111 protein-coding genes, 3 tRNA genes and 2 pseudogenes (2 of these 116 running past the window's edge) are annotated in these 115343 nt (G+C 32.2%); 106 read left to right on the forward strand and 10 right to left on the reverse strand.

Annotated elements, in window-relative coordinates:
- Both C8269_RS00975 and C8269_RS00980 read right to left on the reverse strand, forming a co-directional pair.
- Positions 1 to 1031, reverse strand: partial view of a relaxase/mobilization nuclease domain-containing protein gene (locus C8269_RS00975; protein ID WP_106460001.1) — the 5' portion only. The gene continues 301 nt to the left of window position 1, outside the view; 1031 of the gene's 1332 nt are visible here — the first part of the coding sequence; the start codon lies at positions 1029 to 1031; its stop codon lies beyond the left edge, outside the window.
- A gap of 1 nt (position 1032) precedes the next feature.
- Positions 1033 to 1389 (reverse strand): plasmid mobilization protein, encoded by a 357-nt coding sequence (locus tag C8269_RS00980; protein WP_106460002.1) that lies wholly within the window; start codon positions 1387 to 1389, stop codon positions 1033 to 1035.
- A gap of 523 nt (positions 1390 to 1912) precedes the next feature.
- Between C8269_RS00980 and C8269_RS00990 the strand changes: the two genes are divergently transcribed.
- The 12 genes from C8269_RS00990 (at position 1913) to C8269_RS01045 (ending at position 14942) form a co-directional block, all read left to right on the forward strand.
- Complete coding sequence (locus C8269_RS00990) at positions 1913 to 2551, forward strand: TetR/AcrR family transcriptional regulator (protein ID WP_019118521.1); 639 nt, start codon at positions 1913 to 1915, stop codon at positions 2549 to 2551.
- A gap of 57 nt (positions 2552 to 2608) precedes the next feature.
- Positions 2609 to 4339: an ABC transporter ATP-binding protein gene (locus C8269_RS00995; RefSeq protein ID WP_019118520.1), complete on the forward strand. Its 1731-nt coding sequence runs from the start codon at positions 2609 to 2611 to the stop codon at positions 4337 to 4339.
- Position 4340: 1 nt separating this feature from the next.
- Positions 4341 to 6074, forward strand: coding sequence for an ABC transporter ATP-binding protein (locus C8269_RS01000; RefSeq protein ID WP_106460003.1), 1734 nt, complete (start codon positions 4341 to 4343; stop codon positions 6072 to 6074).
- A 10-nt stretch (positions 6075 to 6084) separates the two neighbouring features.
- Entirely contained in the window at positions 6085 to 6675 is a 591-nt protein-coding gene (locus C8269_RS01005; RefSeq protein ID WP_106460004.1) for an MptD family putative ECF transporter S component, read from the forward strand.
- A complete protein-coding gene (locus tag C8269_RS01010) occupies positions 6662 to 7357 on the forward strand; it encodes an energy-coupling factor transporter transmembrane component T family protein (protein ID WP_180371952.1) in 696 nt (231 codons plus the stop codon). The genes C8269_RS01005 and C8269_RS01010 overlap by 14 nt, the downstream gene beginning before the upstream one ends.
- Positions 7345 to 8766 carry an ABC transporter ATP-binding protein gene (locus tag C8269_RS01015; RefSeq protein ID WP_035112626.1) on the forward strand — a complete coding sequence of 474 codons (1422 nt, stop codon included), beginning with the start codon at positions 7345 to 7347 and terminating at the stop codon, positions 8764 to 8766. The genes C8269_RS01010 and C8269_RS01015 overlap by 13 nt, the downstream gene beginning before the upstream one ends.
- 220 nt (positions 8767 to 8986) lie before the next feature.
- Entirely contained in the window at positions 8987 to 9397 is a 411-nt protein-coding gene (locus C8269_RS01020) for a sigma factor-like helix-turn-helix DNA-binding protein (RefSeq protein WP_073998066.1), read from the forward strand.
- A gap of 435 nt (positions 9398 to 9832) precedes the next feature.
- Positions 9833 to 10042: an excisionase gene (locus C8269_RS01025; protein ID WP_009345237.1), complete on the forward strand. Its 210-nt coding sequence runs from the start codon at positions 9833 to 9835 to the stop codon at positions 10040 to 10042.
- Positions 10043 to 10119: 77 nt separating this feature from the next.
- Complete coding sequence (locus C8269_RS01030) at positions 10120 to 11355, forward strand: tyrosine-type recombinase/integrase (RefSeq protein WP_000240830.1); 1236 nt, start codon at positions 10120 to 10122, stop codon at positions 11353 to 11355.
- A gap of 156 nt (positions 11356 to 11511) precedes the next feature.
- Complete coding sequence (locus C8269_RS01035) at positions 11512 to 11952, forward strand: methionine--tRNA ligase subunit beta (protein WP_106460005.1); 441 nt, start codon at positions 11512 to 11514, stop codon at positions 11950 to 11952.
- Between the two features lie 51 nt (positions 11953 to 12003).
- Positions 12004 to 13320: a sodium-dependent transporter gene (locus tag C8269_RS01040; protein WP_106460006.1), complete on the forward strand. Its 1317-nt coding sequence runs from the start codon at positions 12004 to 12006 to the stop codon at positions 13318 to 13320.
- 8 nt (positions 13321 to 13328) lie between these two features.
- A complete protein-coding gene (locus tag C8269_RS01045) occupies positions 13329 to 14942 on the forward strand; it encodes an alpha-amylase family glycosyl hydrolase (protein ID WP_158698364.1) in 1614 nt (537 codons plus the stop codon).
- A gap of 40 nt (positions 14943 to 14982) precedes the next feature.
- On the opposite strand, the gene C8269_RS01050 is transcribed toward C8269_RS01045, so the two are convergent.
- Positions 14983 to 15885 carry a diacylglycerol/lipid kinase family protein gene (locus tag C8269_RS01050; protein WP_106460008.1) on the reverse strand — a complete coding sequence of 301 codons (903 nt, stop codon included), beginning with the start codon at positions 15883 to 15885 and terminating at the stop codon, positions 14983 to 14985.
- 149 nt (positions 15886 to 16034) lie between these two features.
- Between C8269_RS01050 and C8269_RS01055 the strand changes: the two genes are divergently transcribed.
- Genes C8269_RS01055 through C8269_RS01070 form a run of 4 tightly spaced genes read left to right on the forward strand, consistent with a single transcriptional unit; the run spans position 16035 to position 19826 of the window.
- Positions 16035 to 17102, forward strand: a complete 1068-nt coding sequence (locus tag C8269_RS01055; protein WP_106460009.1) for a siderophore ABC transporter substrate-binding protein — start codon at positions 16035 to 16037, stop codon at positions 17100 to 17102.
- A 2-nt stretch (positions 17103 to 17104) separates the two neighbouring features.
- The gene (locus C8269_RS01060; RefSeq protein ID WP_106460010.1) at positions 17105 to 18076 is read left to right on the forward strand and encodes an ABC transporter permease; all 972 of its coding nucleotides are present in this window, start codon (positions 17105 to 17107) and stop codon (positions 18074 to 18076) included.
- 2 nt (positions 18077 to 18078) lie between these two features.
- Positions 18079 to 19074: an iron chelate uptake ABC transporter family permease subunit gene (locus tag C8269_RS01065; RefSeq protein ID WP_106460011.1), complete on the forward strand. Its 996-nt coding sequence runs from the start codon at positions 18079 to 18081 to the stop codon at positions 19072 to 19074.
- Complete coding sequence (locus tag C8269_RS01070) at positions 19071 to 19826, forward strand: iron ABC transporter ATP-binding protein (protein WP_106460012.1); 756 nt, start codon at positions 19071 to 19073, stop codon at positions 19824 to 19826. Before C8269_RS01065 ends, C8269_RS01070 begins: the two co-directional genes overlap by 4 nt.
- Before the next feature lie 44 nt (positions 19827 to 19870).
- On the opposite strand, the gene C8269_RS01075 is transcribed toward C8269_RS01070, so the two are convergent.
- Positions 19871 to 20233 carry a PaaI family thioesterase gene (locus C8269_RS01075; protein WP_106460013.1) on the reverse strand — a complete coding sequence of 121 codons (363 nt, stop codon included), beginning with the start codon at positions 20231 to 20233 and terminating at the stop codon, positions 19871 to 19873.
- 113 nt (positions 20234 to 20346) lie between these two features.
- Here C8269_RS01075 and C8269_RS01080 point away from each other — a divergent pair, with 113 nt between their 5' ends.
- The 33 genes from C8269_RS01080 (at position 20347) to C8269_RS01230 (ending at position 49910) form a co-directional block, all read left to right on the forward strand.
- Entirely contained in the window at positions 20347 to 21651 is a 1305-nt protein-coding gene (locus C8269_RS01080) for a CapA family protein (RefSeq protein WP_106460014.1), read from the forward strand.
- Positions 21651 to 22208: a phosphatase PAP2 family protein gene (locus C8269_RS01085; RefSeq protein WP_199792140.1), complete on the forward strand. Its 558-nt coding sequence runs from the start codon at positions 21651 to 21653 to the stop codon at positions 22206 to 22208. The genes C8269_RS01080 and C8269_RS01085 overlap by 1 nt, the downstream gene beginning before the upstream one ends.
- 31 nt (positions 22209 to 22239) lie before the next feature.
- A tRNA-Leu gene (locus C8269_RS01090) sits at positions 22240 to 22326 on the forward strand.
- 178 nt (positions 22327 to 22504) lie between these two features.
- On the forward strand, positions 22505 to 22663 hold the full coding sequence (locus C8269_RS10745; RefSeq protein WP_158698365.1) for a hypothetical protein: 159 nt from the start codon (positions 22505 to 22507) through the stop codon (positions 22661 to 22663).
- A gap of 597 nt (positions 22664 to 23260) precedes the next feature.
- Positions 23261 to 24430: an IS256 family transposase gene (locus C8269_RS01095; RefSeq protein ID WP_106460016.1), complete on the forward strand. Its 1170-nt coding sequence runs from the start codon at positions 23261 to 23263 to the stop codon at positions 24428 to 24430.
- Positions 24431 to 24531: 101 nt separating this feature from the next.
- Entirely contained in the window at positions 24532 to 25419 is an 888-nt protein-coding gene (locus C8269_RS01100; RefSeq protein WP_106460017.1) for a helix-turn-helix domain-containing protein, read from the forward strand.
- Between the two features lie 591 nt (positions 25420 to 26010).
- Entirely contained in the window at positions 26011 to 26124 is a 114-nt protein-coding gene (locus C8269_RS11100; RefSeq protein WP_325034669.1) for a daptide-type RiPP, read from the forward strand.
- A 308-nt stretch (positions 26125 to 26432) separates the two neighbouring features.
- Positions 26433 to 27518 (forward strand): hypothetical protein, encoded by a 1086-nt coding sequence (locus tag C8269_RS01105; RefSeq protein ID WP_106460018.1) that lies wholly within the window; start codon positions 26433 to 26435, stop codon positions 27516 to 27518.
- On the forward strand, positions 27519 to 28910 hold the full coding sequence (locus tag C8269_RS01110; protein ID WP_106460019.1) for a HesA/MoeB/ThiF family protein: 1392 nt from the start codon (positions 27519 to 27521) through the stop codon (positions 28908 to 28910).
- Complete coding sequence (locus tag C8269_RS01115; RefSeq protein WP_106460020.1) at positions 28873 to 29577, forward strand: ABC transporter ATP-binding protein; 705 nt, start codon at positions 28873 to 28875, stop codon at positions 29575 to 29577. Before C8269_RS01110 ends, C8269_RS01115 begins: the two co-directional genes overlap by 38 nt.
- Before the next feature lie 7 nt (positions 29578 to 29584).
- Positions 29585 to 30388, forward strand: a complete 804-nt coding sequence (locus tag C8269_RS01120; protein ID WP_106460021.1) for an ABC transporter permease subunit — start codon at positions 29585 to 29587, stop codon at positions 30386 to 30388.
- 2 nt (positions 30389 to 30390) lie between these two features.
- Positions 30391 to 30579, forward strand: a complete 189-nt coding sequence (locus tag C8269_RS01125; RefSeq protein WP_106460022.1) for a hypothetical protein — start codon at positions 30391 to 30393, stop codon at positions 30577 to 30579.
- Positions 30580 to 30712: 133 nt separating this feature from the next.
- Positions 30713 to 31063, forward strand: a complete 351-nt coding sequence (locus C8269_RS01130) for a hypothetical protein (protein ID WP_106460023.1) — start codon at positions 30713 to 30715, stop codon at positions 31061 to 31063.
- A 42-nt stretch (positions 31064 to 31105) separates the two neighbouring features.
- On the forward strand, positions 31106 to 31582 hold the full coding sequence (locus tag C8269_RS01135; protein WP_106460024.1) for a response regulator transcription factor: 477 nt from the start codon (positions 31106 to 31108) through the stop codon (positions 31580 to 31582).
- A 13-nt stretch (positions 31583 to 31595) separates the two neighbouring features.
- Positions 31596 to 31817 (forward strand): hypothetical protein, encoded by a 222-nt coding sequence (locus C8269_RS01140; RefSeq protein ID WP_106460025.1) that lies wholly within the window; start codon positions 31596 to 31598, stop codon positions 31815 to 31817.
- A gap of 130 nt (positions 31818 to 31947) precedes the next feature.
- The gene (gene polA, locus C8269_RS01145) at positions 31948 to 34587 is read left to right on the forward strand and encodes a DNA polymerase I (RefSeq protein ID WP_106460026.1); all 2640 of its coding nucleotides are present in this window, start codon (positions 31948 to 31950) and stop codon (positions 34585 to 34587) included.
- A complete protein-coding gene (gene coaE / locus C8269_RS01150; RefSeq protein ID WP_106460027.1) occupies positions 34574 to 35167 on the forward strand; it encodes a dephospho-CoA kinase in 594 nt (197 codons plus the stop codon). Before polA ends, coaE begins: the two co-directional genes overlap by 14 nt.
- Positions 35164 to 35820, forward strand: coding sequence for a lytic transglycosylase domain-containing protein (locus C8269_RS01155; RefSeq protein ID WP_106460028.1), 657 nt, complete (start codon positions 35164 to 35166; stop codon positions 35818 to 35820). The genes coaE and C8269_RS01155 overlap by 4 nt, the downstream gene beginning before the upstream one ends.
- Positions 35821 to 35888: 68 nt before the next feature.
- The gene (rsxC, locus tag C8269_RS01160) at positions 35889 to 37217 is read left to right on the forward strand and encodes an electron transport complex subunit RsxC (protein ID WP_106460029.1); all 1329 of its coding nucleotides are present in this window, start codon (positions 35889 to 35891) and stop codon (positions 37215 to 37217) included.
- A gap of 8 nt (positions 37218 to 37225) precedes the next feature.
- On the forward strand, positions 37226 to 38206 hold the full coding sequence (locus C8269_RS01165; protein WP_106460030.1) for an RnfABCDGE type electron transport complex subunit D: 981 nt from the start codon (positions 37226 to 37228) through the stop codon (positions 38204 to 38206).
- Positions 38199 to 38744: an FMN-binding protein gene (locus C8269_RS01170; protein ID WP_106460031.1), complete on the forward strand. Its 546-nt coding sequence runs from the start codon at positions 38199 to 38201 to the stop codon at positions 38742 to 38744. The genes C8269_RS01165 and C8269_RS01170 overlap by 8 nt, the downstream gene beginning before the upstream one ends.
- Before the next feature lie 8 nt (positions 38745 to 38752).
- On the forward strand, positions 38753 to 39376 hold the full coding sequence (gene rsxE, locus C8269_RS01175; RefSeq protein WP_106460032.1) for an electron transport complex subunit RsxE: 624 nt from the start codon (positions 38753 to 38755) through the stop codon (positions 39374 to 39376).
- 8 nt (positions 39377 to 39384) lie between these two features.
- On the forward strand, positions 39385 to 39963 hold the full coding sequence (locus tag C8269_RS01180; protein WP_106460033.1) for an electron transport complex protein RnfA: 579 nt from the start codon (positions 39385 to 39387) through the stop codon (positions 39961 to 39963).
- Between the two features lie 9 nt (positions 39964 to 39972).
- Positions 39973 to 40770: an RnfABCDGE type electron transport complex subunit B gene (locus C8269_RS01185; RefSeq protein WP_106460034.1), complete on the forward strand. Its 798-nt coding sequence runs from the start codon at positions 39973 to 39975 to the stop codon at positions 40768 to 40770.
- A 219-nt stretch (positions 40771 to 40989) separates the two neighbouring features.
- A complete protein-coding gene (locus tag C8269_RS01190) occupies positions 40990 to 41379 on the forward strand; it encodes a NusG domain II-containing protein (RefSeq protein ID WP_106460035.1) in 390 nt (129 codons plus the stop codon).
- Positions 41379 to 41894 (forward strand): Gx transporter family protein, encoded by a 516-nt coding sequence (locus tag C8269_RS01195; RefSeq protein WP_106460036.1) that lies wholly within the window; start codon positions 41379 to 41381, stop codon positions 41892 to 41894. The genes C8269_RS01190 and C8269_RS01195 overlap by 1 nt, the downstream gene beginning before the upstream one ends.
- Positions 41891 to 42571: a RadC family protein gene (radC, locus tag C8269_RS01200; protein WP_106460037.1), complete on the forward strand. Its 681-nt coding sequence runs from the start codon at positions 41891 to 41893 to the stop codon at positions 42569 to 42571. The genes C8269_RS01195 and radC overlap by 4 nt, the downstream gene beginning before the upstream one ends.
- A 9-nt stretch (positions 42572 to 42580) precedes the next feature.
- Positions 42581 to 43591, forward strand: a complete 1011-nt coding sequence (locus C8269_RS01205) for a rod shape-determining protein (RefSeq protein ID WP_106460038.1) — start codon at positions 42581 to 42583, stop codon at positions 43589 to 43591.
- Between the two features lie 6 nt (positions 43592 to 43597).
- Positions 43598 to 44500: a rod shape-determining protein MreC gene (mreC, locus tag C8269_RS01210; RefSeq protein WP_106460039.1), complete on the forward strand. Its 903-nt coding sequence runs from the start codon at positions 43598 to 43600 to the stop codon at positions 44498 to 44500.
- Positions 44493 to 44984 (forward strand): rod shape-determining protein MreD, encoded by a 492-nt coding sequence (mreD, locus tag C8269_RS01215; protein WP_106460040.1) that lies wholly within the window; start codon positions 44493 to 44495, stop codon positions 44982 to 44984. Before mreC ends, mreD begins: the two co-directional genes overlap by 8 nt.
- 8 nt (positions 44985 to 44992) lie before the next feature.
- Positions 44993 to 48349 (forward strand): penicillin-binding transpeptidase domain-containing protein, encoded by a 3357-nt coding sequence (locus tag C8269_RS01220; protein WP_106460041.1) that lies wholly within the window; start codon positions 44993 to 44995, stop codon positions 48347 to 48349.
- A gap of 14 nt (positions 48350 to 48363) precedes the next feature.
- On the forward strand, positions 48364 to 48987 hold the full coding sequence (locus C8269_RS01225; protein WP_106460042.1) for a hypothetical protein: 624 nt from the start codon (positions 48364 to 48366) through the stop codon (positions 48985 to 48987).
- Entirely contained in the window at positions 48984 to 49910 is a 927-nt protein-coding gene (locus tag C8269_RS01230) for a ribonuclease E/G (RefSeq protein ID WP_106460043.1), read from the forward strand. Before C8269_RS01225 ends, C8269_RS01230 begins: the two co-directional genes overlap by 4 nt.
- Here the strand turns inward: C8269_RS01230 and C8269_RS01235 are convergent.
- Both C8269_RS01235 and C8269_RS01240 read right to left on the reverse strand, forming a co-directional pair.
- Positions 49899 to 50153 carry a GIY-YIG nuclease family protein gene (locus tag C8269_RS01235; protein ID WP_106460044.1) on the reverse strand — a complete coding sequence of 85 codons (255 nt, stop codon included), beginning with the start codon at positions 50151 to 50153 and terminating at the stop codon, positions 49899 to 49901. The two genes, C8269_RS01230 and C8269_RS01235, sit on opposite strands and share 12 nt — an antisense overlap.
- Positions 50153 to 50758: a regulatory protein RecX gene (locus C8269_RS01240; RefSeq protein WP_106460045.1), complete on the reverse strand. Its 606-nt coding sequence runs from the start codon at positions 50756 to 50758 to the stop codon at positions 50153 to 50155. Before C8269_RS01240 ends, C8269_RS01235 begins: the two co-directional genes overlap by 1 nt.
- Positions 50759 to 51081: 323 nt before the next feature.
- Here C8269_RS01240 and C8269_RS01245 point away from each other — a divergent pair.
- From C8269_RS01245 to rpe, 26 genes are all read left to right on the forward strand, one after another.
- Positions 51082 to 51158, forward strand: a tRNA-His gene (locus C8269_RS01245).
- Position 51159: 1 nt separating this feature from the next.
- Positions 51160 to 51245: transfer RNA gene (locus C8269_RS01250), tRNA-Leu, on the forward strand.
- Between the two features lie 191 nt (positions 51246 to 51436).
- Entirely contained in the window at positions 51437 to 52150 is a 714-nt protein-coding gene (gene pyrH / locus C8269_RS01255; RefSeq protein ID WP_106460046.1) for a UMP kinase, read from the forward strand.
- 1 nt (position 52151) lies between these two features.
- Positions 52152 to 52712 (forward strand): ribosome recycling factor, encoded by a 561-nt coding sequence (frr, locus tag C8269_RS01260; protein ID WP_106460047.1) that lies wholly within the window; start codon positions 52152 to 52154, stop codon positions 52710 to 52712.
- Complete coding sequence (locus C8269_RS01265) at positions 52713 to 53807, forward strand: type II secretion system F family protein (protein WP_106460048.1); 1095 nt, start codon at positions 52713 to 52715, stop codon at positions 53805 to 53807.
- Between the two features lies 1 nt (position 53808).
- A complete protein-coding gene (locus C8269_RS11105) occupies positions 53809 to 54180 on the forward strand; it encodes a prepilin-type N-terminal cleavage/methylation domain-containing protein (RefSeq protein WP_106460049.1) in 372 nt (123 codons plus the stop codon).
- 5 nt (positions 54181 to 54185) lie between these two features.
- Positions 54186 to 54887 (forward strand): prepilin peptidase, encoded by a 702-nt coding sequence (locus C8269_RS01275; protein WP_106460050.1) that lies wholly within the window; start codon positions 54186 to 54188, stop codon positions 54885 to 54887.
- Positions 54888 to 54891: 4 nt separating this feature from the next.
- Positions 54892 to 55329 (forward strand): type II secretion system protein, encoded by a 438-nt coding sequence (locus C8269_RS01280; protein WP_106460051.1) that lies wholly within the window; start codon positions 54892 to 54894, stop codon positions 55327 to 55329.
- Positions 55319 to 55681 carry a type II secretion system protein gene (locus C8269_RS01285; RefSeq protein ID WP_106460052.1) on the forward strand — a complete coding sequence of 121 codons (363 nt, stop codon included), beginning with the start codon at positions 55319 to 55321 and terminating at the stop codon, positions 55679 to 55681. The genes C8269_RS01280 and C8269_RS01285 overlap by 11 nt, the downstream gene beginning before the upstream one ends.
- Positions 55665 to 56135: a prepilin-type N-terminal cleavage/methylation domain-containing protein gene (locus C8269_RS01290; protein ID WP_106460053.1), complete on the forward strand. Its 471-nt coding sequence runs from the start codon at positions 55665 to 55667 to the stop codon at positions 56133 to 56135. Before C8269_RS01285 ends, C8269_RS01290 begins: the two co-directional genes overlap by 17 nt.
- Positions 56132 to 56512 carry a hypothetical protein gene (locus tag C8269_RS01295; RefSeq protein ID WP_106460054.1) on the forward strand — a complete coding sequence of 127 codons (381 nt, stop codon included), beginning with the start codon at positions 56132 to 56134 and terminating at the stop codon, positions 56510 to 56512. Before C8269_RS01290 ends, C8269_RS01295 begins: the two co-directional genes overlap by 4 nt.
- A 62-nt stretch (positions 56513 to 56574) precedes the next feature.
- On the forward strand, positions 56575 to 57768 hold the full coding sequence (locus tag C8269_RS01300) for an acetate/propionate family kinase (protein ID WP_106460055.1): 1194 nt from the start codon (positions 56575 to 56577) through the stop codon (positions 57766 to 57768).
- A 64-nt stretch (positions 57769 to 57832) separates the two neighbouring features.
- Positions 57833 to 58012 (forward strand): 50S ribosomal protein L32, encoded by a 180-nt coding sequence (rpmF, locus tag C8269_RS01305; RefSeq protein WP_106460056.1) that lies wholly within the window; start codon positions 57833 to 57835, stop codon positions 58010 to 58012.
- 109 nt (positions 58013 to 58121) lie between these two features.
- Positions 58122 to 59099, forward strand: a complete 978-nt coding sequence (gene plsX, locus C8269_RS01310) for a phosphate acyltransferase PlsX (RefSeq protein WP_106460057.1) — start codon at positions 58122 to 58124, stop codon at positions 59097 to 59099.
- Entirely contained in the window at positions 59092 to 59316 is a 225-nt protein-coding gene (locus tag C8269_RS01315; RefSeq protein WP_106460058.1) for a phosphopantetheine-binding protein, read from the forward strand. The genes plsX and C8269_RS01315 overlap by 8 nt, the downstream gene beginning before the upstream one ends.
- Positions 59316 to 60029, forward strand: coding sequence for a ribonuclease III (rnc, locus tag C8269_RS01320; RefSeq protein WP_106460059.1), 714 nt, complete (start codon positions 59316 to 59318; stop codon positions 60027 to 60029). The genes C8269_RS01315 and rnc overlap by 1 nt, the downstream gene beginning before the upstream one ends.
- Positions 60007 to 61092, forward strand: a complete 1086-nt coding sequence (locus C8269_RS01325) for an elongator complex protein 3 (RefSeq protein ID WP_234025816.1) — start codon at positions 60007 to 60009, stop codon at positions 61090 to 61092. The genes rnc and C8269_RS01325 overlap by 23 nt, the downstream gene beginning before the upstream one ends.
- The gene (gene smc, locus C8269_RS01330) at positions 61088 to 64600 is read left to right on the forward strand and encodes a chromosome segregation protein SMC (protein WP_106460061.1); all 3513 of its coding nucleotides are present in this window, start codon (positions 61088 to 61090) and stop codon (positions 64598 to 64600) included. The genes C8269_RS01325 and smc overlap by 5 nt, the downstream gene beginning before the upstream one ends.
- A 72-nt stretch (positions 64601 to 64672) precedes the next feature.
- The gene (def, locus tag C8269_RS01335; protein WP_106460062.1) at positions 64673 to 65158 is read left to right on the forward strand and encodes a peptide deformylase; all 486 of its coding nucleotides are present in this window, start codon (positions 64673 to 64675) and stop codon (positions 65156 to 65158) included.
- Positions 65151 to 66089 (forward strand): methionyl-tRNA formyltransferase, encoded by a 939-nt coding sequence (fmt, locus tag C8269_RS01340; RefSeq protein WP_106460063.1) that lies wholly within the window; start codon positions 65151 to 65153, stop codon positions 66087 to 66089. Before def ends, fmt begins: the two co-directional genes overlap by 8 nt.
- Positions 66082 to 67368, forward strand: coding sequence for a 16S rRNA (cytosine(967)-C(5))-methyltransferase RsmB (gene rsmB / locus C8269_RS01345; protein WP_106460064.1), 1287 nt, complete (start codon positions 66082 to 66084; stop codon positions 67366 to 67368). The genes fmt and rsmB overlap by 8 nt, the downstream gene beginning before the upstream one ends.
- On the forward strand, positions 67361 to 68383 hold the full coding sequence (gene rlmN, locus C8269_RS01350) for a 23S rRNA (adenine(2503)-C(2))-methyltransferase RlmN (protein WP_106460065.1): 1023 nt from the start codon (positions 67361 to 67363) through the stop codon (positions 68381 to 68383). Before rsmB ends, rlmN begins: the two co-directional genes overlap by 8 nt.
- A gap of 2 nt (positions 68384 to 68385) precedes the next feature.
- Positions 68386 to 69111 carry a Stp1/IreP family PP2C-type Ser/Thr phosphatase gene (locus C8269_RS01355; RefSeq protein WP_106460066.1) on the forward strand — a complete coding sequence of 242 codons (726 nt, stop codon included), beginning with the start codon at positions 68386 to 68388 and terminating at the stop codon, positions 69109 to 69111.
- 9 nt (positions 69112 to 69120) lie between these two features.
- Positions 69121 to 71061 (forward strand): Stk1 family PASTA domain-containing Ser/Thr kinase, encoded by a 1941-nt coding sequence (pknB, locus tag C8269_RS01360; RefSeq protein WP_106460067.1) that lies wholly within the window; start codon positions 69121 to 69123, stop codon positions 71059 to 71061.
- Positions 71062 to 71931: a ribosome small subunit-dependent GTPase A gene (rsgA, locus tag C8269_RS01365; protein ID WP_106460068.1), complete on the forward strand. Its 870-nt coding sequence runs from the start codon at positions 71062 to 71064 to the stop codon at positions 71929 to 71931.
- The gene (gene rpe, locus C8269_RS01370) at positions 71925 to 72581 is read left to right on the forward strand and encodes a ribulose-phosphate 3-epimerase (RefSeq protein WP_106460069.1); all 657 of its coding nucleotides are present in this window, start codon (positions 71925 to 71927) and stop codon (positions 72579 to 72581) included. Before rsgA ends, rpe begins: the two co-directional genes overlap by 7 nt.
- A gap of 107 nt (positions 72582 to 72688) precedes the next feature.
- Here rpe and rpmB read toward each other — a convergent pair whose 3' ends face one another.
- The gene (gene rpmB, locus C8269_RS01375) at positions 72689 to 72877 is read right to left on the reverse strand and encodes a 50S ribosomal protein L28 (protein ID WP_106460070.1); all 189 of its coding nucleotides are present in this window, start codon (positions 72875 to 72877) and stop codon (positions 72689 to 72691) included.
- 149 nt (positions 72878 to 73026) lie between these two features.
- Here rpmB and murB point away from each other — a divergent pair, with 149 nt between their 5' ends.
- From murB to C8269_RS01435, 12 genes and pseudogenes are all read left to right on the forward strand, one after another.
- On the forward strand, positions 73027 to 73929 hold the full coding sequence (gene murB / locus C8269_RS01380; protein WP_106460071.1) for a UDP-N-acetylmuramate dehydrogenase: 903 nt from the start codon (positions 73027 to 73029) through the stop codon (positions 73927 to 73929).
- Positions 73930 to 74778 (forward strand): RNase adapter RapZ, encoded by an 849-nt coding sequence (gene rapZ / locus C8269_RS01385; protein ID WP_106460072.1) that lies wholly within the window; start codon positions 73930 to 73932, stop codon positions 74776 to 74778. It begins immediately after the preceding gene.
- Between the two features lies 1 nt (position 74779).
- On the forward strand, positions 74780 to 75496 hold the full coding sequence (locus tag C8269_RS01390) for a tyrosine-protein phosphatase (protein ID WP_106460073.1): 717 nt from the start codon (positions 74780 to 74782) through the stop codon (positions 75494 to 75496).
- A 1-nt stretch (position 75497) separates the two neighbouring features.
- Positions 75498 to 76400 carry a DNA-binding protein WhiA gene (gene whiA, locus C8269_RS01395; RefSeq protein ID WP_106460074.1) on the forward strand — a complete coding sequence of 301 codons (903 nt, stop codon included), beginning with the start codon at positions 75498 to 75500 and terminating at the stop codon, positions 76398 to 76400.
- A 31-nt stretch (positions 76401 to 76431) separates the two neighbouring features.
- On the forward strand, positions 76432 to 79878 hold the full coding sequence (locus C8269_RS01400) for a DNA polymerase III subunit alpha (RefSeq protein WP_106460075.1): 3447 nt from the start codon (positions 76432 to 76434) through the stop codon (positions 79876 to 79878).
- 9 nt (positions 79879 to 79887) lie between these two features.
- On the forward strand, positions 79888 to 80847 hold the full coding sequence (gene pfkA / locus C8269_RS01405) for a 6-phosphofructokinase (RefSeq protein WP_106460076.1): 960 nt from the start codon (positions 79888 to 79890) through the stop codon (positions 80845 to 80847).
- A gap of 8 nt (positions 80848 to 80855) precedes the next feature.
- Positions 80856 to 82628: a pyruvate kinase gene (pyk, locus tag C8269_RS01410; protein ID WP_106460077.1), complete on the forward strand. Its 1773-nt coding sequence runs from the start codon at positions 80856 to 80858 to the stop codon at positions 82626 to 82628.
- The gene (rlmD, locus tag C8269_RS01415; RefSeq protein ID WP_106460078.1) at positions 82628 to 83869 is read left to right on the forward strand and encodes a 23S rRNA (uracil(1939)-C(5))-methyltransferase RlmD; all 1242 of its coding nucleotides are present in this window, start codon (positions 82628 to 82630) and stop codon (positions 83867 to 83869) included. The genes pyk and rlmD overlap by 1 nt, the downstream gene beginning before the upstream one ends.
- 319 nt (positions 83870 to 84188) lie before the next feature.
- Positions 84189 to 84776 (forward strand): type IV toxin-antitoxin system AbiEi family antitoxin domain-containing protein, encoded by a 588-nt coding sequence (locus C8269_RS01420; RefSeq protein WP_106460079.1) that lies wholly within the window; start codon positions 84189 to 84191, stop codon positions 84774 to 84776.
- Positions 84773 to 85607 (forward strand): annotated as a pseudogene (locus C8269_RS01425) (nucleotidyl transferase AbiEii/AbiGii toxin family protein). Before C8269_RS01420 ends, C8269_RS01425 begins: the two are co-directional and overlap by 4 nt.
- Positions 85608 to 85684: 77 nt before the next feature.
- A complete protein-coding gene (locus tag C8269_RS01430) occupies positions 85685 to 87775 on the forward strand; it encodes an ATP-dependent nuclease (RefSeq protein ID WP_015777630.1) in 2091 nt (696 codons plus the stop codon).
- Positions 87763 to 89667 carry a UvrD-helicase domain-containing protein gene (locus tag C8269_RS01435; RefSeq protein WP_106460080.1) on the forward strand — a complete coding sequence of 635 codons (1905 nt, stop codon included), beginning with the start codon at positions 87763 to 87765 and terminating at the stop codon, positions 89665 to 89667. The genes C8269_RS01430 and C8269_RS01435 overlap by 13 nt, the downstream gene beginning before the upstream one ends.
- A gap of 321 nt (positions 89668 to 89988) precedes the next feature.
- Here the strand turns inward: C8269_RS01435 and C8269_RS01440 are convergent, their stop codons facing one another.
- Entirely contained in the window at positions 89989 to 90330 is a 342-nt protein-coding gene (locus tag C8269_RS01440; RefSeq protein ID WP_106460081.1) for a plasmid mobilization protein, read from the reverse strand.
- A gap of 292 nt (positions 90331 to 90622) precedes the next feature.
- Between C8269_RS01440 and C8269_RS01445 the strand changes: the two genes are divergently transcribed.
- The 14 genes and pseudogenes from C8269_RS01445 to C8269_RS01510 all read left to right on the forward strand — a co-directional run bounded on the left by C8269_RS01445 (position 90623) and on the right by C8269_RS01510 (position 106286).
- Complete coding sequence (locus C8269_RS01445) at positions 90623 to 91195, forward strand: TetR/AcrR family transcriptional regulator (RefSeq protein WP_106460082.1); 573 nt, start codon at positions 90623 to 90625, stop codon at positions 91193 to 91195.
- 51 nt (positions 91196 to 91246) lie between these two features.
- Positions 91247 to 91825: an MptD family putative ECF transporter S component gene (locus C8269_RS01450; protein WP_106460083.1), complete on the forward strand. Its 579-nt coding sequence runs from the start codon at positions 91247 to 91249 to the stop codon at positions 91823 to 91825.
- Positions 91825 to 92505: an energy-coupling factor transporter transmembrane component T family protein gene (locus C8269_RS01455; protein ID WP_012291072.1), complete on the forward strand. Its 681-nt coding sequence runs from the start codon at positions 91825 to 91827 to the stop codon at positions 92503 to 92505. The genes C8269_RS01450 and C8269_RS01455 overlap by 1 nt, the downstream gene beginning before the upstream one ends.
- Complete coding sequence (locus C8269_RS01460; protein ID WP_106460084.1) at positions 92502 to 93950, forward strand: ABC transporter ATP-binding protein; 1449 nt, start codon at positions 92502 to 92504, stop codon at positions 93948 to 93950. The genes C8269_RS01455 and C8269_RS01460 overlap by 4 nt, the downstream gene beginning before the upstream one ends.
- Before the next feature lie 12 nt (positions 93951 to 93962).
- Positions 93963 to 95315, forward strand: coding sequence for an MATE family efflux transporter (locus C8269_RS01465; RefSeq protein WP_106460085.1), 1353 nt, complete (start codon positions 93963 to 93965; stop codon positions 95313 to 95315).
- 37 nt (positions 95316 to 95352) lie between these two features.
- Positions 95353 to 97212: an ABC transporter ATP-binding protein gene (locus C8269_RS01470; RefSeq protein WP_442778132.1), complete on the forward strand. Its 1860-nt coding sequence runs from the start codon at positions 95353 to 95355 to the stop codon at positions 97210 to 97212.
- Positions 97205 to 98941 carry an ABC transporter ATP-binding protein gene (locus C8269_RS01475; protein ID WP_106460086.1) on the forward strand — a complete coding sequence of 579 codons (1737 nt, stop codon included), beginning with the start codon at positions 97205 to 97207 and terminating at the stop codon, positions 98939 to 98941. The genes C8269_RS01470 and C8269_RS01475 overlap by 8 nt, the downstream gene beginning before the upstream one ends.
- Positions 98942 to 98950: 9 nt before the next feature.
- Positions 98951 to 99112: pseudogene (locus C8269_RS01480) on the forward strand (sigma-70 family RNA polymerase sigma factor); the annotation flags it as partial.
- Between the two features lie 229 nt (positions 99113 to 99341).
- The gene (locus C8269_RS01485; RefSeq protein ID WP_106460087.1) at positions 99342 to 99956 is read left to right on the forward strand and encodes a TetR/AcrR family transcriptional regulator; all 615 of its coding nucleotides are present in this window, start codon (positions 99342 to 99344) and stop codon (positions 99954 to 99956) included.
- A 107-nt stretch (positions 99957 to 100063) separates the two neighbouring features.
- A complete protein-coding gene (locus C8269_RS01490; RefSeq protein ID WP_106460088.1) occupies positions 100064 to 101833 on the forward strand; it encodes an ABC transporter ATP-binding protein in 1770 nt (589 codons plus the stop codon).
- Positions 101830 to 103554 carry an ABC transporter ATP-binding protein gene (locus tag C8269_RS01495; RefSeq protein WP_106460089.1) on the forward strand — a complete coding sequence of 575 codons (1725 nt, stop codon included), beginning with the start codon at positions 101830 to 101832 and terminating at the stop codon, positions 103552 to 103554. Before C8269_RS01490 ends, C8269_RS01495 begins: the two co-directional genes overlap by 4 nt.
- A 25-nt stretch (positions 103555 to 103579) precedes the next feature.
- A complete protein-coding gene (locus C8269_RS01500) occupies positions 103580 to 104170 on the forward strand; it encodes an MptD family putative ECF transporter S component (RefSeq protein ID WP_106460090.1) in 591 nt (196 codons plus the stop codon).
- Positions 104170 to 104898, forward strand: coding sequence for an energy-coupling factor transporter transmembrane component T (locus C8269_RS01505; RefSeq protein WP_002836981.1), 729 nt, complete (start codon positions 104170 to 104172; stop codon positions 104896 to 104898). Before C8269_RS01500 ends, C8269_RS01505 begins: the two co-directional genes overlap by 1 nt.
- Positions 104895 to 106286 (forward strand): ABC transporter ATP-binding protein, encoded by a 1392-nt coding sequence (locus C8269_RS01510; RefSeq protein WP_106460091.1) that lies wholly within the window; start codon positions 104895 to 104897, stop codon positions 106284 to 106286. Before C8269_RS01505 ends, C8269_RS01510 begins: the two co-directional genes overlap by 4 nt.
- Positions 106287 to 106906: 620 nt before the next feature.
- On the opposite strand, the gene C8269_RS01515 is transcribed toward C8269_RS01510, so the two are convergent.
- Positions 106907 to 108082: an IS110 family transposase gene (locus tag C8269_RS01515; RefSeq protein ID WP_106460092.1), complete on the reverse strand. Its 1176-nt coding sequence runs from the start codon at positions 108080 to 108082 to the stop codon at positions 106907 to 106909.
- Between the two features lie 273 nt (positions 108083 to 108355).
- Here C8269_RS01515 and C8269_RS10850 point away from each other — a divergent pair, with 273 nt between their 5' ends.
- Positions 108356 to 108505 carry a hypothetical protein gene (locus C8269_RS10850; protein WP_199792141.1) on the forward strand — a complete coding sequence of 50 codons (150 nt, stop codon included), beginning with the start codon at positions 108356 to 108358 and terminating at the stop codon, positions 108503 to 108505.
- Between the two features lie 141 nt (positions 108506 to 108646).
- Here the strand turns inward: C8269_RS10850 and C8269_RS01520 are convergent, their stop codons facing one another.
- Positions 108647 to 109822 carry an IS110 family transposase gene (locus tag C8269_RS01520; RefSeq protein ID WP_106460093.1) on the reverse strand — a complete coding sequence of 392 codons (1176 nt, stop codon included), beginning with the start codon at positions 109820 to 109822 and terminating at the stop codon, positions 108647 to 108649.
- A 271-nt stretch (positions 109823 to 110093) separates the two neighbouring features.
- Between C8269_RS01520 and C8269_RS01525 the strand changes: the two genes are divergently transcribed.
- From C8269_RS01525 to C8269_RS01540, 4 genes are all read left to right on the forward strand, one after another.
- On the forward strand, positions 110094 to 111866 hold the full coding sequence (locus C8269_RS01525) for a recombinase family protein (RefSeq protein ID WP_106460094.1): 1773 nt from the start codon (positions 110094 to 110096) through the stop codon (positions 111864 to 111866).
- Between the two features lie 12 nt (positions 111867 to 111878).
- On the forward strand, positions 111879 to 112139 hold the full coding sequence (locus C8269_RS01530) for a DUF2700 domain-containing protein (RefSeq protein WP_106460095.1): 261 nt from the start codon (positions 111879 to 111881) through the stop codon (positions 112137 to 112139).
- 18 nt (positions 112140 to 112157) lie between these two features.
- The gene (locus C8269_RS01535) at positions 112158 to 113054 is read left to right on the forward strand and encodes an NERD domain-containing protein (protein WP_106460096.1); all 897 of its coding nucleotides are present in this window, start codon (positions 112158 to 112160) and stop codon (positions 113052 to 113054) included.
- Between the two features lie 220 nt (positions 113055 to 113274).
- Positions 113275 to 115343: the 5' portion of a catalase gene (locus C8269_RS01540; protein ID WP_106460097.1), read on the forward strand. It continues 61 nt past the right edge of the window; 2069 of the gene's 2130 nt are visible here — the first part of the coding sequence; its start codon is at positions 113275 to 113277; its stop codon lies off the right edge, out of view.

Raw genomic sequence — 115343 nt, forward strand, 5'->3', positions numbered from 1 at the left:
TTTTCCATATCTTGGGATAAACTCTTCATCTCAGTTTCAATTTTCTTTATTTTATCTAACAAGTCTTGTCTATCATCAGCAGATTTTTTGATTAGATCATCGAGTTGTGTAATTGAATTAATTCCTTGTTCTCTAAGCTTAATTATAGAATCAGCCATTGTTTTGATATTATGTTTTCTTGCCCAAACTTCATAACCTTTAGAGGATTTAGCTTTTTCATTAGTAGATATATCAATAACATTTCCTACTCGTTTTTTAATAGGATTAGCTTTATTTTTAATTGCTAAATCTATTCTATCTTTGATTTTCTCTTCAGTATAATCTTCTCCGATAGTCTTTGCCCTTGTGAATCTTTGCTTATCTTTATGGCGAAAAGCAATGTGTTTACCAAACTTAATTTCATAATCAAGAGATTTCATATTTTCTAAAAATTCTTCCCAAGATTTAGACTTATTAATCATTCTATCTATATCAAATTGCAGTTTAGACTTCCAAGAATTTCCTTTCTTGTTTTGGTCATACTCGTACCAAGATTTACCAGCAGTTTTATATTTTCTCTTGTAAGCTTCATAATATTCATCAATGACTGAAAGCTTATTTTCTTTACATAACTCATCACTTTGATATCTGATTTTATGGTAAGTTTTTTTGTTGGATTGGTAGCATTTACCAGTCTTGTAATTAACATTATTAAAAATAATATGGTTATGGATATGCCCTCTATCTATATGAGTTGCAAGAACAAATTCATAATCTTCTTTTAAAATTTTCTTACATAATTCCATTCCAATTTCGTGAGCTTTTATAGGATCAACCTCTCCTGGTAGAAAAGATTGAATTAAATGTCTAGCTAAGACTGTTCCTTTAGTATCATTATCTTCTCGAGTTTTCAAAAATTGAATATGGGCAGTAGATGGATGACATTTGAATGAAGATACTAAAATTTTTTCATCAGTTTTTTCACTCTTAGTAATATAATCTATTGCCAAATTTAGGGTTGATTTTATAGGATGTATTTTTGTAATTGCCATATTAATCACCAGAACTTTCTTTTGATTTATTAAGAAGTAGGGAATGGATCTGCCATATTTCTCTTGATAATTTTTCTATCTGATTATTCATAGATTCAATTTCATTTTTGTAAATAACACCAGTTGTATTAGTAGCTTTTGCAATCTGATTTATATTATTTGTTGCATTTGAAAGTAACCATTGTAGGTTTCTAAATGGTTCTAAATCTACAACGTAGATCTCTTTTTCTAATACGCATTTTCTAAGAAAGTGGGACATAGTTTTGCAGTTTGCCAGTCTCATTTTCTTTTCAAAAACTTCCTTTTCTTCATCTGTTAAATATATTTTTAGTTGATTATTTCTTTTTCTATTATCCATAGTATATCTCCTTATCATAAAATATTGGGGTCTTAGGGCTCTCCCTAACAAGGTAAAATTGATAAAAAAAGAAGCAGTCCATAAAGGTTCTGCTTCATCAATTTTTCGTAAGTGGGTACTCACTTACTGTGCTTGCTATTAAAGTTATAAGCGTTAAGCGTNAAAAACTTCCTTTTCTTCATCTGTTAAATATATTTTTAGTTGATTATTTCTTTTTCTATTATCCATAGTATATCTCCTTATCATAAAATATTGGGGTCTTAGGGCTCTCCCTAACAAGGTAAAATTGATAAAAAAAGAAGCAGTCCATAAAGGTTCTGCTTCATCAATTTTTCGTAAGTGGGTACTCACTTACTGTGCTTGCTATTAAAGTTATAAGCGTTAAGCGTGTATTTAATTATTAATAATTATATCATACTTAAGTATTATTTTCCACTGTGCGTATTGACAAAAAGAAGATGAGTATATATAATGATAACTAAGTTATCATGGTTGGATTTTGTAGTAGGAAGAAGGTGAATGAGTGTTGAGTTTAAGTGGGTATGATGCTACTCATAGCAAAATTTTAGAAAGTGGTATAAAAAACTTTTTAAAAGATGGTTATGAGAAATCTAACTTAAGAAAGATTTGCAAAGAAGCTGGGGTAACTACAGGAGCTTTTTACCGTCATTTTGATGATAAGGAAAATTTGTTTACAAATTTGGTAGAACCTTTTGCAAGTCAGATTCTTGATATTTATAAAAATTATGAAGACAAAAGTCTTAAAACTTATGAATCTGATGAAGAGTTAAGTAAAAATAAGTTATTAGAAATACTGAAAATGAAAGAAGAAGCATCTGTAAAGTCCGTATCTTTCTTTTATGATAATAAAGATATTTTTGAGCTTTTGATTTTTTCTTCATATGGTACAAAATACGAGAACTTTATTGATGAAATTATAGGATTTGAAGATGAAAATCATAAAAAAATTTTAAATCTAATTTATAAGAATGGATATAGGAGCGTTATTACTGATGAGGGACTACATCTTATAAACCATGCTTACATTTATGCACTATCAGAATTAGTAGTACATTCTAATAGTAAGGAAGAAGCAGTTCATAATGCAAAGATTATAGCAGGATTTTTTAATGATGGTTGGAAAAAGATTAGGGGATTATAATCCTTAATTTTTTTAAAAATATGATAACTAAGTTATCTTTTTATGGAGGTGGAAATTTTGAAAAAAGAAAATCAATTTAAAAAACTAATGAAATTGGCGAACAATCATAGGTCAAGTTTAAATCTGTCAGTGCTACTCGCAAGTCTTGGAGTTATTTTTGGAATACTTCCCTTTATAAGTGGAGGAAAAATTGCTGAAGGACTTATATCAAATGATACTGATAAAAATTACTATATCTTATGGTGTTTAACTGGACTACTAGGTTATGCTTTAAAAACTTTATTATATGCATGGTCTCTATCTATTTCCCACAAGGCTACTTTTTCTATACTTGCTGATATTAGGATAAAAATGATAGAGAAACTTCCTAAACTTTCTCTTGGAACAATAAGCGAAACTCCAAGTGGAGCTTTTAAGCAAAAAATAGTTGATCAGGTAGAAAGTATGGAGAGTCCACTTGCTCACATGTTCCCTGAAATGACAGCAAATTTACTAGGTCCTGTTTTTGTATTTTTATATCTTTTATTTGTAGACTGGAGAATGGGACTCTTATCCCTCGTATCATTTCCAATAGGTATGTTTTTTATGGCAAGTGTTTTTAAATCTTATGGAGATAATTTTGCTGGTGCGATGAAAATCGGAGGAGAAATGAATTCTTCTCTTGTAGAATACGTAAATGGGTTAGAAGTGATAAGGTCATATAATCAGACGGATAAAACTTATAAAAAAATCACCGACAAAGTTTATGCTAATGCTAAATATTATTATGACTGGATGACAAAAACTCAATTTGGAATGTCAATGTCAAAAGCAATCACCCCAACTACTCTTCTAGCTATACTTCCATTGGGATATATCTTTTATAAGAATGGATCTTTATCCTTAACAGGATATCTACTTTCCATAATTTTATCCTTTTCCTTACAAGGATTATTAAATACTATGATGAGATTTACAACTATAGGAGCTCAAGTAGGCACTTTAGTAGAAAATGTGGAGTCTGTTCTTAATTCGACTGAGCAAATTCACAGTGAAGAAAAAATTGTTATTAAAAATCATGATATAGAGCTTAATAATGTGAGTTTCGAGTACGAAGATGGTCAAGAAATTTTATCAGATATTTCCTTACAAATAAAAGAAGGAACTAAAAATGCTTTTGTAGGTTTGTCAGGTGGTGGAAAATCTACTATTGCAAAATTAATTGCAGGATTTTGGGATGTAAAGAAGGGTGTGATTAAGATGGGCGATATTCCTTATGAAAACATTCCTTTAGAAGAACTTTATGATCAGGTTTCTTTTGTGTCCCAAGATAACTTTTTATTTGATGATACTATAAGGGAAAATATAAGAATGGGTGACCCTAAGGCGAGCGATAAAGAAGTTGAGGAGATATCAAAAAAAGCTGGCTGTCATGAATTTATATCTCATTTGGAAAATGCATATGAAACTAGGGTTGGAAAACAGGGAGAAAGTCTTTCTGGAGGCGAAAGGCAGCGAATCGTTATAGCTAGAGCAATGCTAAAAAACGCCCCTATAGTTATATTTGATGAAGCAACGGCCTATATGGATCCAGAAAATGAATATTTAATTCAAAATTCTTTAAATGAATTAATTAAAAATAAAACTGTAATCGTGATTGCACACAGATTATATACAATAAAAGATTCGGATAAGATTTTTGTAGTAAATAATGGAAAAATTGAAGACTCTGGTAAGCATGAAGATCTTCTAAATTCTTCAGAGACTTATAAGAAGCTTTGGAAAACAAGTATAGGAAAGGAGGATTAATATGTTAGAAACCTTAAGTAAAATTTGGAGGTTTTCAGCTAAGGAGAAGTCAAACTTAAATAAATCTTTAGTTATATCAGTAATTCATGCATTCTTTTATGTTTTGCAAATGGGAGCCGTTTATTTTATTTTGTTAAGTATTGTAAATAATGGAGAAAAATTAAGAACATCCTTAATGTCTTTTGCTATTATTCTTGCATCTATATTTGGACGAATGATAACAAATTATTACGCACAGTTAAGACAAACTCATGCAGGTTATTTTATGGTTGCAAATGCAAGAATTAAAATGACAGATAAGTTGAAAAAAATTCCAATGGGTTTACTAAATAATTCAAAAATGGAAAATATTTCAGGGATATTAACAACAGGGCTAAGCGAAACAGAAAACACTGTTCCTTCAATTCTCATAACCATGCTTACTGGATTTTTAACAGCCTTTGTTTTTACTATCATGGTTTTTATTTTTGATATTAGAATTGGGATTGTAGTTGCAATAGCAACATTAATATACCTTTATGTTAGTGATAGAATGCAAAAAGTTTCAGCTAAAGTTGCTCCCAAAAGAGCCAATGCCCAAATTAATTTATCTGATAGAGTTTTAGAACATATACAAGCCATGCCTGTTATTAAATCATTTAATTTAACGGGTAAGGGAGATAAAAACACAAGAGATGCTATTTTTGAGAGTAAAAAAACTAATTTAGAAGTAGAGAGAAGATTTACTCCTTTTACAATTTTTTCTTCTCTAATTTTAAATGTTGCATCATTTATATTGATGTATTTGGCTATTAGATTTTATTTTGATCAAACTATGAATTTAACAAACTCTTTGATGACATTGATTATGTCTTATATGATATTTTCTCAGATTCAGGAGGCAGGATCTTCAATGTCAGAGCTAAGAATAGTAGCAAGTTCTATTGATAAAGTTGATGATATTATGTCGCTTAGTGAGATGAAATCGAAGTCTGGTCTAAAGTTAACAAGTAAAAGAAATATTGAATTTAATAATGTTTCTTTTTCCTATGGAAATAAAAAAATAATCGATAAGATATCTTTTAAAATTCCTGAAAAAACTACTGTGGCATTTATAGGACCATCAGGAGCTGGGAAAACAACCCTATCAAAGCTCATTGCTAGATTTTGGGATGTAGATAGTGGAGATATTACAATAGGTGGAGTAAATATAAAAGATATTAGTTTAGAAGAATTGATGGATAATATCTCCATAGTCTTTCAATCAGTATATCTATTTAATGATACTATTGAAAACAATATAAAATTTGGAAATCCTAATGCAAGTCATGAGGAAGTCATAAATGCTGCAAAAAAAGCTGCGTGTCATGATTTTATTATGGCTTTGCCAAAGGGATATGACACAGTAATAGGAGAAGGGGGTGCTAATCTTTCGGGAGGTGAGAAACAAAGAATATCAATAGCAAGAGCAATTATTAAAGATGCACCAATTATAATTTTAGATGAGGCAACTGCAAATGTTGATCCAGAAAATGAGGACAAATTACAAATTGCGATTAACTCATTAATGAAAGAGAAGACGGTGATTATGATAGCCCATAAATTAAATACCATAAAAAACGCTGATCAAATCATCGTCTTAGAAAAGGGTCAAATTGTTCAAAAAGGTGAACATGATGAATTAATTAAAGAAGAAGGTATATATTCTGATTTCATTAAAATCAGAGAAAAAGCTGAAAATTGGAAAATTAAATAAGGAGGAGAAGATGAATTTAAAAAATATTGTAAAAATTGCTGTTTTTTCAGTTATAGGATTTGTGTTAACAATGGGACTTGGTTATGCTACAGGAGCTTTAGGTGTAATGCCTAGTTTATATTTGTCTTGTGCCTTTGCTACGATTGTAGTAGCACCAGTATTTGTAATTTTGGCAAGGAGTGTAAAGGTGAGGGGGACCGCATTTTTATATTTCTTTTTGATAGGACTATTCTACACTCTTATGGGGATGTGGCCTATTATAATTATAAATACCATTGCTGGAATATTAGCTGAACTTGTAGTGGGAAGTAGTGAAAATTATGATAGAGGCAATAGTAAGGTTGGTCTTGCTTTTGGAGCGGGTATGTTTGTATATTCACTTCATCCTATCATAATTGTGTTTTTCTTTTCAAAATCTAAGGCGATGCTTGAAATGATGGGAGCGGACTACTTTGACTTTTTAAGAAACTTTTACACACCTGCAAATATTGGAATTTGTTTTGTTATTTCCATAATTGCATCAATCATTGGTGCAAAATTTGGATCATATATCTATAATAAGTTTTTTGCTGGTAGGAATAAAAAAAGTGTTCTTGGTTAAAAGTAAAAAAGAGAAAAAGGAAGTAATTAGCCCAATTACTATAATTGGGCTAATTATAATCTTTTCTATAATACTCACAATAGGAGATGAAGCTTTTTATATTACATGTCTACTATTAAGCTTATTATCATTATCCATTTATTCACTAAAGTTAAGTTTTAAATTTACTTTATTTTTGATTGTAATTTTTATTTTAATAAGGATTTTAGAAAATTATTTGGGTGGTGTCTTTATTGGCTCGATATATCTCATGCTTAGAATTATATTTCTTTACGCTCCTATATTTATTATGGCAAGAGTCATGAGTCTATATTCGGCATCTTTTATTGTAGCTTCTTTTACTAATAGAGGAATGCCTACAAGCTTTGGACTTCCTATTGCTTTATTCTTTAGGTTTATACCTGAAATAAAAATAAGACTCCAAGAAATAAAAGATGGACAAAAGATAAGAGGATTTAAGACTAGTATATTTCACCCAATAAAGACTTTTGAGCTTTATTTTGTGCCTTTACTTTATAAATGTCTTGAAATAAGCGATGTATTAACCTGTTCAATTATTTTAAAGGGGATTGAAATAGATTGTAAAAAAACATCCATATATAATTTGCAATTTTCAAAATTTGATTATTTTATGTGGATTAGCACAGTTTTTATGCTAGGAGCAAGTTTATGGAAAATGTGATTAGTGTTAATATTAAATCTTTTTCTTATGGAGAAAATGAGAATTTAAAAAATATTAAATTTAATATCAAAGATGGAGAGTTTATTGTATTAACAGGCAATTCTGGTTGTGGGAAGAGCACACTAATAAGAATAATTACGGGTCTTTTTCCAAGCTTTTATGAAGGAAAATTAGATGGAGAGGTTGAAATTTTAGGAAGAGATATAAATGAATATAAAAAAGGAGAACTTTCAAAAATTGTATCCATTGTTTTTCAAAATCCCAAAGATCAGTTTTTTTGTACAAATGTTTATGATGAAATTGCCTTAGGGGCAGAAAACTTGGGAATTAAAAGAGATTTGATTATAGAAAAGATAGAGTCTATAAGTAAATTGCTTAAAATAGAAAAACTGCTTGATAAATCTATTTTTTCACTATCAGGAGGAGAAAGACAGAGAGTAGCTATTGCTTCAGCTCTTATTCAAGATAGTAAAATTTTATTTTTTGATGAACCATCCTCTTCTCTAGATTATGATTCTATTGAAAGCTTTAAAGAGATTTTAAAAGAATTAAAATCTATGGGTAAAACCATAATATTAGCCGAGCATAGACTTTATTATCTAAAAAACTTATTTGATAGAATTGTGTTTATGAAAGGTGCAACAATCAATGAAATTTTTACAAGAGAAAATTTTAATAATAATCTAGCCAAAGAATTAGGACTTAGGACTTTAGAAGAAAGAAACTTAAAAACTGAAAGAAATTTTTTTGAAAAAGATTCTGTAGAATTTTTTAATAATATATATGTAAGTGTTGGTAAGAAAAGCATTTTAGAAAACATTTCTTTTGATTTAAAGAAGGGAGAAGTTTTAGGAATACTTGGGAAAAATGGATCGGGTAAGACATCTCTATCAAGAATAATAACTGGACTTGTTGGAAAAAATCAAGATACAAGTATAGGTGTACGAGAAAAAGAAAGACTAAAAAATTCTTACCTAGTTCAGCAGGATGTAGATTCACAAATATTTTTAGATACAGTTGAAAATGAACTCCTGTCTATATCATCTGATAAAGAAGAAATAAAAAAACTTTTAAAGGAAATAAATCTCTGGGATAAAAGAACATCACATCCTCAAAAATTATCAGGAGGTCAGAAACAAAGGCTAGCTGTAATTACTGCTTTTCTATCAAATAGACGAGTAATCATATTAGATGAACCAACATCAGGACTTGATTATAAGAATATGGAAATCATGGCTAAGCTTATAAATGAGTATTCTAAAAAGATTTCAATAGTTATTATAACTCATGATTTGGAATTTCTTTTTAAGTGTTGTAATTCTGCTTTAACTCTAGATAAAAATAATTATGATAGGTTTGTCTTATTTAATAATGAAGAAAAAATATTTGAATTTATTGAGCAAATGTAATATTTCAACTTATCATATATTAAAACAAGGAGAAAATAGACTTAAACATCGAAAGACGATATTTATATAATATATCTGTTAAAAATAATATAGCAAATCCAAAAAGAATCTATATTAAAAATAGTTTCGTTCATTTTAGAGGACTAACCATGCCCAAGAGCAGGAGTCCTCCTTTTTTTGTCTGAAAACATAAAGACAAAAAAGAATGGAGGAAACATAAATGACAAAAGAATATTACCTTTATGTTGGTGGGCAAAAAATCAAAGTAAGCGAACAGATATACAAAGTCTACTGGCAAGAAAGAGAACATGAAAAATATTTAGAGCAGGTGGACAAGAAAAACCACTTGCTATTTTTTTCGTCTCTAAATCACGATGGGAATTTTGAAAATAATCTAGAAGATAAAAATGTTGATGTAGAAAAAGTTGTCGCAACACAAATGATGATTGAAGCACTAAGAAATGCAATGTCAAAGTTAAATGAGGAGGAACGGGAAATAATTGAAAGATTATATTTCAATGATGAAACACTTCGTGCAGTAGCGAAGACTCAAAATATATCACATCCTGCTTTAATAAAAAGGCGAGATAAGATTTTAGAAAAACTAAAGAAACTTATAGAAGAAATATAATTTCTGGTTACCAAAGAGGGCAAATTTTCCTTTATAAAGTGAGGGGAGTTTTGTCCTCTTTCTATTTTAAAAGAAATTTAAACAATATTTGAACCTTAACAATTGAATAGACCAAGACAAGACGTTAATCATTTTTGGAGCGTGATAACCTATCCGCCAAGATCTTTCTGCTGAATAATTCGGTAAAACAAGTACTGCTAAGCTAAAAGCAAGGGAAGAAGAAAGGGAGCGATAAGTAAGAGTTTGAATATAGGGAGGGATACCCTATTCGCTATGAAGAAAGTGAGGATAATGATACTTCTAAGGTTGAAGCCGGCTCATCCTGAACAGAGGCGGAGGTGAGATTCCTATGTTGCTAATCCAAGGCACTTGTCAATGTCAAAAAACTTTAAAAATATTAAAATAAATATTTTAAATATATTATTTGGAGGATTTATGATTAACGAAAATATAAAAGGTGTTCGTGTTTCTGAGAAAGCATTTCTAACATTAAAAGAAGCATCTGAATATTTTAATATTGGTCAAGATAAAGTTAGACAATTAACGGATGAAAATGATTGTGATTTTGTATTATTTAATGGAAGTAAGCGTCTTATTAAGAAAAAATTAATGGAAGAATATTTAAATAGACAGTTCTCTATTTAATCTAAAACTATATATAAAACACGCATAATGCGGTATAATAATTATAGCGTGTCTTTTATCAAAAAAGGAGAATTTTTATGGTAAAAAGACGCAAAGATAGTAAAGGGGTTGTTTTAAAAGACGGTGAATATCAAAGGTCAAATGGCACTTATGAATTTAAGTGGCAAGACAAAATAGGTCGTAGAAAATCTATCTATGCGAAAACTCTAAAAGAATTAAGAGAAAAGGAATTAGATATTTTACGCAATACTATAGATGGAATCAACAACGAAGGAAGTAGCTTGTCTGTAAATGATACTTTTAAGCTATGGACAAAGGTTAAAAGAGGTTTAAAGGATAATACCTTTAAAAATTACATCTATATGTATCAACAATTTGTAGAACCGACTTTTGGTCGCATTAAACTATCTGATATTAAAAGATCTGATGTTAGAAGTTTTTATAACAGATTAAAGGAAGACCAGGGATTGATGGTTTCTACCATAGATTGTGTCCATACTGTCTTACATCAGGTATTAGAATTAGCAGTGGATGACGAATATATAAGGTTTAATCCGTCTGACAATGCTTTGAAGGAATTGAAAGTAGCTTATCGAAATGAATCTCCGAAGAAAAAAGCTATGACAATAGAAGAACAGGTGCTATTTGAAGAATATTTATCTAATAGTGATGAATATAGAAAATGGTATCCAATATTCATTGTTATGCTTTGGACGGGAATGAGAGTTGGAGAAGTCACAGGATTGCAATGGGACGATCTAGATTTTGATAATGGTCTTATAAATGTAAATAGGACTTTGGTATATTATAGTAAAGGTAAAGGATTAAACAATAGATATGCTATTAATACACCGAAGACAGCATCAGGTAAGCGAAGTATTCCTATGGTTCAAAAAGTAAAAGATGCTTTTCTTATGGAAAGAGAGTTACAAAAGACTTTTGGAATCGAATGTTGTGATTCAATCGATGGATTTAAAGACTTTGTATTTTTAAACAGATTCGGAAAGGTTCACAATAATGGAACACTTAATAAAGCTTTAAGAAGAATTGTTAGAGATTGCAATTTAAGTATAATGGATAAAAATAAATCGAGCTCTAATGATATTCTATTAGTTCCACATTTAAGCAATCACATTTTCAGACACACCTTTACTACAAGGCTTAATGAACAAAATATAAATACAAAAGCAATGCAGTCTATTCTAGGTCATTCTGATATTAGTACAACAATGGATATATATGTAGATGCAACAGAAGATTTTAAGATAGAACAGATGGGAGAATTTGAAAAAGCGATGAAATTTATATTTTAGAATTTACGACAGCTTACGACAAATTTACGACAATTTGCTAGAAATCTATAGGCACTTATAGAGAGTTAGCAAATTGTCGTAAATGGAGAAGTACCATAAAATAGACTTTTATAGAGATTTAGACAATTATCTAATGTAGAGGGGATTTTCCCAACAATGAAGCCACTTGGTCTTGAAAAGTCAGAAAATAAAACAAGCCAAGAAGCTCCTAAGATTAAACTTGACCTATCAAAGGTAAAAGTTGAGCCATTATTTGAAGAAGATGTTGATTTTGAAACATTTTCTAAATCAGACTTTAGGGTTGTAAAGGTTAAGTCTTGTGAAGAAGTTCCAAAGTCTAAAAAACTTCTAAAATTCACCCTAAATGATGGAACGGGTGAAGATAGGGTAATCCTATCAGGAATTAAAAATAACTATAGCGCAGAAGAATTAGTAGGCAAGACCCTACTTGCTATAACCAACCTTCCACCTAGAAAAATGATGGGTGAGGAGTCTTGTGGTATGCTTTTATCAGCAGTATGTGAATACGATGGCGAGGAATTATTAAATCTTATAATGCTTGACCCATCAATACCAGCTGGAGCAAAAATATATTAATATGAAAGGTGCCGCTTTGTCGGCACTTTTTTTAAAAATTATGGAGTAATTATGGAAAAAAGAAACGAATTTACAAATTCCTGGGGCTTTGTCATGGCCTGCGTGGGCTCTGCTGTAGGCCTTGCCAATGTTTGGGCCTTTCCCTATCAACTTGGAGCAAATGGTGGTCTAGCATTTTTAATACCTTATTTGATATTCATATTTTTATTTGGTAGGGTAGGCTTGGCAGCAGAAAATGCTATCGGAAGAAAATATAAGTCAGGGCCAATGGTTGTTTACAAAGAAGCCTTCAAGGAAAGAAATATGGAAGGCTTTGGTAAAATCATCAGATGGTTACCAATGATTGGTGTAACCCTCCTTGCAGTAGGTTATGCGGTAGTAATAACCTATGTCCTAAAGGCCCTTATAGATACAATTAGCGGTAATCTTTTCGCTATGGATAGCCAGGCTTGGTTTGAAAGCATATCTACAAGTGACTTTAGACTTGTAGGTGTCCACTTGATTCTATTAATAATGGTTTATTTCACCCTAGCTTATGAGACAAAGGGAATAGAGAAGACTAACAAGTTGATGATGCCATTATTCTTTGTTTTATTTTTAGTTTTGGTTCTTAGGGTGGCCTTCCTAGATGGGGCAAGCGATGGTTATAAGTTTATCTTTACTTTGGATAAGGCAAAGCTTTTTGAAGTTAAAACCTGGGTAGCAGCCATGGGTCAAGCTTTCTTTTCCCTATCCCTAGTTGGAACTGTAATGGTTGTTTATGGATCATATCTTCCAGATAGGGAAGATGTAGTAAAAGCATCAACAACTACATCAGCTTTTGATACCTTAGCTGCTATGCTAAGTGCTTTTGTTATGATACCAGCATCCTTTGCCTATGGACTTTCACCAGAAGCAGGTCCAAAGCTTTTATTTATAGTATTACCTGAAGCCCTAAGACAGATGCCTCTTGGCAGAATCTTTGCCTTAATTTTATTTGTGGCTATAGTCTTTGCAGGAATTTCTTCTATCCAGTCAATGATAGAAACAGTGGCAGAGGCGATTGTCTTCTCCTTTCCAAAATTAAAGAGAAACCTAGTCCTAATTGCTTTGATAGTAATAATCTACTTAGGAGGAATCTTCCTCCATCCAATAAGCAAATGGGGTCCATGGATGGATGTCATAACAATATACATCCTGCCAATAAGCGGGATAATTGGAGCCATAACATGGTTTTGGGTAATCAAAAAAGATGAACTTTTGGCAGAAGTAAACAAAAATTATCCAAATAAATATGGAAATATTTGGTACAATCTTGGAAGATTTTTATATGTTCCACTTGCAATTATCCTATGCTTCATTGCAATAAGATATCATATTTCATTCTAGGAGGGGCAGTGAAAAAAATATTTTTTAGGCTATTGAGTATATTTTTAGCCTTAATTTTAATATTAGCACCTAAGTCTTTTGCAGAAGAAAATAAGAAAAATTCAGACTGGGATGAAGAAATTATCTATATGATAATGACCGATAGGTTTTTTGATGGAGATGAATCTAATAACAATCCAGCTAATGTAGAAGGGTCCTTTGATAAAGAGCACTTAGAAGCCTATCATGGTGGTGATTTTAAAGGAATAATAGAAAAAATTCCCTATCTAAAAGATCTTGGAATTACGACCTTGTGGATCACACCGATTGTAAAAAATATCGATTCAAACATGATGGCAGATAGGGGTGGCAAGCAATTTGCTTACCACGGCTATTGGGCAGAAGATTTTACCAAGCTTGACCCACATTTGGGTAGTGAAGATGATTTTAAAAACTTAATCGATGCCCTCCATGATAATGGTATAAAGCTAATGGTAGATGTAGTAATCAATCATTCAGGTTATGGAACTAAAAACCAAGGGCCATTTACTGGTATGCACAGGGAAAAAAGCGGGGCTGGTGATATAGAAACAGAGCTTGCTGGCCTGCCAGATTTTAAAACAGAAGATAAGAGCGTTAGAGATAAGATAATTGCCTGGCAAGTTGCTTGGCTAAAAAATATAAAGACTGCAAAGGGAAATGGGATCGACTATTTTAGGGTCGATACAGTTAAGCATGTTGATAAAGATACCATGAAAGACTTCAAGACTGAGGCTCGTAAAGCTAAGCCAGATATAAAAATGATAGGGGAAAATTTTGGGGCTTCTATTTTAAAGGATGGAGGCTATCTAGACCCAAGTATGATGGATTCCCTCTTAGACTTTGAATTTAAAGACCTATCAAAAGATTTTGTCCGTGGCAAAATTTCTGAAACAGAAAATAGACTTGCAAAAAGAAATTCAGAGATAAGCCAAGATAGGCAAATGGGCCAATTCTTATCATCCCACGATGAAGATGGGTTTTTAAAAGTAAGACTAGGTGGGGATGTAGGCAAATTTTTAGTAGCTTCATCCTTACAACTTACAGCCAAGGGCCAACCTGTCATATATTATGGTGAAGAAATTGGCCAATCAGGCAAAAAGGACAATTTTGACAAGGGAGTATTTAGCGAAAATAGGTATGACTTTGACTGGTCAAAGACAGAAAATAACCCAATCCTAGATCACTATCAGAAATTAATTGCAATAAGGAAGGCTTATCCAGAAATTTTTGCAAGAGGCGATAGGAAAAGCCTATACATGGATGATACTGTATCTGTTTTTGCTAGGAGCCTAGGAGATAGTGAGTTAATTATCGGCTTAAATACTAGTGATGAGGAAAAAACTATTAGCTTTGACCTAAAATCTGATGAAAACTTATACGACCTTTACAATCAGAAAAAAGTTAAGCTAAGCGGAAATAAAGTGACCTTAAAAATTCCTTCAAGAGATAATGGGGGAACGGTAATACTTTCCAAAGAATCAAGCCTGCCAGAAGATTTCAAAACAAAATCTAGTTTTGAGCCTAATTTGTATTGGCTTTTAGGTCTTGGCTTTATAATTCTTATACTTATATATATTTTAAGAAGCAAAAAGGCTAAATAATAAAAAGCTTATCAATCTCAATTTGAGATGATAAGCTTTTTTAATTAAAATAAACCCAATTAATGGCCTTTGGTAGGACTTTAAAGTCAATTTCCTTGGCCCTAAAAATTTCGCCATCGGCATTGGCAATAAATTCCTTAGGAGAAATGATTTTACCTTTTGTAACCTCAATTTCCCTGAGATATTTACTAGCTTGGTGGCGACCTTTTTTATACTTTAAAATCATGCTAGGAAGCTTTGGAAGTGGTATTTTATCAGCTAAGATAAGGTTTAAGTAACCATCATCTATTTTAGCCTCAGGAGCAGGGTTAAAACCTGAACCATAATAGGATCCATTGCATAGGGCAGAAATTAAATACTCACCAGATATTTCAAAATGTGAACCGTCTTTTAATTTTAATTTAAAGCTTAAGTTCTCGTAGTTTAGATCTATAAGACTTGCAAGTGTAGCTTTTAGGTAGGCTTTCTTTCCTAGTTTTGGCTTCTTGTCCAAATATTCATAAGCTTTTTCCAAAACCTGGGTATCAAAGCCAATGCTTGTTACATTTATGGAATAAAAGTCATTCACTTTAATCAAATCTATTGGCTTAATCCTAAAATCTAAGAGGTCAGTGAGCTTAAAGGAATCATAATCAAAATTTTTTGCAAAATCATTGCCAGTACCCATTGGAATAAGGCCGATAGCTATATTCTTGCCATAGGCTACATTTACTAGCTCATTAAGAGACCCATCCCCACCGCAAATTATGACAACTTTCTCCTCATAATCAAGGCTATCAAAGGCATCTATTAGATATTTGGTGTGGTTCTTGTATCTTGTGTTAACAACCTCAATTTCTGATAGCCTTTTGACCCTCCTAAAGGTATTTTCTATATCTTCTTTTTTTATGTCAAATTCAGTTTTACCTGCCTTTGAGTTAATAATAAATAAAATCTTTCTCATAATAAATCCTAAGATGACTATACTAATAATTTTAGATTATAAAAGCTATTTTATAATGCGAATAAGAATCATTTTCAAAATATATTTGACTTTAAAATTTTCTTATGCTAAGATTATGATATCAATAATCAATTTCATAAGGAGATATAATGAAAAACAAATTACTTATTGCGATGCTATTAGCATCAATTAGCCTTTCGGCATGTGGAAATGGAGCTGAGAAAGAAGCTCCAAAGGAAGAAGCAGCTCAAACTGAACAACAAGCTCAGCCAGAAGAAGCTGCTAAGGATGAGAACAAAGAAGAAGCTAAAGATACAGCTTCAGATTCTGCTACAGTTAAAATAAAAGATTTGACTGGCGAAGTCGAAGTAAAGAAAAACCCTAAAAAGGTAGTAGCTCTTGACAATAGAACATTTGAAACACTTGAAGAATGGGGAATTACACCAGTAGCTGCTCCAAAACCAATTATGCCAGCTACAAGTGGCTTTGTTAAAAACGATGAAATCCAAGATATTGGAAACCACAAAGAGCCAAATCTTGAAGTAATTGCTGCAGCTGACCCAGATTTAATTATAGTTGGCCAAAGATTTGGTAAATATACAGAAGAGCTTAAAAAGCTTTGCCCAAATGCTGATGTTATCGATCTAAACTGGGATGTGAGTGATAAGGCGGCAAATCCTGGCGAAAATTTAGTTAATGGACTTAAAGATTCTCTAGAATCCCTTGGTAAAATATTTGATAAGGAAGATGAAGCAAAGGCCCTTATAGAAAAACTAGACAAATCTATAGCAGAAGCTAAGGAAGCCTACAAGGAAGGCACTGTAATGTCTGTAGTAGTAAGTGGTGGAGAAATCGGATACTCTGCTCCAGGTTTTGGTAGGGTTTGGGGTCCACTATATGAAATTCTCGGCCTAAAACCTGCTATAGAAGTAGAAAATTCATCAACAGACCACAAGGGAGATGACATATCTGTAGAGGCTATCGCTCAGTCTAACCCAGCTTACCTCTTAGTCCTAGATAGGGATGCTGCTGTTACTAAGGAAGGTGAAGAATCAACCCCTGCTAAGGATGTTATAGAAGGAAGCGAGGCTTTAAAATCAACAGATGCTATTAAAAATTCTAAGGTATACTATGCACCTGCTGATACCTACACAAACGAATCTCCTCAAACTTTCATAAAAATATTTGAAGGCCTTAAGGAATTATTTTCTAAATAAGTATGAAAAGTCAAAAAACTAGTCATAAAAAATTAATAGATAAGAATTTAATTTTTCTCTTACTTTTGGTTTTTGGACTGGCAATTTTATCCATTTTTACAGGGGCCTATAATATTAGGGAAAACCCTGAAGGGTGGAAGATGATATTTATAACAAGGATACCAAGGACCCTTAGCCTTATGCTAACAGGCCTTGCCATGAGTATGGCAGGAGTAGTTATGCAGCTTATAAGTCAAAACAAGCTAGTAGAGCCAACTACAACAGGCACTATAGAGTGGGCGGGCCTTGGCCTTATCCTTGCCTATATTTTAGTCCCTTCAGCTAGTCTTTTTATAAGAACAAGCTTTTCAATCATATTTGCCTTTATCGGATCGATGGTATTCTTTCTCCTTTTAAGAAATATTAAGTTCAAATCGTCATTGTTCGTTCCGATAATAGGCATTATGATGGGGGCGGTTGTATCTGCAATTTCAACCTTTGTAGCTCTAGAATTTGATATGATGCAATCTCTTGAAGTCTGGTTTGCTGGATCTTTTGCACCAATGCAAAAGGGTAGATATGAATACTTATACCTTATTATAATAATATCGGTTATTATTTACATTTATGCTGACAAGTTAACCCTAGCAGGCCTTGGAGAGGCAGTATCAACCAATCTAGGCCTTAATTATAAGAGGATAATCCTTGTTGGAAATGTTTTAATATCCCTAGCTACTGGTCTTGTGGCAAGTGTAGTTGGAAATGTTCCCTTCCTTGGGATAATAATTCCAAACTTGGTATCAATTTATAGGGGAGATAATCTTAGGGAGAATTTGCCATATATTGCCCTGATTTCCATGCTTGTTATAATCATAGCAGATCTCATATCTAGGACAATAATCGCACCATTTGAAGTACCAGTTTCCCTTATCCTGGGAAGTTTGGGTTCTATTTCATTTTTAATCCTCTTGTTTAGAAAGAAAGTGGGTAGTTAAATATGAATCAAATATCTTTTAGACAAAGCAAGGATAAAACAAGATATTTCCTTATCTTAGCTTTTTTAATTTGCCTTACACTTTTAAACATTTATGGACTGTTAACCTACAATAACCCGGTGCCAATTGATTCCCCATCATTTTTGCCAGTTGTAAAAAGAAGACAAAATTCAATAATTGCTATGCTTATAGCAGCAACTTGCCAAGCCCTAGCAACCTTGATTTTTCAATCTGTTACCAATAATAAAATCATAACTCCATCACTTCTTGGCTTTGAGGCTATTTACTCAACAATAAATACTTCCACTATGTACTTTTTAGGAGTTACAGCTTTTACAGCCATGACAGGTATGACCTACTATATAAGTCAGATACTTATAATGGTAATAGTGAGTGTGGCTTTATTTTCAAGCATCTTAAGCTCAAATAGAAATATTGACTTCCTTCTTCTAGTAGGAATTATTTTAGGCCAAGGCCTAAGGTCTATTTCAGCTTTTATGAGAAGGCTCTTAAGTCCATCTGAGTTTGATGTTCTTCAAGCTAAGCTCTTTGCTTCCGTAAATAATGCTGATTCATCATATTTTTTAGTTTCAGCTATAATCGTATTTATTGTAGCTTTTATAATTTTTGCCAATGCTAAGAAGCTTGATGTTTTAAGCCTAGGAGAGGCAGTTTCAACTAATTTAGGCCTTGATTATAAAAAGTCAACAATACTAGCCTTGATAGTAGTATCAATCCTCATGAGTGTGTCAACAGCCCTAATTGGGCCAATGAATTTCTTTGGCTTTTTGGTGGTAAGTTTAACCTATGAGTTTTGCAAGTCCTATAACCATAAATATTTGTTAGTTATGGCCCTGGTCTTTGCCTATTTTATAATCACTCTTGCATATTTTGTAATGAATCATATTTTCAATGCAAATGGAGTGGTATCAATACTTATAGAGCTAGTAGGTGGATTATTCTTCTTGTTAGTAATCTTTAGAAGGAGGAGCGAATGATTGAAGTAAAAAATGTAGAAAAAATATATGGAAGTGAGACTAAGATAGGTCCTATTAATTTTACGATTAAGGAAGGCGGCCTAAATTCTATAATAGGTCCAAATGGTGCAGGTAAGTCTACAACCCTGCTTATGATAGGAAGGCTCCTTGATATGGACCTAGGGAGTATAAATATAGGTGGCATGGATGTTTGTACTTGTCATAGCGGCGAGCTTGCCAAGATTTTATCCATCCTAAGGCAAGAAAATCACTTCACAGCTAAACTTACCGTACGTCAGCTAATCTCCTTTGGGAGGTATCCATATTCAAAGGGTAGGCTTACCGTTAAAGATATGGAGATAATCGATCAATATATAGATTTTCTGGACCTAAAAGGTCTAGAACACAGGTATCTTGATGAGCTATCAGGAGGTCAAAGACAAAGGGCATATGTGGCTATGGTATTAGCCCAAGATACCAAGTATGTCTTACTAGATGAACCTTTAAATAATTTGGATGTTGCAAGAAGTGTATCAATGATGAAATACCTAAGAAAAGCCTGCGATGAGTTTAACAGGACAATTTTATTGGTTATCCACGATATAAACTTTGCAGCAGCTTATTCAGATAGGATACTAGCCATGAAAGATGGCAAGCTAGTATTATCTGGAAGCGTTGATGAAATAATGAAAGCAGATGTTTTAACAGAAATATTTGATACAGACATAAGCGTTTTAGATTCAGCAAAAGGAAAAATTGCAGTATATAATTAAAGGCCAGGCCTTTTGATAAAAATCTTATCATGGGCCTAGCCTTTTTATCTTTTTTTAGTTACAGCAAACTCAGTCCTAGTGGTGGCTGCAATTTTCTCGTCATCTCCATAAACTGTACAATCTACAGTTATAATTCTTTTACCCTTTTTAAGAATTTCTGCCTTAGCGTAGATATACTTACTTTCAATAATCGGTCTTAAAAAGTGAGTGGTCATTGAAAGAGTAGGGGCCACCATTCCAAAAGAATTGGCAAGGTCACCTGATGCATTATCAGCAAGGGTCATTATAACCCCACCATGGATTGCACCTATCTTATTTAAGTAATCCTCCTTGAAGGGAATTCTTAAAATAAGACAATTTTCATCTATAATATCTTTCTCCATATCAAAATAATCACTAAAACTCATAAAAACTCCTTTATTCTACCCTATAATTATATTGTAATTAGAATAACTTTCATCAACAAATAATAAGTGATTAATACTAGTAATAAATAGTATAGTGTATATAAGGAGAGTTTATGAAGAAGAAATATTTATCATTTATTTTAACATTATTAAGCCTGGTAGTTTTTGTAGGATGCGGATCAAAAAACGATTCAAATGAAGATAAGAACTCTAATATAGCTGATTTAATAAATAAACTAGAAAAGGTAGAAGAGAATCAGAAAAGAGAAGAAGAGGCACAAAAGCTAGCTCAAAAAGAAATAGGCGCTTCAAAAAGTGCTGAAAAATCAGAGGTAGAGAAAGATAAAAGCTCAAAGAAAAAACAAGAAGATATTAAAAAGGTGAAAATCAAGGCGGTGGGAGATATAATGGCCCACCTTGCTCAAATCCAATACGCCTACAACAGGGGTGGTGGGGCTTATGATTTTTCTAAATCATTTGAGTATGTAGCAGATTTTATAAAAGATTCAGACCTAGCAATAGGAAATTATGAGACAACAACCAATCCCAACCAGCCTTATGCAGGATTTCCTAGGTTTAATGCACCTGAATCCTTCCTTACAGCTATTAAAGATGCTGGCTTTGATGTAGTAACAACAGCCAATAACCACTCCATGGATACAGAGCTTGAGGGAGTATTTTCAACCATGGATGCTGTAGAAGATGCAGGTCTTTCCTATGTGGGAAGTATGAGAGATGAGTCAGAAAAAATCCTAACTAAGAAGATAAATGGCATAAGAATTGCCATCCTTGCCTACACCTATGGATGCAATGGTAGGGAAAATCTCATAGTGCCTAGGGAAGAAGTAGAAAATTTAAATTACCTAACAGACGAGACCCAGGTAAAAGAAGACATCAAAAAGGCCAAGGCCCAGGGAGCCGACTTTGTAATAGTCTATCCACACTGGGGAGTAGAGTTCCATTCATATCCAGTAGATACTCAGATAAATCTAGGCAGAAACATGATAGAATGGGGAGCAGACCTAGTAATAGGCAACCACCCACACGTAGTAGAGCCAGTTGAGCTTTACAAGGCAGAAGACGGCAGAGAAGGCCTAATAGCCTACGCTCTAGGTAATTTCATTTCCTTCCAAAGTCTGGAAAATAACAAAGACATCAGGGTAGAACAAGCCCTAGCCCTAGAAATAGAACTTCAAAAGGACCTAAATAGCGGTGATAAAAAAATCTCAGATGTAAGCTTCCACCCACTTTGGGTAGGAACGACCTATGATGATTTCGGCAGAAACGTTCAGACCTACCTAGCAGAAGACTTCTTAGATGGTGGAAAATACTACGATTATGTAAATGAAAACCAAAGGGCAAGGATAAAACAAGCCTACGACATGACTCTAGAGACAGCAAATACAGGAGTGGAATAATGGAAAATTTTGAAATAGGAATCCTAAATGCCATCCAAGGCTTGAGAAATAATCCCCTAGATAAATTTATGGTCACTATTTCATCTTTGGGAAACTTATCACTAATTTGGATAAGCTTTATAATAATATTCTTAGCAGCAAGAGATTTAAAAAAACAAGGCAAGGTAATGATCCTTGCCTTTATCCTAAATCTCATAATTGTAAATATCCTAGTAAAAAACATCGTAGCAAGGCCAAGACCCTACGAAGTGACAGGTTTTAGTGACCTATTAATCCACAAGCTATCAGACAATTCCTTCCCATCAGGCCACTCATCCTACGCCTTCACCTTTGCGACAATAATAAGCCTTCTAAACAAGTCAAGACTCTTAAAAACATACACAAATATCCTAGCAGTTCTAATAGCCTTCTCAAGACTCTATCTATACGTTCATTTCCCAACAGACGTCCTAGTAGGAGCTCTAATAGGCATAGGAATAGGAATCCTAGCCATAAAAATATACGAAAGTCAAAAATATAAGCAAATAAAAGAAAAATATAATTTACATTGGACCTAAAATGTGATATAATAATTTGGTAAGCATTTAGGCCGGTGTGTCGGAACTGGCAGACGAGATAGACTCAAAATCTGTTGTCCAACCGGGCGTGTGGGTTCGAGTCCCACCACCGGCACCATTATGTTTTATAAGTTGTTTAAATAATAAACTTTATATGAATCTAGGATCTATTGTTACTAACAAGTTTCAATAGATTTTTTTATTGTCTATAAATAAGGTTTTACTAAAAAAATTTGCAGTTTTTACTCATGTAAAATTAATTTGATTCATTTAGAATAGTATCAAGAGGTGATTTTATGAATGTTATTGAAGTAAAAAACATGAGTAAAAATTTCAAAAATAAGAAGCTTTTTAATGATTTTTCTCTAGAAATTGAAGAAAATACGGTTAATGAAATAGTAGGTCCTAATGATTCTGGAAAACTACATTATTTAGGATTATTATGGGTCCGATAGAGCAAACCGATGGTGAATTGATATTCAGGGGGGAAAGTTAGATAGCTGTGATATAGAAAAAAATTAGCTATTGCTCAGACGGAGATAACCCTTATGAAGATTTAACAGTAAAAGAGAATTTATAATTTATTGTTAGATTTTGTATTCTATAAGATAAGTTATTTTAATACAGAATAATCTCAAATATAAAATACAAAATATTCTTAATAAACATTATATCATACCATGTCCACAACGTGGAAAAGCCAAAAAAATAAGCCCTATTTCAAAGATTATGGACATACGGGAAGAATAGCAAAAATACAATATCCCATCTCCAGATGTTCTTTGAAAATTAAATGAGCGGTCTGTAAGGATATGTATCTATGGGGAAGTAGGCGATGATATAAGCCAGGCAAGTAGAACAAAATGTCGCTGTGAGGTTCAGGGATAGGAACTATATCAGATGTAACCTACGAAAAGTATAGTAATTTAAGAAAGAATAATAAATGTGAAAAGATAAAGATAGAGTCCGTATAATTGTGTAAAAAGAAAAGGTCATTTGAAACCTAAACTAGTACAATGTTTTTAACCACAAAAACCAACTAGGAGGAACAAATGACCCAATTACATTTTACATTAAACATAGAAGATATTCAAAATTTAATTAACGCAGAAGTTAAAAACGATATGGCAAGAACCGTTCTAACCAAGGTATTTAACGAGATTATGGAAAAAGAAAGAGATGAATACTTAGAAAATATAGCTTATCAAAGAGATTCTAATCGTAGCACTTATCGCAATGGATACTATGAACGTGACTATACAACAAAAATAGGAACATTAACCTTAAGAGTACCTAGAACAAGAGATGGTAAATTCTCAACAGATGTCTTTGAAAGGTATCAGAGAAACGAAAAAACTCTACTTACAACAATGCTAGAAATGTATTTCCAAGGAGTATCAACAAGAAAGGTATCCAAGGTAATAGAAAATATGTGCGGTAAAACATATTCTAAATCCTTTGTATCATCTTTAACTAAGGAGTTTGACGAAGAAGTAAAACTATGGAGAAATAGTGACCTAAGCACGATAAAATATCCCTACATAATTGTAGATGTAGTATACATAAAAGTAAGAGAAAACAATCGAGTAGTATCAAAAGCTTGTCACATCGCAATAGGAATAAATGAAAAAGGAAATAGAGAAATCATAGGCTTAGACCTAAGTTCTAGCGTAAGTGAATATTCATGGTTAAGCTTCTTTGAATACTTAAAAGCTAGAGGACTATTTGGACTTAAAATGGTAATATCAGATGCTCACAAAGGTCTTGTAAAATCAATAAAAGAAACATTCGTAAATGTAATATGGCAAAGATGCCAAGTTCATTTTTTAAGAAATATTCTATCAAAATCACCAAAGAAAAACTCTGAAGAATTTAGAACTGATATCAAAGCACTATTTAAAATCCAAGATATCAACTTGGCAAGAAAAATGAAAGAAGAAATATTCTTAAAATATGAAAAAGAAAAGAAATTCCAAAACTCTTTAAACACCTTAGATGAAGGATTTGAAGACTCCTTTGCATATTTAGCTACTGACGTAATTCATAGCAGACTTAGATCAACTAATTGCTTAGAAAGACTAAACGAAGAAGTCAGAAGACGTGAAAAAGTAGTTAGGATATTTCCTAATGAAGATTTAGCTATGCGTCTAATAGGCACAATCCTCATTGATATCAATGAGGATTGGATAACATCTTCTAAATTATATATTAGAATGAAATAGTGAATATTGTACTAGTAAAATTTACACAATATTATGGACTTGACTTTTAAGAATTATTCTAATAAAATTATTTTAATATTTTATTGAGTTAAGGAGTAAGTGTGATAAAAATTAAAGAATTTGGCAAGATATTAAAGAACATCAGATTAGTCAATAATCTCAGTCAAGAAGACGTAGAGTTTTTAACAGGGATGAGTGTTAGGAGTCTTTCTATGCTTGAAAATGGAAATGTTAAAAATATTTCAATTGATCATCTTATAGAGCTTTCAAACTTATATGGCGAAGATTTACTTGATATATATTATAAAAATATTTTTGAAACAGACTACCTTTATGAAGAAATATTAAATAAATTAGGAGTAGCAAGCATCTTTATCGAAAAAAATGAAGCAGAAATCCTATCAAAGAAACTTTCTATAATTGAAAATGATAATAAGTTAATGATGGGAAAAGAAAAAAATATAAAACTTTTAAGACTATTTATGGATAGAATACTGAATAAGGAAGTTGATAAATTCGATTTTAAAGAAAAATATGAAGAGATTACATCAACAATATACAATAATTCTAATATTCTTGATAGGAAGTATTCTACTATAGAGATGAGGGTCTTAGTAAATATATGTAATGATTTTAAAGAATATAAATCATTTAGCAATTATGAAATATTAGATAAATTATCCCAAAATTGCAATAATAGTGTTGTAAAGATGCTGATATACAATTCCATTATAAATAGACTCTATATAGACTCTAGAAGCAAAGACGCTATAAAATTAATTACAAAAGCTATAAATGAAGCGACTACAAATAAAGATTTAGAAGCTCTATCTATGTTATATTATGATAAATTCATATGTGAACTTGACTTAGGATATGAAACTTATAGTAAGTCAATAAACTATTCTAAAATGTGCGCTAAATTATCTGGCCTTGTAAGATTAAATGAAACTATCGAACGAAAATACAATAGCTTGATATTAAAATAAATCATTAATTGAATAGAAATCTATTATATCATCTTCCCTACCATCTGGTGAGCTATATGGCAAAATCAATGCAGTTACCAATATTATAATGCTTAAAAATTTGAGTTTTTTATTCATAGTTAAAACCTTTCTTAATATTTTATTAAAATTATATAATTTTATAGATAATTTGTACAGGACACATGTGTCCTGTACAAATTTTTATTTATACTTTACAATATAATCATAAATCGATTTATTATTTACTTTGTTTTGAAATGAGATAGTAAATATTGTGCTGGTAAATTTTACACAATATTATGGACTTGACAAAGATAAACTTTGGTTAATAAAATATATTATTAAAAAAATGTTTTTTACTTGAAAAATGTATATAGATAAGCAAATATGACAGGTGTCTCTTGTTATATTTTGTAATATTTACTATAATTTTGTTAGCAAATAAAAGCTCATATATACATAAAACTTTAAAAAAGATTCTTTTTCCCCTATAAGGGGAAAATCTATGATTAACTGATTTTGTTAAGTATGATATTAGATTAATTAAGGGTAAAACCTGATTAAAATATATTATTTGAGGAGGTGAATGTAATGAAATTTGAAGAAATGAATCTAATTGAAGCACCATCTGATGGTCAATTCTGGGGTGGTGTTGCAGTAGGAACCATTCTTGTTGTTGGTGTTGGCGCAATTATTTGTTGCTAATTGTAAAACTGAATAATATTCAGTAATTAAAGGTTTATAGGGTTCCTTTAATAACCTAAATATATTATATAAGGAGAGTATTAAATGAAATTCGAAGAGATGAATTTAATTGAAGCCCCAGTAAGTGATTTTTCAGCTGGTCTTGCAGTAGGTATGGGATTTGGACTTGCACTTATAGGGCTTGGTGTAGTTTGTTAGTAATTTTATAGCAAGTTAGATATTTTTATTTAACTTGCTAATTACTTTCAAAATAAAAATAATAATTAGTAAAAATATATTGAAATAAATAAAAAAAAGAGGTAGTTTATATGAAATTAAGGAGAAGTATAAAATTTTATGAATTTGATGATAATACTTTTCATATGCATGATGAACTTAATGACAAGCATTTCAATATAGGAAGAGAACAGAAAGAATGGTTGGAATTATTTGATGGAGAAAAAACATTTGAAGAAATAAAACATAAAATACCATCTGAATATATAGAGCAATTCATGAATTATGTGGATCGATTTGATTTGCTTGAAAGTAATGAAATAAAAAAAGTAAAAATTAATAAATTCAAAATCAAATTTAAGATAGCAAATATTAATTCTTTTTTAGAAAAAATCAAAGGAATATGTAAAATATATTCATTTATTTTGGATAAAACATTTTATATATTTTTACTTATGAATATTTATCTAATTTATATGAATATAAATAATGTATTTTTAAATACGACAAATGCGTTTGCAGATTCAGCAGGAGGTTTAATATTTTTTTGTAGTTATTTGTTATTGTTAATAACAGGGTTTTTACATGAATTTTCACATGCTTTTGTTGCAAAATCAAAAGGTGTAGCTATACCTCTTATTGGGATAATGTTATTTTATTTTAATCCTGCGTTTTATGTTGATTTAAGTGGAATCAGTATGTTGAATGATAGAGATGATAAAATAAAAGTTTTATCAGCAGGTATTAAAATAAATAATTTCTTACTCTTTTTAAGTCTATTTTGTATTGAAAAATTGAATTTTTCATTTATGACACAAATTTTGTCAATATATATTTTTTTGAATTTAATAACTATCTTGATCAATATTATTCCATTTGTGGAATTTGATGGATATTTTATATATTCAGAGATTTTGAATGATAGGAATTTAAAACTTACAACATCAATACAGTTGAATAATTTACTTAAAAAGAAATTTTATAAGGTGCAAGTTCATTACATTTTGTATTTGATATATTCATTGTTTTTTTCATCTGCATTTTTGATTTTAGGTTTAACCAGTATTGTTAGATTAATTAATTTAGTATTTGAGATTCCTGTGTATATAGTTATATTTTTAATTGTAGTAATGACTATCTTAAACATTCATTATCAAATAAAAAAGGTGGTAAAGTAAATGGAAAATTTGTTTTTAAACCCATACGTTTCTGTGCTTGAGTTAAAAAATAAAATATATGTAAAATCTTATAAGGATGTATATTTTAAAATCGAAAAGAAAACTGCGTTTCAATTTTTATATTCAAAGACTGAATTTAAAATGGATGAATTATTAGAATATTTTTCAAAAGATGAAATATCTTTGTTGAAAGAAATTAGACTATTATTAAATAATAAAACATTAGTTCCAGATACAAAGAATATGTTAAGTAGGCAGAGAGGATTATTTTCGATAGTTAGCTCTAATTTTAAAATATTTGAGAATAATATAAATTCAATTAGAGTTCTAATCGTTGGAGCTGGGGCAATCGGGACACACATTCTTTGGAGTTTAATAACTATTGGAGTTAAAAATATAACCATCTTAGATTTTGATGTTGTGGAAGAAAGTAATCTAAACAGACAATTATTTTATGGATATGAAGATATTGGATATAAAAAAGTAGAAGTTTTAAAAAAGAAAATAAACAAAAATTATCCGCATGTCGATCTTTCTATAATAGATAGAAAATTAGAATCAGAGAAAAATATTAGAGATATAATACAACACAATTTTATTTTTAAGGCTTTTGATACTCCGTTAGAAGGTACAGAGTGGATAAATAATGTATGCGTGGAGTATAAAATACCATATATGTCAGGTGGGTTCTTAAATGAAACGGGTATAGTTGGACCGATATATATACCTAATGTTACGCCTTGCTATGGTTGTAATGAAAAATATGAAGGAACTAAATATAATATGTATTCTCCAACATTTTCTCCAATAGTAATAAATGTAGTTTCCAAAATGATGCAAATATTTTTTACTATTGTTATAAATAAATTTGAAGATATATCACAATATTATTTATTTAATATATTTGATGGAACTTGGAAAGAAGTAAACAATGAAACAAAAAAAAAGTGTCCCATTTGTGGAAGAGAACCGCTATGTGAATCTTTTACATTAAATACATTGTATAGGTACGGAATAATTTCAATAACAGGAATAATAACCTCAATTATTTCAACGTACATTAATAATTATATTCCGAATTATTTATTGATATTAACATTGATATGCATTTATCGTAAAAAAATAAATAAAGCAGGATTTATATTAAGTTACTCATCGATTTTGGTAACCATAAATGTAGTGACGCAATTAATGAATAGTAATTTTTTGACTGTATTAAATAATGGTACATTAGTTTCATTAATACAAAATATTTCTTTTGTTGTGGTATTGACTTGTGTAATGATTACAGTGGTTTCCATATTATGGTATAGTTTGGCTAAAACATTAAATAAAGTCGAAAGGAAATGCAATAATGTTATTAGTAAAGGATTTAGAAAAAACATATGGTGATTTTAAAGCTATAGATTCAGTCAATTTTTTTGTTGAAAAAGGTGAGATTATAGGGTTACTTGGTGAAAATGGAGCTGGAAAGACGACGCTTATAAACTTAATTACATCTATGATTAAACCTAGCTATGGAAAGATTGAATTGGAAAAATTTACTTATGGAACTAAAGAATATAAAAGAAATATTGGAGTGGCTTTTGGTGGAGAGGTTTCTCTTTATGATAGACTTACAGTGAGGGAAAATTTAAATTATTTTGCAGCGCTTTATGGTATTGAAAATCCTAATGTTACCATTGCTCAATTAGGAGAATTGTTTGATTTTGTACACTATGAAAACAAAAAAATAGAGCAATTGTCAAGAGGAATGAAACAAAGAATATCTTTAGCAATTTCTCTTATTCATAATCCAGAATTGATTTTATTTGATGAACCGACAATCGGTTTGGATATATCTGGTCAAAATACGATAAAACAGCTTGTAAAATTGTTAAAAGAAAAGGGGAAAACAGTGATATATTCTACAAATATAATTCCAGAAGTTGAAGAGATTTGTGATAAAATAATAATTTTACATAAAGGGAATTTGAAGGAATTTGACACTATTTCGAATATAGAATGTAAATATCAAAAAAGAATAAAGGAAATATTTTTAGATATTATAAGGAGATAGATCTATTATGAATACTTTTTTTAGTATAATAAAAAAGGAAATGATATATATTTTACGAGATAAAAGGACAATAGTTTTAGCTGTTTTAAGCCCTATTATTTTTATATGTGCTTATGGTTATTACGCTGTAAGTATATTAAATAGTTCTAATAATGTTGTTATGGGAATCAAAATCGTAAAATATATACTAACTATGATTTTGACAGTATTAATGTTCCTTTCTGTCTTAACGGGTGCGTTAGAGATAGGAGTGGGAGAAAAAGAGAGAGGAACCCTATATAGTTTGTTAAAAACAGGAGTAAATTTAAAATTAATAATTTTAGGTAAGTATACTACATTATTGCTTCAAGGTATTATAAGTTTGATAATCTTAAATTTGAATATGTTTATCTTATCATTATTTTCGGGTAATGTGTTTAATATATTAATTAAGAACGGAGATTTTACTTATTACACCATGAGGGTAAATATTGTGTTATTATTGTGCGTTATGTTTTTTTGCTCTATAGAGTTGTTAATCAGCTTTAGTGTTAAAAGCTTTAAAGAAGGTCAAGTTTTGTCATTCCCAATTATTTTTATACTATTAGCTCCGTTCTATTATGCATTAACATTTAACTTCAATATACATGGTGGATATTATTACATTATTCCGTTTTTTAACATATCGGTTATATTTAATGATATAATCAATTCAGATTTAATGATTAAAAATTTTTTAGTGTTTTTAATATCAAATTGTGCTGTGATGTATGTAATGATTAGAGTCATCTTAGGTGTTTTAAATAAAGAATCAGTTATAGTTAGGAGGTAGCAATGAGAAAGGTAAGTATGATAGGAACATCTTTTTTTATCATTTATCTCATTACAATTTTTTGTTTATTTTATAATTATGATAAAAAACTTTTGGCAGTATTTTCATCGATTGGTTCAGCGGTGTATGTTATATTTGTCAAAAAATATATCGATTATGAAAAAAACGAAAAAAGTAGTAGAAATTTATGATATTGTTAAACAGGAAATATAATGTTTTATTAATTATATTTTTTATATGTATTTTTTTTACCTATGTGGGGAGAAGAGCCAACATTTAAAATCTTTTAAAGAGAATTCTAGAAAGGGGTGTAAATAATGGAACATGATTAAGAAAGACAACACAATTCTTAGAAAAGGATATTATTCAGTAGCGATAATATCAGTAGTAATATTTTTGGTGGGAATGTTATTAGTAGGAGTAGGAGATTTCCCTTTTTTTACATACCATAACATTGAATATGTGATAATTGGCGTACCTTTTAGCATCTGGGCATGGCTTATAATAGTGGGTTTATTATTTGTCAAAAAAAATTGGATAGTAATAGCTATAATTATTGCCTCAGCAATCCCTCATATTATTGCAATTGCATTGCTATACGCATTTTCGTACAGTATTTTGGAAATTTTAAAATGGTATGTGATGATTTTGAGTTTCGGAAGTATTGTTCTGTAGCAATTTAAAAAGTAATTTAAAATAGGTTGAAACAATTATAAAATGATAAAAGAAGAAACTTATGTTATTTTCTTAATTGATATAAATTTAAAAGATGATAAGACAGGCCTTGATTTAATTAAAGATTTGCTAGCTGAAAATCCCAAACAAAATATAATAGTCTTAACATCTTATGACTTAGACAATTACAAGGATATGGCTTTTGACTTGGGAGTAAAAGATTTTATAAATAAGTCTATCGAAATTGAAGAAATGCTAGTAAGGCTTAAAAATGTTTATCAAGGCAAAAGTCAATCTAGAAAGACTTTAATTATTGAAAATCTTACACAAAGAGAAATAGAAGTTTTAAAGGAGTTAGTAAAGGGAGATGATAAAAAGAAAATTGCCCAAAAACTTTTTATCAGCGAGAGAACTCTTTATAACCACCTGGCTAATATTTACGACAAGCTAGGAGTAAATAATGCTATAGAAGCCTATAACAAGGCGATGGAGCTTGGGTATATTGACCCTGTTATGTAAAAAAGGAGAATTTATGAAAAATACGAGAAAGTGCCCAAAGTGTGGGGCAAGTGATATTTTATTTGTACCAGGATCAGCTGGTGCTTATGGGGCTGGAAATAATATTATGACAGGTCTTACAATTAAGTCAGCAGTTCCTGTTGATAGGTATATTTGCACTAGATGTGGCTATAGCGAGGAGTGGATTGACCTTGACTACATGGATAAATTAAAAAAGAAATATGATGAAATTTAAAATTATTTTTGGGAAACATTTGTGAGAATGTTTCCTTTTTTCTTTAAAAATTTGCCAAAATACGTTATACTATAAGGTAGAGATAAGATTTGTTGCAGAAAATAGAAATATTTTTTGTTAAGGAGATATAATGAAAAAAACTGTAATGTTAATTGATGGTTCATCTTTGATCTACAGGGCCTTTTTTGCTCTTCCAAATTTGACCAACAATGACGGAGTTATGACAAATGGCGTTTATGGATTTTTGACCATGTATAAGAACGCCTTTGATAAATATAAGCCTGAATATGTTTTGGTTGCCTTTGATAGGTCGGGTGGAACTTTTAGAAATGAAGAATTTAAGGACTATAAGGCAAATAGGGATAAGACTCCAAATGAGCTTTCCTATCAGTTTGGAATCCTTAAGGACGTCCTTGAATCTATGGGAGTCAAATACACAGATCTAGATGGTTTTGAGGCTGATGATATAGTCGGAACCTATGCAAAAATGGCCAAGGAAGCTGGAGATGAAGCAGTCCTTATAACAGGAGATAGGGACTACCTCCAACTAGTAGATGATGGAATAATTGTCTATTTGACCAGGAAGGGTGTTTCAGATACTGTTGAATACAATGTCGAAAAAATTAAGGAAGAATATGGCATTAGTCCTAAGCAGCTTATAGATGTCAAAGGTCTTATGGGTGATAAGTCTGATAACATTCCAGGAGTGGATGGAATTGGCGAAAAGCGTGCCCTCCAATATATCCAAAAATATGGGTCTATAGAAGGCCTATATGAAAATATTGACGATATCAAAGGCAAGAAGACTAAGGAAAATATCGAAAATGGCGAAGCCATGGCCTACTTATCCAAGAAAATTGGGACAATTGTCACAGATGCTCCTGTAGAATTTGACTATGATGACCTAGCCCTTGGAGAGATTGACAAGGAAGGCCTTAGGGAGAAATTTGCCAAACTTAATTTCAATAAGTTTTTAGATGAACTTGATTCTGATAGCAAGGATTCCCCTAAGCTTGAATTTGAATATGAAGAGGCGGATGATTTTAAGGATATAATTGAATCTATAAAAGAAGATAAGGAATTTTTCTTCAAATCCTTATATAATGGAGACAATTATATCCATTCAGAAATCTTTAGGCTGGCTATTAAAACTAAGGACTCTAAGGTCTTTATAATTAAGCCTGACGATGAATTTTCTAAAAACTTCAAGGAAATTTTTGCAGATGAATCCATTAGAAAGACTAGTTTTGATATCAAGGAAGAAATAGTTCTTCTCGATAAGATAGGCATAAAGCTTAAGGCTCCTTACGATGATTTGATGCTTATGCACTATCTAATTGACCCATCAAGGTCCTCTTATGATTTAAAGGTTCTAAGCCAGTCCTATGTGAATTTTGAGGTTGACAACGAAGAGGCTCTTTTGGGCAAGGGTGCTAAGAAGAAAAAATATGAAGATATTGAGTCTGATAAGCTCAATTCCTACCTAGCATCTATAATCTATGCAATAGAATATTCTAAAGATAAGCTTTTAGATAATCTCAAAGAATACCAGATGTTAGATCTATATGACAATATAGAAAAGAAACTTGCTGGAGTCCTTGCAGCTATGGAAATAGTTGGATTTGCTACAGATAGAGAAGTCTTAGAAGAGTTAAAAGAAGGACTTGACAGTCAAATAGAAGGCCTAACCAAAGACATATATGACTATGCAGGAAGCGAGTTTAATATAAACTCCACCAAGCAATTAGGAGAAGTTCTCTTTAAAGATTTGGACTTGCCAGTTATCAAGAAGACCAAGACAGGATTTTCAACAGACCAATCAGTCCTAGAAAAACTTAGGGACAAGCACCCAATCATTGAAAAGATTGAAAAATACAGGGAAACCTACAAGCTTCGCTCAACCTACATCGAAGGCCTAGAAAATGCCATAGATGAAGATGGAAGAATCAGATCAACCTTTAGACAAAATATTGCTTCAACCGGTAGATTATCAAGCCAAGAGCCAAACCTACAAAACTTGCCAATTAAAACTGACGAAGGAAGGGCCATTAGAAAGGCCTTTAAGGCAGCTGAAGGCAATATTTTAATAGATGCTGACTATTCACAAATCGAACTAAGGATTTTGGCAAGCCTAGCAGATGATAAAAATATGCAAGATGCCTTCAACCACAACATAGACATCCACACCCAGACCGCATCTGAGGTCTTTAATACACCCCTTGATAAGGTTACAAAGCTTCAAAGGTCTGAAGCAAAGGCAGTAAATTTTGGAATAATCTATGGCATAAGCGATTATGGCCTATCTCAAAACCTAAATATTCCAAGAAAACAAGCAAAAGACTATATAGATTCCTACAAGGCTTCATATCCACAAATAAAGGCTTATATGGATAATGTAGTAAAACTTGCCAAGGACCAAGGCTATATAGAAACCCTCTTCCACAGAAGACGCTATATACCAGAGATTTCATCTAGAAACTTCAATGTCAGAAGCTTTGGTGAAAGGATTGCCCTAAATACGCCAATCCAAGGTACTGCGGCAGATATAATAAAAATTGCCATGATAAATACTCACCAGACCCTCTTAGATGAAGGCCTCGATGCAAGGATAATTTTACAAATCCACGATGAAATAATTATAGAATCTTCTCTAGAAGATAAGGATAGGGCTAAGGAAATCCTACAAAAGTGCATGGAAGATGCGGCAGAGCTTAAGGTAAAGCTTGTGGTAGACATAGGTTTTGGAGATAGTATGTATGAGTCCAAATAAGATTGTAATAACAGGGACAATTGGATCGGGAAAGTCAGCTCTAAGCTCCATAATTAGGGAATTGGGCTTTGTGGTTATTGACAGCGACCAGGTAAATAAAAAGCTATTAGAAAAAGGTCAAGCAAATTATGAGGCCATCAAAAAAGATCCATTTTTTAGGAAGGCTTTTGAAAATGAGGACCTTGATAAAAATAAGCTAGCTAAAATGATTTTTAGGAGTCCTGACCTTATGACAAGGCTAAATAAGCTTACCCATCCCAATATTATGGCAGAGATTGAAAGGCAGATAGGAAGTCTTGATGAAAAAAATGTCTTTGTAGAAATACCTCTTTTTTATCAAATGGAAGCTAAATTTGACCCTGACCTTATCTTATTTGTAAGGGCAAGTGAGGAAATCCAGATTAAAAGGTTGACTGAGCGTGATGGGATAAACGAACTTTATGCCAAAAGCAAAATAGCCACTCAAGAAAAATCTATCAATGCTAAGAATGATGGTAAAATAATCATAGACAATGATGGTTCTATAGAGGAGCTCAGGGCAAAAATAATAGAAATTTTAAGGACGGAAAATATTTTATGAAAGCACTCAAAGCTATAGGTAAATTTATAGGTTTTATCCTACTTGCAATCTTGCTTCTATTTGTCATAATATATGGCATAATAGCCTATCAGACATCTAGGACAAGGATTAATTATCAAGATGAAATCTATGAATATTCAGAAAAATACAATGTAGACCCACTTCTAACAGCATCAATCATAAAGGTAGAATCAGACTTTAACAAGGATGCGCAAAGTCACCAAGATGCTAAGGGCTTGATGCAACTTCTTGATCAAACTGCTTCTCATGCAGCTGAGCTTACAAATAAGGAATTTCACCCTGAAAAGCTTTCAGAAGTTGAGTATAATCTTGACTTAGGTCTTGCCTATTATGATTATCTTTATAGGTATTACAACAACAGAGACCTAGCCCTAGCAGCCTACAATGGTGGGGTGGGTAATGTCGATAAGTGGATTAATGAAGGGATAGTGGATGCGACAAATCCAAATCCTTTAGATATACCATTTGAAGAAACAAGACAATATGTAACAAAAATAGATGCAAACTATGATGTCTACAAGAAGTTTTACAAAAATGGCTTGCCTAGCAAGGAGAGACTTGCAAATCTAAAACAGCTAGCCTTTGATAACTTTATGACATTTTTAGAAGATATTATCTCAAATGTAAGATAAATATTGAGAAATTTTCGATTTTATTCTATAATAGAAGTGTAGAGAAAAAAAAATAAAAGGAGAGAAAGATGGCAACTAATACTATGACATTTGCTCATGGTGTTCAGATGGCGGAATATAAAGAGCTAACAGAAAATAGCAGCCTTAAAACAGCTGCTATTCCAAAGCTTGTAACAATTCCACTAACTCAACACATAGGCGCACCTAGTAAGTGCATTGTCAATAAGAAAGATGAAGTTGCTGTAGGAGATTTGATTGCTAGTGCAGTTGGTAACTTCTCAGCAAACATACATTCCTCAGTGGCAGGCATTGTAAAAGACATAGTCGACATACAATCAGCCTCAGGTAAAAATACCAAGGCAGTAATAATTGACACTGAAGGCTTCGATCAAGAAAAAACTTATGTTGAAGTTGAAAACGTAAACTTAAGCAAGGAAGAGATCGTAGCAAAGATTAAGGAAGCCGGAATAGTTGGTATGGGTGGAGCAGCCTTTCCTGCCCACATTAAATATTCACCAAACAAGCCAGTAGATACTGTAATTGTAAATGGTGCAGAGTGTGAACCTTTTATCACCTGTGATGACTACATAATGAAAAATTATCCCCTACATATAATAAAGGGTTTAATTCAAGTACTTAAGGCAGTGGATGCCAAAAAAGGTTTTATAGCCATAGAAGATAATAAACCTAAAGCTTACGAAACAATGACTAAGGCCCTAGAAGAATTTGCGAAATCTAATAAATTCGATGCCACTATAGAAGTAGTAAAGCTTAAGACAAAATATCCACAAGGTGATGAAAAAAGACTTATAAATGCAATCCTAGATAGGGAAGTGCCATCAGGCGGACTTCCAATGGATGTAGGAGCAATTGTATCAAACATTTCTACAGTAAATGCAATTTATGAAGCACTTTTCATGGATAAACCTCTATACGAAAGAATCCTAACTGTTACAGGCTCATCAGTCAAAAATCCTACAAATATGAAGGTAAGACTTGGTGTAAGCTTTGGTGAACTTTTAGAAGAAGCTGGCGGTTCAGATGATATAGCCAAGGTTATAAACGGCGGTCCAATGTGTGGTATTGCCCAACCAGATTTAACAAAACCAGTAGAAAAAGCTACTAACTGTATCCTAGTTTTAGATAGCAAGGAAGCCTTCATCGAAGAAGCAGATCCTTGTATAAGATGTGGAAGATGTGTAAGCGTATGTCCAGTATTCTTGCTACCAAACTACATCCACAAACACGCTCTAGATGGTAGATTTGAAAAGGCAGACCAAGAGGGCGCTCTTGATTGTATAGAATGCGGTTCATGCTCATTTGTGTGTCCTGCAAGAAGACCTTTAGTAGAAGCTATCAAATTTGCTAAGAGACAAATAAGACAGGCAGGAAAATAGGGGGAATTATGGAAAATAATAAACAATTATTAGTAACTGCTTCTCCACACCTTAGAAGTAAAAGGACAGTAGCAAATGACATGCTTGATGTTATTATTGCACTTATTCCTGCAGGAGCTGTCGGTATTTACTACTTTGGTTACAGGGCCCTAGTTTTAATACTAGCATCAGTAATAGCCTGTGTTCTATCAGAAGCAGCCTTTAATAAATTAACAAAAAGAAAAAATACAATCAACGATTTATCAGCAGTTGTAACAGGTATTTTATTAGCCTACAATGTGCCATTTACCTTACCAGTTTGGCAAATAGTGATAGGTTCAATGTTTGCTATAATCGTTGCAAAGATGTTCTACGGCGGAATTGGTCAAAACATTGTAAACCCAGCTCTTGCAGCAAGAGCCTTCCTAATGGCTTCTTGGTCAGATACAATGACAAACTTTGTGCCAACAGAAAGAGTTGCAACTCTAAAAACTATAAGCGATGTATCAATGGTTTCTCAAGCAACACCATTATCAGATCCAAAAGCTTACAGCCTAATGGATTTATTTATCGGACACATTCCAGGATGTATTGGTGAGATTAGTGCTATAGCCTTATTAATTGGCGCAGGATACTTACTATTTAGAAAAGTAATCCATATAAGAATCCCACTTACATATATAGTGACAACAACAGTCCTACTTGCAATATTTGGCAAGGGTTTTGATCTTAATTATTTACTAAGTCAAATCTTATCAGGTGGTCTAATCCTTGGTGCCTTCTTTATGGCAACAGATTATACTACAGCCCCAATCACTCCTAAGGGACAAATAGTATTTGCCTTTGGTTGTGGTTTCTTAACAGCTGTTATAAGACTATGGGGCGGATATCCAGAAGGTGTATCTTACTCAATCCTACTAATGAACCTCTTAGTACCTGTTATTGAAAAATACACAAGAGATAGGATTTTTGGTAAAGCAAAAGCTAAAAAAGGAGGGGAAAATGAATAAGAGTATTAAATTAGGTATAAAATTACTATTAATAACATCAGTAACTGCCCTAGCCCTTGCTTTTACAAACAATATGACTTCTCCAATCATAGAAGCTCGTAAACAAGAAGAGCTAAAAGAATCCCTTGCTATAGTTTATAAAGCAGATTCCTATGAGCCAGTAGAAGTAGCAGATAAGCCAGACACCATCCAAGAAGTATACAAGGCAAAAGGAGAAAGTGGCGATGGATATGTATTCCAAATCCAATCTCCAGGCGGTTACGGCGGCGATATACAATTCTTAATTGGTGTTGATAGTGACCATAATATAACAGGATTTGCTCCACTAAGCCATTCAGAGTCAGCAGGCTTTGGTAAACAGATGGAAGAAGATTTCTTCAAAGAAGGAATGGTCGGAGTAAATATGGACAGCGAAGTTAAGGCATCAGCCTCAGGTGGGGAAAATGAAATAGTCGGCTTGTCAGGAGCTACAATTTCTACTAATACTATCCTTAGAGGTATAAACGATGCAAGAGAAGTTCTCTCTAAATTAGAATAGGAGCTATCATGGCAAAAGAAAATAAAAAAGAAAAGGTAAATTTTGGTAAAATATTTACCGATGGAATCATAAAAAACAACCCTGTCCTTGTACAGATGGTTGGTATGTGTTCTGTACTAGCCATATCTTCAACCTTAACTAATGCTGTAGGTATGGGAGTGTCAGTAACCTTCGTACTTGTAATGAGTAACTTAGTTATATCCTTATTACGTAACTTCATATCAGATGAAATAAGGATACCTTCTTTCATCGTAGTTATAGCAGGCTTTGTAACTATTGTTCAAATGCTAATAAAGGCCTATGCACCAGCCCTTGATCAGTCTTTGGGTATCTTTATACCACTAATAGTAGTAAACTGTATCATCCTTGCTCGTGCAGAAGGATTTGCATCACAAAATGGTCCAATCGCATCAATAATAGATGGTATCAGCCAAGGTATAGGCTATACTATAGCTATATCAATACTTGCCTTCTTCAGAGAATTACTAGGAGCAGGCACACTTTTTGGAATAGGAATCATACCAGAAGAATACACTATAGGATTTATGCTTCAACCAGCATCATCATTTATAGTACTTGGAATGATTTATGCAGCCTTCCATGCGATTACAAATAGAAAGAAAGCTAAATAGGAGTTATCATGCTAGTAGAATTATTTAAAATCATAATAGCAACTATATTTGTATCAAACTACGTACTTGGACAATTCTTAGGTATTTGTCCAACCCTAGGTGTTACAAGTAAGGTTGAGACTGCTAGAGGAATGGGTTTTGCGGTAATATTTGTAATAGTACTTGCAACAATTATAACTTGGTTTATCCAATATTACATATTAGAGGCCTTTAATGTACAATACCTACAAACAGTAGTATTTATCTTGGTTATAGCAACTCTAGTTCAATCAGTAGAAACAGTAATGAAAAAATCAATGCCTGCCCTTTATGGAGCTTTGGGTGTTTATCTACCACTAATCACAACCAACTGTGTGGTTCTTGGTGTAGCAATCAAAACAATAGACTTATCTTATAACTTAGTAGAAGCAACAGTATATGCCTTTGCATCATCAATAGGATTTATGCTAGCAATCATGATCCTAGCTTACCTAAGAGAAAAGACAGAATATAACAACGTTCCTGAGTCATTTAAGGGAGCCCCACTCTCTTTAATAACCCTAGGTCTAATGGCTATAGCCTTCATGGGCTTTGCAGGTTTAGCATAGGAGGAAGCGATGAATTTATTATTACCAATGGCAATACTAGCCGTAATGGGCTTTGTATTTGCGATAGCTTTAGGATTTATCTCAGATAAATTCCACGTAGAAAAATCAGTCAAAGAAGCAGCAGTTAGGGATGCCCTACCAGGTGCTAACTGTGGTGCATGCGGTTATCCTGGCTGTGATGGACTTGCAGCAGCCATAGCAAAAGGCGAAGCAGAAGTAAATGCCTGTGCTATAGGCGGACCAAACACTACAGCAGCAGTAGCAGCTGCAATGGGTGTAGAAGCTACAGCATCAGACGATAGAAAGGTAGCTATAGTAAAATGTAATGGTACTATAGAAGCTGCTAAGGATAAATTTGCTTACCAAGGTCTAGAGGACTGTAGGGCGCAAATTGCTTTATTTGGCGGTAAAAAAGCTTGTAACTATGGATGTATAGGATGTGGCACTTGTGAAAAAACCTGCCCATTTGATGCAATACATATAGTAGATGGAGTAGCCTTAGTTAATAGAGAAAAATGTGTAGCTTGTGGCAAGTGCGTAGACGTATGTCCAAAAAATATAATCGAGCTTATACCATTTTCACAAAAACAAGTAGTCCTATGTTCATCTCATGACAAGGGCAAAGATGCAAGAGCAAACTGCTCTAATTCATGTATAGGTTGTACAATTTGTGCAAAAACCTACCCTGAAGCATTTGCAATGGATAACTTCCTATCAAAAGAAGTTCACGGTAATGACTTTGATATGGAACTATTAAAGACAGCATGTGAAAAATGTCCAAATAAATGTATAACAATAAATGAATAAAAACGAAGCCTGCGGCAACTATTTTGATAAAGTTAATTCCTACATAGGAAAATATTAATTTATATAACTACAAAGCATTCTTATACTTTATCAAGATCGGAAGCCCTGGGCTTCTTTTTTTATCTTAAATTTTACATATAAATTCCTAGTTTTATAGGCTAAAAAGTATATAATATTATAATTGAGTACAATTAAAATTTTTATAGAGGGAATATATAGATGAAGATAAAAAAAGGTGATATAATCGTAATAGTTGGACTTCTGTGCCTGTCTTTAGGATTTAATTTTTTGATATATAAAGAAAGCCAAAAGTATGACGGTGATATGTTAGTAGTAGAACAAGATGGAAAGATAATAGAAAGACTTCCTTTAGAAAAGGATGGGGAGTATGTAGCCAGATATGGTGGCCATTATAATAAGATTGAGATAAAAGATGGCAAGGCTAAGGTTGTTGAGGCTGATTGTCTTGATCAAATTTGTACCCATATGCATGCAATCTCAAAAGAAGGCGAGACAATAATTTGTCTACCTAACAGGCTCTTTCTTGAGGTAGAAGAAAGCGATAAAAAAAGCCAAAAGGAAGAAAAAATAGATAAGGTGGTAAGATAATGAATACCAAAAAATTAACAAATATGGCCCTTCTCTTAGCACTTGCCCTAGTGATATCAGTTGTTGAATTACAAATCCCAATGCCAGTTCCTATTCCGGGTGCAAAACTTGGACTTTCTAATATAATAATACTAGTAAGTCTTTACTTTTATGGATTTAAGGCTAGTCTTACAATATCCTTACTAAAATCCTTTATGCTGGTTTTAATAACAGGAGCAGTTTCTGCTTTCTTTTATTCAGCTGCCGGGGCCATTCTAGCATCAATTGCCATGGTTCTTGCCCTTAAATTTCATGATAAACTATTTTCTTTTATTGGTGTAAGTGAAATTGGTGCCTTTGCCCACAATCTTGGACAGATAATAGTATCTGTTGTAGTTATGGAGAATATAAAGATGTTTTATTATTTACCACTCCTTGTATTTGTTGGTACCTTTACCGGATTTTTTGTAGGCCTTTCATCCAATTTTGTAATAAAGCATATGAAAAAACTAGATATTGGAGAAAAGCTTAAGTGAAACAAACTATAAAGCAGATGAAAGAATCTGATAGGCCCAGGGAGAAGTTGATAAACTATGGCTATGGAGCTCTGACAAATACAGAGCTTTTGGCCATAATTTTACAAACAGGAACAAGTGAGAAAAACGCAATAGAACTTGCTGGAGAAATCCTTGATTCCTTCTCAACAGAAGACCTTCTAGAAATAGGAGTATCTGATCTTAGAAAGATTAAGGGGATAAAGGATGCTAAGGCTACAAAGGTAATAGCAAGCCTTCAGCTTGGTAAGAGGCTTAAGGAAGAATATCTAAACAAGAAATATGACAAAATCACATCTAATGAAGATGTCTACCAGATGTTTAGAAATAAACTTGCCATGGAAGATAGGGAACATTTTTACATAGTTTTATTGAATAATAAAAATATGGTTATAGCAAATGAATTAATATCTATAGGTGACTTAAATTCATCAATAGTAAATCCTAGAGAAGTTTTTAAGAAGGCAATCAAAAAGAGTGCTAAGTCAATAATATTAGTTCACAACCACCCATCAGGTAATCCAGACCCGTCTAAGGCTGATATAATGGTTACTAGAAGACTCATAGATGCTGGAGAAATACTTGATATAAATGTACTTGACCACATTATAATTGGTCATACTGATTATGTATCTTTAAAAAGAGATAATTATATATAGGAGAATATTATGAAATTAAAGTTGATTGCTACAGATTTTGCCATAGACCTTGGTACTAGCAATATTTTAGTTTATAAAAAAGGCGAGGGTTTAATAATAAACGAACCATCAAGCTTAGTGCTTGACGAAAACTACCAAAAAGTCGAAGCTGTAGGCCAAGAAGCAAAGGATATGCTAGGCAAGACCCACAAAAATATACAGGTAGTAAAGCCAATTAAAAATGGAGTTATAACAGATTTTAACCTTACAGAAGCTATGCTCAATTACTTTTTTGGAAAAGTAAATGAAGGTTTTAGCTTTATACAGCCAAAGGTTGTAATAGTGGTACCTTCTGGCATTACAGATATACAAAAAAGAGCGGTGGAAGATGCAGCTCTCCATGCAGGTAGTAGGGATATAATACTTGTAGATGAGTCCTTAGCTTGTGCGTATGGTATGAACCTATCACCTGAAGAATCTAAGGGGATTCTACTGATAAATATGGGAGCTGGTACAAGCCAGGTAGCTGTAATTTCCCTAAATGGAATAGTTACATCAAAAACCATAAATAAAGGTGGAGACTACCTAGATGAAAAGATAGTTTCATATTTTAGAGATAATAAAAATCTTGAAATAGGTAAAAATACAGCTGAAAAAGTAAAAATAGCCCTAGCAAGCCTAAAGGTAAAAGATGCCAATATGGAAATGTCGGTTGATGGTAGAGATTTTACAGATTCTAAGCCTAAAACTGAGATTATTAAATCAAATGAGCTAGTTTCAACAATATTGCCATTTGCAGATGAGATATGTGATATGGTATTTGAAGTTTTAGAAAAAACACCACCAGAAATTTCGGCAGACATAAAGAAAAACGGTTTTGCTTTATCAGGTTCCCTATCACAACTATCAGGTATGGCAGAATACATTGAAAAGAAAATTGGACTTAAATCTTACCACTCAGAAGACCCAAGCACAGATGCTATCCTAGGGGCAGGTATGATTTTGGAAAATCCAGAAAAATATTTGAAATATCGTAAGTAGGTTTTTATGGCATATAAAAGAGTAAAAAAAGAAAAAACACCCTTTATAATAACTATAGTTAGTTTATTAATAGTGATTTTAATTTCAAGTCAAGTGGATGGGCTATCTAAAACAGGTTCAAACATAGCTAACACTCTCCTAAAACCAATAGAAAGTGTGACTTATTCTATTTCATCTGCTATAATAGATCAGCTTGAAAGAACAATTGGATCAAAAGAAACTAGAGCAGAAGTCCTAAGATTAGAAGCCGAAAATAGGGCTTTAGTTATGGAAAATGCAAGATATGCAACAGCCATAAATAGAAGTGAATTCCTAAAAGATGAAGCAGCGGCCACAAGGGGAACAGACAATAAGTATATTAAAGCAAAGCTAATTAATACAGATGTAAATTCCATGACCACTCACTTTACTATAGATAAGGGCAAGGTTGATGGGATTGAGAAAAATGACATCATCCTCCAAGCTGTAGGAGATAGCAAGTTTTATACAGGCCTTGTAGGCAAGGTAACAGAAGTTTATCAAACAACAGCCAGGGTAGAAACAATAAACTCAAGTCAAAATGACGTATCTTTCGTAAATGCAAATTCGGGAGATTATGGTGTAATTGATAGGTTTGATAAAAATACCATTCAAGGCTATATGTTAGATATAGAAAGCAAGATAGAAGAAAAAGATATACTCCTAACAAGTGGTTTAGGTGGAATATATCCTTATGGAATCTATGTAGGAAGGGTAGCGACAGTTACCATGACACAAGATTCTTTGAGAAAAAATATTACAATAAATTCACCAGTTGATTTTTCACATCTTTATAGGGTTTTGGTCCTAAAAAGTTCAAACAATTATAATTTAGATGAAAAGCCAAAAAGTGAACAACCTAAGCAAAAGGAAGGAGAAATTCATGAATAAATTTAAAAGCTTTATAATTTTATTTATAACCTTCATTTTGCAAACATCTATATTTGCCAAAATTGATATATTAGGAGCAAATGTAAATATTATAATCCCAGCAGTAATAGCCCTATCCCAAGTCTTGCCAGGTAAGACTGGTCGAGCAGGAGGATTAGTAGTTGGTATAATAGAAGATTTTCTATTTACCCAGTTAGTTGGTGTACGAGCTTTATCTTATTACCTAATAGGTCTTTTTGCAGGAGGACATATAGTAAAGGTATCAAAGGATAAGACTAAAGGCTTTATTATTTGCTTAATAGCAACCCTATTTAATTTCTTGCTTGTAAATGGTATATATTATATCTTTGGCAAGTCAATCTTATCAATAACAGATTATTTAGGAATTGAGATACTTGTAGAAGCAATCCTAAACTCCCTAGTGTATCTGATTTATTATTATTTGATAAAGAAAATAATGTATATACCAACTTATAGGATTTAGAGGATAATATGCGCGATAAAAAAGAGAATAGACTTATTTTTATTCAAGTAATAGTTGTTCTCCTAATGTTAATAATTGGAGTTAGGCTTTTTAATGTAATGGTCTCAAAGGGGGACTATTATAGAGACCTATCTGATAATAGGAAGGTAAAGGAAGTCGATGAATTAGCAAGTAGGGGAAATATCTACGATAGAAATGGAAAGCTTCTAGCAAGCTCAATTCCATCTTTTACCATAAAGCTATATAAAGATGAGCTAATGGCTGTAGATGATGATAAGAGGCAAAGTCTCATATCAGATTTAGTAGATATACTTGAAGAAGATGGAGTCAATTATACAGAAGATTTCAACATAAAATTAAATACTTTCAAATATAAAGACTTTAAAGATTACTTTAGCCAAAAAGAAATGCCAATAGAAAAAGTAGTCGATACAATTATAGATAATGACTTAGTATCTGACTTTCTATTCTCCTTTTATGAAAAAGATGGAATGAAGTATGAAACAGCAAATACAGCCATCCTTGCTCTTAAAAAGAGGGGGATAGATATACCAGCCCATGCAAATCAGGTAAATGGCAATCTTAAGCTAGAATATAAGAAAAATTATGAGAAAAAGCTTGCTTCTATAGGATTTACAAAAGATGATGAGCCTACAGATGTAATCTTAGAATCAGTAGGAAATGATAGATCAGTTCTTTTATCAATACTACAAAACTCTCATGCAAGGCTATTAGCATATAAGCTTCTAGAAGATAATAATTTATTAGGAAAGCTTACCATGGATGAATACGCCATAAAAGCTGATCAGGACTTGATAGAGAAAAAAGCGAGATTGCACAAGGTCTTTGATAAGATAAATCTTAAGTCAACGCCAGCTAATGACTTTTATGAAATAGTTAAAAATGCTACAATAAGTGATGTTTTAACATCAGCTATGGTAGATGATAAGGGAGCTTATGTAATCCCAGCCAATATGCTAATTGAACAGCTAGAAAATAAGGGGATATATGCGAACTTTGAGACAGAAGTTATCACTGAATCAAAAGATGATAAGAACCAATATTCAGTAGACTTGAGATTTAGGAATCCTCAAGCGGGTTCTGCAGTAGACGAACTTGCAAGACTTGCTGATGAAAATGGTTTGTTAAAGCCGCTTCTTTTGTCAGAATATGTGAAATACATGGCACAAAATGCCAATACTAAAAATAATATTTATCCAAACATAGATATCACAGAAGATGATCCAGAAGATTGGTCCTATACCTTTACTACAGATAAAAAAGATTTTTACACCTACTATGCAAATAAGGATAAGACAAATTCTACAAAAGAAACAGTAGATATCCTTATGAAGGAGAAAAATGGCCAACAAATCTTAAAATACCTTAAAAAGGTTACAAATCTTGAATCTTATAATGATGTTGAGGCTGTTGGAATACTTACAATTGATAACACCTTAAATCGCCAAGGGAACTTTGGTTATAGACCTATAAATATAGTCTACAACCTAGATGAATCAACAGTTCTAAAAATAGAAGAAAAAATAGATTCTGCTTCAGGGATAGTTGTAGAAACCATGCCAATAAGGTCCTACCCAAATAGGAATCTTGCAAGCCATATACTAGGTTACATGGGACCAATAGCCACACCTGAGGAAGTAGATAAGTATGTAAAAGAGAGAAATTATCTTAGAGATGAGATAATTGGTAAGACTGGTATTGAAGAATCTTACCAAGACAACCTTAAGGGTAAAAACGGTAGGTCACTTGTAACAGTCGATTCAGCTGGTAACAGGCGCAAATTAATATCTCAAACAAAGTCTGAACCAGGCGATGATGTTTACCTATCAATAGATGCCAAGCTTCAGAAACAAGCCGAAGATTCTCTAAAAGGGGTCCTAGAAGCATTGAGAGAAACAGGATTTTATGAGTCAGAATATGGTTCATTTAGACCGTTTAAGATGGCTCCTCATGCAGAAAGTGGTGCTGTAGTAGTATCTGATGTTAAAACTGGTGAAGTTTTAGCAATGGCTTCATATCCAAACTATGACCCAAACCTATTTTCAACAGGTATATCTCAATCAGACTGGGAAGGGCTCCAAGTAGAAGAAAGTGATGGGCCGCTTGCTCCAAGACCAATGCTAAATATAGCAACCCAAACAGCAGTGATGCCAGGTTCAACCTTTAAGCTAGTAACAGCCCTAGCAGCCCTAGAAAAGGGTCTAGATCCACTTGCAGTTAATAACTGTCACGGCTTCATGGAAATAGGGAATAGAAGATTTTCATGCCTAATCTACACAGAAAGTGGTACAACTCATGGAGAAGAAAATCTCTATGGTGCTATAAGAGATTCTTGTAACTACTATTTCTACACCCTAGCCTTAGGAGAAAACCCAGAAGATGGAGACTCCTTAGGAACCAAACTTGAGCTAAATGATATAAGACTTGCTGCAGAAATGCTCGGACTTGATAAGGAAACAGGTATTGAAATCAATATACCTAAGGAAGCTAAGGGCAATGTTCCTTCAATTGGCAAAAAAGTAGAAGTAACTAAGCTAATGCTTAAAGATTATCTTGATAAAAATCTAACTCTTTTCATAAAAGAAGGAGTTAAAAAGACTAAAGATGAGTATGAACAAGATATAAAGGATATAGTCAAATTTACTGACAATCCTAAAGAATGGTCAAGAAAAGCCATAATAGATTTCTTCGATGAAAGAGGCTATGATCCTCTTATCATGCCAGAAGGCCAAAGAGCAGGTCTTGCTGATACTATAAAATATACCTATTTAAACCAAGCAGTATGGGATATAACAGATATGTTAAATATAGTAATAGGCCAGGGACAAAACTCCTACACACCAATCCAGATGAATAGGGCTATAGCAACTATAACAAACGGGGGCTATCTAAATAAACTTACCCTAATTAACAAGATTAAAAACCACGATTCAGGCGAAGTCCTTTTTGAAAATGTACCTCATAGTGATAAAATAGATATCAAAGATCCAAAATATTTAGAAGATATCAAATACGGAACACTTCTAGTAAGTCAAAATAATGCTGTTTTAAACCAACTACCGGTAGATATTGGTATAAAAACAGGTACAGCAGAAGTAGAAGGTCAAAACCCAGATGGTACAGACTATGATACCTATGCATGGATGGTAGGCTTTGCTCCATATGATAATCCAGAGATAGCTATATCTATAGTTCTAACCCAAGGTGATACTTCTTATAATGCATCACCAATAATGAGAGATATAATAGCAAGGTACTTTGACCTAAACGTAGAAATGATAAATGCAGAACCAACTGAAAATGATATTAGAAATCTCGGTGAATCTGCAAATGGGCAAAATTAACAAAGGATGTTTTTATGAAAATATATTTAATAAATGGGGAAAATAATATAGGGAAGACAGATTTTGCTGTAAATCTTTCTGAAAGACTAGCCCAAAATGAAAAAGTCCTACTCACATCATTTTTTAGAGATGAAAAGCAAAATTTGGAAGACTTTTTTGGCAAAGATGGGATGATAAGCTATGATATAGCTGATTATTTCTTAGGCTTTGCCGGTCTTGATAGGGTCATAGTAAATGAAAATTCTAACCTAGGCTTTATAATCCCGCCACTCTTAGAAGATAAATATGATTTTAAGGTAGAAGATGTTTATACTTTAATAGATATATTAGATAGTGATATAGTAATTATCGATAATCTAGACCTAGATATTAAAGGAGCAGTAAAAATAGACATAATATCAGAAAAAGATATAGATAAGGACTTAAATTCTAATTATTTCTTTATAAACAAGGCCTCACAAGATTTTGATATAAGAAATTATAAGGATAAAATCGATAGCAAAAATTCTAAATTTCTTGGAGTCGTAAAGGAAAATGAATTTTTCAAAACTGTTATAGATAATCTCATAGCAGACAAGGAAGAAGAAATACCAAGTCTTGGATTTTTTGAAAAACTAAAAATGATATTTGCAAAATGAAATATATTTATATAGACCCAAAAGAAAAAATAATAATTAGACAAGAAGATAAGAGAGTTATGGAAGTCATTTTCTATGACTCTCTTCTTAATAATATCTATAGGGGAAAAGTTGTAAATAAAATTGATAGCCTCTCTTCATATTTCGTACAAATAAGTGATAATGAAAATTTATTTTTGAAATCAAGTCTGTCTTATGCCATAGGAGATAATGTAATCATAGAATATGTTAGAGAGCCGGCTAATGGCAAGCTAGGTCTCGCCAGTGAAAATTTCTCTTTAGAAAATGAATCTTATAAGATAAAAAGATATCCAATAAAGGCAAAGGCAAAACGTAAGTCTGGAAAGAAAAAAGATGATATATTATTTGAAGAATTAAATAATAAGAAAGCCTGGCTAATTAATGAAGAAAAATTTTTTCCAAGCCCTAAACTCCTCATAGAAAATTCTAAGAAAGACTCTTATATTAAAAAATATAAGGATTACGAAATTAAAGAAATAGACATCAAAAATTCACAAGTCTTTAATAATTTGATAAAAGATATAAGTAATAATAAATTAAATTATAAAGACTTATCGATTATTATAGATGAACTAGAGACCCTTACTGTAATTGATGTAAATACAGGAAGCCGAAAGTCTAAAATGCAAAAAGAAGATTTTTTATTAGGTATAAATCTAGAGCTAATAGACTTTATAGCCTATAATCTTAAATTAAGAAACATAGGAGGTATGTGTCTGATAGACTTTTTAAGAGTTCATGATAAGGAAAAAATTACAGCAGAGATGCAAAAAGCCATAGAAAAATACCAAATTGAAGCCGAAATATTTGGATTTACACAGATGGGCCTATTTGAAATTTCTATAAAAAGAAGAGGAGATAGTCTAAAAACATCCTTAAGAAAGAGAAAGTTAATTTCCTAAGGCAAATTTTTGGACTAGATCCTCTTTTTGCTTTTTATTTAATTTTTTAAGCCTTGCTTCAAGCTTAAGACCGATAGATTTGCTATCAACTCTTCTGTAGAATACAAGACTAACAGGTAGCCTTGCTCTAGTATACTTTGCTCCCTTTCCAGAATTGTGGACCTTAATCCTGTTTTTAAGATCATTAGTATAACCTGTATATAGGCTATCATCAGCACATCTTAGAATATAAACAAAATGCATTACTTAAATCTTTCATCAAGGACCTTATTAATTATATCGATATCAAAGCCCTTGCCAGCCAAATGCCTAAAGACCTTTTGCCTATTTTCAAAAGAAAAATCATCCTTAATCTTTTTATCAGCAAAAAAACTAGCCTTTTCATATTCTCTTTGATCATCCACAAGGCCAATGTATTCCTCTATAAGATAATCATCTACGTGTTTGGTTTTTAACATATAAGAAATCTTATTTCGAGACCATCTTGAAATCTCATCCTTATCAGTGATGTAAGCTTTGACATAAGCTGCATCATCTAAAAACCCGTAAGAATCGAGAAAAGCAACAACCTTATCGATAACTTCATTAGAAAATTTCTTCTCAGCTAACTTCTTTTTGATTTCATAAGTAGATTTTTGTGAATAAGAAATCTTAGACAAGGCAAAATTCTTGGCCCTGTTATACTCATCATTGGCCAAGATTATTTTATAGGTATCAAAGTCTAATTCCTCATCTTTTTCTAGGTTAAGCTCATAATAAAGATCATAATCAACAAAGAATTTCTCATTAGAAATGCTAAGCCTAATTAAATTATATTTTTCTGAATACTCAATATTTTCTATAATCATTGCATAGACAATATAGCGTTATAAACAAGGGGAGCAATCATAGCTATAGCGATAACAATAGCAAATAATTTTAAAATAAATTTTCTTGTATTTTTCATAATTCACCTCTCTTGATATTCTACTTCAAAAGATAGAAAAATAAAATAAGGAAAAAATTTGCATTATTTTTAAAAACGTGGTATTATATTATTTGTCAGTAAGAAAGCTTTAGAGCTTATGAGATAAAGATTAAATAAAAATCTTAAAAAAACATTTGACAAAGTAAATAAAAAGTTGTATACTGTAATAGTCAGTGAGACATTAGTAGAGAACAACTTAGCGTGGTGGGTATGGTCCAGTTGGTTACGACACCTGGTTGTGGCCCAGGAGAGCGTGAGTTCGAATCTCACTACTCACCCCATGCGGGATTGGCGGAATTGGCAGACGCGCTAGACTTAGGATCTAGTGAGAATTTCTCGTGAAGGTTCGACTCCTTTATCCCGCACCAAGCTTCAGACGTTAGAAATAACGTCTTTTTTTGTACCCATATTTTAATTTACTAATAAAAGATGACTTTTTATTATATTTATGATAAAATATACATATAAACTTATTTTCAAATATTTTGCAAAAAATCGTTTTTGCTCTTTTAATTTTTGCTAAAATAGTTTATACTTTATATAAGCTAGGAGGAATATTTTGCAAGATTTTAAAAGAATTGTATTAAAGTTAAGTGGAGAAGCTTTATCTGGCAAGGCTGGTTTTGGCTTTGATGATGAAGTTATTGATAACATTTGTACTAATATTAAGACTTTATCCCTAAGAGGAATTGAGGTTGCCATTGTTGTTGGCGGAGGTAATTTCTGGAGGGGTAGGTCTGGCACAAATATCGACAGGGCAAGCTCTGATAATATCGGCATGCTTGGCACTGTTATGAATGGACTAAGAATTCAAGGTACTCTAGAAGAGATGGGCCTTGATACTAGGCTTATGACTGCTATTTCTATGACTGAGGTTGCAGAACCTTATATAAGAAGAAGGGCTATCAGACACCTTGAGAAAGGCAGAATTGTAATTTTCTCTGCTGGTACTGGTCTCCCATATTTTTCAACAGACACTACAGCAAGCCTTAGGGCACTAGAGATTGGTGCTGATGTTATTCTTTTAGGTAAAACTGGTACTGATGGCATCTATGATAAGGATCCAAATGTCTATGATGATGCTGTTAAATTTGATAAGCTTACCTATAAGGAGATCCTACAAAGACAGCTTAAGATTATGGATACAACTGCTACATCTTTGTGTATGGATAATGATATGCCACTTATAGTATTTAATATAGATGACCCATCAAACATGGTCAAAGTATTTGAAGATGAAGATTTAGGTACAAGAGTAAAGGAGAGTTTTTAATATGCTATATGAGCAAATAAGACAAGATGCCGAGAAGGGCATGAAAGCAGGAGTAGATTCTTTTGAAAGAAGAATTTCAACTATTAAGGCTGGTAGAGCAACTGAAGCTGTTCTAGATGGAATTACATTTTCTTATTACGGCACAGACACTCCAATCAACCAAGCCGCAACAGTTTCAATCCCAGAAGCTAGACTTCTTGTTATAAAACCATGGGATAAGACTAATATTGCCCCAATCGAAAAGGCGATTTTAAAGTCAAATATTGGTATAACACCACAAAATGATGGTGAAATTATTAGATTACCTTTCCCTGCTCTTACAGAAGAAAGAAGAAAAGAATATACCAAAGAAGTTGATGCATATGCAGAAGATGCAAAAATTGCTATAAGAAATAAAAGACGTGACTCTATGGATGAAATCAAAAAGAGCGAAAAGGTTGGAGATGTAACTGAAGATGATAGGTACACTCTAGAAGATGAAATTCAAAAAATCACAGATAAATATATTAAGTCAATCGAAGATATCGCAAAGAAGAAAAACCAAGAGTTGATGAACGTATAGGTGAAAAGAGTCAATTTAAATAAAATAAAGGACCTATTGAATAAGGACATAAGCCCTAGGAAAATTTCTCCTAGGCTTATGTTCTTATTTTTAAAGCAATTATCCTTGTTATTAAATTCAGGTATATCACTTTTTGATAGTTTGAAGGTGATCAAGACTCAAAATCTCGATAAGAGATTAAATATAGCTTTAGATATTGTAATTAAAAATCTAAATCTAGGCAAAAGTCCTTACGAATCTTTCCTTATGGCAGAAAAATACTTTACACCTATTGTAATTGCTTCAGTTAAGTCATCAGATAAGACTGGCAGACTTTCTTCAATTCTTGATGATTTATCAGAATTTATATACGAAGATAGTAAAAATAGAGAAAGCATAAAGGAAGCCTTGGCTTATCCCGTTATAGTCCTAGTTGTGACTATCTTAATGGTGGGACTCATTTTAGAATATGTCATGCCTACTTTTGTGAGCGTTTTTGATGGAGCTGATATGAAGCTGCCATTTATTACTAGATTTTTAATAGAATTTTCAGGCTTTTTATCAAATAATTTCATTTTCATTATTTTGATTCTATGCTTACTTATCTTTATTGTTTTGTTTTTTAGGACAGATAAAACTAAAAAAATAAAAATGGATAAATTTGTATTTAAATATGGAATTTTTTCTAAGATAAGGAGATTGAATCTTGAATATCAATTAACTTCTCTATTTTACATATTAAGAACTGGGGGAATTGATCCAATTTTATCTTTTGAAATTATTGGAGATTCATTTTCTAATTCTTACCTTAAAGAAGTTTTTTCTCAAATTAGAAGTGATATTGATAGGGGCTTAGGCCAGGCCCAAGCCTTGATGAGAGCTGATCTTTTCTCACCTCTTTTATTATCTATGTTTATGATTGGTGAAAAGACTGGCAAACTTGATGATATTTTAAAAAGATCAAAGGATTATTTTGCAAGTGAGTATATATTCAGAACCAAAAGACTTGCAAGGCTTGCTGAGCCAGTTCTAATTATTATAATGAGTATAATTGTTTTTATAGTTGTTATAGCGGTTGCGCTTCCTATGTTTGATGCAGTAAATATTGGAGTATAAGATGAGAAATAAGAAGAAAAAGGGATTCACATTAATTGAATTAATAATTGTAATAGCTATACTAGGAATTTTGGCTGCAATAGCTATTCCTAGATATAACAAGTCTAAGATAAAAGCAGCAGAAACTGCTCATAAGGCTAATATAGAGATGCTGAAATCGGCCGCAGAGTTAAGGGAACTTGATTCTAGTGAAGGTGGTAAGTCTAGAGATTTCACATGGACTAAAACTAACAAGGGTGACGCTCTAACATATATTGATAAATGGCCTGAACCACCTCAAGGTTTAAATAAATCCTCTGAGTATTCGGTTGAATATACTGATGGGAATCTTACCATTAAATTTGGTAAAGAAAAAGTATATCCTATACAATAGAAAATATGGAAAACATACTAATCTTTGCTTTAGGAGCATGCTTAGGCTCCTTCATATCCGCCTTGATGGCTCGCAGGAGGCTTGGCATGTCAATCATTAGTCCGCCAAGCTTCTGTGAATCTTGCGGTAAAAGGATAAGGACCTTTGACCTAGTTCCGATAATTTCTTTTATAATCTTAAGGGGTAGATGCAGGTTTTGTAAGGACAAGATTTCTATCGATACCCTTTTAATAGAAATTCTAGGCGGCCTAGCCTTTATATTTGCCTTTAATATTTATGGAGGTACAAGAGCACTTATTCTTGGCCTAGGCCTTGTCACAAGCCTTCTGATAGCCTTAACAGACTATTCCTATATGGAGATATATGATATAGATTGCTACGTCCTAATTGGTCTTGGTTTTCTATATAGGCTAATATATATTAAATATGATTTTGAATTTTTTAAGATTTCTCTTATATTTGTTATGGTGTTTTTATTAATTAGATATTTGTCAAAGGGAGGCTTAGGTGATGGAGATTTGTTTTATTACCTGGGCTTATTTTTATTTTTAGATACTAGCATAATAATTAAATTTATCTTAATATCTTTATGGATAGGGGCGATTTTTGCTATTATAAAATCCATAAAGATAAAAAGCCTAAAGGGAGAGATTGCCCTATGTCCATCAATTTTGCTTGCTTTTGCTCTTGTGTTAATTTTAGGATGAAACTATGAAAAAAGCCTTTACCTTATTAGAATTGATAATAGTACTTGCAATAATTAGTATAGTCATTGCCATTCCGATGATGAAAATATCTCTTATCGAAGATAGGGCGGCTGATATTGAGGTGGAAAATTTTATTAATGATTATAACTTGGCAAGAAAAAAAGCCATGGCTATAGGTATTCCATATTATCTTGATTTAAGGAAAGATTTTTATTATCTGAATACTACTCATAGTGATGAGACCACTATAAACGATCCAAAATCCAAGGCCTTTAAACATATAAGCTACGCCTATTCAGATACTGCAGTTGAATTTAAACCAGATGGCTATGCGAGTACCGTTAATAACGGGACATACGAGTTGGTATTTATAAACAATAAAAGCAAAAAAATTAGAAAGTTTACTATAAGCGCACTGACAGGATATTTAAATGAAAAGTAAAGCCTTTAGCCTAATAGAAATAATTGTATCACTTATGATTTTAAGTCTTATAGCCTTATTTGTATTTCCTTCAGCTAGGAATAATATGCAAATCTCAGAGAAAATAAAAGATAAGGCCCAAGTCACATTTGCCCTTCAAGCAGGACTTGAGCTTGGTAAGGATATGGCAAGGAAAAATAAGAATGTAGATAAGCTAGAAAATGAAGTCCAAATTGGAGATTATAAGATAAAAATCTCAATAGGTCCTTATAAAAACTCAGGACTTAAGTCAGATAGATACATAAAAGTAAAGGCATCTTTTGAAAATGATAGCTTAGAAGTAATAGAGGTTAGAGATGAAGAAAGCCTTTAGTCTTTTAGAATTGATAATAAGCCTTGCTATAATCTCAATCCTAGTCGTTATTTTATCATCTTTTTTCAAGGTAAACTTCAATATTCTTTCATCATCCATTACTAGAGAGGCCGAGTATAAGGAAGCATGTACCGCCATGCTTTATGTTGATACTAATATCAGAATGTCAAAAAAGATTGAAACTAGGGATAATGAAGTGTGTAATTTTTATTTTTATAAGACTAATAGGGATGGTAAAGATTCAAAATGCTATTTTTATCGTGACAATAAATTTCTAAAAATTAATAGAGATAACCTGTCAACAGATGCTTCTGGCAGAGATAATAATATAGCTAAAATTAAAGATATAAAATTAGTATTGGATGAGGATAGTAAGCTAATTAGGGTTTATATAAGAAGTTTAAGAGGCAATTTCAACTTTGAAACAGCCATTGATGTGGGAGATAAGCTATGAAAAAAGCCTTTATTAGTATATATGTGCTCATAATATTATTATTACTTTCCCTTAGCGTCAGCTTTATAGCAGGACAAAATGAAGTGGATACAGAATTATCAAATGATATTAGCGATAAAAAACAAAGCTTATTTGATGCAGAAAGTTTTGTGAATGTTCTTATAGAGGAATTAAGTCTTGATAAAAACCTTGACCCAAATTTTATAAAGGAAGTTCTATATTTAAAATCTGACATTGAAATCTACCAAGCTAAGGAGGAATGTAACCTACAGATAAATTTAAAAGCAAAGTACAAAAATACAATAAGCAAAGCTCAAATAAAATACAAATACGACGAAAATAATAAATTCATTCTTATAAATAAGCGAATTTATTAATATTGCTAAAGTAACATTTAAGGTATAATGTAGGTAAATAGAAGAAAAATATTGGAGGAAAAATGAAAGTATTAGTAATTAATTGTGGTTCTTCATCACTAAAATATCAATTATTCAACATGGAAAATGAAGAAGTAATGGTAAAAGGCCTAGTAGAAAGAATTGGTATCGAAGGTTCAAAACTTATCCAAGAAAAGGGTGATGACGAATATATAATAGAAGAAGCTATGAAAGATCACACTGAAGCTGTTGCTCATGTATTTGATGCTTTAGTTGATAAAGACAACGGTGTCATAGCAGACCTTTCAGAAATAGATGCTGTAGGCCACAGATTTGTACACGGTGGAGAAAAAATCACTAAATCTGCCTTAATAGATAAAGAAGTAAGAGATGCTATAGAAGAATATACAAAATTTGCACCACTTCATAACCCAGCTAACCTAATGGGACTTGAAGCTTGTGAAAAATTACTTCCAAACGTTAAAAACGTAGCAGTATTTGATACAGCTTTCCACCAAACAATGCCTGCAAAAACTTATTTATATGGTATAGACTACAAATATTACGAAGAAGAAGCTATAAGAAAATACGGATTCCACGGCACAAGCCACAACTTTATTACTAATAAAGCAGCAGAAGTACTTGGCAAAGATGTAAATGATTTAAATATCATTTCAGCCCACCTTGGTAATGGTTCATCAATTTGTGCTGTTAAAAATGGTAAATCATTTGATACATCAATGGGACTTACTCCACTTGAAGGACTTGTAATGGGTACAAGATCTGGTGATATAGATCCAGCTGCTGTAACTTACATTATGAAAAAAGAAAATCTTTCTCCAGAAGAAATGGAAAATGTCCTAAATAAAAAATCAGGTGTTCTAGGAGTATCAGGTGTATCATCAGACTTTAGAGACCTAGAAAATGCTGCAAATGAAGGCAATGAAAGAGCCAAAGCTGCCCTAGAAATGTTTGCTACAAGAGTAAAAAGATATATAGCAGGCTATATGGCAGAAGTAGGCGCTTGTGATGCTATAGTATTTACAGGTGGTATCGGAGAAAACTCAATTTCTATGAGAGAAGATATCATGGAAGGCTTTGAATTATTTGGTATTAAAATAGATAAAGAAAAGAATAATGTACGCGGTGGTTGCCATGTAGTTTCTACAGATGATTCTAAAGTTAAGGTTATGGTAATAGCTACAAACGAAGAATTAATGATAGCAAGAGATACAAAATCTCTCGTAGAAGCTTGACAAGCTAAGTTTTAGCTTATATAATATAAAGGATTGCTAAAACTGATAAGAGGAGGTGTCATAGATGGCAGTACCAAAAAGAAGAACATCAAAAACAAGAAAAAATAAAAGAAGAGCCTCAGCTTATACTTTGAACAGATCAAACTATGTTGAGTGCCCAAATTGCCACGAAATGAAGCTACCACACAGAGTTTGCCCATCCTGTGGAGAGTACAAAGGCGTAGCAGTAGTTGAAGAAAATTAATTTTTAAAAGAGATAGTGTTTTTGCACTATCTTTTTTATTACCTAAAGATAGCCTAAGTTTGTAAGAAAAGTATAATATGTATAAATTATTGTAGATAAAGAGGATTAAATGAAAATTGTTATAGATACCTATGGTGCAGATGAAGGCGCTAGGGTCTTAGTAGAAGGTGCCATACTTGCACTAAAGGATGAGGACTTTATTCCTGTATTTGTAGGAAAGGAAAGTCAATTAAAAGAAATCATAAATGGAAGGATCAAAGATTACGAGATAGTCCATACAGATGAATTTATATCAAATGATGAAGAGCCTGTAAGGGCTATTAGAAGGAAGAAAGATGCATCAATAGTCTTAGCCTATAATAAATTAAAGGAAGAAGGCTATGACGGACTCTTATCAGCTGGTTCCACTGGTGCCCTCCTCGCAGGTGGCATCTTTATTTCAAAGAGAATAGAAGGTGTAGATAGGCCATCCCTAGCAGCGAGTCTGCCAAGCACAGGTGAGATATGTATGCTCATGGATACAGGTGCAAATATGGACTGCAAGCCAGCTTATCTTGAAGAATTTGCTATTATGGGTAAGATATTTTTACAAAATGTACTAGGAGTTGAAAATCCTAAGATAGGCCTTTTAAATGTAGGGGTTGAAAGCCATAAGGGCAACAAGCTTACCAAAGAAACCTACAAGCTCTTAGAAGAAAGAGACATCAACTTTGTAGGTAACATCGAGGCAAGAGACCTATTTACAGGCAAGGTCAATGTACTTCTTGCTGATGGTTTTGCAGGAAACGTAGCTATAAAGACTGCAGAAGGAGTCATAGACCTCCTTAAGGGCGAGCTTAAGGGAGTATTTTATAAGTCATTTAAGAATAAAATGGCAGCCCTCACTATAAAAAATGACCTTAAAGAATCCTTAGGCAAATTCAGTGCCCAAAAAGTTGGAGGAGCTCCTTTATTAGGGGTAAAATCCTATGTATATAAGGCACATGGTAATGCAAATGAAATAGCCATATCAAATGCCATCAAAGGCCTAATTAAATATATAAACATGGATGTAATTAATAAAATTCAAGGAGAATTAAATGATTAGAGAACAATTAACAAAATTAGCAGAAGAAAACTTAGATATTGATGTAGCAAATATCGATTTTGAAAGCAAGATTTCTGACTTAGACATTGATTCAATCGACCTTGTAGACTTTATAATGCTTGTTGAAGAAGAGTTTGAGATTGAGTTTTCCGAAGAAGAACTTGATGAAATTGAAAGCTTAGCAGATATAGTAAGCCTTATAGAAAGTAAAAACTAATGTCTTTGTCAAAAGATAGACTAGAAAAAATAGAAGAATTTGAGAAAAATATAGGCTACACATTCAATGACAAGGCATTGATAGATGTAGCCTTAACTCATTCTTCTTTCACAAATGAAGCAAGAGGAAACATTAAGTCAAACGAAAGGCTAGAATTTTTAGGTGATACCATCCTAGACATGGTAGTAAGCGAGTATTTATTCAAACACTACACACAAAAGCCTGAAGGTTGGCTAACAAGAACAAGGTCAAGAATAGTCTGCACAGATTCCTTTGCCAAGGCAAGCGAAAAATTTGGTTTAACTAAATATTTAAGATTTGGAATGGGAGAGAAAAAACAAGGGGGCAAGCTTAAAAAGCATGTCAAGGCTGATACCTTTGAGGCTACTTGTGCTGCAATTTACCTAGATTCTTCCTATGATGACTTGTGCAAATTTTTATACAAAAATTATAAGGATGAAGTATTAGAGATAATAAATGATGATTCATTATTTTTAGACTATAAGACCCGTCTGCAAGAGTATTATAATGCCAAGAACAAGAAAAATTTGACCTATGAACTTATAAAAGAAGAAGGCCCTGAGCATGATAAGACTTTTACTATGGAAGTTAGGTTAAATGGCAAGGCCCTAGCAGAAGGAATTGGCAAGAATAAAAAAACAGCCGAGCAGATGGCAGCAAAACTTGCCTATGAGCGTATCAAAAATGTCTAATCAAATAATACCAATCTTTATTCCATTTATGGGCTGCCCTCACGATTGTGCCTTTTGTAACCAGGTAAAGATTACAAATTACAAAGATAAGGCAGATGAGTCAAGTATTGTAAGGCAAATAGAAGACTACCTAAAATATTTTAAAGATAAGCAAACAAGCAAGGAAATAGCCTTCTATGGAGGATCTTTTACAGGACTTCCCCTTGATACAATTATTTCATACTTAAAAATAGCAAGGGCCTACAAAAAGAAGGGAATTATTGATAGAATCAGACTTTCAACTAGACCTGATTATATAAATAATTCCATTCTGGAAATCTTAAAATCTTATGAAGTCGATACCATAGAACTAGGAATCCAATCCTTTGATCAAGAAGTACTAGATTCAAACGAAAGGGGCCATAAGGTAAGCGATAGCGAGAAAGCAAGTAAGCTAATAAAAGAATTTGGATTTAAGCTTGGCCATCAAATAATGCCAGGCTTATATAAGGATTCTAGGGAGAAAATAATTACAACAGCTCTAAAATCAGCAAAGATTGGCCCAGATATAGCTAGGATTTATCCAACCTTAGTAATCAAGGACACCAAGCTTGAAAAACTCTACCAGGCAGGTCTTTATAAGCCTTTAAGCTTAGAAGAGGCTATAAAAATATCTGCAGAAGTCCTAATGATTTATGAATATAGAAATATTAATGTCATTAGAATTGGCCTTCAGCCTACAGAAAATATCAATGAAGGAGCAGATGTAGTAGCAGGACCCTTCCATCCGGCCCTAAGGCAAGAAGTAGAATCCTATATCTATAGGTTATATTTAGAAAAGCTCATTAAAGAATTAGATTTAAAGGATGACCTAGAAATTTTTACAAATGATAGGGATATTTCAATAATTGCAGGCAATAAAAAATCAAACAAGAATTACTTTTATCAAAAATATAAGGTTAAGCTTAAATTTAAATCAAGCGATTCATCTTATATTATTTCTTGTGGGAAAAAATACGACTTAGATATAGATAAATTTATCGATGATTATGTAGAAGAAAAATACGGTGGTGATTTAAATTAGACTAGAAAGTATAGAACTAAAGGGTTTTAAATCCTTTGCAAATAAAACAAAAATTGAATTTGATAGTCAAATTACTGCTGTAGTTGGACCTAATGGATCTGGCAAATCTAATATTTCTGATGCTATAAGATGGGTCTTGGGAGAGCAATCTATAAAGAGCCTCCGTGGTTCAAATATGAAGGATGTAATCTTTCAAGGTGCAAAAAATGCGATGAACATAGCAGAAGTCTGTCTTAATTTCTCTAACGAGGATAAAAGGCTAGACCTTGCCTATGATAAGGTGAGCATCACCAGGAGAATTTATCGTTCTGGGGAAAATGAATACAAGATAAATGGCAAAAGGTGCAGGCTTAAGGACATTAGAGAATTATTTTTCGACACTGGAGTAGGAAAAGAAGGCTACTCAATAATTGGCCAGGGTAGGATTGATGAAATAATTATGTCAACTCCTGCTGATAGGAGGGCGATTTTTGAGGAAGCTGCCGGAATTTCAAAACACAAGTACAGAAGAGAAGAAGCTGATAAGAAATTAAAAGCTGTAAGCGAAGACCTAGAGATAATCGAAAAGGAATTAGAATATAAGAAAAAGGATTATGACCTTCTTAAGGCCTACAAGGATAATTACCTAGCCCATAAAGAATTAAGCGAAGATATTAACAAAAAAGCTTACTTCTACCTTAAAAATAAATCCTACGATTTGATTAAAAAAAGGGATGAGATAAATTTAAAACTTAAGGAAAGCGAAAATAAATTAGCAAGCCTAGAATCAAGTCATTCTGAAATTTTAGAAAAACTTGGACCTTTTAAGAAAAAATATGAGACTTTAAGAGAAGACCTAGATGGGTCCAAGGCAGAAGCAGAGACTTATGAGAAAAACATCGAACGCTCTAAGGCGAATCTTGACCTAAATATCCAAAAAAAGGATTACGACCTTAGAGATAAGGCTAGGATAGAAGAAGATCTAGAAAATTTAAAGGATTCTTTAATAAGTGAAAATAAATCCTTTGACCTAAAAAATAAGGAACTAAGAGAAATTGCCGAAAAGATATCATCCTTAGAAAATGATTTGGGAAAGGCTAAAGATTTAAAAATATCTTTAGAAAAAGAGATATCAGAATTAAATATTATCTTAGATAGTCAAAGGTCTAATGCGGAAGAGATAAAAGAACAAATCTTAGATTATGAAGTCTTTGAAAAATCCAGGGCTATTATTGATCAAAAAAGACAAAAAGATTTGGCTGAGAAAAAACAAAGATTAGAGGCCCTAGATAAGGAAATTTTAGATTTAAGTCAAAAGCTTGATTCAAGCAAAGAAAATCAAGAAGCCTTACTTAAAGAAAAAAATGACCAAGAAATGGCCATAACCAATCTAGCAGATGATATAAAAAATGCGGATGAAAAGTATAAGGAAACTTTAAATGAATTAAACAATTTGAAGCTAGAAATTAAGTCATTAATGGCTGATATGAGGATAGAAAAAGATAGCCTTGATAAAAACCAGGGATACTTTTATCAAATCCAAGACTTCCTCAAAAAGACCAAAGAAAGCGCTATGGCAGGTTTTTACGTAGACACTCTTGCCAATCTAATCTCAGTTAAAATTGGCTATGAGGAAATAATTGATAACCTAATGGGAGCTGGCCTACAAAATATTGTCACAAGGTCAAAAGAAGATACTAGAGAGCTTATTAACTTTATAAATAGGGAAAAGCTTGGAAGGATTACCTTTCTGCCTATAGATTCAATCAATTCATATAGAAAAGAAAGGCCAAATTTTCCAGAAGTTATAGATATGGCCTACGAGCTCGTGGCCTATGATGAGAAATTATCTGGGGTAATTAACCATTTCCTAGGTTCTACCGTTGTTGTAAAAGACATTGATGCTGCAATTAACCTATCAAGAAAGATTAAGGGCTATAGGATAATAAGTCTTAACCTAGATATTATTAATAACTGGGGATCAATGGTAGCAGGATCTGATAAAAATAAGAGGTCAAATGTAAATCTTTTAAATCGAAAGAAAAAACTAAAGGATTTAAGCCTTAATTTACAAAAATCAGATGAGAGAAGACAGGAATTGGAAGAAGTCTTAAGTAAACTAGATTCCGAAATTAACGAAAAAAGAGAAAGACTTCTTAAAGAAAAAGAAGCCTACGACCTAAGAGAAGAAAAAATTAAAGAAATAAGTGATGAAATATCAAGGATAAGCCTAAGAATAGAATCTTTGATAAATCATAAGGAAAGCTTAAATGATTCTGATCTTGACTATGAAAAACCTATAAATAATATGGACATAGGCTCTTTAAGAAATGATTTTGATAGACTCAGTCAAGGCATATCTGAAAATGAATCTAGGCTAGGAGCGAAAAATAAGGAATTTGATAGGGTAAGAGATGAAATATCAGCTCTTACAAATAAGCTGGAGATAAGTAAACGTGATAAGGTCTTAGCTGATAATGCCAGGGCAAATATTGAGGAAAAACTTGCAGATATAAAAGAAAATATCAAAATCCAAGAAAAACTTGCCAAAAATTTAAATAAGGACCTTGAAGAATCCTTATTAAAAAATGATAAACTTATAGCTTCGATTGACCTATACGTAAAAGAATTCGATAATCTTAAAGAAAAAATAAAAGTCTTAGGTCAAGATATTGAAGCTTGCGAGTCAGAAAACTCAAAATTTATTGACCAAAATACTAAAATTGAAGAAGACCTTAACAAGGAAAACCTCGAAAAGGTAAAGCTTTCCTATAAATTAGAAAATTTAAATGAGTCTTACAGTCAATTAGAAGATGAAATATCACCATTTATAAGCATTTCTATAAAGGACTTGTGGGAAAAATACAAGGATTGCCAAAAGTTTGAGGTAAAGAAAAATGACCTCATAGATTTACAAAAAAGGATAAATGAGATTGGATATTTTACTCCTACAGCTCTTGAAGACTTCGATAATGTTGCCAAAGAGCTTGATTTTGTCGAAGTTCAGATAAAAGATTTGAAAAATGCTAAAGAAGATATAGAAAAAATGATCCTAGCCCTAGAAAAGGAAATGAAGGAAGAATTTTCAAAAAACTTCGCTATAATTAATGAGAACTTCACCAAAATCTTCAAAATCCTCTTCATGGGAGGAGATGCAAGGCTAATCTTAGACAGCCAGGACTTCCTTACAGCTGGTGTTGAAATTGAAGCGAAACCACCATCAAAGTCCTTAAAATCAATCTCACTTCTATCAGGTGGGGAGAAGGCTCTTACTGCAGTAGCCTTACTTTTTGCAATATTTGAACAAAATCCAGCCCCATTTTCTATCTTAGATGAAATTGATGCGGCCCTTGATGAATCAAACATAAAAAGATATATAGAATACCTAAAAAGCCTATCTGATAAGACCCAATTTATAATGATAACCCATAGACAAACAACCATGCAGCTTGCAGAAAAAATTCACGGTGTAACAATCGATGATCAGGGTATAAGCAAGCTATACTCTATAGCCTTTAAGGATAATTGAAAATTAGCCTAAAACCAGTAAAATATAAAGGATAAAGAGAGATAATATTGCAACTCTAAATAAGGAGGAAATATGGCAATTAGAAATATAAGAATAGATGGAGATCCAATCTTAAGAAAGGTCTCAAGAGAAGTAGACCAAGTTACCGATAGGATTAATATTTTATTAGATGACATGGCAGAAACAATGTATGATGCAAACGGAGTAGGCCTTGCCGCTCCACAAGTAGGAATACTTAAAAGAGTAATAGTAGTAGACCCTCAAGATGGAGAGACAGGCCTAGTTAAGCTTGTAAACCCTGAAATAATAGAAAAAGATGGTGAACAAATCGGAGTAGAAGGTTGCCTATCTATACCAGATTTCAACGCTACAGTTAAAAGAGCTGAGCATGTAAAGGTAAAATACCTTGATGAAGAAGGTAAGGAACAGATTTGGGATGCTCATGGTTTCCCAGCAGTTATTCTATCACACGAAATCGACCACTTAGACGGAATATTATTTAAGGATAAATACATCGAAGAAATTAAATTTGAGGACCAAGAAGAAATAAATGATTAATATATGTTTTATGGGCAATCCAAAGTTTGCAGTGCAGACTTTGGATGTTCTTTATAATGATGAAAATATAAATGTAAGCCTAGTTGTATCTAGCAAGGATAAGAAGAGGTCTAGGAATAAATTTTCTCCAACAGAGATTAAAAAGTATGCAGAAGATAAGGGAATTAGAGTTGAGACACCAGATTCTGTAAATACAGAAGAATTTGTGGGCCTACTTAAGGACCTTAAAATCGACTTTATAGTAGTAGTTGCCTTTGGCCAACTTCTAAAAGATGTTTTACTAGATAATTTTAAGGACAGGATAATAAACCTCCACCCTTCAAAATTACCACTGTATAGGGGAGCAAGTCCTATACAATTTTCCCTACTAAATGGTGAAGAGGAAACATCAGCTACAGCCATGCTCATAGAAAAAGGCATGGATTCTGGTGATATCCTAATCCAAAAAGATTATCAAATAGGTCCAAGTGAAGATTACTTTGACCTAGAAGATAAGCTAGGAGCCCTTGGTGCAGAGGCCATTAGAGAAGCTATTTTAAACTTTGATGAAGTCTATGCAAAAAGAATTAAACAAGATGATTCAAAGGCGACCTTCTGCACAAAGATATCCAAGGAAATGGGAAGGATTGATTTTACAAGGACAAGTAGGGAAATTTTAAATCAAATAAGAGCCTTTGTTGGCTTTCCTGTGGCTTATTTTCCATATAAGGGTGAAAATATAAAGATTTATAAGGCTAGTCTAGCTTCCGATAAAAAAGGCAAGGCTGGAGAAATCCTAGCTGCTAATAAAAATGACCTGATTTTAATAGGAACAGGAGATTCTGCTATAAGAATCGAAAAAATCCAAGTTCCAGGCAAAAAGGCTATGGATACAAAGAGCTTCTTATTAGGAAATGACCTAGAAATAGGATATATCATAGAAAATGACTGATTTAAAGATAATATTTAATATTCTCTACGCCATTGTCTACCAAGATAAAAAATCTAACGACATGATAAATAAGTATGCTGACAAGGCAGAAAACTTAGCCTTCGTCAGCAAAAATGTCTACGGAGTATTGGAAAATAAAATCTATATAGACTATATGATAAGAAAATTATCTTCTATAAGGCTTAAAAAAATCCACAAGTCAATACTTCTTATCCTAGAAATTGGAATTTATAACATTCATTTCTTAGACACAAAAGACTATGCAACGGTAGATAAATTAGTTGACCTAAGTAAGGAAAAAAACAAAAAGTCTTCAGCCTTTGTTAATGCCATTCTTAGAAATTTCATAAGGGATGAAAAGGAAATAGCAACTATCTATGAGACTGATGATATAAAAAGCCTTTCGATAAGATATTCCTTCCCGGAAGAAATTACCAGATATATCTATGACAATTATGGGATGAACTATACCAAGGCCTACCTTAGAGATGCAAATAGCCTTAAAAATCTTTCAATAAGGGTAAATAAGCTTAAGATAAGCAAAAATGAATTAAGAGATAAGTTAGAAGTGGAAGGCTATCAAATAGAAGATGGAAAAATTGCGAAAAATGCCTTGATAGTCAAAAATCCAGCCTCCCTTGCAGCAAGCAAATATTTTAAGGAAGGTTATTTTACTATCCAACAGGAATCATCAATGAAGGCTGTAGAAGTCCTAGATCCTACGGAAAATTCTAAAATATTAGACTTATGCGCTGCACCAGGTACAAAGACGTCATATTTGGCAGAGATAACCAATAATACTAGCCAAATAATCGCAAATGACATATCTTCTTCTAAAAATAAACTTATTGAAGAAAATATTTTAAGGTTGGGACTAAAAAATATTTCCATCACAAACCACGATGCTTCTACATTTGTAGAGGATTTTGAAAATAAATTTGATTATATTTTAGTAGATGCTCCATGTTCTGGTCTTGGGGTAGTAGGAAGAAAAGTAGAAATACGATATAATAGAAATAAGGAAACGATTGTAAGGCTAGCTAGCCTGCAAAAAGAAATCCTTGACCAAGCTATAAAATACCTTAAAAAAGACGGGATTCTACTCTATTCAACCTGCACCATTGGTCCCTTAGAAAATAAAGAGAATTTTTTATATCTAAAGGCTAAGGCAAATCTAGAAAGTATAGACATAGAAGGAGATGCTTTTAAGGAATACAGGAGTTTTGAAGATGGATGTGATGGATTTTTCATATCCAAGTTTAGGAAGATAAATGATTAGTATAAATGATAAAAATATAAGTCAAATTGAAGACTTATTCAAAGAAAAATCTTATCAAAAATTTAGGGCTAAACAGGTCTTTCACAATATCCATGTTAATAGGATAAATGATTTTGAGGGGATGACAGACCTTCCCCTAAAGATGAGAGAAGAGCTTAAGAAAGACTTTAAGATTGATAGTGTGAAGCTTTTAGAGACTTTTAGCTCAAAGCTAGATTCTACAAAGAAATATCTTTTAGAATTAGATGATAAAAATATTATAGAAGCAGTTTATATGGATTATAAGGATAGGTCTACAATTTGCATATCAAGCCAGGTTGGCTGCAGGATGGGGTGCACTTTCTGTGCATCTACCAAAAATGGCCTAGTAAGAAATATGACAGCATCTGAATTAATAGAAGAGGTTTACCTCCTAGAAAGATTAAATGGACCTATTTCAAATATTGTAATAATGGGCATAGGCGAGCCTTTGGATAATTTTACAAATATAGAAAAGTTCATTGAAATTATCACAGACCCTAAGGGTAGAAATCTTTCTCATAGGTCAATAACCCTTTCAACTTCAGGACTTGTTCCACAAATTTACAAGCTAGCTGATACAAAATTAGATGTAAACTTAGCTGTATCTCTTCACTATGCAGATGATAAAAAAAGAGCTAAGTTTATGCCAATAGCCAAAAAATATTCTATTGACCAGCTTATAAAGGCTACAGATTATTACTTTGATCAAACAGGCCGAAGGGTTTCCTTTGAATATGTTGTAATCGATAAGGTAAATAACCTAGATGAAGATGTAGAAAATTTACACGATCTCTTATTTGGCAAAAATGTACATATAAACCTAATTCCTCTAAACCCAATCGAGGAGTTTAAACATGATAAACCAAAGATGAGTGCTTTAGATGAATTTAAAAATAAACTAAGCAAAAGGGGCTTAAATGCCACTATAAGAAAATCCATGGGTCAAGATATAGACGCTTCCTGTGGCCAGCTTAGAAATAATTATGCGAGGTAAGAATGAAATTTTCTTCAATTACAAATATTGGTAAAATAAGAAGCGAAAATGAAGATTCATTTTCAAATATTAGTTTAGATAACGTTGACTTCTTCATAGTAGCTGATGGTATGGGAGGCCATAGCAAGGGAGAAATTGCAAGCAAAATGGCTGTAAATTTATTTATAGATTATGTTAAAAAAGCAGATTTAAATGCCTATGATTCTCTATTAAAGCTCCAAGAAGAAGCTATAATCTATGCAAACAAAGAGATTTTCTCACTATCTTCTCAAGAAGACTATGACAGGATGGGAACAACAGTAGTCTGTCTTTGCATAGATCACAACAATAAAGTCTATCATTTGTCACATCTTGGTGACTCAAGAGCTTACATCTATAGAAATAGCGAGCTTAGAAGGTTAACTCGTGATCACTCTCTTGTAAATGATTTACTAGATTCCGGCTCTTTAACAGAAGATGAAGCTGAAAATTTCATAAATAAGGCAGCCATAACCAAAGCGGTGGGAACAGAAGCAAAAGTATCGCCAGATAGTAGAAGTTTTGATATGGAAGATAAGGACCTTATTTTAATGGTAACAGATGGCTTGACAAATGAGATTACAGATGAACAAATAGAAAATATAGTAAAAGATAAGACTGACCCTTATGAAATTTCGTCTCTTTTGATAGAAGAAGCTATAGAAAGTGGAGGAAGAGACAATATTACGGTTACAACTATTTTACTATAAGAGGGTAATATGGAAAATATAGTTTTAGATAGTAGATATGAAATTATAAAGGAAATCGGCGTGGGAGGCATGGCCAAGGTCTACAAGGCCAAGGATAGGCTTCTGGGTAGATTTGTGGCAATTAAAGTACTCAAAGACCAATACGCCGAAGATGACGAATTTTTAAAGAAATTTAATAATGAGGCTCAGTCCGCAGCGAGACTTAGCCATATAAATATAGTTAATGTATATGATATTGGAAAAGACATGCTAAATGGCAAGCTTATCCAATACATAGTAATGGAGTATGTAGAAGGAGAGACCCTAAAAGATCTAATAGATAGGGAAAAAATCCTATCCAATTATGATATTATTGATTATTCTACACAAATAGCTCAGGCTTTAAAATCAGCCCACGCTTCAGGTATAATCCATAGAGATATCAAGCCACAAAATATACTTATAGATAAGTTTGGTCTAGCAAAGGTAACCGATTTTGGTATAGCTAGGGTATCGTCCAACGCAACCATAACATATACAAGCTCGATATTAGGTACAGTCCATTATATATCACCAGAACAAGCAAAGGGTAAGATTGTAGATCAAAAGTCAGATTTATACTCTCTAGGGGCCGTAATGTATGAGATGGCAACAGGAAGGGTGCCTTTTGATGCAGACAACTCGGTTGGAATTGCAGTGATGCATATACAAGATAATCCAATTCCACCAAGAGAATTAAATCCTGACCTATCCCTACACTTGAATTATATAATAATGAAACTACTTAAAAAGGATCCAACCGAGAGATTCCAAAATGCAAGTGAATTAATAGAAGCTTTAGATGATGAATCCTTAGTTAAAAATACAGAAGAGATTGAAGATACAGCAAGAATCCCTATAGTAGTACCTAAAAATAAAAGGGAAGACGTAGACGACTACTACGAAGACGACAGGGAAGCTATCTATGTATCCACTCCAGAAGAAAAGTCAAAGAAAGAATCCAAGAAAACATCAATAAAGATTTGGCCACTAGCTTTATTGGCCTTTATATTAGTAGGGGCTGTCTATTTCTTCTCAACAATGTTTAACCAAGATGAAATAGAAATACCTACAGTAGTAAACTTAACTCAAGAACAAGCAGTAAAACAACTTGAAAGTAGAGGCTTTAAGGCGAATATTTCAAGAACTGCAGAAAGTGATGAGTATGAAAAGGGTAAGGTTATGAGTCAAGACCCTGAGGCATCCACTAAAGCTAAAAAAGGTAGTGTAGTTTATCTTGTAATTTCTTCTGGAAGAGAAGTAGAAGTCCCTCAGCTAAAAAACATGAACCTAAGCCAGGCAGAAGATACCCTAAAGGAACTAGGATTAAAACTTGGAACAACATCTACAGATTATTCTAATACAGTTGAAAAAGACCTAGTAATTAGACAAGAGCCATCAGCAGGAGCAAGCGTTCAGTCTGGTTCTGAGATTAGCCTTGTTATATCTGTAGGTCCAGAAGACACAACAGAAATAGTAAAAGTGCCAAGTCTCTTAGGTATGGGCGAGCAGGATGCAATAGCAGCCGCAAAAAACGCTGGCCTAAAAGTAAGAAATGTAGACTACAGAAATTCATCAAATACTCAAAGAGGCCTAGTAATGAATCAGTCGATTGGAGCAGGTACTGAAGTAAAAGAAGAATCAGCCATAGATTTAACAATAAGTTTAGGTGAAGAAGAAAAAGAAGCGACAAATCCTAATAGGGAAGTCCAGCTTAAATTAAATATTGGAAATGCTAAAGATAATTTCAATGTAAAAGTCTACCAGATTGATAGGAAAGGTAATAGATCAGAGCTTATTTATGATGATTACCATTCTTCAGTAGAATTAAATGAAAATGGTGTTTTAGTTCTTAAAGTAATGTCACAAGCTTCTAGCAGGCTGGAAGTTTTAGTTGATGATGAATCTTATGGAGTATATACAGTTAATTAGATGATTGGTAAAATAATTAAAAGTCAAAAAGAATTATATTATGTAGACACTGAAGAGAGCTTATTAATGGCCAAGGCCCGTGGTAACTTTAGGGTCAAGGATAAAAAGCCACTGGTAGGTGATAATGTCGAAGTGGATGTTCTTGAAGATGATAAGGCCTATATCACAAAGCTTCTACCTAGAAGAAATGAGATAAAAAGACCAAATATTGCAAATGTAGACCAGCTACTGGTTTTTATAACCATAGACCACCCACCACTTAATCTCTACAACCTTGATAAATATCTTGCTATGTGTGAGTATTTAAATATCGACGTAGTAATAATTCTAACAAAAATAGACCTAGTAAGCCAGGAAAAAATCAAAAAAATAGCAGATATTTACATGGATTTATCATACAAGCTAATAAAGATTGATAATTACAAGGACTTCCCAAAAGATGAAATTCTTGAAGTCCTTAAGGGAAAGACCTCAGCAGTATCCGGAGCAAGTGGTGTTGGAAAATCAACCTTCTTATCAAATATTTTGGATAGGGAAATAGAAATAGGCGAGATAAGCCAAAAGTCTAGAAGGGGAAAAAATACAACAAGACACACAGAAATTTTTAAGATTTCTAAAGATACTTTTATCTTTGATACGCCAGGTTTTGATAGCTTTGAATTTGATTTTCTAGAAGATGAGAATGACCTTAAAAATACCTTCGTAGAGCTAAGGAATAGAGATTGTAAATTCAAGGATTGTAATCATATCAATGAGCCATCATGCAGGGTCAAAGAAGACTTAGAAGCTGGCAAAATCGCCCAATCAAGATACAAAAATTACCTACAACTTTTTGAAGAATTAAAACAAAGGAGACTTAACAAATGGTAAAACTAGCACCATCAATACTTTCATGTAACTTTGCTAATTTACAGGATGACCTTGACCAGACAAGGGGTACAGGACTTGAGATAATCCACATAGATGTTATGGATGGGATATTTGTTCCAAATATTTCCTTTGGTTTTAAGGTAATATCTGATATAAGAGATAAAAATGATTATTTTTTTGATACCCATCTTATGATAGAAGATCCAATTAGGTATATAGATGATTTTAAAAAGGCAGGATGCGATAGGCTTACAGTTCATTATGAGGCCTGTAAAGATTTAAAAAAGACCCTGCTTGCTATAAAAGAAGCTGGGATGGAAGTAGGGCTTACACCAAAGCCAGCTACAGATCCTAAAAAGCTCTTAGAGTATTTTGACTATATAGACCTAGTGCTCGTAATGAGTGTAAATCCAGGCTTTGGAGGTCAGAAATTTATGGAGCAAAGCATCGATACTGTCAAATTGTTTAGAAATTACATCGATCAAAATAAGAAGGATATTAAGATTCAAATCGATGGGGGAATTAAGACTGATAATGTCGAAAATGTCTTAGAACTCGGCCTTGATGAGATAGTTGTAGGCTCTGATATATTTGCTAAAGATATAAAAAAACAAATAGAAAAATATCACGAAATATTTAATAAATATTAAAAGAGAGGGTCACTTGCTAAAAATTGCAAGTGACCCTTTCTTTTTACTAAAAAAAACTGACCCTAGGGCCAGTAAATTTTTTAATTTAGTACTAAATTAAAAAAAGCTTAAGCTTTTTCTACTTTTCCACTTTTAACACATTTTGTACATACGTTAATAGTCTTTGGAGTGCCGTCTACAACAGCTTTTACTTTGTGCACGTTTGCTTTAAAAGTTCTGTTTATTTGTCTATGTGAGAAAGTAACAGATTTACCTGCTTTTGTACCTTTGCCACATATATCGCATGTTTTTGCCATAATTACACCTCCTCCTTATTCATCTTTATTATTCTACCAAAGTTTAAGTAAAATTACAAATTTTTTCTTTATTTTTAATAGGGAGATTAAGCCTATAAAGAGTATAGTGATTAATGGAAAGATCAAAATAAGAATTTAAGGGGGATTAAATGGATTATAAATCTCTTTATGAAAATAAAAACTTAGGCCAAATTCTATTTGGCGAAGAATTAAAAAATTACACAAATTTTGGCATAGGAGGACTGGCAGATGCTCTAGCCTTACCAGGCACAGTTGACGAGCTTGAAGCCCTTCTAAAATTTAACTATGAAAATAAAATAGAAACTAGTGTTATAGGCAAGGGAACAAATCTTTTAGTGTCTGATAAGGGTATTAGGGGTTGTGTTATAGTCCTTGCGGATAATTTTGACGATGTTAAGATAGAAGATGATTGTCTAACAGCCTTATCAGGAACAGCTCTTATTAAAGCAAGCAGGGCAGCAATAGAAATAGGCCTTGCTGGTATGGAAGAGATTTCAGGTATACCTGGTTCTGTTGGAGGGGCCATCGCTATGAATGCTGGAGCCTATGGTGGTGAAATCAAGGATATAGTTGTAGAAGTAAAGGCCTTTGATTATGAGGGAAATCTTCACACCTTTAACAATGATGATATGCATTTTTCCTATAGGCACTCTAGAGTTTTTGAAGATAATTTGATAGTTGTCAGTGCTAAATTTAAATTAAAACCGGATGACAAAAGACTTGTTATAGATAGGTTTAAAGACTACAGAGATAGACGAACAAGCAAACAACCTCTTGATAAAAAATCTGCAGGGTCAACCTTTAAAAGACCTGAAGGATCCTATGCATCAAAGCTAATTGATGAATGTGGCCTAAGAGGTTTTAGAGAGGGAGATTGCCAAGTTAGTGAGAAACACTGTGGCTTTATTATAAATACAGGAGATGCTACTTGCAATGAAATGCTTGCTTTTATTAATCATGTGGCAGCAATTGTTAAGGAGAAAACAGGCTTTACACTGGAGCGAGAGGTAAAATTAGTCGGAGAATTATAGATGAAATTAAAGATAATTACTGGTTTATCAGGTTCAGGTAAGACAACAGCCTTAAGGGCTTATGAAGATATGGGCTATTATGCCATGGACAATACTCCATCATATTTAGTTCAGAAATTTATAGAATTAAATAATAATCAAGAAAAGCCAATAGAAAAAATGGCGGTTGTAATTGATTTTAGGTCATTTTCTATAGACAATAATATCTATGAATCAATCAAAGATCTAAAAAATGCCAATGAAGATACAGAAATTATCTTTATTTATTGCAATGATGAAATCATTCAAAAAAGATACAACGAATTAAGAAGACCCCACCCACTAGGAGAATTTGGTAGTGTAACAGACGGTCTAGAAAAGGAGAAAGCTCTCCTAAAACCTATAAGGGAGATATCCGATACTATAATAGACACTACTAACTACAAGATAGCAGAGCTTAGGTCTGTTATAGAAAATTCTTTAGATAAGAAGTCAAAAATGATAGTAAATCTTATATCATTTGGTTTTAAATATGGGATTAGCTCTGATTTTGACTTTGTATTTGATGTAAGATTTGTCCCCAATCCTTTTTATATAGATGAGCTTAAGCCATTAAATGGTACTAGTGAGCTATTAGCGGCTTATCTCGATCAATTTCATATTATCAAGGATTTTGAGGAAAAGGCCTATGATATGCTTATATCGCTCCTGCCTGAATTTCAAAAGCAGGGCAAAAATATACTAACCATAGGATTTGGGTGTACAGGTGGTAAGCATAGGTCTGTCTATATGGTAGAGAAAATGTATGAGAGAATGAAAGATGATGATTATATATTAATTAAGAGACACAGAGAAAAGGATAAGTGGTAAGATGAGATATTTAAAAAGATTAGACCTAGAAAATATAAAAAATGCGAGAGATATGGGAGGGGTAGCAACCCTAGATAAGAAAGCTACAGCCTGGCATAAGATTATAAGATCTGCAAGTCTAGATGATGTAAAAGAAGTTGATATAAAGGACCTAAAAGACTTAAATATAACAACCATCATTGATTTAAGAAGAGAAAATGAATTAAAACTTGAGACAGAAAGTCATAAGCTAATAAAAGATAATTTTGATTTTCATCATATATCATTAGCCCCAGATAAGGAATTTAGACAAGAAGAAATAGATAAAATTATCTCAGGCAAGATGACCGTAGGCCAGTCTTATAGAAATCTTATAGATCATTTTGTTGCTGTCAAAGAAATTATGGAGGTAATAGCAAATGCAGAAGGCTCTGTACTTTACCATTGCCAGGAGGGAAAGGATAGGACAGGAATTATTTCAATGATTATTCTAGGCCTTGCCAATGCCTACAGGGGAGATATCATAGCAGACTATGAGGTATCTTCAGCTCATCTTGGCTATATCGAAAGATATGGAGAAGACGAACCATACTCAGTATTCAGGATTACAGACCCATATTATATGAAAGAAGCCTATGACTATGTTGTTAGAAAATATGGTACATTTGAGGATTATCTAGCTTATGCCAAGGTTGATGCTAAGGTAATTCAAGCAATAAAGGATAAGATAGTAGAATAAGATGAGCTTTTCCCAAAGATGCAAAAAAGAAGTCCTCAAAAAAGATGCTCTTGATCTAAAGGGTGAGCTTATAAGTCTGATACACTTTATAGGTTCAATAAGGATTTCTGAAGGAAAGCTAAATGTGATTTTTAAAACAGATTCAAATGGAGAGGCTAGATATATTTATAAGCTAGTAGCTGACCTTTATGGATATTCGCCAACTTTTGAAATCCAAGATAACCCTGACAAGAAAAATAAGAGGGACTATGTAATAATTGTTGAAGACAGTGATGTTTCCGATAAATTAGTAGGCCTAATGGCAGAAGGGTTTATAGAAAATTATGAAGATATAGAAGATGTAAGGCTCGATGAGATAAAAAGCTTTCTAAAAATTGCCTTTATATTTAGGGGATCTGTAAACGACCCACAAAGAGGTTATAATCTTGAGATAGTTTCAAAGGATGAAAATGAAGCAAGTCTTTTAAAGGAATCCATGGATACCTTTAGTCTCAATTCAAAATTATCAACAAGAAATGACTATTATATAGTCTACCTAAAAGATTCTGACAAGATTTCTGATTTTCTTGCCATAATTGGTGCTACAAAATCCTTATTTGAGCTTGAAAATGTAAGGGCTATTAAGTCGCTTAGAAATGATATTAATAGAGTAAATAATTTTGATAATGCCAATATCGATAGGACTGTAAAGGCTGCGGCTAACCAGCTTACAGCTATAAACAAGGTAAAGGAAGCAGGAGTCTTTGAAGACTTAGATGACCTAAGCAAAAATCTTGCCAATTTAAGGCTAGAGAATCCATACCTATCATTAGAAGAGCTTGGGGAGATGATAAATCCGCCCCTATCCAAGGCCAAGGTCAATTATAGACTTCAAAAATTTATCAAAATAGCAAAGGATTTGTAAATATTTACAAATCTTTTTTTGAAAGGAAATTATGACTACAAAATTTACCCACCTCCACCTACATACAGAATATTCCCTCCTAGATGGCTACTCAAGGATAGATAAACTCCTTGATAAGTGCCTCGACCTAGGGATGGATTCGGTTGCCATAACTGACCATGGTTCTATGTATGGGGTCATAGAATTTTATAAGCAAGCCACAAAAAGGGGCATAAAACCAATTATAGGTTGTGAGGTCTATGTTTCAGAAAAAGACCATAAGATAAAAGACCCTACAAATAAACGCTATTACCACCTTATTCTTTTGGCAGAAAATGAGACTGGCTATAAGAATTTGGTCAAAATTGTATCAGAAGCCTATGTAAATGGTTTTTATTACAAGCCAAGGGTAAGCTTTGATTTTATAAAAGACCACACAGAAGGCCTTATAGCCCTTTCAGCTTGCCTAAATGGGGAAGTCAACCAAAGAATTCTAGAAAATGATATGGAAGCTGCTATAAGCACTGCAAAGAAATATGAAGATGCTTTTGGTAAGGGCAATTACTTCCTAGAAATCCAAGACCATGGGATTCCTGAACAAAAACAGGTAAATAAAGGAGTTACTTATCTTCACAGGAAATTAGGCATTGAGATGGTTGCAACAAATGATGTCCACTATATAGAAAGGGAAGACTCCTACCTTCAAGATGTTCTTTTATGTATACAAACAGGTGCTCTAGTCAAAGATGAAAATAGGATGAGGATGCCTAATAGGGAATTTTACCTCAAAGACCCAGATACCATGTCTGAAATTTTTAAAGACTATGAAAGAGCTGTTGAAAACACCACAAAAATTGCAGACAGGTGTAAGCTTGAGATAAAATTCCACGAGCCCCATCTTCCTTACTATACCAAGCTTCCTGAAGGCCTTAGCAATCTTGATTATCTAAAACTTTTGGTAAACCAAGGTATAAGCAAAAAATATAAAAATCCTACAAGTGAAATAGTCGAGAGAGTTAAAAAGGAAATAGAAGTTATAAACTCAATGGGTTATGTAGATTATTTTCTAATTGTTTGGGATTTTGTAAATTATGCTAGAAATAACGATATAGCAGTGGGTCCTGGTAGGGGATCTGCAGCAGGTTCTATCGTATCCTATGCCCTTGATATAACACAAATTGACCCGATTAAATATAATCTAATCTTTGAAAGATTCTTAAATCCAGAGAGGGTGTCCATGCCTGATATAGATATAGACTTTGACTATGTCCTTAGGGATAAAGTGGTTGAATATGTAAATGACCTTTATGGTAGAGACCATGTTTCACAAATCATTACCTTTGGAAGGATGCAGGCAAGAAATGCCATTAGGGATGTGGGCAGAGTCCTAGATATTGCCTATGGCAAGGTAGATACCATAGCCAAACAAATCCCAGCCACAATTGGTATGACCATTGACAAGGCTTTGGAAGAATCTGATAGTTTTAGGGCATCCTACCATAAGGATGCGGAAAGCAAGAGGCTAATTGACACAGCTAGGAAATTAGAAGGTCTTCCTCGCCATACATCAATCCATGCGGCAGGAGTAGTTATTTCAAAAGATCCGCTCACAGAAATAATTCCCCTAGCCTTATCAAATGACCTGGTAGTAACCCAGTTTGATATGACAGAAATCGAAGAGCTTGGCCTTTTAAAGATGGACTTTCTTGGTCTAAGAAACCTCACAGTTATAAAAGATACTATAAAGGATATAAAGAAAAATTACGGATTAGATATAGACATCGAAAATATCGACGTAAACGATAAAAATGTCATCAAACAATTTAACAAGGCTCAAACCATTGGTCTTTTTCAGTTTGAATCTGCTGGCATGAGGGCCTTCCTTAAAAACCTTAAGCCAACAGTATTTGATGATTTAATAGCTGCAAACTCTCTATTTAGGCCAGGACCAATGGATGAGATTCCTAAATATATCCATAACAAAAATAACCCAGAAGATGTAAGCTTTCTTGATGAAAAACTTAGGCCAATCCTAGGGGTGACCTACGGAATAATCGTCTACCAAGAGCAAGTAATGCAGATAGTTCAACAGCTAGCAGGCTATTCGCTTGGAGAAGCTGATAACCTCAGACGAGCCATGTCAAAGAAAAAGATGAGCGTCATGGAAGAAAATAGGGATATTTTTATAAATGGCAAGGTCGATGAAGATGGGCAAATCCTAATACCAGGAGCTATTAGAAATGGTGTTGATAAAAAGGCAGCCAATACAATTTATGATGAAATGATATCTTTTGCTAAATATGCCTTTAACAAGTCTCACTCAGCAGCCTATTCCCTTGTAGCAGTTCAAACAGCTTATCTTAAGCACTATTATCCTGAAGAATATATGGCCAATCTAATTTCTTCAGTGATGGACCAATCATCAAAGCTATACTTATATGTATCAGAAACTAAAAGGCTTGGTATTGAAGTCCTTGCTCCAGATATAAATAAGTCCTACGGACCATTTGAAGTAGCAGATAAAAAGATAATTTTTGGCCTATCAGGGATTAAAAATCTTGGAGCCAATCTAATAGCCGCAATTATAAAGGCAAGAGAAGCTGGTGGAGAATTTATAAATTTCAAAAATTTCCTAGAAAGGGTTGAAGATGTCGATTCAAGGGCTCTTAATAAAAAAGGAATCGAATCTTTAATCAAAGCAGGTGCCTTTGATAGCTTAGGCTATACTAGGTCATCGCTTATGGCAATCTATGAAAAAGCTATAGCTACAGTCCATGACAATAATAAAATAAATGTGACAGGTCAAATTAATCTCTTAGATATGGCAGGAGATGTTGATACTAGGGATATAGATATGCCGAATATTGCAGAATATCCTAAAAATATAAAACTTAAATTGGAAAAGGAAGTCTTGGGTTTTTATATATCAGAACATCCTCTAAGTGAAAACGCTGAAGCCCTTGAAAACATAGTGAATTTTACCACAGACTACAGAGAAAATCTTGATGAAAGGCAAATGGCAAGGCTTGATGGAAAATATGTTACAATGGCAGGTATCTTAAATAACAAAAAGGAACTGACAACCAAAAAAAGAGATCTCATGGCCTTCGCCTCCCTAGAAGATATGTATGGAAATATTGAAATGGTTATATTTCCTTCAACTTATAAGCAGTACAGAAATCTCATAGAAGATGATAATGTGCTAATAGTTAAAGGTAAATTGCAAACTGATGAAAGTGATGTAAAATTATTAGCGAGTGAATTTATTGACATAAAAAAAACAAATTTGTCAACTTTATACTTAAAAATGAATTTTATAGAGTATAATGAAATTAAAGGCTTAATTCTAAGCCACAAGGGAAACAATCCTGTAAAAATATATTTTGAAGATAAGAAGAAGTTAGTAAGCCTTGATCCTAAATTATATTTTGAAATCAATGATGCAAATATAAAAATTTTGGAAGACAGGCTTGGAAAAGAAAATGTTAAGGTCAAATAAGGAGTTATAATGAAGACAATAGGTATACTTACAAGTGGTGGCGACGCACCAGGTATGAACTCTGCCATAAGAGGTGCTGTAAGAACCGCATTAAATAAATCCATGAGGATAAAGGGTGTAAGAAATGGCTATGATGGTCTTATGAAAGGCGATATTTATGAAATGAATATCTCATCAGTAGCTGATATCATCCATAAGGGTGGTACCATTCTTGGAACTGCAAGAAGCCTTGAATTTACTACACCAGAAGGCCAAAAAAGAGGGGCTCAAATCCTAGCAGACTATGGTATTGAAGGCCTAATAGTAATCGGTGGTGACGGATCCTTCAAGGGAGCAAAAGCCCTATCAGATCTTGGAATAAAGACAGTAGGAATCCCAGGAACTATCGATAACGACATGGGATATACTGATTACACAATAGGATTTTTTACAGCTATAGAAACTGTATCTGATGCCATAGGTAAGCTTAGAGATACATCAAGCTCACATGGTAGAGCCGTAGTAATAGAAGTAATGGGCCGCCATTGCGGAGACCTAGCCCTATTTTCAGGTCTAGCTGGAGGAGCTGAATCAATAATTGTTCCAGAACATGAATTTTCAATTAATGAAATAATTGCCAAGATGGAACATGGTAGAAAAAGAGGAAAGCTACACCACCTAATAACCCTAGCAGAAGGTGTAGGCGATCCATATGCCCTAGCCAATGAGCTTGAAGAAAAAACAGGCATAGAAACAAAAGTAACAGTTCTAGGCCATGTCCAAAGAGGTGGTTCACCATCTGCAGTTGATAGATTACTAGGATCAGCAATGGGAGCACGTGCCGTAGAATTATTATCAGAAGAGCAAACAAACTTAGCCATAGGTTATAGAAATGGAAAATTAATAGAAGTAAGTATAGACGAGGCAACATCTGTTAAGTCAACATTCCCAGAAGATCTTTACGACTTAGCAAATAGCTTGTCAAGATAGGAGTAAAAATGCAACCAGAAATTTTAAAGAAAACCAAAATAGTTTGTACAATAGGACCAGCAAGTGAAAAACCAGAGGTTCTTGAAGAGTTAATCAAAAATGGAATGAACGTCGCAAGACTAAACTTCTCTCATGGAAGCCACGAAGAACATTTAGAAAAAATCAAGACAATCAAGAGATTAAGAAGAAAACTAAACGCACCAATAGCAATCATGCTTGATACAAAGGGACCAGAAATAAGAACTGGAAACTATGATGTAAAAGAAATCTTCCTAAAGCCTGATGACATTTTTACCCTAACAACAAGAGACGTAATGGGTAACCAAGATATAGTATCAGTATCTCACAAGGGTCTACCACAAGATGTTAAAGTTGGTAGTGAAATCTACATAGACGATGGTCTAGTACAACTTGAAGTAATTGAAATAAAAGATGGCACAGATGTTGTATGTAGAGTTCAAAACAACGGTGTTCTATCAAACCACAAGGGAGTAAACCTACCAGGTTCAAAAACAAACCTTCCATCACTAACACCAAAAGACGTTGATGATATCAAATTTGGTATAGAAAATGGAATCGACCTAATCGCAGCATCATTCGTACGTAAAAAAGAAGACGTATATGACATAAGAAAAGTCCTAGAAGACCACGGTGGAGAAAACATCAAAATCATCTCTAAGATAGAATCTCAAGAAGGTGTAGACAATATCGAAGAAATAATCGAAGCATCTGACGGAATCATGGTAGCAAGGGGAGACTTAGGTATAGAAATCAAAACTGAGCTAATCCCAATGGTACAAAAAGACATCATCAGAAGATGTAATGCAGCTGCAAAACCAGTAATCACAGCAACACAAATGCTAGATTCAATGATAAGAAACCCAAGACCAACCAGGGCAGAAACAACAGACGTAGCAAACGCCATCATAGATGGTACAGACTGTGTAATGCTATCAGGTGAAACAGCAGGCGGAAAATATCCAGTAAATGCAGTAAAAACAATGAGAGATATCTGTGTCACAACAGAATTATCAGATGACTTCATCGAAAAAGTATACAACACCAAGATAGAATCTAGAAGAAATACAACCAACTCAATAGCTAGATCAACATGTCAAATAGCAAGAGAACTAGATGCAAGAGCAATAATCTCATGTACATCAAGTGGTAATACATCAAGAATAATCTCTAAATTCAGACCAAGAACAAATATAATTGCCGCAACAACAACAGACAGAGTAGCAAGACAACTATCAGTAGTATGGGGCGTATACCCACTAGTAATTCAAGAAGCTCACGAAACAGATGAACTAATCGAAAGAGCAATAGTAGGAGGCCTATCAGAAGGCTATCTAGAAGAAGGTGACCTAACAGTAGTAACAGCTGGTGTACCACTAGGTGTAAGTGGATCATCAAACCTAATAAAAGTTCACGTAATAGGTGATATTATCACATCAGGAACAGGAATAGGTGCTAAATCTGTATCAGGAAAAGTAGTAATCGGTTCAACAAGAAAAGAACTAGAACACAAATTTGAAGATGGCGACATCATAGTAGCCAAATTCACAGATTCAGATATTACAGAATTCATCGAAAAAGCATCAGCAGTAGTCACAGAAACAGGCGGCCTAACAAGTCATACAGCAGTAGCTGCGGTACACTTTGGAATCCCAGCAGTAGTAGGTGCAGCAAATGCTCAAAGCCTAATGGAAGATGGTCAAACAATCACAGTAGATCCAATAGGCGGAGTAATCTACAGCGGAGAAACAAAAGTAATATAATGAAATACACAGATATCAAAATAACTGATATCCTTCAAGACGGGCGAGGAGTCGGAAAGACACCCGATAAGATTGCCTTCATCGAAGGAGCCACCTTCGGTGAGATATGCGAAATAGAAATAATAAATGAAAATAAAAATTTCTATGAAGCAAGAAAACTAAAAACAATCAAAGAAAGCCCAGTACAAAGACAAGCTCCATGTCCATATTATTATGAATGTGGAGCTTGTACTATTATGGATATCACATACAATGCTCAAATACAATTAAAGAAAAACCTAATCCTATCAGCCCTCAAAAAAACAGCAAATATAGAAATAGAGGACATAGAAATAATAGAATCTGAAAACCTTCACTATAGGAACAAAATTAGACTTCAAGTAACAAAAGAAGGAAAGCTAGCCTACAACAAAATAGGCTCAAATGATTTAGTAGAGATAAAAGATTGCCTATTAGCAAGAAAAATAATCTCAGAAAATCTCCCATCAATTGAAGAAATAACGAAAGATATAAATAACAAATATCCTTCCTTCATAAAAGAAATAACAATCAGAACAAATAGCAAAGAAATAATGCTAAATCTAGAAGTAGAAGAAAATAACAAAGCCCTAGCCTACATAAGAGAAAAATATGCAAGCAGTAAATATAGTATAAACATAATAGGACAAGGCAATATATCAGGCAAAGACTATCTAGAATATCAAATATTTGACAAGATATTTAGGATAAGCCTAAATGACTTCTATCAAGTAAATGATAATCAGATACAAAATCTCTATCAGACAGCAAGAGACTTCCTAGGGGAAAATAAAAGAGTTCTAGACCTATACTGCGGATCAGCAACATCCTCCATAGCCATAAATGGAGATAATCTGGTAGGAGTAGAAATAAACAAAAATGCAATAAAAGATGCCAAAATAAACGCAGAAATAAATGATCTAGATAACTTCAAATTCCTAGCCAAAAACGCCAAATATATAGACGAAAACTTCATAAAAAATGAAAAAATAGACACAATAATAGTAGACCCACCAAGAGCAGGCCTAGACAAAGCCCTAATCAAATCCATAGGCAAAACAAGCACCAAAGAAATAATATACATCTCCTGCAACCCTCAAACCCTAGCAAGAGACATAAAAAGATTTATAAATGAAGGCTACAAACTAGAAAAAATCAAGGCAGTAGACATGTTCCCACAGACTATGCATGTGGAAGCTATAGCGTTGATACAAAAGATATAAATTTAGAATCCTGCATTTTAAGCAGTTTTATAAGCATTTTGTCTTTGATAAAGATGAAGAAGGATACGTCAAAAAGACTCAAAAAAACTACATGGATGTAAGAGTAGTTTTAAAACTAGTATGAGGAAACACAAAGAAAAAATTAATAAGATAAACTCATTTTGTACTTTCTATAAGAGTAGCTTAAAAGGCTGCTCTTTTTTATTGAAGGGAGTAAGGATTCGTTACATCCTTCTCAAAATATAAATTACTCATAGCCCAGCTTTACATATTCGCTTTTATAACATATAATAAAAGCGTAAACGAGAGGAGGCGGACTATGAATACACTTAAAGAATATATCCAAGAAAATTTAGTGATAACCAACAAAGAAGCAGAAGAACTTGGATATACTAGGCATAATTTATCAGAATTAACAAAGAGTGGACAGTTGGAAAGATTAAGACCAGGACTATATCAATTAAAAGGAAAAGTAATAGACGATTTTGTTTTAATATCATCAAATAGTAATCGAATTATATTTTCCCATCAAACAGCCCTATATCTACATGACTTATCAGATAGGACCCCAAATGTATTTCATATATCTGTACCTCAAGGCTACAATGCCAGCCATATCAAAAAAAGATATGAGGATCTACAAGTTCACTATGTAAAAAAAGATTTATACGAACTAGGAAAGGCAGAAATAAAATCACCACAAGGCAACCTTATCCCAGTTTATGATATAGATCGAACAATTTGCGATATCATAATCGACAGAGAAAAAATAGATAAACAAATTTTTACAGAAGCAATAAAAAGATACTTTAAATCACCAAATAAAAATCTAAGACGATTAATAAAATACAGCAGACTATTTAAAATAGAAAATGAAATTAGAAAATACATGGAGGTATTATCATGATTAATATCGAGAGTATAAAGGGAAAGATAAGAAGTTTAGCAGAGAAGAAGAATTTGAAATCGCAAGAAGTTTTGCAAATATATTTCTTTGAAAGATTTTTAGAAAGACTATCTAAATCATAATACAAAAATAATTTTGTAATAAAGGGAGGATTCCTCATATCATCCTTAATCGGCATTGAAAATAGAACAACTATGGACATGGACACAACCATAAAAGGCATACCCCTAAAAGAAGAAAAAATAAAAGAAATCGTAGATGAAATTATAAATATAGATGTCGATGATGGAATAAAATTTGAAATAAAAGACATCTCTTATATTAGAGAAGAGGATGAGTACGAGAACTTTAGAATTTCACTAATAGCAAATGTTGGAAAAACTAAAAACACAATGAAACTTGATCTAACAACAGGAGATGCAATAACACCAAGAGAAATAGAATACACCTATCCATGTATCTTTAGCAAAGAAAATATAAAAATAATGGCATACCCATTAGAAACAATTTTAGCTGAAAATACGAAACAATAATCAGAAGAAATATAACAACCACACGAATGAGAGACTTTTAAGACCTATACACCCTCTACAAACTAAAAAAGACCAGATAAACTATAAAGTTTTAAAAGAAGCAGTAGAGAGAACCTCAAACAAAAGAAGAAGTGATGAGATAATGCAAGACTATGAGGAAATAATAGAGTACATAAAAGAAGATTCATACCTGAGATCATTGTGGGAAGTATATCTGAGTGAAAATAAATATATTGGAGATTTAACCTTTGATAAGGTTGTTGATGTAGTGAGAATCGTCTCGAAAACAACAAGTTGATCTAAGTAGACAAAGGATTTTTAGGAAAATAAATATAAAAGAAAAGTTTGATTTAGAAGGTAAAGAGGAGTATTAAAATGATTTTAAAAAAGATGAAAGTCAAAAACTTTAGATTATTAAAAAATTTTGAGTTAAATTTTAAAGATGAATTGTCGCTAGTTATAGGTAAAAATAATTGTGGAAAAACATCATCTATTATTGTTTTAGATAAAATGCTAAATTCATCTAAATTATTTTGGGAAGATATAAATTTAGAATGCCAGAAAGATCTCTATAAAAAAATAATTGGTTTTGATATAACAAAGCTGGATGAAGTTCAATTATTAGAAACTATTAATATGCAATTATTCATTGAGTATAATGATAATGATTCATATGAGAATATTCAAAAATTCATGATGGACTTAAATCCAGATAATAACATAATAGTTTTAGAATTTATTTCGGTAATAGCTGCAAAAAAAATCATAGAATTAAAAAACATTATTAGTGAAAAAAATATTGAAGATTTTAAATCATTTTCCAAATTTATGAGTAAGAATTTTGCAAACTTCTTTGAAACGAAAAAATATTCAAGAGGGTTTGATGTTGAAGCAAACAAAACAACGCAAGATAGATCAGAAGAAATTGATAATAAAGATATTCAAAAAGTCATTAAAGTGGCAGGAATAAGAGCTGATCGAGCGGTTTCTAATGATGATCGTAATCATGTTTTATCAGGTTTAACTGGTAAATATTTCAGTTCTTATAAAGCTGCAAAAGATGAAAGTGAATCGGTATTTACAAGACTTGAAGAAAAATTGGAGGAAGCCGATAAAGAATTATATAAGATTTACAATGGAGAAAAAAGTGAAGGTGAAGAACCCATTGATGGTATTTTTAGTGATGTTATAGATGTTATTAAAACTTATGGTGGTGCAGAAAATGGAATTGATATAGCAATAGAGTCATCTATTTCAGAGAAAAATTTATTGTCAGATAATACAAACTTAAGTTATAGACAAGGGGGAGATTATTCGCTTCCAGAAACATATAATGGATTGGGGTATTTAAATTTAATTGGTATTTTATTTGAGATTGAAACCAATATACAGGAATTGTTTGAACAACCAGCAGATATAAATCTCTTATATATTGAAGAACCTGAAGCACATACACACCCTCAGTTACAGTATATATTTATAAGGAATATTAAATCTCATATCAAAGCACATAGAAATAAGTTGTTGAAAGAAAAGAATAAGCAGTTGCAGATTTTAATCACTTCGCATTCATCACATATAGTTTCTGAATGTAACTTTGATGACATTATATATTTGAAGAAAAACGGGAATACGGTCATAGCTAAGAGCTTTAATTCTTTAAAAGAAGAGTATGGTGGAGATGAACAGAAAGGATTTAAGTTTGTAAAACAATATCTGACAATGAATAGAAGTGAACTATTCTTTGCGGATAAAGCTATTTGTATAGAAGGAGATACCGAACGAATTTTAATGCCAGTGATGATGCATAAAATTGATAATAAAGAAAAGCCAAGAGCAGATATTATACCACTATTATCACAGAATATTTCTATAATAGAAGTTGGAGCGCATTCTCATATATTTATGCCTTTATTTTCCTTTTTAGGAACAAAAGTTTTGTTTGTTACGGATATTGACTCTGTTAAAGCTGAAAAGAAAATAGATAAAAATGGAAAAGAAAGAACTGTATATACGAGTTGTCACCCCGATGAGGGAACACATACAAGTAACGCATCAATAAAAGAATTTTTTAAAGATACTGGAATTGATACATCGAATAATCAATTTAAGGAACTTGTAGGGAAAAATGCTGAGGATAAAATTAAAGATAATATGAGAATGGCCTATCAAATACCAGAATCTTATGGTGAGTATCAAGCGAGTAGTTTTGAAGATGCATTTATAGCACTAAATAAAGACTTTATATTAAAAAACAAAGAAGGGTTTTATCAATATGGAGCTTTAAAAGATTTTTCGAATGATGAAATAGAAAATGGTGATTATTATAATTTTGCTTTGAATAATGTGAAAAAGAAATCGGCATTTGCATCAAGCTTATTGTATTTTGATAATGAGAATGGCGAAGAAGATGAAAAATGGGCAGTTCCACATTATATTGAGGAGGGCTTATTATGGATACGCTAACATTGGAAAAAGAAGTATTAGAAGCTCTTGAATGTATAAAAAATGGTGAAAATTTTATTTTAGAAGGTGGAGCAGGTAGTGGAAAAACATACTCCTTAATTTCCTTAATAAATGCACTCACAGAGGAATTACCAGATATAAAGATAGTATGCATTACATATACAAATAATGCAGTTGCCGAAATTTTATCAAGAATAGAAAATGAAAATATTTGGGTTTCAACAATACATGAGTTTATATGGTCTCTTATCAGAAAATATCAGAATGAAATAAAAAATATTTTAGTTGAGCTTATTAACGATGATAATGAAAAGAACTTTAAAAAGCCAAAAGATTTTTCTGAGGATTTAATTTCTCAAGAATATTTCGAAAATCTTTATGTAGATTATGATGAGTATTATTCTGTAACGGCAAATGAAGAAAATAGAGTGAAAATCAGCCATAATCACATTTTGATTGTTGCAGAGAAAATGTTTGAGAAATATAAAAAAATAGCGGACATTTTAAAGGATATTGCAGATTGTATTTTTGTTGATGAATATCAGGATACAAGTCCTTTAGTTGCTGATATTTTACTAAAGCATCTTGAGCAAAGCGATAAGAAAAATGTAATTGGTTTTTTTGGAGATTCAATGCAGTCTATATATGACGACGGAGTTGGTAATTTAAATCAATATAATTTAACTAAAATAGTAAAGACGCAAAACCGAAGAAATCCAAGAGTTGTAATCGAAGTAGCCAATAAGTTTAGAGATGATGATATTGAGCAAAGACCTTCAGAAGATATAAATGCACCTAATATGGAAAATGGTACTATTAGAGAAGGTAGTATTAAATTTTTATATGGAACTGAAATAAATGATTTTATAAGTGTAAAGGGGAAGAATATTTTTGAATCTTGGGATTTTTCTGATGGAAAACAAACAAAAGAGTTAAGGCTAACACATAAATATAATGCTGAAATGACTGGCTTTAAAGACTTATATGATCTATATAATGCTGATTTGATAACTAAGCTTATAAGTGGGATAAAGAAAAAAATTGATAAGGGAAATTTAGACTGTAATAAGACTTTGGGAGAAATAACGTTAGAGGTAAAACCGACATATAACAAAGTGGAGCTGTTAGATCAAATTAACGGAAATGAAATTTATCAGTCAATATATAGTGTTTTAGAAGATATGTCATGGGAAGAAGCTTACGAAAAATGTAGAATCACTAAGGAATCACTCATGTCATATAAATTAAATGGAATGAGTGGTAGATATGAAGCTAATTCTTATAGAGATAGGATTTTACGCAGATTAGATATATTAGAGGAGATTATTGAATTATATGAGGCTAATAGATTTAATGATTTTCTACGAATAACAAAATTTTCTATTCATAATAGAAATGATAAGATTTGCCTTAAGCAAGCAATTGATTATCTTGTAAGTGAAGATAATCAAACGATAGAAAATGTATTAAAATTTGCGGAAGTAAAAGGGTTACTCAAAGAAGATGAATTGTTTAGTGATTATATTTCAAATAAAGGGTTTTATTTATGGGAGAGAATAAAAAAGATAACATTTAATCAATATAGAAAAAGTGTTTTATATTTAAAAGAATTTTCACCAATTTGTACTCAACATAGTGTTAAAGGTAGTGAATATGACAATGTATTGCTTGTATTAGAGTCTGATTGGAATAAATATGACTTTAGAACATTATTTGGGAAAGGATCTCCGAACTCTAATGTTCAGAAACGTACAAAAAAATTATTTTATGTATGTATAACAAGAGCAAAAAAGAATTTAATAATATATATGCCTACTGATGATTCTGACATATTAGAAAAAGCTAAAGAGTATTTTGGAGAAGAAAATGTTATAGAACTCTCTTCGATTTAATTGAAAAGTAGGTACTATTTCTACTTATGTTTTATGCTGCTTTTTAATATTATTCTATAGAATGAAAAAAGATAATTACTATTTTTATTTTAAGAATACTCTTGCATGAGGGTATTCTTTTTTTATTGTATTTACTAGAATACTATATTTAAGTTCGGAAAGATACTTTTCAAATCATGTAGATTGATTTGAAAAATAAAAACATGATTATATTCATGAAAAATGCAGTATTTGATGTACCTAGTTTTTATTAAAAATGTAGAATTTCTCATCTGATATTTAATGTATTTATAAATTAAATTTTGACTTATATAATAAATTTCATTTTGATTTATTAAGAAGTAGGGAATGAATCTGCCATATTTCTCTTGATAATTTTTCTATCTGATTATTCATAGATTCAATTTCATTTTTGTAAATAACACCAGTTGTATTAGTAGCCTTGGCAATCTGGTTTATATTATTTGTTGCATTTGAAAGTAACCATTGGAGATTCCTAAATGGTTCCAGGTCTACAATATAAATTTCTTTTTCTAATACACATTTTCTAAGAAAGTGGGACATTGTTTTGCAATTTGCAAGTTTCATTTTCTTTTCAAAAATTTCTTTTTCTTCATCTGTTAAATATATTTTTAGTTGATTATTTCTTTTTCTATTATCCATAGTATATCTCCTTATCATAAAATATTGGGATCTTAGGGCTCTCCCTAACAAGGTAAAATTGATAAAAAAAGAAGCAGTCCATAAAGGTTCTGCTTCATCAATTTTTCGTAAGTGGGTACTCACTTACTGTGCTTGCTATTAAAGTTATAAGCGTTAAGCGTTTATTCAATTTTATTGATTATACCGCATTTAAAGAAATTAATAAAGAAGTATAAGCGAAGCTATTGACAATGATTATCAGTGTTGATATAATAATACCGACAACAGTGTCGGTTTGGAGGTTATTTATGAAATGAAAATGGAAGCTGATGAAAGAAAAAAGCAGATTAGACAAGCAGCTATGAAAGTCTTTTTGGATAAGGGATTTAGAAATACAGTTATGAATGACATTATGGAAGCTACTGGGCTTTCTAGAGGTGGTTTGTATCATCATTATGGTTCTACCTATGAAATTTTATACGACATTATGTTAGAAGGAAATAAATACAGAGAGAAGATAATCTATGATGAGATGAATAAAACAAGTCAGGATTTTAGCGAAGTTTTATCTGAGATTATTTTAGAAAAAATGCTATATCAGAGTGACTATGTTTCAATTTATGCAATGTTTTTGCAGGAATTAAATCATGACGATAAGTTAAAAGACTTATATAAGAAACTAAAAAAATCATCATCTGATAGTATTCTAATGTTATTTGATGAAGATGTAAGGGGTGAATTAAGTGAAGCTATCGAATTAATAACTGATTTGATTAACACATTTATTCTAGGTTGTGAAGTTCTAAATGCAAGAGAAAATTTTGTGAAGAACAAACTTGCATTAAAAAAAATGATAGGAATTATCTTAGATAATAATGCTAAGTAAATCTTAGGGTTTACTCAGAAAGAAAAAATATATCTTAAATTGGAGGTTTATATGAAATTAAAAGATGTCGTACAAGTTACAATTTTTACAGTAGTGGCGTTTATATTAAACATGGCTGTATCAACAGCTACAGGAATGTTAGGAACTTTATCCTTATATATAGCGGCAGGATTTTCTTCCTTTGTAGTAGCTCCGCCATTTATAATTATGGCTAAAAAATTACAAAAAAGAGGAATAGCTTTTATATTTTTCATGTTGCTGGGTGTATTTTATGCTTTAAGTGGATATTGGCCAATGCTTATAGTAAATGCCATCGCAGCTATTGTAGCAGAATTAATTATAGGTAACTATAAAAATGATAATAGAGTTGCTTTAGCATTATCTGCTGGAATGTTTGTTATTTCAATGCACGCAATGACATTTGTAAGATTACTTGGACCAGAAAAAATTGTTGAAGTTTTTAGCGTATTTACAAAAGAACAGGCTGCCTTTATGGATGCCTTTTTTACACCAAAGGCAATGCTAATCTCAATAGGCATTAATATCGTTTTGGTATTAATAGCAGGAAGATTTGGATTATATATAAATAATAAGTTTTTTAAAAAGAGTAAAAAATCAGGAATATTGTAATGGAAAACATAAGGAGAGATGACAACTGTCTTGTAAATCCTATAATCTTATTTGTTTTAATTTTAGCGTTTTCGATTATATTATTTATAACAGATGATATTGGCTACTATATTATGATAGGAATATCAATGTTTCTAACCTTAACTTTTTCCTTAAAACAATTTATTAAACAACTAGCAACAGTTCTTATCTTGTTAATTGTTGGCAAAACATTAACTATTATAGACTTAGGAATAGGTGGAAATGCAATTTTAGGTCTTGTAGAAATCGTATTAAAACTCTTTCCGATATTTATTATTGGCGGTATTCTTGTGAATACATCACCACTTAAAATGATGAGTTCACTTAAGTTTTTACACATTCCAAATGTGTTTGCTCTAAGCATAGTGATAGGAATGAAGTTTATATCAGAGATGGGGTTAAGGATTAAAGAAATAAAGAATGGCATGAAGGTAAGGGGGCTAAGATTAAGTCCCCTCCATCCTGTTAGGTCTTTTGAACTTTACTTCATCCCTCTTATCTATAAATGTTTGCAAGTGAGTGAAACTTTGACTTCATCTATTATATCTAAAGGAGCAGAATATAGAGGGGAAAGGACCAATTATCATAAAATAACTTTTAAATTTTTTGATATCGTATTCTTACTTTTAGCTATTTTCTTATTGTGGAGGTCAATATGAATGTAATAGAAGCTGATATTAAAAAATTCTCTTATGATGGAAATGATAAGGTGATTTTAAAAGATATAGAGCTAAATATTAAAGAAGGGGAACTTGTTGTTATAAGTGGTTTATCTGGTTGTGGAAAAACTACTCTAACAAGAATATTAAATGGTTTAATTCCGAATCATTATCAAGGACAATTATATGGACAAGTATCTATTTTAGGAAAAAATATTTCGCAATATAAAAATGGAGAATTGGCAAAATATATAGGAAATGTTTTTCAAAATCCAACAGATCAGTTTTTCGCAAATATTGTTGAGGATGAGCTTGCCTTTGTTGGAGAAAATTTAGGAATGGAGCTTTCAGGATTAAAGAAAAGAGTTGATGACTCTTTGAGTGTGATGGGAATTGAAAATTTAAAATATAGAAATATCAATTCTTTATCAGGTGGACAAAAGCAAAAAGTTGCTATCTCATCTACTCTTGTTTATGATACTAAAATAATTTTCTTTGATGAACCATCATCAAATTTAGACTATAGGGGAATAGTCGAACTTAAAAATATTCTTGAACAATTAAAATCCTTAGGAAAAACGATAATAATATCTGAGCATAGATTGTTCTATTTAAATGATTTATATGATCGTTTTCTGTATATGAAAGATGGTAAAATCGAAAAAGTCTTTAAAAAAGGTGAATTAACAGAAGAGGATTGTAAAAATTACTCTTTAAGAACAACTAACTATAATTTTTTGCTATCTGAAAATATTGATAATTCCCAAAATGTAGTTGAGGATATAAGAGGAGTTGGTATTTCTATTGGTAAAAAAGAATTAATAAAAAATTTAAATATAAGCTTATATGAAAATGAGATAATGGCGATTATAGGTAAAAATGGAGTAGGTAAAACGACTCTTGCAAGATCTTTAGCTGGTTTATTAAACTTTAAAGGCAAGACAAGCTTTGGGAGAAATAAAAAAGAAAGATTAAGAAACTCTTATTATATGATGCAAGATGTAGAATACCAAATATTTTTTGATACGGTGGAAAATGAGCTTTTACAAAAAGATAGAATTAATGACGTTGGATATTTAAATAGACTTAGAAACGAATTAAAACATATTGACCTTTGGGAAAATAGGTATGACCATCCACAAAATCTATCTGGTGGACAAAAACAAAGACTTGCACTATTAACTGCTTGTTTAAGTGGTAGAAAACTAATAATTCTTGATGAACCTACGTCAGGTTTAGATTACAAGAGAATGAATGATATTTCTGAAATAATAAAAAGATATTCAAAAATATATCCTTTTGCCATAATAACTCATGATATAGAACTTATTTTTAAAGTTTGTAATTCTGTGTTAATGCTTGAAGAAGATGGATATAAGAAAGTATATGTTCAAGGACATGAAAAAGATATTTTGAAATTTATTAAAGATGGACTGATTGTGTAAGGAGTTGATTTTTTGAAACAAGATATGAAAGAACAATTATTAACAAAAAGACCTATAGATTTACTTTTTCAATTATCTATCCCTGCTGTAATAGGAATGATAGTAATAGGTCTTTATCCACTAATGGATGGAATTTTTGCAGGAAATATTATAGGACAAACTGCAATGACAGCTTGTGGTGTAGCTATGCCACTTACCTTTTTTAATAGTGGAGTATCTACACTCATAGGTGTAGGTTCAGCATCAGTTTTATCAAGAGCTATAGGAAAGGGTGACCAAAAAACAGTTGATAAAATTATGGGGAATTTAATCTTTTGGGTTATTCTATTCTCATCAATTATTACAATAGGCGGAATTTTACTTGCACCACATTTTTTAGATATGGTTGGAGCAAGTGGAGAAATTAAAGAATATGGTATCAGATATTTACGAGTAATTTTCATTGGTTCTTTATTTGTAAACTTTACTCAATCAGCAAACATGGTTATGCGTGGAGAAGGATTAATGAAAAAAGCAATGCTCATTATGGGGCTAGGGGCTTTTTTAAACATAATTCTTGATCCAATTCTAATGAAATTAATGGGAAGATACGCAATAGAAGGGGCTGCACTTGCAACTATTACAGCACAATTTGTTCAAGCGATAATAACACTCCATTACTTCAAATATAAAAGTAAAGCAGTAAAAATAAATAAAATCAAACCTGATCAGGAAATAAAAAAAGAAATGTTTGGCGTAGGGTCATCTGCTATGATGATGCAAATTTTATTTATGATTCAACAAACAATGCTATATAAAATGTCATTTAAATATGGAGGAGATACAAATGCTATCTTAATGGCAGCAACTTTAAGAATATATGCCTTTTCCTTTATTCCACTTTGGGGAATGAGTCAAGGCTTGCAACCTGTTGTTGGTACAAACTTTGGAGCAAAAAGATATGACAGGGTAAAGGAGGCAATGAAGGTATTCTCCATTGGAGGACTTGTTCTTGCAGCCATATTTTGGCTACCAGTCTTATTATTTTCAAAAAACATCCTTTCCCTATTTGGAGTAGAAGAAAGTATTATAACTCAGGGAGTAGGAAACTTTAGACTATTTTATTCTATATTTATCTTATATGGAGTAATGGTTATGTCTATAACATTCTTCCAAGCAATAGGAAATGCTAAAAAGGCAGGCATAATCGTCATGCTAAGACAATTATTTTTATTCGTTCCTGCCATGATTATTCTACCAATGACATTTGGAGTTAAGGCAGTATGGTTTGCTGAACCTCTTGTAGATTTAATTATGATTTTAGCTGGAATAGCAATGATGATTGGAGAGCTTAATAGAATGCCCTCTGAAATAAAAAAAATATAATAAACTATTTAAAAATATTACTAAAGGAGGTTTTAAAGTGAATTTAGTAAAAGAATATGTAAATAAAAGAAAAGGCTCATATTTTATGTCAATCTTACTGGCAATAATTGGAGTAGTGGCTGGGCTTTTTTCTTATATATACATGGCGAAAATTATTGTAAATTTGATTAATGGCGTAAGCGATACGAGTTTATATACTTCACTTTGTATAAGTATTTTAATAACATTTGTTATTAAAGAAGTGGCAGCAGGAATATCAACAAGTATTTCCCATACCGCAACTTTTAACTCATTAGGAGAAATCAGAAATGATATTTCTAAGAAACTTTTCAAGATGCCATTGGGAGATNGTATTTTAATAACATTTGTTATTAAAGAAGTGGCAGCAGGAATATCAACAAGTATTTCCCATACCGCAACTTTTAACTCATTAGGAGAAATCAGAAATGATATTTCTAAGAAACTTTTCAAGATGCCATTGGGAGATGTTCTTTCAAGATCATCTGGAGAATTAAAAAATATTATAGTTGAGCAAGTTGATTCTATGGAAACTTCACTTGCCCACCTAGTGCCAGAATTTACGGCAAATTTAGTAGGACCTATTCTATTATTTATTTATATGTTTACCTTAGATTGGCGATTGACCTTGCTATCACTAATTCCATTTGTGGTGGGAATGGCTACCATGATGTCTGTTATGAATGCTCATTATAAGGAAATGTTTGGAAAGTCAGTTGCCATTGGTCAACATATGAATAATTCCATTGTTGAGTATATAAATGGGATAGAAGTAATAAAGACCTTTAATCAAAGCGAATCATCTTATAAAAAATATGCGGATAGCGTTTATGACAATGCAAGCTTTTATTATAACTGGATGGGTGAATCTATGAATAGGGTTGCCATAGGAAGACTCTTATCTCCTATGGGAATTATTACAATCATACCTTTTGGGATTTTATTTTATATAAAGGGAAGTATTGATTTAGGAAATTTAATTACCTTAATCGTCTTATCCTTTGCTACGGTTTCTAGCATTTTAAAAATCATGAACTATATGGATGATATGTCAAGAATATCAACTATAACTTCTGAAATAGGAAAAATTTTAGATTCAAAAGAGTTAGAAAATATTGACAAGGGAGAAAAAATAGAATCCTATAATATAGAACTTCAAGACGTAGACTTTTCTTACGATGGAAAAAAGAAAGTCATTGATAATCTTTCTATGGAAATAAAAGAATCTAATGTTTCAGCACTCGTTGGTCCTTCTGGGTCAGGTAAGTCCACAATAGCAAAACTTATTGCTGGATTTTGGAATGTAGATAAGGGATCTATTAAAATTGGCGGAGTAGAAACAAAAGATGTGTCGCTCGAAAACTTGTCTTCACTTATTTCTTTTGTATCCCAAGACAATTTCCTATTTGATATGACTATAAAGGAAAATATTAGGCTTGGAAATAAGAATGCCTCTGACGAAGAAATTATAGATGTATGTAAAAAATCTGCCTGCCATGATTTTATTATGAATCTATCTAATGGTTATGATACAAGAGTTGGCGAAGGTGGAGGTCATCTATCTGGAGGAGAAAGACAAAGAATATCTATTGCTCGTGCCATGCTAAAGAATGCACCAATCGTAATTTTAGATGAAGCAACTTCTTATATAGATCCTGAAAATGAAGCTCTCATACAAAACGCCTTGGCAAATCTAGTTAAGGGTAAAACTTTAATCATAATCGCTCATAGGTTAAAGACAATTGTTGATGCAGATAGGATATTTGTTATTAAAGATGGCAAATTAAATTCTTATGGTACTCATGAAGAACTATTAAATTCATCAGAACTTTATAAGGAAATGTATGCTGCAAATTTAAGGGGTGATGAAAATGCTTAATGTGTTTAAAAAGATATGGAATTTTTCAAAAGAAGAACAGGTAAATATTAAGAAATCCATTCTCGCTGGATTTTTGCACGCAGTATTTAATGCCCTTGAGTTTGGTGCAATTTACTATATGCTAGTAAATATATTCTCTAAAACTTTAGACTATAAGGCAATCTTTATTTGTCTCGGCATATTAGTAATATCTCTTGTTGGCAAAATTATGACACTAAAAATTTCACAGATGGCACAAACACACGCTGGATATTTTATGGCAGCCCATAAGAGAATAGAAATAGGAGAAAAAATTAAAAGAGTTCCTATGGGTTTCTTTTCAAGCTTTTCACTTGGAAGATTAACTACAATTGCCACATCTTCACTTTCCCAAGCAGAAATGTGGGTGCCTATGCTTTTGGTTCTTGTACTTGGTGGAGTTTTAAATACTTTAGTCTTTGTCCTTGGAACTTTAATATTTAATGTAAAGGTAGGGCTTGTTGCAGTGGTGGGTGTAATAGTATTCTTTATAGTAACATCAATGATGGAGAAAAAATCATCAGCTAATGCAGATAAAATGACAGAAACACAAACAAGACTTACAAAAGAAGTATTGGCAACTTTACAAGGTATGCAGGTTATAAAATCCTATAATCTTGGTGGAGAAAATAACAGGGCTTTGAGAAAGTCTATAAAAGATACATCAAGAATACTCTTAGACCTAGAAAAATCTGTTGCACCATACACAGTTATTCAAAGAATTGTAATGGGAATAACAACAGTAGCTATGGTCTATGTATCTCTAAAATTAAATTTATCTGGTGAACTTCCGCTTGCCGAAACAATTCTTATGATTATGGCATCCTTTATAATCTTTGAAGGACTAATCGGTGCAGGATCAAACATGGCAATCCTAAGAGCTTGCGAAAATGCTATAGATTCAGTTGGCTTTATAGACTCAATGCCTGATATGAAAGAAGGAGAAGTTTCAGAGTCTATACGAAATCACGATATAGTCTTTAAAGATGTTTCTTTTTCTTATGATGACAGACCAATTTTAAAAAATGTATCAGCAGAGATAAAAGAAAATACTATGACTGCTATTGTTGGTCCATCTGGATCTGGTAAAACAACATTTTGTAATCTCATAGCGAGATTTTGGGATGTAAATTCTGGCGAGATTTTAATTGGTGGAAAAAATATAAAAGACTATAAGATAGAAAACTTAATGAATTCTATTTCAATGGTCTTTCAGGATGTATACCTATTTGAAGATACAATTGAAAATAATATAAAATTTGGAAAACAAAATGCGAGCCATGAAGAAGTAGTTCAAGCTGCAAAAAAAGCAAGATGTCATGAATTCATAGAAGCTTTACCAGAAGGATATGACACTATTATTGGGGAAGGTGGAGCAAGCCTATCTGGTGGAGAAAAACAAAGAATCTCCATAGCCAGAGCCATGCTAAAAGATGCAGATATAATTATCTTTGATGAAGCCACAGCAAGTATAGATCCAGAAAATGAAGATAAACTTAAAGAAGCAATAGAATCATTAACAAAAAACAAAACAGTAATTATGATTGCCCACAGACTAAAAACCATAAGAAATGCAGATCAAATCTTAGTCTTAAAAGATGGAGAGATAGTAGAACGTGGAAATCATGAAGAACTGATTAAGAATGATGGACTTTATTCTGACCTTATAAATGCAAAAGCTAAGGCGGAATCATGGAAATTAAATAACTGATAGAAAGAAATATTTAAAGTCTTTGAACATGAAAAATATTTAGAGCAGGTGGACAAGAAAAACCACTTGCTCTTTTTTCCTCTAAACCATGATGGGAATTTTGAAGATAATCTAGAAGATAAAAATGTTGATGTAGAAAAAGTTATAGCTACACCAATGATGATTGAAGCATAAAAAATGTATCAACCATTACCCTTTAAACAGGATTTAGGTTGATACAAAAAATTATTTACAGACCCTGTTATTGTGTAATTAAGACTATAAGCGTTAAGCGTGCTTATTTATAGTAAATAAAATTATACCACATTCATAATATAAATTCAGGGTACTATTGACAAAAGTGTAAGAAAATGATAATCTTTATTAAAAGAACGAGTGTCGGTCAATAGGTGGTGAGGTTTTGACAAAGAGAAATGTAAAAGATCCAGAAGAAAGAAAACAGGAGCTTATAAATATAGCATCCAGACTTTTTGAAAAGGATGGATATGAGAAAGTTTCTGTGCGAGATATTCTCGCAGAAGTTAACGGAGCGCCGGGAATGTTTTATTATTATTTCAAATCAAAAGAAGATATTTTCTTGGCTTGTATGGAAACATATTTTGAAGAAAAACTAAAAAATAAGTTGTATATACTTCAAAATAAGGAAATGGATTACGAAGAAAGAATAAAAATTGTAAGAGAACTTATAGTAAAAGATATCGGTCAGTTTACGACAAGATATAATTTTTCAAAAGAGAATTCAATTACAGATAACTCTTACAGGCTATGGGAATTGATTCATTACATTGGAAAATTTATAGATGTATATTCAGAGTTTATAATTGAAGGAATTGAAAATAAAAAAATAGAAAATAATATGGGAATAAACAGAGAAAATGTGAGAAGTTTTGCAACTTTTATTTTATACGGAGCTGTTGGAACAATATATAATGACTATATTATTAAGGGAGAAAACAAAACAAATTCAAGTGAAGCCTTTGGAATAATAAGCGAACTATTTCAAAGACCTCATTAGAGAAAAATAAAATATAAGTATTTTACAAGGGAAACATCAACGGTGTTTTCCTTGTATTAGTTTTAAGGCAAATGAACGAACTCGTTCGGTAAGGAGGTATGTTTTAGATGAAAAAGAAGAAATCTATCAAAGATATTATTTCCTACAGTGAAATAAAAAATGGACAACTTGTAGGAGGAATATTATTTGTTAGTCTTGGGATGCTATTAAGTATTTGTCCAATTTTGGTGATATACAAAGTCATAAAATCTCTATTTTTATATGGAAAATTAGAACAAAGTACAATACAGTTCTGCATCTATGGACTTGCAGCAGTGGTGTTGTCATACTGCTTAACTTACATTGGCGGTATTTTATGCCATAAGTTTTCATATGTTTTAATAGCTAACTTAAAAAAGAAGATATTATTTCATATTGGGAATCTTCCTTTAGGTTTTTTTACCGGAGACAACAAGTCAAAAATAAGGCAAGTATTAGGATCAGACATGAATCAAATTGAGGGATATTTTTCTCATCAATTACCAAATTTAATTTCAACTTTAGCGCTAATTTTAGCAATGATAATTGTTATGTTGAAGATAAATTTAATATTAGGTCTTACGACTTTGTTAATTATATTTGTCGGTTTAGGAATTCAGATTGCAATCATGGCAAAGATTATAAAGTCGGGTGGACTTGAGAAGAACTTTGCGATTCTGGATCAAATTAATTCAGCAACTACTGAATACGTTAAAGGTATGCCGGAAGTGAAAATATTTGGAACAGGAGCAAAATCATTTAAAACTTTTTCAAAATCAGTAGGAGAATATAGAGATTTTACAAGTTCGATGACATCAATGATAAGACCAGGATTTGTCTCATTTAGAATGTTTATTTTATCTGTTGCTACATTCATAGTTCCAGTAGGAATACTTTTAATGTCACGAAATAATAACTTGGATTTTGCTATAGTTTTTATTTTCTATTTGATTCTTGCACCTGCCATTAGCGTACCTGCATTAAAACTTAGAGATTTTGCAGAAGGAATGAATTTACTAAATGAAGTTGTTTTGAGAATCTACGAAATTATAGATCAAAAAGAATTGGCAATTGAAAATATCGAGGAAGAGATAAAAGGTCATGATCTTGAATTCGAGAATGTAAGCTTTTCTTATGGAGATGAAGAGGTTTTAAAGAATATAAGCTTCTGTGCTAAACAAGGAGAAGTTACAGCATTAGTTGGCTATTCGGGAGCAGGCAAATCTACCATTGGAACGCTAATACCCAGATTTTACGATCCTTCAGAAGGCTCTATTAAAATTGGTGGAGTTAATATAAAAAATATTCCGATGAACGCCTTAATGGAGAGGATAGCATTCGTTTTTCAAGACAGTGATCTTATCACAGATACAGTCTTCAATAATGTTGCTATGGCAAAGACAGGTTCTACAAAAGAGGATGTCATAAAAGCATGTAAAAAAGCAAGATGTCATGATTTTATTGTAAAACTTCCTGATGGGTATGACACTGTTTTGGGTAAAGGGACTTATTTATCTGGAGGAGAGAAACAACGTATTGCTGTAGCAAGAGCGATTTTAAAGGACGCACCAATATTAGTATTAGACGAGGCAACAAGTTTTGCTGATTCTGAAAATGAATATCTTATGCAGGAAGCTTTGTCTGAATTGGTTAAAGATAAGACAGTTGTCATGATTGCTCATAGGTTAAATACCATAGAGAATGCAAATCAAATTTTAGTAGTATCTGATGGAAAAATTGCAGAAAGAGGTAAGCATGAAGATTTAATCCTTGCAGATGGAATATATAAGCGACTCTTTGATATTTATAAGAAGACAAATATTTGGCAAATGGATATAGAAGGGAGTGAGAATGAATGATAAGAAATATTACATTAGGAAAGATGAATAATATAAGAAAATCAATTATTTTAAATGTTTTGGCATCTATTTTCAACCTTATACCATTTATTGCTTTGGCGAAAATTGTAGAAACACTATTTTTAAATAGAGGTGCAGATAGTATAGATACGAGCCTTTTATGGAAGTATTTTGGGATAATGGCAGTATTTTTCTTAATAACATTCTTATTGGAAAATTTAGCCACAAAATATACCTATGAACTTGGATACAAGACAAGTGCAGATGGAAGAATAGAGCTTGCAGACCACATAAGAAAACTGCCGATAGGTTATATTTCAGGAAAAAGTTCAGCAGAGATCTTAGATACATTAATGAATGATTTTTTCAAAGTTGAAACGGCAGTAACGCATCAATTACCTCAATTTTTCAGTGGCATATGTGTAGCGGTTCTTTGCTCAATATTATTTTTGATAATTAATGTAAAAATGGGAATAGCAACACTTATTGGATTGCCGATTTCTGTTCTACTTCTTACACTCATGCAAAACTTTCAGAAAAAAATTTATTTGAAAACAAAGAAAATGAGGATAAAAGAGGAAGAAGATATAAACGAATATTTGGATGCTATTAAGACTCTAAAAGCATATAACAGCTTAGATGATACATTAACAAAGCTTGAAGAAGATATAGATAACTCGAGAGACGCAAATATTAAGAGTGAGAAAGGAGTTGGTTCATTAACTACTATAGCAAGTATGATTTTAAGAATAGGACTTCCTTTGATGAGTTTAGCGGGTTCATATTTGTTTATAAATGGATCTTTGGAAATTGATACATTTTTAATGTTCTTATTTGTAGGCACAAGGATTTTTGATCCCTTGGAGCTTGCACTTGTAAATTATACAGGTCTACAAATGGCATCAGTTTCAGGAGAGAGAATCATTAACTTACTTAACGCTAAACCTATGTCAGGAAATTGCGATGTAAACGAAAGCAACAAAATTGAAATCCACGATGTTTCATTTTCTTACAAGGAATCTAAGGTTATCGATAATGTTTCATTAGACATTAATGAAAATGAATTAACTGCTTTTGTTGGTTACTCTGGCTCTGGAAAATCTACACTAATTAAATTAATTTCCAGATTTTATGATCCTAATGAAGGGACAATTAAAATTGGTGGAGTAGATTTGCTAACAGCCGACCCTGATAAATTAATGGATAAATTTTCTGTTGTTTTTCAAGATGTGTATCTTTTTAAAGACACAATTTATAACAATATAAAATTTGGAAATGAAGATGCAAGTAAAGATGAAATCATGAATGCTGCAAAAATGGCAGGAGCTTATGACTTTATAGTCAAAAAAGATGATGGATTTGACACTATGATTGGACAAGGAGGAGCGACTCTGTCTGGAGGTGAGAAACAAAGAATATCAATAGCGAGAGCAATATTAAAAAATGCACCAATAATACTACTTGATGAAGCAACATCTTCACTTGATCCTGAAAATGAACTTATTATACAGGAAGCAATATCAAATTTAATTAAAAATAAAACAGTTGTGGTTGTAGCTCATAAATTAAGGAGCGTAATGGGAGCTGATAAAATTGTTGTTTTAAACAAAGGAAAGGTAGAAGAAGTTGGGAAACATGAAGAACTTATTAAAAATGAAGGACTATATAAAGACTTATGGAATTATCAAGAAAAGTCTAAAGAATGGAAGATTGTACAGTAACAATCAATTTTAAAGGAGGAAATTTATGAAAACACAAAAGAAATCATCAAAAAATGCAGTTACAGCCGGTGTTTTAATTGCACTTTACTTTGTAACATATGCAGTCATTGGGGCAATATCTATGCCTGTCCCTGTTTTATTTTTACTAATGCCTATGCTTGTAGCACTATTTGCTGCACCAACCTATCATATGCTTCTTGCAAAGACAAAGTCAGCTACTGCTATTGTAATAGCAGCTATTTTACCAAGTATTTTATTAGTTGCAACTGGGCATATTCCAATTGCACCATTAGTGGCAGTGCCTGCCGGAATAATTGCTATGTTCATAGCAAAAGGTGGAAATTATACAGACTTTAAGAAAAATACAATTAGTCATATGTTTTTTTCTCTAAACTTATTTGGAGGATTCTTACCAATTTGGCTTATGAGAGAAGCATTTTTTGAAAGTTTAATAAAAGGTAAATTAGATCAAAGCTTTTGTAACACAGTAAGAGCATGGACACCAATATGGATGTTACCAGTTATGATTATAGGAACATTTATATTCTCTTTGATTGGTTCTTATTTTACAAAAAAAATATTAAATAAAAAGTTGGAATCCGCAGGAGTTTTATAATGGAAAATTCAAAGTTTGTTCTGGGGTCAAAATATGACCTCAGAACAAAACTTATCTTGCTTATAGGTGCGAATATTTTAATTTTTTTAGGGTTTGATTGGATCTATCAAAGCCTTATTACATTATTTTTCCTTGTCATTATTATTAGCGATGGTTATAAAAAATCCACTATAAGGTATATTTTATTTTTTGTAATAAGTGTAGTATTGGAAAAATCTTTAGCCTATTTTAGTATGAATTTTCTTTTGAATTTAATTTTATTTATCTTGGCAATTGGAAGAAAATTTCTGCCATGTATTATCGTGGGTAAATGGATTTTAAATTCAACATCTGTTTCCAGTGCAGTGGCAACTTTGCAAAAATTAAAACTTTCAAAAGACTCGCTCATAATGATTTCTGTAATATTTAGATGTTTGCCTACTATTAAAGACGAATGGAGTCATATAAATATGGCGATGAAAACTCGAGGAATTAATTTTAACTTAATCAATTTAACAAGAAGACCAACATTAATTATGGAATATTTTTTTGTGCCATTGTTCGTAAGTGTGATAGAAATTGGGGATGAGCTCTCTCAATCAGCTATTATAAGGGGACTCGATGCTCCTGTTAACAAAACAAGTAGACACCTAATTAAGTTTAGAAAAAATGATATTGGTGTTCTAATTCTTATGATTTTAATTTTATCAATAGTAATATTTATGAAAGTATCAGGGTGGGACTTATGATTGAAATTAGAGAATTAAGTTTTAAGTATAAGGGAGGATCTGATTACTCATTAAAAGATATAAATTTGAAAATCAAAAAAGGGGAATGCATTCTTCTGTGTGGTAGGAGCGGTTGCGGAAAGTCGACTCTATTAAAGCTTATGAACGGTATAATACCTGAGTTTTATGATGGGGACATTTCTGGCAGTGTTATGGTCAATGGTATGAATACATTTACTACACCAATTTTTAAATTATCTAATAATGTAGGCTCGGTTTTTCAAAATCCTAAAACACAATTTTATACAACCAATACAACCGATGAAATTGCTTTTGGTTTAGGAAATTATGGAATAGAAAGAGAAGTAATTAACAAAAGGATTGAAGAAGTTGAAAAAGAGCTTCATCTTGAAAACTTGATGAATAAAAATATATTCAATCTTTCTGGAGGAGAAAAGCAGAAGATTGCTATAGCAAGCATTTACGCATTAAACCCTGAGATATTTATTCTTGATGAACCATCTTCAAGCTTAGACATAAAGTCAATGAAAGAACTATCGCTTACAATAAAAAAGCTTAAATCTTTAGGAAAAACTATTATTATTGCAGAACACAGGTTGTGGTATTTAAAAGACATTGTTGATAGAGCAATATACTTAGAGGATGGAAAAATCATCAGAGAATATAGTATGGACGAAATTGAAAATCTAAGTGAAGATGAACGAATGAGAACAGGACTTAGGCATTCTGATTATAAAGCTATTGAAAGATTTGATGATTTTGAAACTTCAAATAAAGGGACTTTATTAGAGTTAAAAAATCTAATATTCAAAAGAAATACCAAAATAATTTTGTCCATTGAGGATCTTAAATTTTTTTATGGGAATATTATTGGAATTGTTGGAGAAAATGGAATTGGGAAGTCTACATTAGCAAAAATTATATGTGGCTTAAACAAAGAAAATAAAGGTAAAATTTTAAAAGATGATGAGAATTTAAATATAAAAAGTAGGCTAAATGAGAGCCTGCTTATTATGCAGGAAGTGAACTGTCAGTTATTCACGGACAGCGTTAAAGATGAAATAGTATTAACATCAAATATTAAAGATGATAATGCTTTAGATACTTGGTTAAAAGATATGGAGTTGAAAAATATCAGTGATAGGAATCCTCACACCTTGTCAGGAGGACAAAAACAGAGAGTAATTATCTTATCCGCTTTACTATCCGACAAGAAAATTCTATTTTTCGATGAACCAACCAGTGGATTGGACTATAGAAATATGAAAATAGTAGCTAAAAGCATAAAGAAAGTAAAGGAAGAAGATAAGTTGATTTTAATAATATCCCATGATGTTGAGTTTTTAGAGTCAGTTTGTGATAAAGTGATTGATTTCACGTATTTATGAAAATGCATATATTAGTAAATTGCAAGAGGGACATATGATAAAAACGCAAGAAAAACGAGAAGTTATGAATAGTATTTTTTAGAATATCCTATAATATAAACCTTATAATATTTTTTTATTTTTGAGGATTTATGCCTAGTAGCATAAGTCCTCATTTTTTTATGCTCAAATTAATCATTGAAACTCAAAATTACATAGAAAAATAAAAATTTTGGTTACCAAAGAGGGCAAATTTCACTTTATAAAGTGAGGGGTATTTTGTCATCTTTTTATAAAAATCAAAATACTTTGAAGTGCAAATATTTTTGAAATTGCTTAGGTGAGATTAGTATATTTCAAATTTATTCCACTTACCAAGGTAAAAAAATCAACTTATATAGACCAGCTATCAAATGTCAAGAGAAAATAAAAAATAATTAATCTTGTAATTTATGGCACATCAAATAAGCCTAAAAATTAGGCTTAGAAAAACTAAATAACAACTAAATATTCGGTATGTAAGTTTTGTTATCTCTNAGACCAGCTATCAAATGTCAAGAGAAAATAAAAAATAATTAATCTTGTAATTTATGGCACATCAAATAAGCCTAAAAATTAGGCTTAGAAAAACTAAATAACAACTAAATATTCGGTATGTAAGTTTTGTTATCTCTCAAAACAGCAAAAATAATGTTAGTAAGTTTTCTAGCAACTGCACCAATAGCTGTACCATGAGCTTTACCCCTTTGTCTAAGCTTTTGATAATAAACAGACAAAGCAGGATCTTTAAAAGCAGCAACACTAGCAGCAAGCCAAATAGCACGTCTAAGATAAGGAGAACCACGTTTAGAAATCTTAGTATCAGTAGCATTAAAATTGCCAGATTGCTTAACAGCAACATCTAAACCAGCATAAGCAACCAACTGATTAGCTCTCTCAAAACGAGAAATATCACCAATTTCTGAGAAAATAGCAGCACCTAAGACATCACCAATACCGGTGATAGAAGTAATAACAGGGCATAAAGAATTAATCATAGAAGAAATTTCATCTTCAATATCAGCTATCTGATCTTCAAGAAAAGAAATTTGAGCAATAATCTGTTTAATTTGAAAAGAAAAAGACTTTAAAGCAAACTTAACACCAAAAGAATTAGAAGCCTTCTCTTGAATTTCTTTAGCCTTATCAATACCAAAGCGACCCTTACTACACTTAGACAACATCTTAGCAAGCTCATCAGCAGGAATAGAAATCATATCCTCAGGCAAAGGATACTTACTCAAAAGCTCCTTAGAAGCCACACCATAAATATTAGAAAAAAGCGAAGAATACTCAGGGAAAACCTGATCTAAAATACAAACAAGCTTTCTCTTCCAATCAGAAGCTTCATCAACAAGAGCAAACCTGAACCTAGAAAGATTTCTTAAAGCAAAAGTATCCTCATCAGAAAAATGAGAAACAGAAAACTCACCGAACCTAAGAATTTGAGCAATAACAAAAGAATCAACAGAATCATTCTTAGTCTGTCTAATATACATCTTTCTAAAAGCATCAGATTGAATAGGATTAATAACAATACAAGAAAAACCTAAATCAATTAAGAAAGAATAAAGCGAAAGCCAATAATGGCCAGTAGCTTCCATACCAATAATACAATTGTTAGAATCAATCGAAAAAGAGGAAATAAATTTCTGAAACTTCTCTAAACCCCTAATAGAATTAGAAAAAGAAAAGGACTCAGAAACAAGTTTCCCATCAGAATCAATTATTGAGGCTTCGTGGTTGTTCTTTGCAATATCAACACCAATGTAAAACATAAAATCACCTAGCTTTAATATAAATTTAGATAGAGAAAAGACCCTCAAGAACTTTACGACAATCAAACCTCGTTAGACATACAGCAACGAAATGTGCTATCCAGCTCATACTGATAAAGACGTAAAGAAGAGGCGTAACCCTAAATTGGGAAGACTAGCTTCAAGGAGGTTAACTACGACCTCTATCTATACAATTATTATCCCATAAGAAAGTGGGATTGAGAACAAAATGTAGTATTTATTACTACAACTATAATATACGAGGAGGTTAAAATGCAAGCAATAAAAATTTATAGTATGAGAGTTGCTATGCTCTGTAGACTTTATGAACTCAATTTAATAAATGATAAAGAATTCACCAAAATAAAGACTAGAATAGAAAAAGATTACAAGGAAATTGATAGAAAACAATTAATTTTATGATAAAATAATACTGTAGAAAGACACAAAATGGGAAGACCAGCTATCAAATGTCAAGAAAAAATCAAAAAATAATTAATCTTGTAATTTACGGCACGTCAAATAAGCCTAAAATTTAGGCTTAGAAATTATGAATTATGATAACTAAATATTAGGGATATAAGCTTTGTTATCCCTTAAAACGGCAAATATTATGTTTGTTAGCTTTCTAGCAACTGCACCAATAGCTGTACCATGAGCCTTTCCTCTTTGTCTGAGTTTTTGATAATACAAGGATAAGGCAGGATCTTTAAATGCTGCAACATTAGCAGCAATCCAAATAGCACGTCTAAGATAAGGAGAACCACGTTTAGATATTTTAGTGTCAGTAGCATTGAAATTTCCTGATTGTTTAACTGCAACATCTAAGCCTGCATAGGCAACTAATTGGCTAGCTTTTTCAAAACGTGAGATATCACCAATTTCTGAAAATATAGAAGCGCCTAATATATCGCCTATTCCTGTGATAGTTGTAATAACGGGACATAAATAATTTAGCATAGAAGAAATTTCTTCTTCAATATCTAATATTTGATCTTCTAGGAAAGAAATTTGATTAATAATTTGTTTAATTTGAAAAGAAAAAGATTTTAAAGCAAACTTAATACCAAACGAATTAGAAGCCTTATCTTGAATTTCTTTTGCTTTATCAATACCAAAACGACCTTTGCTACATTTTGATAAAAGTTCAGCAAGTTCATTAGCAGAAATAGAAAGAATATCCTCAGGTAAAGGATACTTACTCAAAAGCTCTTTAGAAGTAACACCATAAATATTAGAAAAAAGTGAAGAATATTCTGGAAATACCTGATCTAATATAGCAACAAGCTTTCTTTTCCAATCACTAACTTCATCAACAAGAGCAAACCTGTATCTAGAAAGATTTCTTAAAGCAAAAGTATCCTCATCAGAAAAATGAGAAACTGAAAACTCACCAAACCTTAAAATTTGAGCTATGATAAAGGAATCAACCGAATCATTCTTGGTTTTTCTAATATACATTTTTCTAAAGGCATCTGATTGAATAGGATTGATAGCAATGCAAGTAAATCCTAAATCAATTAAGAAAGAATAAAGACTTACCCAATAATGACCTGTAGCTTCCATACCAATAATACAATTGTTAGATGAAAGAGAAAAAGAAGAAATAATTCTCTTAAACTTTTCTAAACCTCTAACAGAATTAGAAAAGGAAAAAGAACCAGTAACAAGCTTTCCATTAGAATCAATAATAGAAGCTTCATGGTTATTCTTAGCAATATCAATACCTACATAAAACATAAAATCACCTAACTCTAATATAAATTTAGATAGAGAAAGACCCCTCAGGAACTTTACGACAATCAAACCTCGTTAGACATACAGCAACAAAATGTGCTATCCAGCTCATACTGATAAGGACGTAAAGTAGAGGCGTAACCCTTCCGCGGGAAGACAAGCTTCAAGGAGGTGAACTACGACCTCTATCTATACAATTATTATCCCATAAGAAAATGGGATTGAGAATAAATTGTAGTGTTTTTACTACATCTCCAATATACGAGGAGGTAAAATGAATACTAAAGTAAAATTAATAAAAGCTTCAAATACAGGAGCAAGAAATAGAAATGCACTAGATTTAGATTTAAAACGTGTTGCAGCATATTGTCGAGTAAGTACAGATAGTAAAGACCAACTTGAATCATATAAATCGCAAGTTGATTATTACACAAATCTAATAAAAAGTAATAAGAACTGGACTTTGGCTGGTATATACGCAGATGAAGCAACCACAGGAACAACTGCAACTAAAAGAGCAGATTTCATGAGACTAATAAGTGATTGCCAAAATGGAGATATAGACATGATAATAACAAAATCTATATCAAGATTTGATAGAAATACATTAGATACCTTAAAGTATGTAAGACTATTAAAGGAAAACAATGTTGGTGTAGTATTTGAAGAAGAAAATATAGATACTTTGACAATGGATGGAGAGCTATTATTAACAATATTAAGTTCAGTAGCTCAACAAGAAGTAGAAAATACCTCAGCCCATGTAAAAAAAGGACTGAAAATGAAAATGGAAAAGGGGGAGCTTATTGGTTTTCAAGGTTGTCTTGGCTACGACTATGACCCTACAACAAAAACTATATCTATAAATGAAGAGGAAGCTAAAATTGTTAGATACATCTTTAAAAGATATCTAGAGGGCAACGGTGGCTCAGTCATTGGTAGAGAACTAGAAGAACAAGGTTATCTCACTCCTAGAGGTAAAACAAAATGGTCTGACACTACAGTGTTAGGAATAATTAAGAATGAAAAGTATATTGGCGATATACTAATGGGAAAGACCTTTACAGTTGATCCAATAACAAAAAGAAGACTAGCAAATTTTGGAGAATCTGATAAATATCACATTGAAAATCATCACGAGCCAATTATATCAAAAGAAGATTTTGAAAAGGCACAAGAGATTAGACTCAGAAGAGCACAAAACAGAAACACTATTGCTAACAAGGATAGAAAAAGAGAAAAACTATCAAGGCAATATGCTTTTTCAAGTATGCTGGAATGTGGATTTTGTGGCGAAATACTGTCAAGAAGAACTTGGCACACAAGTTCAATTTACAAAAAAATTAATTGGCAGTGTGTAAGGTCAACAAAAAGAGGTAAAAAATATTGCCCTCATTCAAAGGGAATACAAGAAGCGGCAATAGAAAAAGCTTTTGTTGAAAGCTATAGGCAATTATGCCATGCAGATTCAACAGTAATAGATGACTTTTTAAAAATTGTTGAAGAAGAAATAAATGATAATACTTTAGTCAAGGATCTGAAAAAGATAGAAAGTCAATTAAATAGAATCATTAGTCAAGAAAGAAAGTTAGTTGATCTTCATTTGGAGGATAGTATAGACGAAGAAGTTTATGCTAAAAAGTATAAAAAACTAACAAAACAAAAAGAAGAATTAGTTGATGAAAAGAAAACATTGGAACTAACGATAAAAGATGAAGACTCTATTAAAGAAAGATTAAAGCAATTTAAAAAGGTCTTAGAAAACAAAGAAATTATAGAGGAATTTAACAGAACAGTATTTGAAAGCATAGTTGATAAAGTTGTGGTGGGCAGAATTGACAAAGACGGAAAAGTTCATCCTTATGACTTAACATTCTATTTCAAAACAGGAGTTAAAGATAGTCAAGATTCTAATAATTTTAAAGATAAAAGAAAGAATGCCAAAGACAATGACATTAATAAATTGTGTTCCTACAAGAATGACGAGGATAAAAAATTATGTCCCCAATCAAAAGACAACGCATTTAGAGGCAATTGCTTTACTTGAGAGGAGCTAGGAATGGATATATATAAAATATTATTTTTTGCCTTAATAATTCTTGTTCTGGCTATTTATATTCTTTTAATAGTTAGAAAAAATAAAAATAAAGATCTTATAGCAGCGAGTACAGAAGATAATAATTATATGACTGAAGGCATGACTATAGGAATGTGCTTGGGAATGGCTATCTCAATGCTTATAGATGCTGATAATATGGCGATTGGCTTATCTATTGGTATGATGCTAGGCATGGTAATTGGGATGAACATTAAGAAATGATTTAAGCGAGGTGCGCTTATGTATGATATTTATATTCAATTAGCTATATTTTTGGCCTTTGTCTTTGTCCTTAAAATGTTCTTGCCCAAAATAAAAGGCCACATGGGTGAATCTATAGTTAAAATTAAACTTAATAGCCTAGATAAGGAAAAATATAAGGTGATTAATAATTTAGTATTAGAAAATGCAGGAGGGACTACAAAGTCTACCCAAATTGATCATCTTGTAGTATCAACTTATGGGATTTTTTCTATAGAAACTAAAAACTATAAGGGCTGGATATATGGGTCTGAATTTGGCAAAAACTGGACTCAAAACATTTATGGTAACAAGAAAACTTTCATGAATCCAATCTTACAAAATTACGCCCATATAAAGGCTGTAGAAAATATTTTAAAAGATTTGTATCCTAATATGAAATACTTTTCTATTATAGCCTTTTCTCCAGAAGCAGAAATTAAAGTAAAGCTTAAGGAATCTGTAGTTTGTAAGATGTCGCAGGTCTCAAAAGAAATAGAAAAATTATCTAATGAAGATATAATCGATAAAGATGAATTAGAAAAGATTTTAGAAATAATCCAGGGAAATAGGCTAAATATAAGCAACAGAGACCATGTTAAAAACATAAAAGAAGCTAAGAAAAATAAGCTTAAAACCCAAACAGGTTCTACAAGCGAGACAAAAAAATCCCCAAGTAAGAAGATTGAAAAATCGGAAGAATCAAAATCTAAAATAACAAAGGAAGAGGTTAAAGAGAAGGAAGCTAAGCTAGATATGAAAAAAGAAAAGAATGAAAGTATCAAGCTTTGCCCAAAATGCGGAAGTCCTCTTGAAATAAGAACTGGTAGATATGGATCTTTTCTAGGCTGTACTAATTATCCAACTTGTACTTATGTGGAAAGTATTAAGGCATAATTTTTTATAAGATAGCTTGTAATTTTAGTTGTGATACTATTAAATTAAAAAGATTTGTTGACTGAATAAATCCATTTATTCTCAAAAAAACTTTGCAACATATCATATATAAGAAATTTAAGTCCGGTTTTTAAACTGGATTTTTATTTATCTATTTTCGCATACTTTGATGGAAAATGGGTAAACACTAATTGAGAGAGTAAATTAATAGGAGGAAAATATGGCAAAAAAGAATGATAAAGGTCAACATGATTTTATTAAAGCACCTTTGACACCAAAAGGAGCTGAAAAGGTAAAACCTGTTAAGGATAATGCCAAGATTAAAGATTTGGAAAAAAATAAGGTTGATAATAAGGGGAAGGCTTTTACAACCAATAAGGGCCTAAAGATGGCTGAAGATGAATTTTCCCTTAAGGCTGGCAGGAGAGGACCTACTCTTCTTGAAGACTTTCATCTAAGAGAAAAAATCATGCACTTTGACCATGAGAGAATTCCTGAAAGAATTGTCCACGCTCGTGGTGTAGGTGCCCATGGGATTTTTAAATCTACCAAGGATATGAGTAAGTACACAAAAGCATGCCTATTTTCAGGCCATAACAAAGAAACCCCATTATTTTCAAGGATATCTACTGTAGCAGGCTTTAGGGGCTCTACAGATACACCTCGTGATGTGCGTGGTTTTGCTATAAAATTTTATACCGAAGAAGGAAATTATGACATAGTTGGAAATAATGTGCCAGTATTTATTATCCAAGATGCAATAAAATTCCCAGATTTTGTCCATGCTGTTAAACCAGAACCAGATACAGAAGTACCTCAAGCCCAATCAGCCCACGATACTTTTTGGGATTTTGTAACTCGTAACCAAGAGTCCGCTCATATGGTTATGTGGCAAATGAGTGATAGGGCAATTCCTTTAAGTCTACGCATGGTTGATGGTTTTGGAGTCCATACTTTTAGATGGATAAATAAAGAAGGTAAGGCATGCTTTGTTAGATATCAATGGAACCCACAACTAGGAGTCCACTCTAGAGTATGGGATGAAACCTTAAAGGTATCTGGTAATGATCCAGATAGTCAAAGAAAAGATATGTATGATGCCATTGATGAAGGCTCTTACCCAGTTTGGGATTTCTGTGTCCAAATTCTTCCTGTTGAAAAAGAGCATGACTTCCCATTTGATATCCTAGATCCAACTAAGGTTTGGCCAGAAGAAGATATTCCAAAGGTAAAAATTGGGGAAATGATCTTTAATAGAAATGTAGATAATTACTTTGCAGAAACAGAGCAAGTTGCTTTTAATCCAGGCAATGTAATACCTGGTATTGATTTTTCAAATGACCCACTATTACAAGGCAGACTTTTCTCCTACACAGATACTCAGTTATTAAGGCTGGGTGGACCAAATTTTGCACAAATTCCAATAAATAGACCAGTAGTTGGAGTCCACAATAACCAAAGAGATGGCTGGCACCAACATATGATAAATAAGGGCCCAGTAGCTTATCATAAATCAACTATAGATGACCAATCTCCATATTATGAAAGCCCAGAAAATGGTGGCTATGAACATTATCAAGAAAAAATTGATGGCCAAGTTATAAAGGCAAGAGATGATAGTTTTAGAGACCACTTTAGCCAGGCTACAGCCTTCTATAAGTCAATTAGTAAGGTTGAGCAAGAACATATTATAAATGCCTTTTCTTTTGAACTATCAAAGGTCCAAAGGGAAGAAATTAGGCAAAATGTTGTAGATATGTTTGCAAACGTTGATATGAAAATGGCAGAAGAAATTGCTAAAAATATTGGTGCAGATAAGCCAGACGCTGATCGTGGCTTTGATCCTGTTGGCCTTAAGCCAAGTAAGGAAGCTAAGAAAGTAAAGATGCCAGAATTTGCTCAAGCTAACACAATCTTTAAGCCAGATACCTTAAAAGTTGGTATTTATTCTGATGATGATGATGATGATTTTGACTTTAAATCTCTTGTAAAGAAGATAAAAGATAATAAGGCTAAGGCAGAAATTATCCAAGGCAATCTTAAGGATACTAAAGATGGACAAAAGGTAGACCATAGGTATGAGACAATCCATCCAGTTTTAGAAGATGCTCTCATAGTTGTAGTTCCTGAAAAACCTTCTAAAGATTTTAGTAAAAATGTTGGTGAATTTGTAGATGAAACTTTCAAACACTATAAACCAATATGGTTAATAGGAGATCCTGAGGCAATCTTAGATAAGGAGCAACAGAAGGCTCCTGGAGTCATTGTAAGTAAGGACATGAAGGAAAT

This window comes from Anaerococcus sp. Marseille-P3915 (assembly GCF_900258475.1).
GTDB classification, from domain to species: Bacteria; Bacillota; Clostridia; order Tissierellales; family Peptoniphilaceae; genus Anaerococcus; species Anaerococcus kampingae.

Excerpts from the sequence above, each read along its gene's own strand:
- C8269_RS00980 (WP_106460002.1), bottom strand. The coding sequence starts at position 1,389 with ATGGATAATAGAAAAAGAAATAATCAACTAAAAATATATTTAACAGAT.
- C8269_RS01000 (WP_106460003.1), top strand. The coding sequence starts at position 4,341 with ATGTTAGAAACCTTAAGTAAAATTTGGAGGTTTTCAGCTAAGGAGAAG.
- C8269_RS01005 (WP_106460004.1), top strand. The coding sequence starts at position 6,085 with ATGAATTTAAAAAATATTGTAAAAATTGCTGTTTTTTCAGTTATAGGA.
- C8269_RS01015 (WP_035112626.1), top strand. The coding sequence starts at position 7,345 with ATGGAAAATGTGATTAGTGTTAATATTAAATCTTTTTCTTATGGAGAA.
- C8269_RS01020 (WP_073998066.1), top strand. The coding sequence starts at position 8,987 with ATGACAAAAGAATATTACCTTTATGTTGGTGGGCAAAAAATCAAAGTA.
- C8269_RS01025 (WP_009345237.1), top strand. The coding sequence starts at position 9,833 with ATGATTAACGAAAATATAAAAGGTGTTCGTGTTTCTGAGAAAGCATTT.
- C8269_RS01030 (WP_000240830.1), top strand. The coding sequence starts at position 10,120 with ATGGTAAAAAGACGCAAAGATAGTAAAGGGGTTGTTTTAAAAGACGGT.
- C8269_RS01035 (WP_106460005.1), top strand. The coding sequence starts at position 11,512 with ATGAAGCCACTTGGTCTTGAAAAGTCAGAAAATAAAACAAGCCAAGAA.
- C8269_RS01040 (WP_106460006.1), top strand. The coding sequence starts at position 12,004 with ATGGAAAAAAGAAACGAATTTACAAATTCCTGGGGCTTTGTCATGGCC.
- C8269_RS01050 (WP_106460008.1), bottom strand. The coding sequence starts at position 15,885 with ATGAGAAAGATTTTATTTATTATTAACTCAAAGGCAGGTAAAACTGAA.
- C8269_RS01055 (WP_106460009.1), top strand. The coding sequence starts at position 16,035 with ATGAAAAACAAATTACTTATTGCGATGCTATTAGCATCAATTAGCCTT.
- C8269_RS01060 (WP_106460010.1), top strand. The coding sequence starts at position 17,105 with ATGAAAAGTCAAAAAACTAGTCATAAAAAATTAATAGATAAGAATTTA.
- C8269_RS01065 (WP_106460011.1), top strand. The coding sequence starts at position 18,079 with ATGAATCAAATATCTTTTAGACAAAGCAAGGATAAAACAAGATATTTC.
- C8269_RS01070 (WP_106460012.1), top strand. The coding sequence starts at position 19,071 with ATGATTGAAGTAAAAAATGTAGAAAAAATATATGGAAGTGAGACTAAG.
- C8269_RS01075 (WP_106460013.1), bottom strand. The coding sequence starts at position 20,233 with ATGAGTTTTAGTGATTATTTTGATATGGAGAAAGATATTATAGATGAA.
- C8269_RS01080 (WP_106460014.1), top strand. The coding sequence starts at position 20,347 with ATGAAGAAGAAATATTTATCATTTATTTTAACATTATTAAGCCTGGTA.
- C8269_RS01085 (WP_199792140.1), top strand. The coding sequence starts at position 21,651 with ATGGAAAATTTTGAAATAGGAATCCTAAATGCCATCCAAGGCTTGAGA.
- C8269_RS10745 (WP_158698365.1), top strand. The coding sequence starts at position 22,505 with ATGAATGTTATTGAAGTAAAAAACATGAGTAAAAATTTCAAAAATAAG.
- C8269_RS01095 (WP_106460016.1), top strand. The coding sequence starts at position 23,261 with ATGACCCAATTACATTTTACATTAAACATAGAAGATATTCAAAATTTA.
- C8269_RS11100 (WP_325034669.1), top strand. The coding sequence starts at position 26,011 with ATGAAATTTGAAGAAATGAATCTAATTGAAGCACCATCTGATGGTCAA.
- C8269_RS01105 (WP_106460018.1), top strand. The coding sequence starts at position 26,433 with ATGAAATTAAGGAGAAGTATAAAATTTTATGAATTTGATGATAATACT.
- C8269_RS01110 (WP_106460019.1), top strand. The coding sequence starts at position 27,519 with ATGGAAAATTTGTTTTTAAACCCATACGTTTCTGTGCTTGAGTTAAAA.
- C8269_RS01115 (WP_106460020.1), top strand. The coding sequence starts at position 28,873 with ATGTTATTAGTAAAGGATTTAGAAAAAACATATGGTGATTTTAAAGCT.
- C8269_RS01120 (WP_106460021.1), top strand. The coding sequence starts at position 29,585 with ATGAATACTTTTTTTAGTATAATAAAAAAGGAAATGATATATATTTTA.
- C8269_RS01125 (WP_106460022.1), top strand. The coding sequence starts at position 30,391 with ATGAGAAAGGTAAGTATGATAGGAACATCTTTTTTTATCATTTATCTC.
- C8269_RS01130 (WP_106460023.1), top strand. The coding sequence starts at position 30,713 with ATGATTAAGAAAGACAACACAATTCTTAGAAAAGGATATTATTCAGTA.
- C8269_RS01135 (WP_106460024.1), top strand. The coding sequence starts at position 31,106 with ATGATAAAAGAAGAAACTTATGTTATTTTCTTAATTGATATAAATTTA.
- C8269_RS01140 (WP_106460025.1), top strand. The coding sequence starts at position 31,596 with ATGAAAAATACGAGAAAGTGCCCAAAGTGTGGGGCAAGTGATATTTTA.
- polA (WP_106460026.1), top strand. The coding sequence starts at position 31,948 with ATGAAAAAAACTGTAATGTTAATTGATGGTTCATCTTTGATCTACAGG.
- coaE (WP_106460027.1), top strand. The coding sequence starts at position 34,574 with ATGAGTCCAAATAAGATTGTAATAACAGGGACAATTGGATCGGGAAAG.
- C8269_RS01155 (WP_106460028.1), top strand. The coding sequence starts at position 35,164 with ATGAAAGCACTCAAAGCTATAGGTAAATTTATAGGTTTTATCCTACTT.
- rsxC (WP_106460029.1), top strand. The coding sequence starts at position 35,889 with ATGGCAACTAATACTATGACATTTGCTCATGGTGTTCAGATGGCGGAA.
- C8269_RS01165 (WP_106460030.1), top strand. The coding sequence starts at position 37,226 with ATGGAAAATAATAAACAATTATTAGTAACTGCTTCTCCACACCTTAGA.
- C8269_RS01170 (WP_106460031.1), top strand. The coding sequence starts at position 38,199 with ATGAATAAGAGTATTAAATTAGGTATAAAATTACTATTAATAACATCA.
- rsxE (WP_106460032.1), top strand. The coding sequence starts at position 38,753 with ATGGCAAAAGAAAATAAAAAAGAAAAGGTAAATTTTGGTAAAATATTT.
- C8269_RS01180 (WP_106460033.1), top strand. The coding sequence starts at position 39,385 with ATGCTAGTAGAATTATTTAAAATCATAATAGCAACTATATTTGTATCA.
- C8269_RS01185 (WP_106460034.1), top strand. The coding sequence starts at position 39,973 with ATGAATTTATTATTACCAATGGCAATACTAGCCGTAATGGGCTTTGTA.
- C8269_RS01190 (WP_106460035.1), top strand. The coding sequence starts at position 40,990 with ATGAAGATAAAAAAAGGTGATATAATCGTAATAGTTGGACTTCTGTGC.
- C8269_RS01195 (WP_106460036.1), top strand. The coding sequence starts at position 41,379 with ATGAATACCAAAAAATTAACAAATATGGCCCTTCTCTTAGCACTTGCC.
- C8269_RS01205 (WP_106460038.1), top strand. The coding sequence starts at position 42,581 with ATGAAATTAAAGTTGATTGCTACAGATTTTGCCATAGACCTTGGTACT.
- mreC (WP_106460039.1), top strand. The coding sequence starts at position 43,598 with ATGGCATATAAAAGAGTAAAAAAAGAAAAAACACCCTTTATAATAACT.
- mreD (WP_106460040.1), top strand. The coding sequence starts at position 44,493 with ATGAATAAATTTAAAAGCTTTATAATTTTATTTATAACCTTCATTTTG.
- C8269_RS01220 (WP_106460041.1), top strand. The coding sequence starts at position 44,993 with ATGCGCGATAAAAAAGAGAATAGACTTATTTTTATTCAAGTAATAGTT.
- C8269_RS01225 (WP_106460042.1), top strand. The coding sequence starts at position 48,364 with ATGAAAATATATTTAATAAATGGGGAAAATAATATAGGGAAGACAGAT.
- C8269_RS01230 (WP_106460043.1), top strand. The coding sequence starts at position 48,984 with ATGAAATATATTTATATAGACCCAAAAGAAAAAATAATAATTAGACAA.
- C8269_RS01235 (WP_106460044.1), bottom strand. The coding sequence starts at position 50,153 with ATGCATTTTGTTTATATTCTAAGATGTGCTGATGATAGCCTATATACA.
- C8269_RS01240 (WP_106460045.1), bottom strand. The coding sequence starts at position 50,758 with ATGATTATAGAAAATATTGAGTATTCAGAAAAATATAATTTAATTAGG.
- frr (WP_106460047.1), top strand. The coding sequence starts at position 52,152 with ATGCTATATGAGCAAATAAGACAAGATGCCGAGAAGGGCATGAAAGCA.
- C8269_RS11105 (WP_106460049.1), top strand. The coding sequence starts at position 53,809 with ATGAGAAATAAGAAGAAAAAGGGATTCACATTAATTGAATTAATAATT.
- C8269_RS01275 (WP_106460050.1), top strand. The coding sequence starts at position 54,186 with ATGGAAAACATACTAATCTTTGCTTTAGGAGCATGCTTAGGCTCCTTC.
- C8269_RS01280 (WP_106460051.1), top strand. The coding sequence starts at position 54,892 with ATGAAAAAAGCCTTTACCTTATTAGAATTGATAATAGTACTTGCAATA.
- C8269_RS01285 (WP_106460052.1), top strand. The coding sequence starts at position 55,319 with ATGAAAAGTAAAGCCTTTAGCCTAATAGAAATAATTGTATCACTTATG.
- C8269_RS01290 (WP_106460053.1), top strand. The coding sequence starts at position 55,665 with ATGAAGAAAGCCTTTAGTCTTTTAGAATTGATAATAAGCCTTGCTATA.
- C8269_RS01295 (WP_106460054.1), top strand. The coding sequence starts at position 56,132 with ATGAAAAAAGCCTTTATTAGTATATATGTGCTCATAATATTATTATTA.
- C8269_RS01300 (WP_106460055.1), top strand. The coding sequence starts at position 56,575 with ATGAAAGTATTAGTAATTAATTGTGGTTCTTCATCACTAAAATATCAA.
- rpmF (WP_106460056.1), top strand. The coding sequence starts at position 57,833 with ATGGCAGTACCAAAAAGAAGAACATCAAAAACAAGAAAAAATAAAAGA.
- plsX (WP_106460057.1), top strand. The coding sequence starts at position 58,122 with ATGAAAATTGTTATAGATACCTATGGTGCAGATGAAGGCGCTAGGGTC.
- C8269_RS01315 (WP_106460058.1), top strand. The coding sequence starts at position 59,092 with ATGATTAGAGAACAATTAACAAAATTAGCAGAAGAAAACTTAGATATT.
- rnc (WP_106460059.1), top strand. The coding sequence starts at position 59,316 with ATGTCTTTGTCAAAAGATAGACTAGAAAAAATAGAAGAATTTGAGAAA.
- C8269_RS01325 (WP_234025816.1), top strand. The coding sequence starts at position 60,007 with ATGAGCGTATCAAAAATGTCTAATCAAATAATACCAATCTTTATTCCA.
- def (WP_106460062.1), top strand. The coding sequence starts at position 64,673 with ATGGCAATTAGAAATATAAGAATAGATGGAGATCCAATCTTAAGAAAG.
- fmt (WP_106460063.1), top strand. The coding sequence starts at position 65,151 with ATGATTAATATATGTTTTATGGGCAATCCAAAGTTTGCAGTGCAGACT.
- rsmB (WP_106460064.1), top strand. The coding sequence starts at position 66,082 with ATGACTGATTTAAAGATAATATTTAATATTCTCTACGCCATTGTCTAC.
- rlmN (WP_106460065.1), top strand. The coding sequence starts at position 67,361 with ATGATTAGTATAAATGATAAAAATATAAGTCAAATTGAAGACTTATTC.
- C8269_RS01355 (WP_106460066.1), top strand. The coding sequence starts at position 68,386 with ATGAAATTTTCTTCAATTACAAATATTGGTAAAATAAGAAGCGAAAAT.
- pknB (WP_106460067.1), top strand. The coding sequence starts at position 69,121 with ATGGAAAATATAGTTTTAGATAGTAGATATGAAATTATAAAGGAAATC.
- rsgA (WP_106460068.1), top strand. The coding sequence starts at position 71,062 with ATGATTGGTAAAATAATTAAAAGTCAAAAAGAATTATATTATGTAGAC.
- rpe (WP_106460069.1), top strand. The coding sequence starts at position 71,925 with ATGGTAAAACTAGCACCATCAATACTTTCATGTAACTTTGCTAATTTA.
- rpmB (WP_106460070.1), bottom strand. The coding sequence starts at position 72,877 with ATGGCAAAAACATGCGATATATGTGGCAAAGGTACAAAAGCAGGTAAA.
- murB (WP_106460071.1), top strand. The coding sequence starts at position 73,027 with ATGGATTATAAATCTCTTTATGAAAATAAAAACTTAGGCCAAATTCTA.
- rapZ (WP_106460072.1), top strand. The coding sequence starts at position 73,930 with ATGAAATTAAAGATAATTACTGGTTTATCAGGTTCAGGTAAGACAACA.
- C8269_RS01390 (WP_106460073.1), top strand. The coding sequence starts at position 74,780 with ATGAGATATTTAAAAAGATTAGACCTAGAAAATATAAAAAATGCGAGA.
- whiA (WP_106460074.1), top strand. The coding sequence starts at position 75,498 with ATGAGCTTTTCCCAAAGATGCAAAAAAGAAGTCCTCAAAAAAGATGCT.
- C8269_RS01400 (WP_106460075.1), top strand. The coding sequence starts at position 76,432 with ATGACTACAAAATTTACCCACCTCCACCTACATACAGAATATTCCCTC.
- pfkA (WP_106460076.1), top strand. The coding sequence starts at position 79,888 with ATGAAGACAATAGGTATACTTACAAGTGGTGGCGACGCACCAGGTATG.
- pyk (WP_106460077.1), top strand. The coding sequence starts at position 80,856 with ATGCAACCAGAAATTTTAAAGAAAACCAAAATAGTTTGTACAATAGGA.
- rlmD (WP_106460078.1), top strand. The coding sequence starts at position 82,628 with ATGAAATACACAGATATCAAAATAACTGATATCCTTCAAGACGGGCGA.
- C8269_RS01420 (WP_106460079.1), top strand. The coding sequence starts at position 84,189 with ATGAATACACTTAAAGAATATATCCAAGAAAATTTAGTGATAACCAAC.
- C8269_RS01430 (WP_015777630.1), top strand. The coding sequence starts at position 85,685 with ATGATTTTAAAAAAGATGAAAGTCAAAAACTTTAGATTATTAAAAAAT.
- C8269_RS01435 (WP_106460080.1), top strand. The coding sequence starts at position 87,763 with ATGGATACGCTAACATTGGAAAAAGAAGTATTAGAAGCTCTTGAATGT.
- C8269_RS01440 (WP_106460081.1), bottom strand. The coding sequence starts at position 90,330 with ATGGATAATAGAAAAAGAAATAATCAACTAAAAATATATTTAACAGAT.
- C8269_RS01445 (WP_106460082.1), top strand. The coding sequence starts at position 90,623 with ATGAAAATGGAAGCTGATGAAAGAAAAAAGCAGATTAGACAAGCAGCT.
- C8269_RS01450 (WP_106460083.1), top strand. The coding sequence starts at position 91,247 with ATGAAATTAAAAGATGTCGTACAAGTTACAATTTTTACAGTAGTGGCG.
- C8269_RS01455 (WP_012291072.1), top strand. The coding sequence starts at position 91,825 with ATGGAAAACATAAGGAGAGATGACAACTGTCTTGTAAATCCTATAATC.
- C8269_RS01460 (WP_106460084.1), top strand. The coding sequence starts at position 92,502 with ATGAATGTAATAGAAGCTGATATTAAAAAATTCTCTTATGATGGAAAT.
- C8269_RS01475 (WP_106460086.1), top strand. The coding sequence starts at position 97,205 with ATGCTTAATGTGTTTAAAAAGATATGGAATTTTTCAAAAGAAGAACAG.
- C8269_RS01490 (WP_106460088.1), top strand. The coding sequence starts at position 100,064 with ATGAAAAAGAAGAAATCTATCAAAGATATTATTTCCTACAGTGAAATA.
- C8269_RS01495 (WP_106460089.1), top strand. The coding sequence starts at position 101,830 with ATGATAAGAAATATTACATTAGGAAAGATGAATAATATAAGAAAATCA.
- C8269_RS01500 (WP_106460090.1), top strand. The coding sequence starts at position 103,580 with ATGAAAACACAAAAGAAATCATCAAAAAATGCAGTTACAGCCGGTGTT.
- C8269_RS01505 (WP_002836981.1), top strand. The coding sequence starts at position 104,170 with ATGGAAAATTCAAAGTTTGTTCTGGGGTCAAAATATGACCTCAGAACA.
- C8269_RS01510 (WP_106460091.1), top strand. The coding sequence starts at position 104,895 with ATGATTGAAATTAGAGAATTAAGTTTTAAGTATAAGGGAGGATCTGAT.
- C8269_RS01515 (WP_106460092.1), bottom strand. The coding sequence starts at position 108,082 with ATGTTTTACATTGGTGTTGATATTGCAAAGAACAACCACGAAGCCTCA.
- C8269_RS10850 (WP_199792141.1), top strand. The coding sequence starts at position 108,356 with ATGCAAGCAATAAAAATTTATAGTATGAGAGTTGCTATGCTCTGTAGA.
- C8269_RS01520 (WP_106460093.1), bottom strand. The coding sequence starts at position 109,822 with ATGTTTTATGTAGGTATTGATATTGCTAAGAATAACCATGAAGCTTCT.
- C8269_RS01525 (WP_106460094.1), top strand. The coding sequence starts at position 110,094 with ATGAATACTAAAGTAAAATTAATAAAAGCTTCAAATACAGGAGCAAGA.
- C8269_RS01530 (WP_106460095.1), top strand. The coding sequence starts at position 111,879 with ATGGATATATATAAAATATTATTTTTTGCCTTAATAATTCTTGTTCTG.
- C8269_RS01535 (WP_106460096.1), top strand. The coding sequence starts at position 112,158 with ATGTATGATATTTATATTCAATTAGCTATATTTTTGGCCTTTGTCTTT.